Here is a 97,092-nt window from a genome sequence, read left to right on the forward strand (position 1 = left end):
GCGGCTTTGATCAATTGACGGATGGTTGCCGACTTATGGCTGCCGAGATTGTCCATGACGACAATGTCGCCTGGCTTGAGCACCGGGACCAACTGCTGCTCGACATAGGCGCGGAAACACTGGCCGTTCATCGGTCCGTCGAAGACACAGGGTGCTGTAAGCTGATCGTTTCTCAAAGCGCCCAGGAATGTCAGCGTGCGCCAGTGGCCATGCGGTGCAAATGCCCGCAGTCGCTTGCCTTTTGGACCCCAGCCTCTGATCGGCGACATGTTGGTCTTGATCCAGGTCTCATCAATGAAGACCAGCCGTTCGGGATCAAGGTGATTTTGCAGGGTCTTCCAGCGCTGTCTTTTGCGAGCGACGTCGGCACGAGCTTGCTCAAGGGCGAATAGTGTTTTTTTTGAAGCGCAGCCCTTCACTGCGAATGAATTCCCAGATCGTATTGTGCGAGACGGAAATACCCCGCTCGGTCAACGCCGCCTTCAGGCCATGGAGTGTCAGGTGTGGGTTCTCGGCGAGCCGTTGCACAATGATATCACGATGCGGTTCGAGTATCCGCTTGCGGTGGCCGCCCATCTTGCCGGGATGAACCGATCCGGTCGCACGATGGCGCTGGGACCATTTTACGACTGAAGATGCGGCAATTTCAAACCGCGTCGCCACTGAACGAACGCTTTCGCCACTCAGCACGGCGGCAATAACGCGCTCTCGAAGATCATTCGATATCGGTGCGGTCATCCAACGCTGGCCTCCATCCAGCCAGCATCAGTGAATCAGAACAAAACTGATTTGGGAAGCGCATTCGATTCAGAGAAAAACGGAAACGCTCTAGAAATCGACCCAACCGATCATTGGTCAATTGTTGCGCAAAACGCAAAGATGATTGCGCATATTGCGAACAGGTGTTTCCTGTTTCCCCTATCATGTTGTTCTCAATAAAAACAAAGGGGAGAAGACATTGAAACGCATAGTTCTATTGCTTGCAGCAAGCGTCGCCAGCTTTGCCAGCGTTCAGGCGCATGCCGCTGAAGGCGCAAACTGCAAGGCACCCAAATTCTCCGATGTCGGCTGGACCGACATAACTGCAACGACTGCGCTCGCTTCTCTGCTACTTGAAAAAGCCGGATACGAGCCGCAGACGACTATCCTTTCCGTGCCGGTCACCTTCCAGTCGTTGGAAAACGGGCAGATCGATATTTTTCTCGGGAACTGGATGCCGCTTCAGGAAGAAGCACGCAAACCCTATCTCGAAGGCAAGAAGATCGAGCAGGCTGGTGTCAACCTTGAAGGTGCGAAGATCGGTCTCGCTGCGACGGGCAAGGATCTCGGCATTAAGAACTATGCCGACATCGCAAAGTTCAAAGACCAGCTTGGTGGAAAGATTTACGGCATCGAGGCTGGTAGCAGCGCCAACGCCACGATCCAGTCTATGGTGGAGCAGGACAAGTTCGGCCTGAAGGATTTTCAGCTCGCAGAATCGAGCGAGCAGGCCATGCTCTCGCAGGTTCAAAATGCAGTGCGCAAGGATGAGCCCGTCGTGTTTTTCGGCTGGACGCCGCATCCGATGAATATTCGCTACAAGCTCACTTATCTGGAAAATGGTGAAAACCTGTTCGGACCGGATGATGGTGCTGCGACTGTCGAAACATTAACTCGCAAGGGCTATGCGACCGACTGTCCCAATGTCTCGCGCTTTCTGTCGAACCTGAAGTTCAGCACGGATATGGAAAGCACGATGATGAACATGATCCTGAACGACGGCATGGAAGCCAAGGATGCCGTCACGAAATGGATCAAGGAGAACCCGGCGCAGCTGGACGCATGGCTTGACGGCGTGACCACTTTCGACGGCAAGCCTGCGCTCGCAGAGGTGAAGTCGGGGCTGGGCCTTTAAGTAAGGTGCTTTTACTGCCGCAGCTTGCTCGGCGACTGACCGAAGTGCCGCTTGAAGGCGCGCGACAGCGAACTGATCGACGAAAAGCCGGTCTGTTCGGCCGTGTCCGCCATGGAAAGATGCGTGTCGAGGATCAGCCGCCGGGCTGCTTTCAGCCGAAGTGACAGATAGTAATTCCCCGGTGACTGCCCGATCACATTGGCGAACAGCAATTCAAGGCTGCGTGTCGAAAGGCCGAGTCTTCGGGCGATGCCCGACACGGGAATCGGGCGGTCGATATGGGTTTCCATGATTTTTATGGCGTCAGCCAGTCGCGGTTCGCGATTGAGCAAACGACCAAGAGACACCAGCGGCTGTGCATCGGAGGCCTGTTTCACCTCATCGTAGATATAGAGGCTCGCCACATCCAGCGCGATGGAATAGCCGTGACGGGCGCGAATGAGCGCCAGCATCATGTCGAGCGCCGGGGCAGCGCCTCCGGTTGTCAGAAAGGCTCCGTCCCGCACCCAGCGATCCGATTGCATTTCGACTTCCGGGAAGCGCTGTGAAAATGCTTCCATGTCTTCCCAGTGCGTCGTTGCCTTGCGTCCGTTGAGCAGTCCCGCCTTTGCCAGCACCCATGATCCGGCTTCCACACCCACGACGAGCTTCGATTGCTTGGCGGTCTGGCCCAGCATGGCGAGAAGCTTCGGTGTGGCATGTTCCAGCGCATGGAAGGCGCTGACAATGATGAGAATGTCCTGCGCGCCAGCCTCGAAACGGCCATTGGCCGCAACTTTGAGGCCGCTGGATGTGACGGGATCGCTGCCATCTGGTGACACCACCCGCCAGCGATAAAGTGAGCGTCCCGTCACGCGATTGGCGCCGCGCATCGGGTCGAGCGTTGCAGCCAGCGACATAAGCGAACAATCCGGCAGGACCAGCAAGGTAACGCTCAGTTCTTCGTCGGAGGGTTCAAAGATCATGCAATTCGCTCTTCGCCAAATAGATTTCGTAAAATGATAATCCCGGCATTTTGCGACCTGTCAAGCTCGGCGAAAATTGAGGGAAACGATCATGCCTTTAAAGCCCGCGCGCGAAATATTCATCACTGCCGCCGTTACCGGTGCCGGAGCCACCACGCATCGCTCGGACAAGGTGCCGATCACGCCGCGCCAGATCGCGGATGCGGCCATTGAAAGTGCGGAAGCAGGTGCCGCTATTGCGCATATTCATGTGCGCGATCCGGAAACGGGTGAACCTTCGCGCAAACTGGATTTTTTCCGCGAGGTTGTGGATCACATCCGGGCGTCCGATGTCGATATCGTACTGAATCTGACAGCAGGTGTCGGCGGCGATCTGGTCTTCGGCTCGCCGGAAGCCCCGCTGCCGCCGGATGCCGCCAAGACCGATATGGCGGGCGCGACGGAACGGCTTGCTCATGTCGCTGAACTCTTGCCGGAAATCTGCACGCTGGATTGCGGCACGATGAATTTCGGCGAAGGCGATTACGTGATGACCAACACGCCCGCCATGCTCAGGGAAATGGCTGGTCAGATACAGCGGCTTGGCGTGCGCCCGGAGATCGAGATTTTCGATACAGGTCACCTGCCGCTTGCCCAATGGCTGCAACAGCAGGGCTTGCTTGATGATCCCGTTCTGGTGCAATTATGCATGGGCATCCCATGGGGCGCGCCAGACGATCTGGCGACGCTGGTTTCCATCGTCCACAATCTGCCGGACAACTGGATTTTCTCGGCGTTTTCCATTGGTCGCAATCAGTTGCCTTATGCGGCGCTTGCCGTGCTGGCAGGCGGCAATATCCGCGTGGGGCTAGAAGACAATATCTGGCTCGACAAGGGCGTTCTGGCGTCGAATGGGGACCTGGTTGAACGGGCGAAAGCCATCGCCGTCAATATGGGTACAAAGGTTTTGACGCCTGTCGAAGTCCGCGAAAAACTCAAGCTTGCAAAGCGCTGGTGATATCCATGAACAGCCATCCTCCCAAGATTGCCTGTATCGGCAGCGGTGTCATCGGTAGCGGCTGGGCAGCACGCTTTCTGCTGAATGGTTTCGACGTTGCCGTTTATGATCCGTCGCCCGATGCAAAGGCGACGACCGAACACATTCTCGACAATGCGCGCAAGGCACTCGCGGCGCTGACCACCGTGCGCCTTCCGCAGGAGGGGCAACTGTCCTTTTCGGCCTCGTTGGCAGAGGCAGTTGCGGACGCAGCGCTTATTCAGGAAAGCGTGCCCGAGCGTCTCGACTTGAAACTTGCCGTGCTGGCGGAGATTGAAGCCGCTTGCGCAGACGATGCACTAATCGCGTCGTCCACCTCCGGCTTCCTTCCAAGCAAATTGCAGGCTGCGTTACGGCATCAGGAGCGCCTCTTGATCGCGCATCCCTACAATCCCGTTTACCTGTTGCCGCTGGTAGAACTTGTACCAGGAGGTGCGACTTCCGCATCGACGATTGAACGTGCGTCCATGCTCTACCGCCAGACCGGAATGGAGCCGGTCGTGCTTGAAAAGGAGATCGACGCTTTTGTTGGTGACCGGCTTCTGGAAGCGCTTTGGCGCGAGGCCTTGTGGCTCGTGCGTGATGGCATCGCCACGGTCGAGCAGATCGACGATATCATCCGCTATTCGTTCGGGCTTCGCTGGGCGCAGATGGGGCTGTTCCAGACCTATCGCATTGCCGGCGGTCCGGCAGGTATGCGGCACTTCCTCGCCCAGTTTGGGCCTGCGCTGCAATGGCCATGGACGAAACTGACAGATGTACCCGATCTCGATGACAGCCTTATCAACCGCATTGCGGACCAGTCGGACGCGCAGAATGAACGGCTTTCAATTCGCGACCTGGAGCGGATTCGCGACGAAAATCTGGTCGCGATCATCCGCGCTCTTGCGCATCAGCAAAACGGCAAGGGTTGGGGTGCGGGCGCGCTTCTCAATTCCTATACCGCACGGCTCGATGGGGCGGGCTCTTCCAAGGCAGGTTCCGGTCCGTTGCGTCTTCTGGATGCGCGGGTGATCCCGGAGTGGATTGACTATAACGGGCATATGACCGAGCATCGCTATCTTGATGTATTCGGCCAGGCGACGGACAGGTTTTTGGCACATATCGGTGTGGACGAGGCGTATCTGAAATCCGGTCATAGCTACTACACGGTCGAAACCCATATCATGCATCTTGGCGAGGCTAAGGCGGGCGATGCGCTGCATGTGGAAACGCAGTTGCTCTCCTTTGACGAAAAACGCGTGCATGTCTTTCATAGTCTGAGGCGTGACGATACGGAAATCGCCAGCGCCGAGCAGATGCTGCTGCATGTCGACAGCAAAGCGGGCAAGGCGGTCGCTGTGAAGGCCGGAATTCTGGCCGCATTGGAGGGGCTTTCTCATACACACTGTGAGATGCCGACGCCGATCGCTGTCGGGCGACATGTTGGAAGACGAGGTTGAACGACGTCTATAATTTTCAGTAAAATCAAGGTGCAGATCCACGATCGGCACCTTGATTTTTCTTGTACTTGACATTTAATCAATCGATTGATTAAATTAAGGTATGAGCAAAACGAAACATACAAGGCAAGAGCCCCCATCGCCCTCGGTCGATCAGACGCGAGCGGCGCTGATCCATGCGGCTTTACAACTGTTTGGTTCGAAGGGTTTCGACGCCACATCTACCCGCGAGATCGCCGGTTTGGCCAAGGCGAATATCGGTTCCATTGCCTACCATTTCGGCGGCAAGGAAGGTCTGCGACTGGCGGCGGCAGACTATATTGTCGAAACGATACAGGGCATTGCAGGGCAGGCGCTCGGGCACCACGGTGTGATCAGTGCACCTGCCGAAACGAAGGAAACGGCCCGTCAGCAGCTTGGTCTGGCGCTGGAGCGGATGACGCATTTCATCGTCGCGCAGCCACAGTCTGGAGAGATTGTCCAGTTTCTCTTGCGTGAACTGGCGCATCCGACGGCAGCTCTCGACCGCATTTATTCAGGTGTTTTCGAGCCAACGCACAAGAGGCTCTGTGCCATCTGGGAAGTAGCGACGGGCGAACCTGCCGAGAGCGAGGCCACGCGGCTTCTCGTCTTCACTCTGCTCGGACAGATCGTTTATTTCCGCATTGGCCGGGAGGCGGTGAAACGGCGCATGGGCTGGTCCACGATGGGCGCGGAAGAGGCGGCGGCTGTCGCGGCAATTGCACGCCAGAATCTCATGGCTATTCTTGCAGCGAAGGACACCGCCAAAAACGGCGAGGTGTTGGCATGAGCGTTCTCTGTATTATTCCTTTCGCTTCTTATCTCTTCGCCGCATGCAGTGCGCAGCCCCTTGCCGTTGGTTATGTTGAGGGTGAATTTGTGCAGCTTGCGCCGCTGGAAGTCGCGCAGGTCCACTCCGTTGCAGTCAGGCGCGGAGATCGTGTCGAGCCGGGCAAGCCGATAGCAAAGACGGAAGATGCGGACGCAAAGATCGCCGTCGCGCAGGCCGAGGCTGCATTGGCGCAGGCACGCGCGCAACTGGCGGACTTGCAGGTTGGCAAACGTCCCGATGAAATTGCAGTTCTGGAAGCCACCGTAAGGACGGCTAAAGCACAGGCAGACGATGCCCAGCGAACGCTTTTGCGCACGCAAGACCTGACGAAACGCGGAGTGATGACGCAGGCGCAACTTGACGACGCGGCCACCAAGGTTGAAGTGGCTGAGGCCTCGATCAATCAGGCCACAGCCAATCTGGCGGTCGGTCGATTGCCCGCGCGCCCTGAAGAAATCAAGGCGGCGGAAAATGCCGTCAAGAGTGCTGAAGCGCAGCTTGATTCCGCACGCTGGCATCTGACCAAGCGAACGATTGAAGCACCCGCCCCGGGCCGGATCACCGATGTCATCCGCAATCCGGGCGATATCGCCGGGCCGTCTGCACCGGTTTTGACGATGCTACCCGATGGCGCGGTCAAGTTGAAAGTCTACATACCGGAAAACAAATTCTCGGCGGTGCAGGTGGGCGATACGCTGTCCGTGCGCTGCGATGGTTGCGCGCCCGGCCTGCAAGCCCGGGTGAGTTATGTCTCCCCCGATCCCGAGTTCACGCCTCCCGTCATCTACTCGCTCGAAACGCGCCAGAAGCTTGTCTATCTCGTCGAGGCGCACCCGGTCGATCCTGCATCGCCTCTGCAGCCCGGTCAGATCGTGGATGTCGATCTGGCTGCCCGATAGGCGGAGGCGGCAATGGTGAACGCTATCGATGTCAAAGGTCTCGTCAAGCGGTTCGGCGACGCTACGGTCGTCGATCATGTGAGCATGTCGGTGGCCGAGGGTGAGATTGTCGGCTTTCTGGGGCCGAATGGTTCAGGCAAGACGACTACGATCCGCATAATGTGCGGACTGCTGACACCCGACGAGGGTGAAGGCAAGGTGCTTGGTTTCGATCTTCGTACCGAAGGGCTGAAGATCAAGCGTGAAGTCGGCTACATGACGCAGCGCTTTTCATTCTATGAAGACCTGACAATTGCCGAGAACCTTGAATTCGTTGCACGTCTCTACCGGTTGAAGCCGGTGACGGAGCATGTGGCACGGACACTTGAGGAACTGGGCCTGACATCTCGTGGAGACCAGCTGGCGGGCACGCTTTCCGGCGGCTGGAAACAGCGGTTGGCACTGGCAGCATGTATCATGCACAAGCCAAAGCTTCTGTTGCTGGATGAACCAACTGCCGGGGTTGATCCGAAGGCGCGGCGCGACTTCTGGGACGAGATACATCGCCTCGCGGATGGCGGGCTGACTGTGCTCGTTTCAACCCATTACATGGATGAAGCCGAACGCTGCCACCGCATCAGCTATATTTCCTATGGCAAGTTATTGGCGACGGGAACAGTCCGGGACGTTATCGATAAGGCAGGGCTGACGACCTTCATCGTCAACGGTCCGAGGCTCGGCGAAGTGGCGCGTGAACTGGAGGGCGAGCCGGGTGTCGAGCAGGTTGCGCCTTTCGGTGCGACGCTCCATGTCGTGGGGTCCGACAGGGCGAAGCTTGAGGCAGCTCTGGAAAAGATCAGGCACCGCGAGGGCATTACTGTCGAGGCGGGTGAAACCAGCCTTGAGGATGTGTTCATCCAGTTCATGGCCAATGCCCAGGACAATATGTCCAAAGGCAAAAACTCAGGGAGCAGCAAACAATGAGCGGCTGGTTCTCGTTCGAGCGTCTTGGCGCGATGCTGGTGAAGGAATTCATCCAGATGCGGCGTGACCGCATCACCTTTGCCATGATGCTGGTCGTTCCATTGATGCAGTTGCTGCTCTTCGGCTTTGCCATCAACAATGATCCGAAGAGCCTGCCGAGCGCTTTGGTTGTGACCAGCCAAGATCATTATACGCGCGCCATGATTTCCGCTCTTGAAACCACAGGCTATTACCGTTTCGACCATGTGGTGCAAAGTGCGGCAGAAGCCGAGACGTTGATTGCCGATGGCACGGTTTCCTTCGTGGTGACGATCCCGTCGGATTTCGCAAGGCGTGTCGATGCCGGCGAACAGCCGCAAATTCTGATCGAGGCCGATGCGACCGACCCGTCGGTGGCAAGCGGCGCCATTTCAACGCTTGGAACTGTCGCAAGTCAGGCGCTCCTGCGTGAACAGGGTAAGCAGGCCGAAGCCGCAGATGCCGCGCGAAGCCAGCTACAGGTCATCGTGCATCGGCGTTACAACCCGGAAGGTGTGTCGCAATACAATATCGTTCCCGGCCTGCTGGGCGTCATCTTGCAAATGACGATGGTGATGATGACGGCCATGGCACTGACCCGTGAGACCGAACGCGGCACGATGGAAAACCTGCTTGCCATGCCCGCCACGCCAGCCGAAATCATGCTGGGCAAGGTCCTGCCATTTCTGGTCGTCGGCGGCGTGCAGGTTGTGGTCGTGCTGGTCGCGGCAAAGCTTCTGTTCGGCGTGCCCTTTGTGGGATCGCTGGCACTTCTACTGACCTGCGTGCTGATCTTCGTCCTGTCGCTGGTCCTGCTCGGCTACACGATCTCGACAGCTTCGCGCACGCAGATGCAGGCCATGCAGCTCACTTTTTTCTTCTTCCTGCCGTCTCTGATGCTGTCCGGCTTCATGTTTCCGTTTCGGGGTATGCCCGATTGGGCGCAGGCGCTGGGCGAGATTTTTCCGCTCACGCATTTTCTGCGGATCGTCCGCGCAGTCATGCTTAAGGGCGCCCACCTTTCCGACATTGCCGGAGAGGTGAACGCCCTCATATTTTTCGTGTTCCTGTTTGCGTCGCTGGCGCTTCTGCGGTTCAGGAGAACGTTGGATTAGCAGGCTGATGGAGCCAGTGCTGTTTTTGGGCGGCGGGACAGTGTGAACAACAGTCCTGCCGCTGCCAGCAGGCCACCTGCGACCGGAATGGCTGCATAGCCATAGCCTGCGCTGATGACGCCGCCACCAAGGGCCGCGCCCACGGCATTGCCGAGGTTGAACGCACCGATATTGATCGACGATGCCAGCCCAGGTGCTTCCGATGCAGCCTGCATCACGCGGGTCTGAACCGGAGGAACGATGGCGAAAGCCGCCGCACCCCAGGCGAGCAAGCCGATTGCCGCACCGGTATGGCTTCCCAGCAGGAACGGCAATGCCAGACTGATGATGGCAAGCGCTGCGAGAAATATCCGCGTTGCACCATTGAGAGACCAGTCTGCGAGGCGTCCGCCGAGTGCGTTGCCGATAGTGAAGCCCACGCCGATAAGAATAAGCGCCAGTGTCACGAAGCCTTCCGAAGCTCCGGTAAGGTCGGTCAGTACAGGTGCTACGTAGGTGTAGAGCGTGAACATGGCGCCAGCGCCCATGACGGTTGTTGCGAGCGACATCAGCACGGTCGGGCGCATCAGGACGCCAAGCTCACGACGGATGTCGGGCATCTTGCCTGCTTCGCCGCGCGGCAGCGAAAGCCAGAGCGCGGTGATGGCGACCAGACCCAGAACAGCGGTACCGGCAAATGACATGCGCCAGCCGATCTGCTGACCGATCCAGGTTGCAGCCGGTACGCCACCGATATTAGCAATTGTCAGACCCATGAACATGGTGGCAACGGCGCTTGCCCGCTTTTCAGGAGGCACGACGCTGGCTGCAACAATGGAACCGAGGCCGAAAAATGCACCGTGATTGAGGCTCGTTACCAGGCGCGCTGCAAGCAGCGTCCAGTAATCCGGTGCGAGAGCCGACAGGATGTTGCCGAGTGTGAAAATGCCCATCAGCAGCATCAGTGCCGTGCGTTTGCCGAACCGTCCGAAGGCAAGTGTCATGATCGGTGCGCCGACCATGACGCCGATGGCATAGGCGCTGACCAGAAGACCGGCCGTCGGAATGGAAACGTCAATGCCGTCGGCAATGACCGGCAGCAGACCCATAGGTGCAAATTCCGTAGTGCCAATACCAAATGCACCGATTGCAAGCGCCAGAAGCGGCCAGTTGAAACCGGCCGTCTTCGTCGCGCTGTCGTGAGACGTCATCGTGCTCATCATAGCCTCCGTTATTTGTCCCAGACCGGGGCCAGACCTTCGGGGCTGACCAGTCGTCCATTGGGGCGAGCGAGTTTGGAGATCGCCGTCATGTCTTCTACGCTGAGCTCAAAGTCGAATATGTCGAAGTTTTCAGCGACACGCTCGGGCTTGGCTGTCTTGGAAAGTGCGATGAAGCCGCGTTCAATCAGCCAGCGTAGACCCACCTGAGCGGCAGTCTTGCCGTATCGGGCGCCAATGGCCTGCAAGATGGGGTCGCGCGGCACTGCGCCATCAGCCATGCCGTAATAGGCGGTGATGGCAATGCCTGCTGCCTTTGCGGCCTCTGCTACGGCATTCTGGTCGAGATAAGGATGGACTTCGATCTGGTTGGTGACGATGGGTGCTGCACTGCGAAGAATAGACTCTTTCATTTGCGCGACATTCTGATTGCTCACGCCAATGAAGCGCGTCTTGCCTGCCGTTTGCACTGCGTTCAGCATGTCAATCTGATCGGCAATAGCCACCTTGTCGGCAGGCCAGTGCACAAGCAGGAGGTCGACCTGATCCACTTTCAGCTTGTCGAGGCTTTCGTCGACGGATGCGCCGAATTTTTCGGCATTATAATTATCGACCCAGACTTTCGTGGTGAGGAACAGGTCCTCGCGTCGTGGGCCTGCTTTTTCCAGTGCGCGCCCGAGAGCAGCCTCGTTCTGGTAGATCTGCGCCGTGTCGAAATGGCGGAAGCCGGCTTCCAACGCCGCTGGAACAACGTTTTCCACTTCCGCATCCGTCATGCGGAAAACACCGAAGCCGAGCGCGGGTATGGCCGCGCCGTGTGCGTTCACGATTTTCATATTATCTCCTGTTGACCGGCCTTCGGCGTTTCGCGTGAGGAGCGCGAACTTGGGAGGCTCATGCTTCGGGCCGTCATTTTGTTGATCCTGTACCAAACAGCTTTCGGTCAGGTTTGATTTCGTGAAGCAGAAATAGGATAATCTCGTGGGCTTGAAAATCCGCTCGGAATCCACATTATCGGTGAAACTGTTTCACAGATGGAGCGGGCGATGGATAATCGCGTTGGCGAAATGCAGGTCTTTTTGCGGGTGGTGGAAACAGGCAGTTTCTCCGAAGCGGCCCGTCTTCTGCGCATGAATCCTTCGACCATCAGCAAGCTCATATCCCGTATCGAAGCAAGGCTCGGCGTGCGGCTTCTGGAGCGCACTTCCCGCCGCCTGTCGCTGACGACCGAAGGACAGATTTATTATGAGCGTAGTCAGGGGCTGCTGCACGATTTCGAAGAAGTCGAACGCGAACTTTCGCAGGGTTCTGCAAGCACGGGCGGTACGGTTCGCGTCAATGCATCGGTGGCATTGGGCACGCTGGCGCTGGAGCCTTTGTTGCCAGAATTTCTGTCGGCCTATCCGAATATCGTGATTGACCTGTCCCTGTCGGATGAGCTGGTTGACCTTTATCTTGACCGCACCGACGTGGCTTTCCGCATCGGCACCTTGCCCAATTCCAGCATGATGGCGCGCAAGCTGGGTACGGCCCGTCGCAAGATCGTGGCGGCCCCCGCCTATCTGGAACGTTGCGGGACGCCGTTGACCATAGACGATCTTGCCGATCACAATTGCATTGGTTTCAATTTTCGCCGCGCAGCACCCGTCTGGCCGCTGAAGGAAAGCGGTCGCATCGTGGATCGCGCGGTCTACGGTTCGCTGCTGGCCAATAATGGGGAGACGGTCCGGCGCATGGCAGTCGCGGGGCTGGGGCTCGCCCGGATCGGCGATTATCATGCGCGGAACGACCTCGCCTCTGGCGCATTGGTGGAGGTTCTGGCCGAGGCGGTGGAGAACGACATTGAGGAAGTACACGCCGTGTTTCTTGGCGGTGCGCGATTGCCGCAACGGGTCCGTGTCTTCCTTGATTTTGTAGTGCCGCGTCTGCAGGCCTATCTGGTGGCTTAGTGGGACCGTTTTGCTCGAATCATTGGCAATGATCCCCGGAAACGTCGAATTTCCGGAGTAAAACGTGCGCTTCATCCAAAATAATTAGCTTGCCGATAGCTTAACGATTTCAGCTTGTTGCTGATGCGCACCCCCATGTTCACGGGTTAGTGCTCCGCTTTTGTGTTGACTATTAACACTCCGTTAACCACAGTTTGTTGCAATATGTTACAAAGCGTTACAAATTTGGTGCTAGAACGAGGTGTGGATTGAGCAAAAACCGGCAGACCAGACAGCAATCCTTGCAGGCAAGGGGGAGGTCTGCCGTGGCTGACATGACGTCATTCTGGGGGCTGATGCGCGCCTATTGGGTTTCCGACCGCTGGAAGGAAGCCTGGGTTCTCACCATCGCAATCTTCCTGATGACGGCGTTCGTGAGCAAGACCACCGTATGGGTAGCTGAGGCCTCGGGCCTGCTCATGAATTCCATTGTTAACGTCAACACTGCGCCTGTTCAGCATCCTCTCATAACCATTGCCGCCAATGCAGGCATTCTTGTTCTGCTGATGCTGGCAAAGGATGTGATGCTGGTCGGTTCCCGCCATTTCCTGTCCACCACGTTGCATCGCAAATGGCGCAAATGGCTGAACGACCAGTTTTCCACTGCGCTTTTGAACGGCAAGCATACGCATTTCCATCTGCAACAGGGCAGGGGCAAGGATCAGCCGGACAATATCGATCAGCGCCTGCAGGAATCGATCAAGGGCATGACCGGCGGCGCCATCGGCCTCGTCATGGGCATTGTCGGTGTGTTCCTGTCTGCTTTCTTCATTGGCCAGAAGCTGATTGAAATGTCCACCCACGTGGAGGGACTGGATTTCCTCGGAAGCTATGGCAGCGCCGTTCTGGCCTTTGCTGCAATCGTGATCTATGTCCCGCTCGGAACGCTGGTCGCGATCAAGATCGGCAAGCGCCTGGAGCGCCTCAATCTCGGCATCCAGAAGGCCGAAGGTTCCTATCGTGGCGAGTGGACGACGCTGCTGCGGCGCAGTTTCCAGATTTCTGCATCCGGCGGTGAAGCCGTCCAGCGGTCGGTCAATGATCGTCTCTACAAGGATGTCGATGGCACTTGGAATCGGCTTAACCGTTTCGATGCTGCCTATCTCGCCTTTTCGCAAGCCTATGGTTTTCTGTCGAACCGTATCGTTGCCTATATTCCGGGCCTTCTGCCCTATATGAGCGGTTCCGTCAGTTTCCGGAACTATGTAACGGGCGCGGAACTCGTCGCAGCAATGATCAACGATTGTTCGTGGTTCATTCAGGTGATGCCGGCGATTGCCAATCTGCGCGCCAATGCGGGCCGCGTGATCGGTCTCGCGCAGGCCATCGAGAATGTTCAGGACCCGACGGAATTCTATAGCCGCTCAGGCATCAACCGCTTCGCTTTCGCCGAACAGCATCCGCGTTTCGGCCTGTCGGTACGCAATCTCACTCTCATGCAGGGACCGGATAGCGAAGCACCGTTCCTGCGCTCTGGCGTGATCAATATTCGTTCAGGCGACTGGGTCTATATGCGCGGTGAATCCGGTTCAGGCAAAACTTCCTTCGTAAAGGCGCTGAACGGCCTGTGGCCATATGGCACCGGCGATATCATCTATCCGCAGAATGCCACCTCGCTTTATGCGACCCAGGAGGCCAAGTTCCCCTCCGTCTCCTTGAAGCAGCTTGTCAGCCTGCCCGCCGATGAGAGCCTGTTCAGCGATCTCGCTGTTGCTGCCGTCCTGCATGAGGCGGGGCTGGGTGAATTTATTGAGCGTATGAATGACACCGATGCCGATGGCACGCCTTGGGATATGATTCTTTCCGGCGGCCAGAAGCAGAAGATCGTGCTGGCGCGCATTCTCTTGCACAAGCCGTCGATTATCTTCCTCGACGAGGCAACCGGTGCCCTCGATCCGGCTTCCAAGATGCGGTTCCATGAGGCGCTGAAGACGCGCTGCCCGCAAGCCATCGTCATCAGCATCATGCATGAAGACAAGCTACCGCGGCTCGAAAACGGCCAGAATGTCTATTCGCATGTGCTGGACATCCGCAACGGCTATGTCTCGCTGCGTCCGGTCCACTTCGATACAATGCCGGATGCGGCTGCTGAAACGCCCCTTATCGCCGCCGAATAAAGCCTGTCTCCTCACTCGAAACACCGTAGGGTTGCAAAAGTCCAAATTTGGACTATATTCTGATCTGGACGATCGGAGGCTGTTATGGTCAGAAACAATACGGTGTTGAAGACAATGATAGGCAAGGGGCCTGATGTTCTCGACGCGGCTCGTTTTTCTCCTCATTCCCGCAAGCGGTTGAGTGGGCCGGGTCTGCGTACATTTCTGACCATTGCTGATCTGTGGGGGCTGGACGAGCAGCAGCGGCTCATGGTGCTGGGTCTGCCTTCCAGATCAACCTATTACAACTGGGTGAAGGCGGTGCGCGAGCGTCGCGATATCACGCTGGATGTGGACGTGCTGATGCGCTTGTCCGCCGTGCTTGGCATTCATCAGGCGCTGGGCGTGCTTTATTCCGATGAAAAGGCCGGTATCCGCTGGTTGCATACGCCCAATCAGTCCGGCGTCTTTGGCGGGCATCCACCGTTGCGGCTTGTGACAAGCGGCTTGCAGGATGGCTTGCTGACCGTCCGCCGGTTTCTGGATGCGGCGCGCGGCGGCCTTTATATGGAGCCCAACGAACTGGATCGCGAGTTCCAGCCCTATCGCGATGAAGACGTGGTGTTCTCGTGAAGCGCAATCCCGCTCCATGGCCAAGCTATCGCCTGATCCCGTCGCGGTTCCCGCCGATTGGTCTTTTTGACACGGTTGCCACTGCTGCCGATCTCGAAGCCGTAATGGAACTGGCAGGCTGGACGAATGACCGTCTTCTGAGTGAACGACTGCAGCGCCTTCCGCACGAGGAATGGGTGTTTGGCAGACCCAATTCCAGCATCGTCATGGCGACGTTTCTGCATGTGGCACCGGGCGGTATGCGCTTCAATGGTCCTGAGCTTGGTGCCTGGTATGCGGCGGCGCGGCTGACCACATCCGTCGTCGAGGTTGCGCACCACATGCGTCGCGAAACCGTTGCAACACAACAGGACGGTCTGGCCCGTACCTTTCGGGTTTATACGGCGAAGCTGGAGGAAGATTTCGTCGATATATGCGGTGAACAGGCAGCATTGCCTGCCATCTACGATCCGACTGATTATGCCGCTTCACAGGCGTTCGGCGAGGAAATGCGCAAGGACGGTGAGTTTGGAATTCTGTTCGACAGTTTGCGCCACGAAGGCGGCATCAACGCGGTTGCGTTTAGTCCGAGCCGTATCGCTGAGGTAACGCAGGGCGATCACTATCAGATCACGGTTGAAAGAGCCTCTTCGCGCATTCAGGCGAAAAAACTTAGAGCATGATTCCGAAAAGTGGGAACCGGTTTTCGGATAGAATCATGCTTAAACAAAAGCTTAGAGCGGGATAACGATTCAACTTAAAATCATCACGCTCTAATAGCTGAAAAGGCAGGCGTTGCCACCTGCCTCATTTCATCCGGTTATGACCAGCCATATTCCTCATCAAGATTCTGAAATTTCTTCAGGTCAACGATGTCGCAATACTGCTGATAGGTGATCATATCGCCAGCGCGCGCCTTCGGCGTACCGTCACGCTTGAGGGCTGACAGCGTGTCGCCCACCGCCTTCACTGCCGAAAACAGCGTTGAAAGTGCATAGAACACTACGTTGAAGCCCATCTGTTCGAGGTCGGCGGCCGTCAGCGCCACGGTTTCGTTGCCGTCGACAATGCTGACGACCTTCGGTCCCTCGACGTGGCGGGCAACGGCTTCCACTTCCGCGATGGTCTTGATGCCATCGACGAAAACAAGATCGACACCCGTATCCTGATACATTTTCGCGCGACGAATGGCTTCTTCTGCTCCGGCTGCAGGCATGGCATCGGTGCGGGCGATCAGGAGCAGGTCCTTTTCGGCGCGCGCCGCAATCGCGCATTTTAGGCGACGCACATTTTCTTCGGCGGGGATCAGCCGGATACCGGCAAGCTGACCACAGCGTTTCGGCGCCATCTGGTCTTCCAGATGAATGGCGGCGACGCCGGACTGAATATATTCCTCCACCGTACGAACGATATTGGCCGGGCCGCCGTAGCCAGTATCGGCATCGGCGATGACCGGAATATCCACCACGCGGGTCATATCCCGCGCATGGGTTGTCATTTCGGTCTGTGTGAGAAGACCAAGATCAGGTGTGCCGAGGCGGCTCGCCGTCGCGCCGAACCCGGTCATGTAGATGGCCGGAAACCCTGCCTGCTGCACGATGCGGGCGGTCAGCGGATCGGGCGCACCCGGCGCCTGAATGATACGACCGGTTTTGATGAGGTTTTTCAGGGCCTTTGCCTGCGTCATCGTCGTCTCCTTATCGTCCGCCTGAAACATCAAGCACAACACCGGTAATATAGGCAGCTCCCGGCGACAGCAGCCAGATGGCTGCGTCTGCAACTTCATCGGCAGTTCCAAGCCGCTTCAAGGGAATGAGCTCGGCCATCTTCGCGATATTGGCCGGATCGGCAAAGACGTCCTTCTGGATTTCTGTGTCGATCACGCCGGGCGCCAGCGCATTGACACGGATTTCCGGCGCAAGCTCCTTGGCAAGCGCGTATGTGTAGGAAGCGATTGCTCCCTTGGTGGTCGCATAGGCGATATTGCCGACCATGCCGCCGGTACGACCGGCGATGGAAGACAGGCCGACAACCGATTTATTCGGCTTCTTGCCCAGATTGTTGAGAAAAGCGCTGGAAACGTAGAACACGCTTTTCAGATTAACGGCCAGAACCCGATCCAGCTCGTCCGCATCGAATTCCTTGACGGTCATGCGCTGACCGATAATGCCCGCATTATTGACCAGGTGGTCGATGCCACCCCATTTCGTGGTGAGGTTGTGCGCTGCGCGATCAACCGCGGCCTTGTCAGAGACATCCACAATTGCTGTCAGAACCTGTTCGCCGTGCTTGTCAGCAATTTCCTGCAGGCGAGCGCCGTTCACATCCCAAAGCACTACCTTGGCATTGAGCGCGATAAGCTTTTCAGCAACGGCTTTGCCGATACCTGACGCACCGCCGGTGACAAGCACCACCCGGTCTGCAAAAAAATCGGTCGGAAACGCTGTTGAAGCGTTGTTTTTCGTCATGAAATCTTCCTCCTCGAAGGCGAGCGCTGTTACGCGCCCATGGGTCGCCGAAGGGAATCCGCAGTCGCAACCGTTCGGCGATAGTGGCTTTAAAAGCCATGTACGGGCACTTCTGTCAATCTAGGGTACAAGATTTTGTATGCTACTTGTAAAGTAGTTGTTTGCACGCTAATCATTGCGGTGGGAGTGAGACGATAACGGCCGGACCAGTGCTCGTAGCCTGTCCGTGATCGGGATTGCCTGTCTGTTGGAAGTGAGCCGGAATGGCCCTGGTTCCATTTCCGCTGATAAAGCTCTAAACGGGAGTGCGCATCATCGTGTGACAGCTCCCGCATAGATCACTGCATGCCGCTCATGCCGGAACGTGAGCGGAGACCTGGGAGGACATCGTGGTCAATTCCACTCTGAGTGCAGTCGGTGCAACACCCGACCTGCGCGACAGCACTATTCGCAAGCTTAATCTGCGGATCGTTCTGTTCTGCTTCATCTGCTTCATCGTCAACTATCTCGACCGCGTGAATATCGGCTACGCCGCGCTTCACATGAACAATGATATCGGCCTGACGCCATATATGTTCGGCATCGGTGCGGGTATTTTCTTCATTGGCTACATGCTGTTCGAAGTGCCGAGCAACATGATGTTGCACAAGCTCGGCTCGCGCGTCTGGATTGCGCGCATCATGGTTACGTGGGGGATCGTGTCCTGCGCCATGGCCTTCGTGCAGGGCCCGGTTTCATTCTACATCCTGCGCTTTCTGCTCGGCGTGGCAGAAGCCGGTTTTGCGCCGGGCGTTCTACTTTATCTCACCTATTGGTTCCCGGCCAAGGAACGTGGTCGCGCAACGGCCCTGTTCATGACGGCAACGGTACTTTCAATCGTTGTGGGTGCACCGTTCTCCGGCTGGCTGATGGATGCAGGCGAGGGGCTTTTCGGCCTGCATGGCTGGCAGGCGATGTTCATTCTTGAAGGGTTGCCCGCAGTGATCCTCGGTGTCGTGACCTTCTTCTATCTGGTCGACAGTCCAGAAAAGGACAAGCGTTGGCTGACTGCCGACGAACGCGCATGGCTGATGGCCGAACTTGCCAAGGAAAACGAGGGCAAACAGGCCGATACCCGTCACTCGCTGAAAGAGGTTTTCAGTGATTATCGCGTCTGGCTTCTGACGCTGGTCTATATGTTCAACGGTATCGCTGTTTACGGCGTGATCATGTGGTTGCCGCAGATCGTGAAGAGCCTTGGCGACTATACCGCAGCTCAGACCGGGCTCATTTCGGCCATTCCGTTCGTGTTTGCCGCGATCGGACTTGTCGTGATTTCGCGCAGTTCGGATCGTACCGGCGAGCGCAAGATTCACACCGCGATTGCTGGTCTGTTCGGCGGTATCTTCCTTGCTGCCAGTGCGCTGTCTCCGTCGCCGATCCTGAGCCTGGTGCTCCTGTCGGTCTGCGCGTTCTTCCTGTGGTCTTACCTTGGCGTGTTCTGGACACTGCCGACGCAGTTCCTGTCCGGCGCCGCTGCCGCTGGCGGACTTGCGGCCATCAATGGCTTTGCACAGCTTGGCGGGTTCACCGGGCCCTATCTGGTTGGCTGGGTCAAATCCACGACCGACAGCTTCTCGCTGTCGCTGCTGGCATTGTCGATATTCCCGATCCTGGGCTTTTTCCTCTGCATGAGCCTGAAAGCCAAACGGGACTAATCGGAACGACGGGCCTGGTCTTCGGTCGGGCCCGTTATCGTTGACGAGTGTAATTTGAATGCGGTTTGAACCGCTCTATACGTCGCAATAAGGCGTCTGTAAGATTCGGACATGAGAGAGATTCGAGGTAAGAGCAAGAAGTCGCTGGCAAGCAGCATCGCGGAACGTATTCGCGGTGCCATTGTCGATGCAGAGTTTCAGTTCGGAGAAAACCTCTCTGAAGACATGCTCGCTGCGGCTTTCGATGTCAGTCGCACGCCGGTGCGCGAGGCACTCAACATCCTGCAGATGCAGGAACTGGTTCACATCGTTCCGAAGTCCGGCACCTATGTTTTCACGCCGACGCAGGAAGACATAGCGGAACTTTGCGATTTCCGTGTGGGGCTGGAAGATCAGGCCATGCGACTGGCGCTGATCGGCAATCGCAAGAAGCTCGTCTCTCAACTGAAAAAGCAATATGATCTTATGCGTGTGGCTATAGATGAGAATGATCTGCGCGCTTACGGGCGTTGCGACACGGAGTTCCATCTGGCCTTTTTCCGCGTCTGCGGCAACCGCTATCTCGCGCGCGCTTATGACAGCATTCTGGGGCGTGTCGCAGCCTTGCGGACACATCTTGCCATCGGTGCCGAAGGCGAGCCGGCGCGATCCTTCGCCGACCATGCCACTATCATCGAGTTGGCCGATGCGGACAAGCCCGAGGAACTGCGGGAAATACTGGAGGCACACATCATGCGCACCAAGACCAACTACCTGAACGCTTTCAACCGGCTGCCCCGTCAGCCCGGCGACAGCCGCACGATGCGGCTACGCCGACAGTTGTCGCTGACGAACGAGTAACAACCTTTCAGGTCAGATGGCCCACTCCAAATCTGTGGTAAAGGCAATCGTCAGCCAACGGTTCGGCCCTTCACCGCCAAGCGCATCGCCGATCTCGTCGCGCAATGCGTCCCATTCCTCGAGCTTTCGTGGCGGAAGATCGGGCGGAACGATGAAATAGAGTTCGATCTGCTTGCCGCGACCGACCTTTGCGACATAAGCGCGGTATGACAGAAAGCTGTTCCGTTTGACGAACTCTTCTGCAACCGCATCGACATGTTGTTTGAGATCAACGGGCGTAACCAGGAATATGTCGGCCAGTGCCTGTCTGATCGTGCCGATTGGCATGGGAATGATGACAAGACAAACGACCGCGAGAACTGCCGGATCGATATAGGGCGTCAGCCAGCCGAGTTCCGTTCCTTCGATGGCATAGCCGACCGAAAAGGCTATCAGAAGTGCCGCGGTTATGCCGCCGGACATGATCCAGGCTTTAGCATCAAGTGCGACGAAATCTGATTTTAAGGTTCGGTTCGCACGCATTTCCAAGAGTGCCATACCCAGGCAGGCAATCAGGGCAACGACTGCATAGAAAATGGCGTAGCTGAATTCGAGATCGCGTCCGCCATCCATCAGGCTGCCGACTGCGTTGATGAGCGCGTAGATCGCAACGCCGGTGAGCATCATGCCGTTGAGGCCGAGAACCATCGGTTCGAGATGCCAGAAGCCCATTGTGAAGCGATCACGCAACTTTCCGCGCGGCTGTTCCGGCAAGGCGGAAAGGGCGATGAGACGCGAGACGAGGAGGGCGAGCCCGCTCATCGCAGCGTCGGCCAACATGTAAACGCCATCGAATACGATAGAAAATGAGCCGGATAACAGGCCGAAAACGACGCCGAATCCAGCAACCAGAATAGTAACCGCTATGGAAATTTGAAGAATAGATTGTTCACTACGCAATTTTTACTCCGATATAAACCGCATGCAACGCGGTTTGGTTTCGGAAGCGTATTTCTACGTGTTGAACCAATTCCGCGTTGCACGACAAATCTACACCAGTGGCCTGAATCTGACAAATCGCGTCAAATCTTGAATATTACTAGGCCCATTCCGGCACGCGGGTTGCTGATTCCCGCAGGATCAGTTCGACCGGCCATAATTCATGGATGTCAGTTGCCGCACGCCCGTCGAGTATATCCATCAAGAGATCGGCACAGCGTTTCCCCGCAGCGCGCATCGATGAGCGGGTTGCGGTCAAGGACGGCACCATATTGTCGGCGCTCAGGAACGAAATGACGTCATCATGAGCGATGACGGAGATATCCTTGCAGATGGTCAGGCCGAAGGAGCGCGCGGCCCGATATATGCCAAGCGCAGTCATCATAGAGCCGGCAACAAACGCGGTCGGGCGCGGATCGCGCTCCAGAAGTTTGCGCGCGAGGCGATAGCCGATCTCGTCCGTGAAGTCGCCGTGCTCGACAAGTTCCGGATCGAAGGCAATCCCCCTGCTTTCGAGAGCTTTCCGGTAGCCTTCGTCGCGATGGAGCGAAAAGGTGAAGCCGTAGCGACCGTTTATCATTGCAATGCGACGATGACCTAGGTCGAGCAGGTGGGCGGTTGAACGATAAACCGCGCCTTCATTGTCTATGTCGAGCCATGCATGCGGGATATCGGTTTCAGATCGTCCGTGCACGAGGAATGGCATGCCCAGTTCGTGCAGCATGCGGATACGCTCGTCATTGGGCTTTGGAGAGGTAACAATGATCGCATCGACGCGATGGCTTGTGGCCAGACGTCGACAGAGCTGCACCTCGTCATCAGTTCCGTTGTTGGCAATCGGGCTGACGAGAATATCGACTTCATCCTGACTGAGCCGTTCTGCCATGCCGCGCATGAACTCGGCGAAGTGAAACTCGCTGTTGCGGCCCATCACGACACCAATTGCACCGGCACGACCGGTAACCAGTCTGACCGCGTTGACATTGGGTCGGTAACCGAGGCGCACAGCCTCGTCCATGACACGCTTGCGCGTGCTTTCCGCCACTTCGGGATAGCCGCTCAACGCCCGGCTGACGGTCGTGGCTGAGAGGCCGAGTTGTTTGGCGAATTCACGGAGCTTCATTTGGCTTTCGAATTATTCAGGCAGGCAAGGCAGCGGATTATAGCTGCTTCCTTGCGATTAACAATTGATCGGTTGAGTTCTTTGAACCGGTGCAACATTTAGGGTGCACGAAATCCAAACCGATTTCAAGTTTGTTTAAACTTTCGTTCTGAAACATTTGAAAGGCCGAGAACTTGGAGTACTAATCAACAACGAGATGCAGCGATAAGCTATTGAAATACTGCCATTATAGAACTGACATTGGATGAAGTGAAGTGCGGTGCTGAATCTGCAGCTTGACAGAAATGCGGTCCTCTGCAACCTTTTCGCTATCCAAACCGTTTTCGATTTTATCAAACCGCTTACAGAATGGATGGGAGGAGGGAACAATGAAGGCGTTTCAGGGTGTGCTCGCAGCCTGCGTGGCATTTGGTATGGCGACGGTGAGCGCTCATGCGGTGGAGATTTCCATCGCGGCCAATTCAACGGGCAATAATATCAAGTTTCTGCAGGAGCAGATCGTCAAGTTCGAGAAGGATACTGGCAACAAGGTCAACATCGTATCGATGCCGCCATCAAGCAGCGAGCAGTTCAGCCAGTATCGTCTGTGGCTTGCAGCCGGTAACGCCGACATCGACGTCTACCAGACAGATGTGGTCTGGGCGCCGCAGCTGTCTGAACAGTTCGTTGATCTGACGGAAGCTACCAAGGATGTCACCGGAGCGCATTTCCCGTCCATCATTGCGTCGCAGACCGTGAATGGAAAGCTGGTTGCGCTTCCATTCTATACTGACGCTCCGGCACTTTTCTATCGCAAGGATCTCCTCGAAAAATACAATAAGCAGGTTCCGAAGACTTGGGACGAGATGACGGCGACCGCCAAGGAAATCATGGATAAGGAGCGGGCCGAGGGAAAGTCCGATCTCTGGGGCTTCGTGTTTCAGGGCAACGCTTATGAAGGCCTGACCTGCAATGCGCTTGAATGGGTCAAATCGTCGGGTGGCGGCCAGATTGTTGAAGCCGACGGCACGATTTCCATCAACAATGAAAAGGCTGCGGCGGCAATTGACCGCGCCAAGGGCTGGATCGGTTCGATTTCTCCACAAGGCGCACTTGCCTATCAGGAAGAGGAATCGCGCGGCGTCTGGCAGACCGGCAATGCTGTCTTCATGCGCAACTGGCCTTATGCCTATGCGCTTGGCAACAACGCCGATAGCGGCGTGAAGGGTAAATTCGAGGTTGCGCCATTGCCTTCCGGCGCGGAAGGTGATGCGCCATCCTCGACACTTGGCGGCTGGAATCTTGCCGTTTCCAAATATTCCACCAAGCAGGATGCTGCCATCGCGCTGGTGAAATATCTGGCTTCGCCGGAAGTGCAGAAGGTGCAGGCGGTCCAGATTTCGCGCCTGCCAACCATTGAAGCACTTTACGACGACAAGGATATCATTGCAGCGCAGCCATTCATGGCCAACTGGAAGCCGATCTTCCAGAATGCAGTGCCACGCCCGTCAGCTGCGACGAAGGTGAAATACAACGAAGTGTCGTCGAAATTCTGGACTGCCGTACACAAGACGCTCTCGGGCAACGGTACGGCTGCGGAGAATCTCGAAATGCTTGAGGTCGAGCTGACTGAGCTGGAAGGCTCCGGCTGGTAGGGACCGATCAAGCTGCGTTCGGGTTGTCCTCCCAAGCCCCCCGAAAAGGGCAACCCGAACGCTCCAGTTTCTCTGAGCAGGACCAAGAGTGGGATCATGACGGAGACTTCTCTCGAAATGTCGGGGAGCTCGGCCACAAAAAGCCGGGTTCACTCCGATCTGCGCGCGCAGCGTATCCGGTCGGCATGGATGTTTCTCGCACCCACGCTGATCGTGCTGGCGCTGGTGGCTGGCTGGCCGCTGCTGCGGACCATCTATTTCAGTTTCACCAATGCATCTCTGACGAGTCTGGGCGCTGCTGAATTCGTCGGTTTCAACAACTATCTGTCGTGGGTGACGCTCAAGAGCGGGCGCACCGTCTATCGTGGTCTTCTGGCCGACCCCGCCTGGTGGGGTGCGGTCTGGAACACGATCAGGTTCACTGTTCTGTCGGTCAGTTTGGAAACGATCTTTGGATTGATTGTGGCTCTGGTATTGAACGCGAATTTCCGGGGGCGCGGACTTGTGCGCGCCGCAATCCTGATCCCGTGGGCAATCCCGACGATTGTTTCGGCCAAGATGTGGGGCTGGATGCTCAATGATCAGTTCGGCATCCTCAATCATATTTTGCTCAATCTCGGCTTCATCAGCCAGAAGATCGCCTGGACGGCCAATCCCGACACCGCGATGGTCGCGATCCTGATTGTCGATGTCTGGAAGACCACGCCCTTCATGGCGCTTCTTATTCTGGCCGGTCTGCAAATGGTGCCATCGGACATTTACGAAGCTGCGAAGATCGATGGTGTGCACCCGGTCAAGGTGTTCTGGCGGGTGACGTTGCCGTTGATCCGTCCGGCGCTGATGGTGGCGATCATCTTCCGTATGCTGGATGCCTTGCGCATCTTCGACCTGATCTATGTGCTGACGCCGAATAACGCGCAGACCAAGACCATGTCGGTTTTCGCGCGCGAAAACCTTTTCGATTTCGACAAGTTTGCCTATGGCGCGGCAGCATCGACGATGCTGTTCCTCATCATAGCGGCGATTACCGTGCTCTACATGTTCTTCGGGCGCGTCCATGTCGGCGGCAGGGGAGAGTAGCATGATGCAATATGTGAAAACCCTCGGCTTCTACCTGCTGGTGGCACTGATCATTTTGATCGCCGTGTTCCCCTTCTATTATGCGATCATTACCAGTCTCAAATCCGGGACGGCGTTGTTTCAGGTCGATTACTGGCCAAGCAGTTTTTCGCTTGAAAACTATGCCGGTGTTCTCACGCAGGGCAGCTTCCTTCGCAGTCTCGGCAATTCGCTGCTGGTGGCGACCGTGGTGGTGGCGATCTCGCTGTTGCTTGCGGTGACTGCGGCCTATGCGCTCGCGCGTGTGAGTTTCCGTGGTCGCGGATTGCTACTGCTCACCATTCTTTCGGTGTCCATGTTTCCGCAGATCGCCGTTCTGGCGGGTCTGTTCGAGTTGATCCGTTTTCTCGGTATCTTCAACACACCGCTGGCGCTGATCTTCTCCTATATGATCTTCACGCTGCCTTTCACGGTCTGGGTCCTCACCACCTTCATGCGCGATCTGCCGATCGAGATCGAGGAAGCGGCGATCGTGGACGGTGCATCGCCATGGGTCATCATCACGCGAGTTTTCATGCCGCTCATGTGGCCGGCGCTGGTGACGACCGGACTGCTCGCTTTCATCTCTGCGTGGAACGAGTTCCTGTTCGCGCTCACCTTCACCTCTTCGGGCAGCCAGCGCACCGTGCCTGTTGCTATCGCGCTTCTGTCCGGCAGCAGTCAGTTTGAAATCCCCTGGGGCAACATCATGGCGGCTTCCGTCGTCGTGACGGTTCCCCTCGTCATCCTCGTGCTCATCTTCCAGCGGCGGATCGTATCCGGTCTGACGGCAGGCGGCGTAAAGGGTTAGGTACAACCATGGCAGAACTTCAGTTGCGCGATGTGCGCAAATCTTTCGGTAACTTCGAGGTCATCAAGGGCGTGGATATGGATATTCGGCCCGGGGAGTTCATGGTTTTCGTCGGCCCTTCCGGTTGCGGAAAGTCCACGCTGTTGCGCCTCATTGCAGGTTTGGAGGAAATCTCGTCAGGCAGCCTCTCGATTGATGGAACTGTGGTCAACAGCTTCGCACCTTCGAAGCGCGGCATCGCTATGGTGTTCCAGTCCTACGCGCTTTATCCGCATATGACAGTTTATGAGAACATGGCCTTCGGCATGCAGCTAGCGGGCAAGAACAAGGATGAATGCAAGAGCCGCATTCACAAGGCTGCAGAGATGCTGCAGCTCACGCCCTATCTTGAGCGCCTGCCGCGCCAGCTTTCCGGCGGGCAGCGGCAGCGCGTCGCAATCGGTCGCGCCATCGTGCGCGATCCAAAGGTGTTCCTCTTCGATGAACCCTTGTCCAACCTCGATGCGGCACTACGTGTGGCTACAAGGCTTGAGATCGCCAAGCTGCACCAGAGCATGGAAGACACCACCATGATCTATGTGACGCACGATCAGGTGGAGGCGATGACACTGGCCGACCGTATCTGCGTGCTGCGCGACGGACGCGTGGAGCAGATCGGAACGCCGCTTGAGCTTTACGAAAAGCCAAATTCGCTTTTCGTCGCCGGGTTCATCGGATCACCGAAGATGAATTTCCTGACCGGCGGATATAGTGAGCCTTTCGGTGCGCATACAGTGGGCCTGCGTCCCGAACACCTCGCCATTGTATCCGAAAATGCTCGCTGGACCGGCCAGGTGATTCACACCGAAATTCTCGGTTCCGATACCTATGTCTATATCGATCTCGGCCTGGAGGAACCGCTGGTGGTCCGCGAAAGCGGCGTGGCAGTGCGTAAATCAGGTGAGACGCTTTCGGTTTCCCCGATGGGTGAAAACATTCATCTTTTCGATGAAAAGGGCCGCGCCGTCTGACGCTGACCTCCCAAGCTTAATGACACATGAGACAAATGGGCCGCGGTGCCCGCAGCAAGGAGAATACTCGTGCCTATTCGTACCGTCGTCTGGGGTGAAAACATTCACGAGCAGATCAACGAAACAGTGCGTTCGGTTTATCCGGACGGCATGCACAACACTATCGCCAAGGCGCTGAACGAGGATAGCGCAATCGAAGCGACGACCGCCACCTTGCAGGAACCTGAGCATGGTTTGACCGAAGGCCGTCTCGCCAAGACTGACGTGCTGGTCTGGTGGGGTCACAAGGATCATGGCGGTGTCAATGACGAGGTTGTGGAGCGCGTGGCAAAGCGCGTTTTCGAAGGTATGGGGCTGATCGTGCTCCATTCCGGACATTTCTCCAAAATCTTCAAGCGCCTGATGGGAACACCCTGCGCTCTCAAATGGCGTGAGGCGGGCGAGCGTGAGCGGCTCTGGGTCATCAACCGCGGCCATCCGATCACTCAGGGGCTGGACGAGAACTTCGTGCTTGAGAACGAGGAAATGTACGGTGAACAGTTCTCCGTGCCTGAACCGCTTGAAACGGTTTTCATCTCGTGGTTCGCGGGTGGTGAAGTCTTCCGCTCGGGCATGACCTGGCGGCGCGGCGCGGGCAATGTGTTCTATTTTCGTCCCGGTCACGAGACCTACCCGACCTATCACGACGCGAATGTGCAGACGGTTTTGCGCAACTCAGTCAAATGGGCATACAATCCGCAACCGGCATGGACGGGCATTCACACCGCGCCGAATGTTCCGGTCGACAAGGCGCCCGAGCCTGTTGTCGAGCGTGGACCTAAACTGCACAAGCCGGGCGAAGCCGGTTATCGTTGAGGTGCATGATGCGTCTTCTTATTCTGGGAACAGGTGGCATGGCGAAGAACCATGCCGAAGCCTTCAAGGCCATTGAGGGCGTCGAGGTCGTTGCCGCATGTGACGTTTCGGCGGAGCGTGTCGATGCCTTCTCCGAAAACCACGACATTCACAACCGCTTCACGCGGCTTGAGGATGCGCTGGAGTGGGGCCGTTTCGATGCCGTTGCGAATGTCACGCCGGATGCTATCCACCATCCAACCACACTTGCGCTGGTGGGCGCGGGCAAGCATGTCTTCTGCGAGAAGCCACTTGCAGAAAGTTACGAAAAAGCCGCTGAAATGGCGGATGCTGCCGAGCAGGCCGGTATTATCAACATGGTCAATCTGACCTATCGCAATGTCGCGCCCCTGCAGAAAGCCCGTGAAATGGTGATGGCGGGAGAGATTGGCCAGGTGCGCCATTTCGAGGCGTCTTATCTGCAAAGCTGGCTGGTCTCGAAGACATGGGGTGATTGGAAAACCGAAAGCAAATGGCTCTGGCGCCTATCGACCCGACACGGTTCGAACGGTGTTCTGGGCGACGTCGGCATCCATATTCTCGACTTTGCGAGCTATGCCATCGGAAGCGATGTGGAACGGGCATCGGCACGTCTCAAGACATTTGAAAAAGCAGATAACAACCATATTGGTGAATATGTGCTCGATGCCAATGACAGCTTCGTCATGATGGCTGAATACGCGAATGGCGCGCTGGGTGTCATTCATGCCAGTCGCTGGGCGACGGGGCACCTGAATGAGTTGCGGCTGCGTATCCATGGTGACAAGGGTGCGCTCGAAATTCTCCACACGCCCACAGGCTCAAGCCTGCGCGGTTCCATCGGCGAGGACATTGAAACGCCAGTCTGGCGGGACATTGATGCCGGAACGGTGGAGACGAACTATCAACGTTTTGCGCGTGCTGTAGCCGATGGTGCGGAACTGGAACCGGGTTTCCGTCACGCTGCCAATCTGCAACGGGTTCTCGATCATGCGATGATAGTGGATCGACCGTTGCCTGAAGTCGTGAGTGGATAGAAAGCCAGAAGCCCTCCCGATAGGACCGGGAGGGCTATAGGTCAGTTGTCTTTGGTAAAGGTGTTGTCTACTTCACCACGGAAGAAGTCACGACCATATATCAAAAGGCACAGGACGACACCGGTCGCAAAAGCCCAGGCTGCACCGCGAGTGGCAAGAACCGCACCGACCACGCCGGCAATGCCAAGATCGCGTTGGGAACGTGCTTCAAGAATGCCGACGCGAACCGACACATACCCCTGAATAAGCAAGGTGAGGGCGAGTGCAACGCCAAGGATCGGCTGTACCAGAGTGACGATCGGCATCAGAAACAGGCCAGTATTGGTGCCCCAGCGAAATGAACCTGCGCCACCAAAGATCGAATGCATGGCCTTCTTTCCTTGCGAAAACCGCTCGGTGATGACGACGTGCATGGCCGACCAGAGCGGGCCGCACATGCATACATCCGGTCCGAGAACACTCATTGCAGCATTGCGTCCGCCAAAGATGAGATGGGCCCGGTCGGGGTTGTAGTCCACTTTCTCATCAGGACGTGCTTCGTCGGCTTCCTTCAGAATGGCGCGGCTTTGCAGGACATCGCCGAACACAACGATATAGGCTGCAAGCATTGTCGGGATTGCACTAAGGAACATCGAAATCGGCGGCAAGCCAAGGCCGAAAACCGTATATTCGCGCCATAGCGTGGTAAAATCCGGACTTGTGATCGACCATTCAAGCTTCGGCCACTGTGCTTCACCGAAGAGGGGAGCGATAACGACAGCGAGCAGAATAATCGGGAACACGCCAAGCTTTCCGACAATGGCAAGCACCGGATTACTGTTCTTGATACGCGCAAAATGGCGGGAGAAGATGACGTAGAAGCCAAGGCCGACGGCAATGGTGATCGTGAATGGGAATGCATCGAAACGTCCACCCAACTGGAAAACCGATATCACAGCGGCAAATCCCGCGCCGACAATTATGCCCGCCTTGATGGCGGCAGGAATAATCTGCACCACTCGATGCGCCATGCCCGTCGCGCCGATAAAGATCGAGAATATGCCGAGCATCATCTGGAACGCGACCAGGGCGTGAACGCGTTCGGGGCCTTCGGGGAATGTGGAGCAATAGGCCATCAGAAGTGGGATGGCAGGCGTGATCCAGCCCGGAACCACGGGATCGCCAAGAAGATGATGCGCAAGATAGAACAGGCCGTTCAGCACGACCACAGCAAGGGCGACCTCGAAAGGCATCCCGAGGAGTTCAGTCATGAGCGGGATGGCGGAAAGGTCCACTGCGCACATCAGCAGACCTTGAAAATAGTCAGGCCATTCGAATTTGTAGTGAACGAAGGGCAGGCGAATTTTGAATGGTCCAGCAGGCCAATAGGGCTGCTCCTGACCGTCGATACGTTCAGTGCTCAATTTATTCTCCGGAGACGCAGAGACAAGCTGCGGGGAAGCGGCAGTCAGCTCACTTCCCCGGTGCCTGACGCGTCAGGTCGTTGTGTTTGATTAGAAAGCTTCGCGATAAAGCGTCAGAGCGTCGGCCTCGGCCACGTTGACCGGGTTGTTACCCAGAAGCCGTGTTTGCAGCATCGCGTCGCGCGCCAGCATTTCGAGGCTTTCTTCCGTCACGCCGACATCACGCAGACGGCGCGGCGCGCCGGACTTGTCCATCAGCTCTTCCATATAGGTGACGAAGGCTGCTGAACGCTCTTCGGTCGTGCCTTCGGATTTCTCCAGCAACAGATCGCCAAGCTCTGCATAGAGCTTGGCCGCGCCCGCCATGTTGTAACGCAGCACAGGCCCCAGCATCAGCGCATTGGAAAGGCCATGCGGCACATGGTAGTGGCCGCCAAGCGGATACGCCAATGCGTGAACAGCGCCGACGGGCGAATTGGAGAAAGCCTGACCAGCATAATTGGCGCCGAGCAGCATGGCCTCGCGGGCATGACGATCATTGCCGTTTTCGCAAGCCGCGATGAGATTAGCCGAAAGAAGCTTCAGCGCTTCGCGTGCAAATGCGTCGGACAGTGGGTTTTTCTTGATTCGGCTTGTGTAAGCCTCGATCGCGTGCACCATGGCGTCGATACCAGTTGCAGCCGTATGAAGAGCAGGCAGGCCACAGGTCAGTTCCGCATCGAGGATAACGAAATCGGCATAGAGCTGACGGGCAACGACGCCCATCTTCGTGGTTTCGCCGGTTGTCAGAATGGTGATGTTCGTGACTTCCGATCCCGTCCCTGCTGTGGTCGGGATCTGGATCAGCGGAAGGCGGCTGCCCTGCACCTTGCCGATACCATACAGTTCGGAAAGTTCCTGTTCAGAGACAAGCAGTACTGCTGCGAGCTTGGCGATATCCATGGAAGAGCCGCCGCCCAGACCGAGCACGAGGTTGCAACCGGCGGTCTTTGCTTGCTCGACGCAGGCAAACAGCACGGATTCCGGTGGATCGGCCACCACGTCATCGAAAACACTAATGCCGAAGCCTGCTTTTTCCAGCGAGGCCAATGCTTGATTGAGGACGCCGGCCTTATGGAGACCCCTGTCCGTCACGATCAGAATCTTGCGTTCGGAAAATCGTTCGCCGAGGATTTCGCCGAGGCGCTTTGCAGCACTCCATTCGACGAGCATCGAGCCGACAGTATCGAACGAAAATGGCTTGATCTCTGTTGTCATCATTCCACCCTTATTACCATCATCAGCGCGGAGGTCTCTCATTTCCTCACCGGCACACTACGCTGAGCTTATCCCGGAAACGCTTCTGTCTTGGGAAAGAAGCGCTCCGGCAATTTTTCGATGCAGCCGATGCATCGGCGTTTTGAAATGAAAGTCTTGGGAGAACCTCCGTTTGTTCAATATGCTGAACAATGTTCAAAACTTAGAGACGGATACAGGATGGACTGCGGGGCTGTCAATTTCACCCTTCGACTAAGGCGCTGAAATCAACTCTTAAAAGCTGTTTGGCGAAGCAGATCACGAGGTAAGTGATTGAAAATGTTTATTTGTTATCCGTGTGCATCACACGACTTTGTGATGTTTTAATCAAAATAACTTGCAGGGCTTCGTCCAAGGCTGCGCTTGAACGTTGCTGCAAAGGCGCTCGCGCTTTGATATCCGCAGTCCAGCGCCACAGTCACAACAGGCATGCCTGCGGCCAAGCTGGGCAAGGCAGCGAGCAGCCTGGCCTGTTGCCGCCAGCGACCATAGGGCAAGCTGGTTTCACGCTCGAAATGACGCATGAAACTGCGCCTGCTCATTCCGGTTCGAGCGGCGGCAGCATCAAGGGGGAGTTCCGTATCAGGATTCGCTTGCAACGTTTCGCAAAGATCGCGGAATCGTTGATCTACAGGCATCGGCAAATTGAGTGGTTCGGTCGGGAGAAAGGTCAGCTCTTCCAGTAAAAGTTCACCGATGCGCTGTGTAAACGATGTAATGGCACGATCCTGTAAATCCACCAGACGCAGGATCAACTCCCGCAACAAGGGCGAAACCTCCACCACGCAGCAGGACATGGGGAGGGATCGGGCCGGATCCGAACAGACAAAGATGGTGCGAAACTGAACCGGTCCGTGGCTGCGTGTTGCATGTTCCATCATCGAAGGTACCCAGACTGCGCGGTTGGGCGGTACGACCCAGGTGCCATTCTCTGTTGTGACGGATACCACACCGGATCGCGCATAGATCAGTTGCGCATCCTGATGTCGGTGCGATGGTCCTGCAAAGGACGCATCATCATGTGCCACGGCAGATAAGCCAAGCGTAAGCGGTGACGGGTAATTCAGTGACATGGGTTGACCCTTTTGCGCTATATAATGACCTATGCCCGCAAGAACGCCAATAGCGCCCGGTCTATTATTGATCGAACAAGCCCGCTTTTCAGAGAGCCGATCAGTGCCACCTTGCACCTGCTGCAGAACACTTGCTTCGACGGAGTTGAACGCTCCGTTGGGCGAGACGCGTCTCACTGACGCGCTCCTTCTCCTTCGACTTACACGCGACCGTTGGACCTGATGGCATTCCGGCGGTCGTAGCCCGCCATCATCCCCATTGTCGCAGTCGCTGCTCCAGGCAGTTGAAGGAATTTATTGTCATGATTCAGAACCCGGATATCAAATACCGCCCCTTCATTTCCCCGATTGATCTAGCGGACCGCCAATGGCCGAACCGGCGATTGACGCAGGCGCCGCGTTGGGTGTCGACCGACTTGCGCGACGGCAATCAGGCACTTGCCAATCCGATGGATGGTGACAAGAAAATGCGGTTTTATCGCATGCTTCTGGAAATGGGCTTCAAGGAAATCGAAGTGGCATTTCCGTCTGCCTCGCAGACAGAATTCAATTTTGTACGGCGTCTGATTGAAGATAATTTGATACCCGACGATGTAACTATTCAGGTGCTGACGCAATCGCGCGCCGACCTGATTGCACGTACTTTCGAATCCCTGCGCGGTGTGCGTCAGGCTATCGTGCATCTCTATAACGCTACCGCGCCGCTGTTTCGCCGCGTGGTTTTCAAGATGGAAAAGCATGAAATTATAAATCTGGCGGTCAGTGGTGTAACGGCCATGCTGGAAGAAAGCCGGAGACAGCCCGAAACATGCTGGACTTTCGAGTATTCGCCGGAAACCTTCTGCTTTACCGAGCCGGATTTTGCGCTGGAAATCTGCGAACGAGTTCTGGATGTTTGGCAGCCGACGCAGGAAAACAAGGCGATCCTGAACCTCCCTGCTACGGTAGAAGTTGCAATGCCGAACGTCTACGCGGATCAGATAGAGTGGTTCTGCCGCAGTCTATCGCGCCGCGACAGCGTCATTATAAGCGTGCATCCGCACAATGACCGGGGCACGGCGGTGGCCGCAACAGAACAGGCCTTGCTGGCGGGCGCTGATCGCGTCGAGGGCTGCCTGTTCGGCAATGGTGAACGCACCGGCAATGTCGATCTCGTTACGTTGGCGCTCAATTTCTATACGCAGGGTATCGACCCCAAGCTTTATTTCCCGGAGATGCGCTCCGTCGTGCGAACGGTCGAACACTGCAATGACTTGCCGGTTCATCCGCGCCATCCCTATGCAGGCGCACTGGTCCATACAGCTTTTTCCGGCTCGCATCAGGATGCGATCCGCAAGGGTTTTGCCGCGCATCAAAGCCGCAATGACGATATATGGGAAATGCCCTATCTGCCCATTGATCCTAAGGATATTGGTGAAAGCTATGAAGCTGTTATTCGCGTAAACAGCCAGTCGGGCAAGGGCGGCGTGGCATGGGTGCTGGAGCAGGACCGGGGGCTGAAACTGCCGCGCCCGCTGCAAATCGATTTCAGTCGTCGCGTGCAGGCATTTGCCGATGATACCGGTAGGGAAACGACCGCCGAAATAATCTGGTCGCTGTTCCGCGATGTTTATCATCTGGAAGAGAACGCCAATTTCGAGCTTCTGAACTACAAGGAAAGCAGGCCCGCACGGAGCGGCGAAACGCGTGTCTTCGCCGGACGCATTCGGCATCGCGGGAAAGAAATCGCCATGACGGGGCGCGGCAATGGTTTGATATCAAGTGCGGTCTCGGCATTGCGGGCCGGTTGCGATATCGATCTGGAAATCGTCGACTATCACGAGCATTCATTGAAAAAGGGTACCTACGCGCAGGCTGCGGCTTATATAGAATGCCGGACGATCGACGGGAGGAATGTTTTCGGTGTCGGGATTGATGACGACATCGCAACCGCGTCGATACGGGCAGTGTTGAGTGCTGCCGCGAACTTTTCCACGAGCGGTGTCTAAAAAGTGAAAAAGCAGACGAGATTTGCTCTTGACCTCAACCTTGGTTGAGGAACTAGAGAAGCATGGCCGATTATCTGGAGTATCGTCCATGCGCTTGTCGCTTCTTCTTGTTCCCCTTGCTTTTTCCACGGTCCTCATTGTTTCGACGGTCGCCTCTGGTGAAGGGGCAGATGCTGCGGCAGGGGAAAAACTCTTCAAGCGATGCTCTGTTTGCCACACGGCGGATGCCGACGAAAGCAAACGCGGCCCATCACTGAAAGGTGTGTTGGGCCGCAAGGCCGCATCCTATCCCGGCTATCCCTATTCGGATGCAATGCGCAAGGTGGCTACCGAGGGATTGGTCTGGAACGAGAAGGAGTTGAAGACCTTTCTCAAGAAGCCGCAGGCCATGGTGAAAGGCACCTGGATGGCTTTTGCCGGACTGACCAAGGAAAAAGATCTCGAAAACATGATCGCCTATCTGAAACAGCACTCCGAATAGCTGTTTGGAACCGATATGGCCGAACGGACATCCCGACGTGAGGCCATGGCCGGTCGGAAGCGCTGCGGGGCGTTTTCCGACCGGCGCTATCAGGGACAGAAGCCGAAGGTTGCCTGACATGATGAACAGAAATGTGCTGCATATAGACCGCGACGTAATCGGCGCCGTTTCGAAACGAGAGTTCGCGGATGCGATGTCGCGGATGGCCGCAACGGTGTCCGTGGTGACGGCATGTGATGCTGGTGAAGCCTGCGGTCGCACGGTGACAGCGGTGTTGTCGCTTTCCGCCGAGCCGCCGATGGTTTTGGTTTCGGTGAAACGCGACAGCGCACTGGCAACGGCGATCATTTCTGATGGCGGCTTCTCGCTCGCCATGCTCGCGGAAGGGCAGGAGATGATCGGTGATGCCTTCGCAGGCAAGGTTCCTCACGCGCAAAGATTTCTCATTGGTGTGTGGGGCGATTGGCCATCTGGCAGGCCGCATCTTTTCGGGGCTTCGGCTGCTATTGACTGCGAACTGGCGGGCAGCGTTCCAATGGCGGATCACACGCTTTTTGCCGGGCTGGTAACGAATACCGATTTGCCGCTGCATTCGCGCCCGTTGCTATGGGCATGCCGCAATTATCGCGCGTTGAGACGGGACGCGGATTTGTGAACCGTCTTGCAATTTTGCGGGACTGCAGCCTACACATTCGGCATGATCGAGTTTGACGATATGGAACATTCAGGTCTCAAGAAAAGCCTGACAGTTGGTGACGTTTCCCGGCGCGCTGGCGTGGCGGTCTCTACGGTCCATTTCTACGAAACCAAGGGGCTCATCGAGGGCTGGCGCACAGAGGGTAACCAGCGCCGCTATCACCGCGCTGTGTTACGCCGCATCGCCATCATCAAGATCGCGCAACGCGCGGGTATTCCTCTGGCGATCATTCGTGAGGCCCTGGCGGATCTTCCGCACGACCACGTGCCGACGACAGAAGATTGGCGGCGTTTTTCTGAAGCCTGGAAAGATATGCTTCAGGAACGTATCGACAGCCTGATGCAGCTTCGCGACCAGATAACGAGTTGCATCGGCTGCGGTTGTCTCTCGCTGTCCGAATGCCCGTTGCGAAATCCGGACGACATCCTCGGTCAACAAGGCGCTGGTCCCAGAAGATTAATGGTCAAGCCCGGCGATCTCATCTGACTTCCCTACATCTGAGACGAACCTTTCCCGGCGCTGCTGCGCTCTTTCACGGCGGCGATTTTGCGGAGTTCCATACCACATTTCGCACCGGTCAAAAGCCTTCATTTCCAGTGAAAATAGCCTATTGACCTCAACCAAAGTTGAAGTCCTATAAACCCGTCGGCAACAATTCAGATTACGGAGGCCGACAGTGCAAAGTTCGATCGAAGAGACAACACCAGCGGGAAGTGGGGAACATGCGCCTGCTGGCTGGGGGGAGCTTCTAAGCGGTAAAAACGGCCTCTATGCCTTAGCTTTGGCCGGAGGGGTCACTCTCCATGCGGTCAATATGTACATCGCGACTACAGTCATGCCGAGCGTGGTGCAAGACATTGGCGGTATGGATTTCTACGCCTGGGCGACGACCTTGTTCGTCGTTGCCTCCATTCTGGGGGCTGCACTTACCGCGCGGCTTCTGAAAAGTGCCGGTCCAAGAGGCGCCTATGTCGTGGCGACCCTGCTGTTCGCAGCCGGTACGCTGATTTCGTCTCTGGCCACCAACATGCCGGTCATGCTGGCGGGGCGGAGCGTGCAGGGCCTCGGCGGCGGCTTTCTTTACGCGCTCGCTTATGGTCTCACACGTGTCGTTTTGCCCGAGCACCTGTGGGGCCGGGCAATCGGTCTTATTTCCGCGATGTTCGGCGTGGCGACTCTGATCGGTCCGGCGATTGGGGGCATCTTTGCCGGATATGGCGCATGGCGCGCCGCTTTCTGGTCGTTGCTGCCGGTTTCGGGTCTTTTCACCGTAGTGGCCTTCGCGACTTTACCACGCTCGAGCTGGGACAAAAATGAGCGAGTTTCCATTCCGGTTCTTCAGCTCATCCTCTTGACCGGGGCTGTCCTCGCGGTGTCAGCGGGGAGCCTGTCAAAGGAGACGCTATGGAAAGTCGTCGGTCTGGGTGCTGCGATATTCATGATCTCCATCATCGCGGTCGTGGACCGCGACGCCAAGGCACGTCTCCTGCCGCGTCGGTCATTCAGCCTGTCGACGCCGCTCGGTGCTCTCTATCTCATTATTGCGCTTTTGATGCTCAGCATGCAGCCCGAAATATACGTGCCTTATCTGCTTCAGCACCTGCATGGCCAGTCTCCGCTATGGGCAGGATATCTGGCGGCACTAATGGCAATCGGCTGGACGGTTGCATCCTTCCTGAGTTCCAGATGGCAGGAGAAGGGCGGCGACAAGCTTGTCGTTGCCGGACCTGTTCTCGCGCTTGCCGGTCTCGTCCTGCTTGCCGTATTTCTCCCGATCCATGGCAACGGCAACTGGTCGCTGCTCGCGCCCGTTTGCCTGGGGCTCATCCTGATCGGTTTCGGGATCGGCCTTGCCTGGCCAAGCCTCGTTACCCGCGTCTATCAGAGCGCTCCGTCCACCGAGCAGGATCTCGCAGCGGGTGGAATGACGATCGTGCAGCTCTTCGCCATAGCCTTTGGGACGGCTTGCGCAGGGATGGTTGCCAATTTTGCAGGCATTGCCGTGCCCGGACGCGTGGAAGGCGCGGCGAATGCCTCGCTCTGGCTATCGGTGACATTCGCGCTCGCGCCAGCAATTGCCGTGGCCGTCGCATTCAAGGTCATCCGTGTCACCGGCGGAAAGGGCTGACTATGCCGCGTTTCATCGCCGACACCCTCGATTCCCGTGCCAGTCATTTGCTGACGCGGGTCGTCCTGACCTTCGTTTTCTGGTCGAGCGGTCTGGCCAAGCTCTTCGATTTCGATGCCAATGCTGTGGAAATGGAGAGCTTTGGTCTCCATCCTGGCTGGCTGTTCAACAGCGCGACCCTGCTTTTGCAGATTGTCGGATCGCTGATGATCATCTTCAATCGTGGAACCTGGCTGGCTTGTGGCGTTCTTGCCGTCTTTACGATCCTGACCATTCCCGTTGCGCACCCGTTCTGGGCCAAGGAGGGAGAAGAAGCTTTCCGCGACATGACGGTGGCACTCGAGCACATATCGCTGATCGGTGGTTTGGCGATGGCCGCCATTCTATCGCGCAAAGTCTAAAGTGCTGGACGCACGGATTGCCGTGCCTGTACCTTGCCTGTCGTCTGATCGATAGGCAGGGAGGGCCTGGCATGGACGTGACGATCATAACGGGAGCATCGGATGGTATCGGCGCTGAAACCGCGCGGCAGATCGCTCGGCGCGACCGCGCCAGTGTTGCTGTGGTGCTCGCTGCTCGCAATGTGCACAAGCTGGAGAATCTTGCTACTGAACTGCGGCAACTGGGCAGCTCCACCCTTGTGGTGCCTACCGACGTAAAGGATCGCGCCGCCTGTATCGCTCTGATCGATAAGGCGGTTTCCGCCTATGGTCGCATTGATACGCTGATCGTGAATGCGGGCATGTCGGCCCATGCCAATTTTGCCGAGATCAAGCCGGATGATCTCGATTGGATGCATGACCTGATGGAATTGAACTATTGGGGCAGTGTCTGGCCTATCCATGCCGCACTTCCATATCTGGCGGCCAGCAGGGGGCGGATTGTCGCTGTCTCATCCGTGGCCGGATTGATCGGCGTGCCTGGGCGCACGGCCTATAGCGGAACGAAGTTTGCTCTGTCAGGCTTCTGCGAGGCCCTGCGCGCGGAACTGTACCCAAGCGGCATATCCGTGACAATCGTCTATCCGGGTGTCGTCAAAACCGACATTCGCAAGGTGGGCTATAGCGCAGACGGCAGCGCGCTGGGAAAGAGCGGTGTGCGTGAAGATGACATGATGCCGGTCGAAGAAGCTGTGCAGCTGATGCTGGAAGGCACGCAGGCGCGCAAGCGTGAGGTGCTGATGACACGCCAGATGCGCCTCGGACGCTGGCTGAAACTGATTGTCCCCGCAATGGTGGACCGCATGGCCCTCAAGGCCATCAAGCCGGAATTCAGACCGAAACCGATCAAACCCGCAAAATAGGCAGCTATGGTCCCTGGCGTTCACAGGGTCCCCAAATTGGCTCACTAATTTTACGCTATCGCCAACTATCCGTTGACGGGTTTTTAACTTCGGCTACTATATATAGTGTTCTAGGTTCTTTCGATTCGTTGAGTCGAAAGCTAAGACGGGAATCCGGTGCGTTTCATCCATGACGGATGCGGCAATGCCGGAGCTGCCCCCGCAACTGTAAGCGGAGAGTTTTGTCTATCACGTCACTGGCTTTGGCTGGGAAGGCGGACAGAACGTTGATCCGTGAGCCAGGAGACCTGCCTTGAACGAGTACGTCCACGGGCGGGGTGTCCGGTTGGCGCGCAATCTTGTGTGGCAAACTATTGCCTTACGGGTTGCTGCCCCGAACTTCCCGCTCATAGCTTCGGGGTGAAGTCCATGCCCAGTATATTCAGTTTCGGTTCCGGTCCTCCCTTCGAGGCATAGTTTGTTGCGGTCAGGCTGTTTATTTGCGGCTGGCCAATCCCGTGTCTCATGTCTTTCAACGCGCATCTTGCGATGCGCGAATGGCTCTTTGCGTCTCCCCCAATCAGTGAGGAAAAAATGAACGTCACCGTTTACAGCAAGCCCGCCTGCGTCCAATGCACGGCCACTACACGCGCCCTTGATCGCCAGGGTATCGAATATGAAATCATCGATATTTCTGCCGATGTCGATGCTTTCCATCTCGTTCAGGGCATGGGTTATCGCCAGGTGCCGGTGGTTGTGGCAGGAGAATCCCATTGGGCGGGCTTCCGGCCCGATATGATCAGCACTCTCGCCTGAAGGCTGCGGTCGCATGAGCCTGATCGTCTATTTCTCCAGCCGGTCGGAGAATACGCACCGGTTTGTTGAGCGGCTTGGCATGCAGTCGAACCGTATCCCGATGGACGGTTCGGACGGATTGCAGGTGCGCAAGCCATTCGTGCTCGTGACGCCCACATATGGCGGAGGCGGCTCCAAGGGCGCTGTCCCCAAGCCTGTGATCCGCTTCCTCAATGACGACAGCAACCGCTCCTTCATCCGCGGCGTAATCGCCGCGGGAAACAGCAATTTCGGCGAAGCTTTCTGTATCGCCGGCAACATTATTTCCGCCAAATGTCAGGTTCCCTATCTCTACCGCTTCGAACTTCTGGGAACCGATGAAGACATCGGCAATGTCAAAAACGGGATGGAACGATTTTGGACACGGTAGAAACGACCTTGATCCGAGAGCGCGAAGCACGGCAAGTGGCGCAGCAGGATGCGCCTCAAGCGGCAACTTCCAGCAGCAGCAAACCGTCAAAATCCTCGGACGGGCTGGATTATCACGCGCTCAACGCGATGCTGAACCTTTACGATGACGAGGGAAAAATCCAGCTTGATCGCGACGGGCAGGCCGCGCGGCAATATTTTCTCCAGCACGTGAACCAGAACACTGTCTTTTTTCATAACTTGCGGGAAAAGCTCGATTATCTGGTGGTCGAAGGCTATTACGAACAGGAAGTACTGGACCAGTATTCCTTCAATTTCGTACGCGATCTTTTCGACGAAGCCTATGCGAAGAAATTCCGGTTTCCGACGTTTCTCGGCGCATTTAAATATTACACCAGCTATACGCTGAAGACCTTCGACGGAAAGCGCTATCTGGAGCGCTATGAAGACCGTGTCTGTATGGTGGCGCTGGCGCTGGCGCGCGGCAATGAACAGCTGGCGCGCGATTTGATGGAGGAGATTATTTCAGGCCGCTACCAGCCTGCGACACCCACCTTCCTCAACGCAGGCAAGAAACAGCGTGGCGAACTCGTCTCCTGCTTTCTGCTGCGTGTCGAGGACAATATGGAGTCCATCGGGCGCTCCATCAATTCGGCTCTGCAATTGTCGAAGCGGGGCGGCGGGGTGGCCTTGAGCCTCACCAATATTCGCGAGGCGGGAGCACCCATCAAGCAGATCCAGAACCAGTCATCCGGCATTATTCCGGTGATGAAGCTTTTGGAAGATTCCTTTTCCTACGCCAATCAGCTTGGCGCACGGCAAGGCGCTGGCGCTGTCTATCTACACGCACACCATCCGGATATTATGCGTTTCCTAGATACGAAGCGCGAAAACGCGGACGAGAAAATCCGTATCAAGACCTTGTCGCTGGGCGTGGTCATTCCAGACATTACCTTCGAACTCGCCAAGAACAACGAGGATATGTACCTCTTCTCGCCCTATGATGTGGAGCGGGTTTACGGCGTGCCGCTGACCGAGATTTCGGTTACCGAAAAATATCGGGAAATGGTCGACGATGCGCGCATTACCAAGAAGAAGATCAACGCACGCGAGTTCTTTCAAGTGCTGGCCGAGATTCAGTTCGAATCCGGTTATCCCTACATCATGTTCGAGGACACGGTGAATCGCGCCAATCCGATCGACGGGCGCATCACCATGAGCAATCTCTGTTCGGAAATCCTCCAGGTGAGCGAAGCGAGCATCTTCGGCGAAGACCTGTCCTATAATTATCTCGGCAAGGATATTTCGTGCAATCTGGGTTCGCTCAACATTGCAGCAGCAATGGATTCGTCCGATTTCGGCAAGACCATTGAGACCTCCATCCGCGCCCTGACTGCAGTTTCCGATATGAGCCATATCGGTTCCGTGCCGTCGGTCGCCCGAGGTAATGATGAAAGCCATGCCATCGGTCTCGGCCAGATGAACCTGCATGGTTATCTGGCCCGCGAGCGGGTTTATTACGGCTCGGAGGAAGGCATCGATTTCACGAATATTTATTTCTATACGGTGACTTATCACGCGATCCGCGCATCGAACCTGATCGCGGTGGAAACGGGCAAGTCCTTCAAAGGGTTCGAGAAATCCAAGTATGCGTCGGGTGAATATTTCGACAAATATACCGAGCAGCTTTGGGAGCCGGCGACGGAAAAGGTTCGAGAAATTTTCGAAAAGGCTGACATTGCGATTCCGACGCAGGATGACTGGCGCGACCTGAAAAATGCGGTGATGAAAGGCGGACTTTACAACCAGAACCTTCAGGCTGTGCCGCCGACAGGCTCAATCTCCTACATCAATCATTCGACCTCTTCGATCCATCCGATCGTGTCGAAGATTGAAATCCGCAAGGAGGGCAAGATCGGTCGCGTCTACTATCCGGCAGCGTTCATGACCAATGACAATCTCGATTACTATCAGGACGCCTATGAGATCGGGCCGGAGAAGATCATCGACACCTATGCGGCAGCAACACAGCACGTCGATCAGGGCCTGTCTCTGACATTGTTCTTCCGCGATACCGCAACGACACGCGATATCAACCGCGCACAGATCTATGCGTGGAAGAAGGGCATCAAGACCATCTACTACATCCGCCTGCGCCAGATGGCGCTCTCCGGCACGGAAGTGCAGGGCTGCGTTTCCTGCGCCCTCTGACCACTGGTGATGACCATGAATATTCAAGTGAAGACCAAGAAGCCGAAGCCTGCAGCCGTGCGTGCGATCAACTGGAACCGGATCGAAGATGAGAAAGACCTTGAGGTCTGGAACCGTCTGACCGGTAATTTCTGGCTACCGGAGAAGGTGCCGCTTTCGAACGATATTCAGTCGTGGGAAACGCTGAAACAGCAGGAAAAGCAACTGACGATCCGCGTTTTCACCGGGCTGACACTTCTCGATACGATCCAGAACGCAGTCGGTGCCGTAAAGCTGATGGATGATGCAGCGACGCCGCATGAAGAAGCGGTGCTGTCCAACATCTCCTTCATGGAAGCGGTTCATGCACGATCCTATTCGTCGATTTTCTCGACGCTGTGCCTGACGCCGGATGTTGACGATGCCTATCGCTGGTCCGAGGAAAACGAATTCCTGCAGCGCAAGTCCACTCTGATCCTGGACCAGTATCGCGCAGATGATCCGCTGAAAAGGAAAATCGCCAGCGTCTTTCTGGAGGGTTTTCTGTTCTATTCCGGCTTCTATCTGCCGATGTACTGGTCGAGCCGGGCAAAGCTGACCAATACAGCCGATCTTATCCGGCTCATCATCCGTGATGAGGCTGTGCATGGCTATTACATCGGTTACAAATTCCAGCGTGGACTGGAACGCTTGAACGAAGAGCAAAAACAGGCAATCAAGGATTTTGCCTTCGAGCTTCTTCTGGAACTTTACGACAATGAGGTTCGCTACACGGAAGCGCTCTATGATGGCGTTGGCCTGACTGAAGACGTCAAAAAATTCCTGCATTACAACGCCAACAAGGCCCTCATGAACCTTGGTTATGAAACGCTCTTTCCAGCTGAAGCGTGCAAGGTCAATCCGGCGATCCTGTCTGCGCTTTCGCCGAATGCAGACGAAAACCACGACTTTTTCTCCGGTTCCGGCTCTTCTTACGTCATCGGCAAGGCGGTCGCGACTGAGGATGAAGACTGGAGTTTCTGATGGCATCTCGGCGCCGCGTAACACCGGTGCCGACGTTTTCTGTTCTGGAGATGACGTTGACGTTGCGGTCTTGTTTTGCGACACATGAATGATGCAGACCGCTATCACAATCGATCAGGACTATCTCGTAACACGGCTCAAGGCGCTTCTCGCCATACCGAGCCCGACCGGGTTTACCGACGAAGCCGTGCGTTATGTTGCGCGCGAGCTGGAGCATCTGGGGCTTGAGGTTATGCTGACGCGCCGGGGTGCCATTCGTGCACGCCGGGCGGGCCTGACGGAGAGACCGGCGCGCGGGATCGTATCTCATGTCGATACACTCGGCGCACAGGTAAAATATCTGAAGGAAAACGGACGACTGGAACTGGTTTCCATCGGTAACTGGTCAGCGCGTTTCGCTGAAGGTGCCCGCGTTTCCATCTTTTCGTCCAAAGGAATTTATCGTGGTTCGATCCTGCCGCTGAAAGCTTCCGGCCATACATTCAATGACGAAGTCGATACGCAGCCGGTCGGCTGGCCTTATGTCGAACTCCGCGTCGATGCGCTCGCCCGAAATCGCGATGATCTGCTGCAGCTCGGTATCGATGTCGGTGACATAGTTGCTGTCGACCCCGCGCCCGAATTCATCGATAATGGCTTTATCGTCTCGCGCCACCTTGATGACAAGGCAGGTGTCGCCATCATGCTTGCAGCCCTTGAGGCAATGCAGAGAGCCAATGTGGAAACGCCGGTCGACAGCTATTGGCTGTTCACCATCGGCGAGGAAGTTGGAGTGGGTGCCTCTGCGGTCGTTGTGCCGGATATTGCCTCGCTGGTCGCCATCGATAATGGAACGACAGCACCAGGCCAGAATTCTTCGGAGTTCGGCGTCACGCTTGCCATGGCGGACCAGACCGGACCGTTCGATTACCATTTGACGAAGAAACTCTACGAGCTTTGCGGAGAGCATGACATTCAGGTCCAGAAGGACGTGTTCCGTTATTACCGTTCCGATGCTGCGTCTGCGGTTGAGGCGGGGCATGATGTGCGCACGGCTTTGCTGACCTTCGGTGTTGATGCCTCGCATGGCTATGAGCGCATTCATCTGAGCGCGCTCACTTCCATTGCAAAACTTGCAGTTCATTATGCAATGAGCGAAGTCGAGATCAAACGCGATGCCGAGGAAACCGCCAAGGGCCTCAAGGGTTTCACGCATCAGAAATCGACCAAGGCGGAGCAGGATTTGAAACCCGAGGATACGCCTGCAGAATAGGCTCTGAACTTTCTGAATTCGCGAGTGGGCTCAGGCCCGCTTTTTTTGTCTCGCAAAAATTAATTATGATAATTAATTGATGATCGTTGATTTATGCCTATAAATTAGAGTCTGACGGATTTGACAAATGAAGGGGAACCCCATGAGAAGGTTATTCCGTGCCGTCCTGACTGCTATGGCGCTTTCGGTCGCCGGGGCGGGCACAGTCGCGCTGGCGCAAACGCCGCCCAATGTGCTGATTGTCGGGCAGATTGCAGAGCCGCAATCGCTCGATCCGCATACAGTCACGGCCACCAATGATTTCCGCATCCTCGTCAATATTTATGACGGCCTTGTGCGCTACAAGGACGGAACGCTGGAAGTAGAACCGGCACTGGCGGAAAGCTGGACGATTTCGGACGACGGCAAGACCTATACGTTCAAGCTGCGTCAAGGTGTGAAGTTCCATGATGGTTCGGATTTCAATGCCGAAGCGGTCAAGTTCAACTTCGACAGAATGCTAAAGGAAGACCATCCGTTCTATAACACCGGCCCATTTCCGCTTTCGTTCAATTTCTCGTCCATCGATGCAGTCAATGTGCTCGATGAACACACTGTCGAGTTCAAGCTGAAGGAGCCTTTCGCTCCATTTCTTTCCAATCTGGCCTATCCGACCGGCCTGATCGTGTCGCCGGAAGAGGTCAAGAAATACGGTAAGGAATTTGGCCGTCATCCATCTGGAACCGGTCCGTTCAAGTTCGCGGAATGGCAATCCGGCCAGCGTGTGGTGGTGGAGCGTAATCCCGACTATTGGGACACAGCGCCAGCATTGGAAGCAGTTGTGTTCCGCCCGATCACGGATGCCAATACACGCGTCGCGGAGATGATGGCAGGCGGGCTGGATGTCATGGTGGAAGTGCCGCCAGATAATCTTGCCACCTTCAAACAGGACGCGAATTTCGCGGTTGCCGAACAGGCGGGCCCCCATGTCTGGTTTACCATCCTGAACGCGAAGAGCGGTCCATTCGCGGATAAGAAAGTGCGTCAGGCGGCGAATTATGCGGTTAACAAGCAAGGCCTTGTAGATAATGTGTTGCAGGGTTCCGCAACTGTTGCTGCGGGGCCGATCCCACCCGCCTTCAACTGGGTCGAGAACAAAACCGAACCCTATCCTTATGATCCGGAAAAGGCCAAGGCGCTCCTTGCCGAAGCTGGTGCAAGCAATCCTGAAATTACGTTCTATGTGACCGAAGGCGGTTCGGGCATGCTTGATCCAATCACGATGGGCGCCGCAATCCAGGCCGATCTTCAGGCTGTGGGCTTCAAGGTCAAGATAGAAACCTATGAGTGGAACACGTTCCTTGGTCGGGTCAATCCGGGGCTGGAGGGCAAGGCCGATATGGCCGAGATGGCGTGGATGACCAATGATCCGGACACGGTGCCTTATCTGACGCTGCGCAGTGATGCATTGCCGGACAAGGGCGGCTTCAATTCCGGTTACTATTCCAACCCCAAAGTGGATGAGCTTCTGGAAAAGGCGCGGTCATCGACCGATCAAACCGAGCGCGGCAAGCTTTATGGCGAAGTGCAGAACATTGTCCATGACGATGCACCATGGCTGTTCGTGGCGAACTGGAAGCAAAACGCAGTCACGACCGCTGCCGTCAAGGGGTTCAAGTTGCAGCCGTCCTTCCTGCTGCATCTGAAAGACGTAACCAAGGAATAAGCAGGGAGGGCATTCATGCCAGCCTATATCCTCAAGCGACTTTTGGCCGTTGTTCCTGTGTTGCTCGGGCTCTCGATCATCGTTTTTCTCGTCATGGCGATGATCCCCGGTGATACGGCGACTGCGTTGCTCGGATCATACGCAACACCGGAAAATGTAGAGCGGATCAATCGCGATCTCGGTCTCGACAAGCCGTTGCTGCAACAATACTTCATCTGGATGGGCAATCTCCTGCATGGAGATTTCGGGCGTTCCTTCGTGCTCAATCGTCCGGTGCTGGATGAGGTTATGGAGCGCTTTCAGGCGACACTCGTGCTTGCGGGCGTAGCACTGGTACTGTGTTCAGTCTTCGGCCTGCTCGCGGGCATCGTTTCGGCGGTACGGCAGTTCGGCTGGGCAGACAGGACGATCACTTTCATCGTGCTTGCCGGAATTTCCATTCCCTCATTCTGGTTGGGGTTGCTTCTGATCTATCTCTTCGCGGTCCATTGGCGCATTCTGCCAGCGTCCGGCATGTATGCTGTTTATGGCGGTGGTGACCTGAAGGATCTGCTCTGGCATCTGATCCTGCCTGCCACGACGCTGGCCGTGGTAGCGGCGGGCGTGATCGCACGTCTGACCCGCGGCGCGATGCTGGAAGTGCTTCGCCAGGACTATATCCGGACAGCCCGGGCCAAAGGTCTCAACGAACGTCGCGTGATATACGGTCATGCGTTTCGCGCCGCACTTGTCAGCGTCATTCCTGTGATCGGTATTCAGGCGGGATTTGTGCTGGGCGGCGCCGTCTACATCGAAACCGTGTTCCAGTGGCCCGGTATTGGCGCCATGCTGGTGAAAGCCATTTCCACCCGCGATATCTTGCTGGTGCAGGGTGGCGTACTTGTGGTTGCCGCGAGTTATGTTCTCTTCAATCTACTCGCTGATGTCATCCAGACTATGCTCGATCCAAGGATACGCTCATGAGCGCGCTTCCAGAAATTTCTGCCGCGCCAACGGCGGTCCGCATGTCATCATGGCGGCTCCTGATGAGCAATCGACTGGCGGCTTTCGGTTTTTTTATGCTGTTCGTGATCTGCCTCGTCATTCTGCTGGCCCCGGTTCTCCCGCTTCCCAATCCTGACGCGACTTCTCCCGCAATGCGATTGAAACCCGTTTTCAGCGAAGGACATCTTCTTGGAACGGATCAGCTCGGGCGCGATATATTGAGTCGTGTCATATGGGGCACGCGGGTGTCTGTCGCAGTAGGATTTGCAGCGACGCTGATCGCAGCGATTGTTGGCTCGGCGATCGGTCTCGTGGCCGGCTATGCGGGCGGACGAACCGACAATTTGATGATGCGCGGCATCGATATGCTGATGGCATTTCCTTATATCCTGCTGGCGCTGGCTATCGTGGCGGTGCTCGGGCCGGGCCTGATGAATGCGCTTTACGCGATTGCGGTGGTCAATATTCCGTTCTTCGCGCGTAATGTTCGCGGGGTTACGCTTGGTCTCGCGCATCGTGAGTTTATTGATGCTGCCCGGCTCTCCGGGAAAAGCCCGGTTTCGATCCTGTTAAGCGAAGTGCTGCCCAATGTGCTGCCGGTTATCGTCATTACCATGTCGACCACGGCGGGCTGGATGATCCTCGAAACGGCGGGCCTGAGCTTCCTCGGTCTTGGCGCGCAGCCGCCGCAGGCCGATCTCGGCTCCATGCTCGGCGAGGGCCGCGCGCAACTGTTCAATGCCCCGCATGTCTCCATCGTGCCGGGACTGATGATCTTCCTGCTGGTCATCAGTCTCAACGTATTGGGAGATGGGGTGCGCGATGTTCTCGATCCGCGATTGCGGTCAGGTGCGCTGGGGCGGCCAGGCGCGATAACCGATATTGCCAGGGACCGGTCATCGCCCATGATCAAGGATAGCCAAAAAGCTCTTTCTATTGCCGGTCTCGAAACGGGCTTCGTCAATGGCGGGCATTTCACCCCCGCTGTCCGCAGCGTTTCACTGGAACTTGAACGCGGCGAATGTCTCGGCCTGATCGGGGAGAGCGGATCGGGCAAAAGCGTGACCGCCCTGTCAGTAATGGGCCTCGTGGCGTCCCCGCCCGGACTTATCCGCGACGGCGCGATCTATCTGGGCGACCGGGACGTTCTTTCAATGTCTGAAACCGAGTTGACGGCGGCACGGGGCGCAAGAGTTGCTTATGTGTTTCAGGACCCACTGACGACGTTGCATCCTATGTATCCGGTCGGTCGGCAGGTCGAGGAAGCAATTGCAGCGCATCGGCGGATTGGAGCCAGTGAGCGGCGAGAACAGGCGATTGTGCTTCTTGACAAGGTTGGCATTCCGGATGCAGCGGAACGGGCCAATCACTATCCGCACCAGCTTTCAGGTGGCCAGCGTCAACGTGTCGGCATTGCCATGGCTCTGGCCAATGATCCCGATATCATCATTGCGGACGAGCCGACCACGGCGCTCGATGTCACCGTACAGGCGCACATTCTTGAACTGCTGCGCGATCTCCAGCGCGAGCGCGGCATGGCTCTCCTGTTTATCACCCATGACTTTGGAGTGGTTTCGGAGATTTGTGACCGCGTGGCAGTGATGAAAGACGGCGAGATTATCGAGACGGGTACAACTTCGGCAGTTCTGTCCAATCCGCAGCACAGCTATACGAAACGCTTGATAGCTTGCGTTCCCGAACTTGGGCAGGGTGCCGACTTTCTGGAACGTGTGGCTGGTCTCTTCAAGCGTGAAAACGGGAAGGCGGCAGGATGAGCGGAAATGCGATCAGCGTTCGCGATCTCACCAAAACGTTCGGTGGCGGACGAACACTTCTGGGGAAAGAGCGTCACAAGGTCGAGGCGGTTAAAAATGTTTCGTTCGATCTTGGAAGCGGTGAGACACTGGCGATTGTCGGTGAAAGCGGATCGGGCAAAAGCACGCTCGCCAGAATGCTCGTCGGGCTGACAGAGCCGACGGGCGGTACGATGACAATTGCTGGACGCGATGCGCATGAACTGCGAAATTCCGGTGCTCGGGCATTCGGCAAGGTCATACAATATGTGTTTCAGGACCCTGTCGCTTCACTCAATCCCAGAAAGACGATCCGGCAGATACTGGAAACACCACTCAGGCTTCTGAGCGGGCTGGATTCAGCTCAGTGCCAGCAACGCATGATCCAGTTGCTGGACGCCGTTCAGATGCCCAAGGATACGCTGGAACGCTATCCGCACGAATTCTCCGGCGGGCAGGCGCAGCGTATCGCCATTGCGCGCACGCTGGCCGCTGAAGCGGAAATCGTGGTGCTCGATGAACCAGTTAGCGCGCTTGATGTCTCAGTTCAGGCACAGGTTCTTCTGCTTCTGGATCAACTGAAGAAAGAGTTTGGTCTCTCCTATCTCTTCATCAGTCATGACCTTGCCGTGGTGGAAGCCATCTCCGACAGGGTTGCGGTTATGTATTTCGGGGAGATCGTTGAAGAAGCAACCGCAAGCGCTCTTTTTGCCAGACCTGAACATGCCTATACACGACAACTCGTGGAAAGCGCGCCGCGCATAAGGAGAGAGTAGCAAGATATGGTCAGAATGGGCCAGAATTCCGATCACGAACCGCAATCGCGCGCGAGGGTGGCAAAGGTCCGTCGGCGACCGGAAGAGATTGCCGACCGTATCAAGGATGTTATCCGTTCCGATGCATTGAGGCCGGGAGATCGACTGCCACAGGAAAAGGAACTGATTGACCAGTTCAAGGCCGCCAAGGGCACTGTGCGCGAAGCGATGAAGGCGCTGGAGACGCAGGGTCTGATTTTTACGCGCAGCGGTCCCGGAGGCGGGGCTTTTGTGGCCGAACCTTCCGCCCAGCACGCAATGGAAATGCTTGGAAGCTATTTCTTTTTCGATCAGCCGAGCCTTGCCGAAGTTTACGCTATCCGTAAGCTTCTCGAACCGGAGGTTGCTGCTCTCTTGTCCGGCAGATTGACTGGTGACGACATTGCTCGGCTGGAAAATGCGATGCGGGTCTACGATCGCCCGCCGGTCGATCTTGATGATCAATATCGCCAGCGCATTGCGGAACTGGATTTCCATTCCTTGCTGGCACAGCTTTGTCCGGACCGTCTGTTGGGCTTCATCTGCGGATTGACCCACAATCTGTTGCGAAGCCTGCCAATAGCGCGCGCGATCTATGCTGATCCGACACCGGCTTCGCGCGAAGAAGGACTTATCTTCCAGCACCGATTGCTTGCAGCGCTTGTCGAAAATCGCAGCGAGGATGCGCGCTGTATAACGTTTGAGCATATGGTTTCCGCTGAAAACTATATGCTTTCCAAGGCGAATTTAGTCGGGAAAGCCACGTAGTGGAAACGAAAAAGTTGGGAACAATCCCGGCGCTCCCGCATTTGCAATTATGCAGGCCGCCGCCTTAACAGATGCGACGGCCTCATTTGTTTATGAATGACAATGGAGGTTTCGACCCTTTTTATGTGTGGTATTTGCGGAGAAGTCAGGTTTGACGGTGGTTCCCCGTCAGTTTCGGCAGTCTCGAAAATGGCGGATGTACTCAGTCCTCGCGGGCCCGATGCATCCGGGATTGTGATCCGGGGCAATATCGGCTTCGGGCATCGAAGATTGAGAATCCTTGATCTTTCCGAAAAATCGCAGCAACCGATGATCGATGCTGACCTCGGTTTGACGCTGGTGTTCAATGGCTGCATCTATAATTTCCGCGAACTGCGCGCCGAGCTGGAACAGATGGGCTACAAGTTCTTCTCCGATGGAGACACAGAAGTCATTCTCAAGGCATGGCACGCATGGGGCGAAAGCTGCGTTACGCGCTTTCTCGGCATGTTCGCTTTCGCCATTCACGAACGTGATACCGGCAGGATTATCCTGGCGCGTGATCGGTTCGGCATCAAGCCGCTCTATATCGCCGAGGTGGCCGGTGCCTTGCGGTTCGCCTCTTCTTTGCCTGCTCTGGTTAAGGCAGGCGGCATTGACACCTCGATAGACCGCGCGGCCTTGCACAATTACATGAGCTTTCATGCCGTCGTGCCGCCACCGCGCACGATCTATAATGGTGTTCGAAAGCTTCCCCCGGCGACGATCCGTGTTTACGAACCGAATGGGCGCTTCACTGACCGTATTTATTGGCAGGCACCCTATCGGCGTCTGCCGGGGGACGGCGCGTTGAGCCGCGAGGAATGGCAGGAACAATTGCTCGATATGCTGCGCGTCGCTGTCAAGCGCCGGATGATTTCCGACGTGCCGGTTGGTGTGCTTTTGTCTGGCGGGGTGGATTCGAGCCTGATCGTTGGTCTGCTTGCTGAGGCGGGCCAATCCGGCTTGATGAGCTTTTCTGTCGGGTTTGAGGAAGCCAACGGCGAAAAAGGCGACGAGTTTGTTTATTCCGATCTGATCGCCAAACATTTCGGCACCGAACATCATAAGATCTTCGTACCGTCAGCAGACCTCATGGATGCGTTGCCGGGAACAATCGCGGCAATGTCCGAGCCAATGGTGTCCTATGATAATGTCGGCTTCTACCTTCTTTCCAAGGAAGTTTCGAAGCATATCAAGGTTGTCCAGTCGGGACAGGGCGCGGATGAAGTGTTCGGCGGCTATCACTGGTATCCACCGCTAGTCGATTCCAACGATGTCGTCAGCGACTATGCCAAAGGGTTCCGTGACCGCCCGCACGACGTTCTCGCCACGCAGCTATCGCCGGAATGGATGTCAGAACGTGATTACAGTCAGGACCTTCTGGAAGAACATCTGCTGCAGGATGGAGCGGATACGCCTGTCGACCGTGCGCTGCGGCTCGATACGAATGTGATGCTCGTGGACGACCCGGTCAAGCGCGTGGATAACATGACGATGGCCTGGGGGCTTGAAGCGCGGGTGCCATTTCTGGATCATGAGCTGGTCGAGCTTGCCGCCCGCATTCCGTCGGAGGAAAAACTGCGCGACGGCGGCAAGGGTATCCTCAAGGATGTGGCGAGAAAGGTCGTTCCAAGCGAAGTGATTGATCGCAAGAAGGGATATTTCCCGGTTCCGCAGCTCAAATATATCGATGGCCCTTATCTCGATATGCTGCGAGACGCTCTCTCTTCACAAAAGGCGAGGGAGCGCGGGCTTTTCCAACGCGATTATCTTGAACGCCTGTTTGCAAAACCGTCCGAACACATAACGCCGTTGCGCGGTTCTGAGCTTTGGCAGGCTGGCCTCCTTGAAATGTGGCTGCAAACGCAGGAGGCATGAAATGCGGAAAACCGGTGAGGTGGATATGACCCGGCAGAAAGCGAAGGGTCGCAAAGCCTTTTCGCACCGTCTTACGCGCTTGCGTACACCTGAAAGCGCAGGCTTTTATCAGGAACATGCGCACGGCCATGACAAGGCGGGAAGCGAAGATCGCAAGCAGGATATGGTTGTCGATTGCGGCTGGGGTCGACTACTCTTCGCGCAGACCTTCGAGACCAATGAAGCCATAGTGGAAGCATTACGGGACGAAGCGCCAGCGAGCCGCGATATCGTCTTTTACGTCAGCGATCCTCATGTACTACTGTCACTCGCACCACATGAGATATTTCTCGATCCGTCGCATACATACCGGATTGAACTTGCGACTTATCGACCGGGCGGGCGACGGATACGTGGCATCACCATACGTCGCGCAGTCTCCGAAGTGGACGCGGAAGGCATCAACGCCGTCTATGCGGCCTGTGGCATGGTTCAACTGCGTCCCGACTTTTTCTCATCGGAGCGAGACAACCGTGCTGTTACCTATTTCGTGGCTCAGGACGATGCTACCGGCGAAATTGTTGGCACTGTAACGGGCATCGACCATCAGCGCCTTTTCGATGATCCTGATCGCAGTGCTTCGCTTTGGTGTCTGGCAGTTCATCCTCAAGCGCGGCAGCCGGGTATCGGTGAAAAACTGGTGCGAAAACTTGCCGAGCATTTTCAGGCTCGCGGTTTGAGCCATATCGATCTCTCGGTTCTGCACGATAATGAGAATGCCATAAGGCTCTATGAAAAGCTGAAGTTTCGTCGCGTTCCGCTCTTCGCGATAAAGCGCAAGAACGCAATCAACGAGAAATTTTTCGCCTCGCATCTGGAAACCTTCGATGCGCTCAATCCCTATGCTCGCATAATCGTGGATGAAGCGGTGCGTCGTGGTATTCAGGTTGAAATAACCGATGCTGAAGGCGGTTTTTTCCGCCTCTCCTATGGCGGGCGTTCCGTCCATTGCCGTGAGAGCTTGTCTGAAATGACATCGGGTGTAGCGATGTCAATTTGCGACGACAAGGCCGTGACGCGGCGCGTCGTCGAGAAGGCTGATCTGACAGTACCGGAGCAGATTGCCGCCGAAGCGGACGATGATGCGCTGGAAGCTTTTCTAAAACGTCACAGCAAGCTGGTGGTGAAACCAGCCCGGGGCGAACAGGGGAGAGGAATTTCCGTCGGCATATCGACCATGAAGGACCTGCGAACGGCGATCAAACAGGCGCGAACCGTGTGCGACCGCGTGCTGCTGGAGGCGTGTTTTGAAGGTGAGGACCTTCGGCTGGTGGTTATCGACTACCAGCTCGTTGCAGCTGCAGTTCGCCGTCCGCCACGGGTGGTCGGCGATGGCAAAGCAACAATCCGCAAGCTTATCGAGATACAATCCCGCAGACGCGCTGCGGCGACAGGCGGAGAAAGCCGTATTCCTGTCGATGCCGAAACGAAAAGATGCTTAGAGGAACAAGGTCTGTCGCTCGATTCTGTTTTGGAGGATCATCGTGAAGTCACGGTGCGCAAGGCGGCCAATCTACATACAGGCGGTACGATCCACGACGTGACAGCGTCTGTTCATAGAAACCTTGTCGATGCTGCCTGTAAGGCTGCGCGTGCAATAGGCATTCCCGTTGTCGGGATCGATTTCATGGTCAAGCAGCCCGAAAAGCCAGACTATATTTTCATCGAAGCCAATGAGCGACCCGGCCTTGCCAACCATGAACCACAACCGACTGCTGGCAAGTTTATCGATTTGCTTTTTCCGGGCTCAAGATAATGATTGTTGAGAGAGATCTAAACTATGGAATGTTCGCCGGAAAGTCTCTCCGGCGAACTTAAAACTATGAAACCCGCAAACAATATGCTGTATTCTAGCTATTGAGGAAATTTTAAGCAGAAACTGTACTCAGCAAATCAATTCTCGATTGTAACGGAAAAATTCATTTTTCATTTGGTTTCTGCCTCTATCCCTTTACGACAGGGGGCTCGGGCGAAAAAGGTTGATCGAACCGCATTCACGCCTGAGCGGAAAAGGGCTGAAAATGGATACGCGGGGGCAAAGCAGCAAGAATGTGCCGCTGGCAGTCGATCTGGACGGAACTCTGGTTTCGACCGATCTGCTGTGGGAGGGTATTTTTCTTCTTTTGAAGAGGAACATTCTGTTCGTCTTCATGCTGCCTGTGTGGCTGTTCTCAGGCAAGGCATATCTCAAGCGACAGGTGGCTGAGCGCGTAACGCTCGATGCATCGCGACTTCCCTACCGAACCGAGTTTCTGGAATTTCTGCGTAGCGAACATGGGTCCGGGCGGACTTTGGTGCTGGCAACAGCTGCCGCTGAACCGATGGCCAAGGCTGTTGCGTCTGAGCTTGGGATTTTCAGCGCTGTCTATTCAACATCCGGTACGACCAATCTTTCGGCACAGCGCAAGGCTGATGTGCTTGTCCAGCACTATGGGCGACAGGGATTCGACTATGCCGGAAATGATCGTGATGACCTGCCTGTTTTCGATGCCGCCCGACAGGCGATCGTTGTCGCACCTGATCGTGCAGCGGCACATTTCCAGAAGCAAACTGGTTGTGAACTTTTCAGTGCCGAAAAACCAACTATTCGAACCTATGCTCGTATGCTCCGCGTTCATCAGTGGCTAAAGAATCTGCTCGTCTTTGTCCCGGCCATTCTGGCGCATGACATAATGAAGCCAGACGTGTTGATTGCGACTTGCCTGGCATTCGTGGCCTTTTCTGCGGCATCGTCTGCGATCTATATCGTCAATGATATTGTCGATCTTCCGGTGGATCGAAGACATGTGCGAAAAAATCAGCGACCTTTTGCACACGGAAAGATATCGATTCCCTTTGGCCTAAGCGTTGCGGCCCTGTTGTTGCTTCTGACGGCTTTCGTCTGCTTTTTCCTTCCGCCCGCCTTTACGCTTGCAATCGTCACCTATCTGTTTTTCACGACCGCCTATACCTTCGCCTTGAAACGCATGTTGTTGGGAGACGTGATTTGTCTCGCGGGACTTTACAGCCTGCGGCTATTGGGAGGGTCGGCGGCTTCCTATATCCCGCCATCGTTCTGGCTGATGGCCTTTGCCATGTTCTTCTTTCTGTCGCTGGCGCTGGTGAAGCGTTATGTCGAACTGCAGGGCGCTACAGTGACAGAAAAGGACCGGATTTTGGGGCGAGGCTACCGTCCGGAAGATCGCGATATTGTCGGACAGTGTGGAGTCGCAGCCGCGTTTACCGCAGCGCTGGTTTTGGCACTCTATATCAATAGCGATGCCGTCAAGACGCTCTACACCTATCCTTGGCTGATATGGCCGCTCGGTCCGATCGTGCTCTATATCAACGTGCGTGTGTGGATATTGGCGCATCGCGGCGACATGGATGACGACCCGGTCCTCTTCATTGCCAGGGATTGGCGCAGTCAGGTCGTCATCGTGCTTGGCGCGGTGCTGCTTCTTGTGGCTGGTATGCACTGATGGAACAATCCTTCGACAGTTTCGGACGTATTAACCGGCGAAGGCGGCAATACCTTCCGCTGGAGAGACTGGAGAATGATTTCACGCGAGCCTTGCCCGGCGATGCGAGCCTGTTGCCATTCGGAAATGGTCGCTCCTACGGCGATAGCTGCCATAATGATGCGGGCTTTCTCGTGCCCATGCAGGTGCAAAAAAAGATACTGCATTTCGATCCCGATACGGGATTGCTTACGGCTGAGAGTGGCATGCTTCTGAGCGAGATCATCGCCCATGTTGCTTCGCATGGTTATTTCCTGCCTGTCACGCCGGGCACGCAGTTTGTGACGCTCGGCGGTGCCATTGCCAATGACGTGCACGGTAAAAACCATCACCGGCAGGGTACTTTCGGGTGTCATGTTGAAAGGCTGGAACTGCTTCGCTCGGACGGCGTCTACTACAGATGTTCCGATACGGAGCACATTGATCTGTTTCGGGCAACCATCGGTGGAATGGGACTAACTGGATTAATTCTTCGCGCAACGATCCGGCTCAAGCGGGTCGGCGGTCTCGATGTCGAGGAAAAGGTTCTGCCTTTCGCCAACCTCGATGCTTATTTTGATATGGCCGAGTTGGCCGATCATGAAAATGAATATGCTGTTGCCTGGGTCGATCAGCTCTCCGATGGCCGGGGCTTGCTGATGGTCGGTAATCATGTTGCCGCGCCGAATGGCTCTATTTCGATCGCTGGACGGTTTGGCGTGCCGGTTGAATTGCCATTCTCGCTGTTGAACAAGACAAGCCTGTCGCTTTTCAATGCGGCCTATTTCCAGCGCAAGAGGCGGCTGAAAACAGCGCGTAGAGTGCCGTATCAAAGCTTCTTTTATCCACTCGACGGAGTGAGAAACTGGAACAGGCTTTACGGCCCGGCAGGGCTCTACCAGCATCAAAGTGTAATTCCATTCGAAGCAGCCCGAAAGATCGTTCCAGCGATGCTTGAGGCCAGTCGCAATGGAGGACAGGTCTCCTTTCTGACGGTACTCAAGCGTTTCGGTTCGATGAAGTCTCCCGGTCTCATGTCATTTCCGATGCCGGGATATACGCTGACGATGGATTTCCCCAATCGTGGCCACACAACGCTGGAATTGCTGAACCGTCTGGACCAGATGACTGTTGAGGCCGGTGGCCGGGTCAATCCATATAAGGACCAAAGGATGAGCGCAGAGGTTTTTGCTGCAAGCTATCCGCGCTGGCGCGATTTCGAGGCCTTTCGCGACAAGGCTTTCAGTTCCAATTTCTGGCGCCGGACCGCATCGATGCTTGGCGCTGCAGGTTAGGAAACGTGATGAAATATATTCCCTTCATCCTGTTCACAGTCATGACCAATGCTGCCGCGCAGTTGATGTTGAAATATGGCATGCTGACGCTCGGGCCGATCAGCTTTTCAGCCGAAACATTGATCCAGCGCATATTCCAGATTGTCTTCAATCCCTGGATTTTTGCCGGTTTGCTCACCTTCGTGATCTCGATGGCGTCGCATCTTTACGTGCTGTCGAAAGTGGATCTTTCGTTTGCTTATCCGTTCCTCAGTCTTGCCTATGTCGCGGTCGCTCTGTTCGCCTGGCTTTTGTTCAAGGAAGAACTTGGCGCCTACAAGATTGCGGGAATTGCTTTCATCTGCATCGGGACGGTGCTGATCGCACAAAGCGGCAAGCCGTCCGAACCGCAGGTGGAAAAGCATGTGAACCAGCAGACGCATAGTTGAACGGGGGGCAGTACGATGAGACATGTAATCTTTGGTGGCGACGGTTTTGTCGGGCGCTATCTTGCTCCAAAGCTACTTGCCGATGGTCACGAGGTCCTTGTCGCGGATATCGTGAAAAGCGATCTGCCACACTATGCTGATACCGCTTTCATCGCGACTGATGTGACCGATCCGGAAGCAATCCGCAGGCTTGGTATCCGCGCAGACGACATGGTCTATAACTTGTCCGCCAAAATGCTTTCACCAATTCAGGTCCGGGCAAAGCGGCACGACTTCTTCTTTCCTGTCAATTATTACGGGACGGCGAACATCATCAAGGCGATGGATGCGGCTGGTGCCAACAAGCTCGTCCATTTCACCACCGATATGGTGTACGGGCACACCTATGTCTGGCCACAGAAAGAAGACCATCCGTGCAAGCCGCTCGGTGAGTACGGCCTGTCAAAACTGAAAACCGAAGAACTCGCCATTGAATGGCGCGTGCGGGGCATGAATATCTCCCTGTTTCGTCCTCGTCTTATCATTGGACCGGGCCGTCTCGGCATTTTGGAAAAGCTATTCAAGCTGATTGATTACAATTTGCCGGTGCCGATGATCGGCTCGGGCAGGAACCCTTACCAGTTCATTTCGGTGTTCGACTGTGCGGAGGCGGCACGTGCCGCTTTCAAGGCTAGCGTTCCAAACGAGGCCTATAATCTCGGCTCGCTCAATCCGCCTCCTGTCCGCAAACTGCTTGGTGATCTGATCAGCCATGCGGGTTCGAAATCTATTTTGTTGCCAACACCCGCCTGGGCGGTGAAACGCACGCTGGATCTGCTGGACTGGATGAACATGCCGATCATGGACCCGGAGCAATATCTGATTGCCGACGAAATGTGTGTTCTCGATGTCTCGAAGGGCGAGCGTGAGCTTGGCTGGATACCGCAATATCGTGATGAGGACATGCTGATCGCGGCTTACAGCGAATATCGCAAGAAAATCGGCGCGGCATCATCGGATGTGCGGGCTTCCGAAACGGCATAGAGGCAGAAATGAACAAGACTAATACAACGCTGAAGCCGAAGCTGTTGACGGTTGCCGAGGCGAAAGCGCTCGATCTGCCACGGATGACGGAGCTGTTTACCACTCACCTCAATCCGGGCCAGCTTCACTTCATGAAGCTGCTCGGCTTTCATAAGGTGAAGATCGAGCGTGCTGAAGGCATGTATTATTATGACCAGAATGGGCGCCCCATTCTCGATTTTTTCGGTGGTTTCGGATCGCTGGCTTTCGGCCATAATCATCCACGTATTCTCGAAGCACGGCGTCAGTTTCAGGAAGAAATGCGCCACGAGATTGCAATCGCCTTCATGTCGCAATATGCAGCCGCTCTTGCTTATGACATTGCGGCTTGCTCGCCGGGCGATCTCGACATGGTGTTTCTGGGGTCTTCCGGCTCGGAAGCAATGGAAGCGGCGATCAAGGTTGCGGAACGCGCCGCAAGTCCTAAAAAGGCCAAGATCGTCTATGCGGAAAATTCGTTCCATGGCAAAACGAAGGGTGTTCTGTCCATCACTGATGGCGGGCTATATCGTGGCGAATTCAAGCTGGTCGATAACACCGTTCGGGTTCCCTTCGGTGACATTGCAGCCATTGAAAATGCGTTTCGCTCTGACCCCGAGATCGGGGTGATTGTGCTTGAAACGGTGCAAGGTGGCGGCGGTATCATTCAGGCTGACGCACAGTTCTGGCAAAAGTTGCGAAACCTTTGCGACCAGTATGGTGTGATCTGGGTTGCCGACGAAGTGCAATGTGGACTGGGGCGAACCGGGAAATTCTATGCTTTCGAGCATTATGGCGTCATACCGGACGTCACCGCACTGGCGAAGTCGCTTGGCGGTGGAAAGACCGCGATGGCCGCCATGATCGCGCGGCGCGACGTCTACATGAAGGCTTACGGCACGCCCAAGACGGCGATGATCCATGCGATGGCGACTTTTGGCGGGATTGGCGAAGCCTGCATCACGTCGATTGAAGCTCTGAACGTTCTTTACGACGAGCATCTGATCGACAATGCAGCCGATGTCGGAGAATATCTTCTGGATCGTCTGCATGAGCTGCAGAACCGCTATCCTGCGCTTTTGAAAGACGTGCGCGGGAAGGGGATGATGGTAGGGCTGGAGTTCCATGATTTCTCACAAACGATGCCGGTCGTGTTGCGACCTGTCCTGGCGATGCTTGATGAGAAGCTGAAAGGTTCGCTTCCCGGCTTTATTGGCAGCCATCTGCTGCGCGATCATGGGGTTCTGGTCGCCTTTACTGAATATAATCGAAACGTCATCCGTCTTGAGCCGCCGCTGATCTGCGGGCGCGAGCATGTGGACGCGTTCATCAAGGCGCTGGATGAGGTTCTTTCACGCGGCATCGTCCGAATTGTTCGGGACTTCGTCAAGGCTCAGATCAAATGAGTCATTTCTGATTACGGGATCAGACCGGGGCGAAGCAGCAAATCCCAACAGGGGTTCAAAGCGACGACGGCGCGATCCTGCAGTGCTTCGGCATATATTTTCTGTAAGGCAAGACGATTGGTCGTCGTCGGACATTTCGGGCGCAATATGCCGTCGGTTGCTTCTACGGCAGCCTTCGTTTCCTCGGATAACGCCGGGACGGTGCGGAAGGGATCGGCGCCGATCTGGATATGCCGTGTCGCATCGCGATCCAATATCCATGCAAACGGATTGACGAAGTCGAGCGACATGATGCTTTGCAGGCGAACGTTGTTCTGGGTCTCGAAGGATTTCAGATCCTTCACCATCCGGTTTGCAGAAACGAGCCAGTAGACCTGGAAATCGATTTCCGAATAAAGCTGCCAGCTAGGTAGTTGGCCTTGCGCTGCCAGCGCGTCATAGGCTGCATTGTTTTCCGGGTAGTGGGTTTCGAAAAGCTCTGCCCGTTGCAGAAAATCGGGTCGGGTCAACACCTGCCCGAGATTCTTCAATTCCGGTAAAGTCGGTCGCACATAAGTCGGGGCGGCGGCAACGGCGCGCAGGGCACGGTGCGCAACCTTGGTGAATGTCGGGATGACGCAGAAGGCAGCGAGCACGAGGAAGGCGATTTTGAGTTTCTCGGTGCCAGCTTTTATCCGCTGAAAAATCATGAGCAGGATAGGCCAAAGGAATATGAATTCCTGGCTTCCGGTGTTCTGTGTCTCAAGGATGATGCCACCCAGAAGCCCAACGGTGAGCCAGACCGAACTCCGGTCGAAAAAGCGATTGCGTTTGCCGGAATGGAACTGTTCATTCCAGAAAAGAGTGAGAACAAGGATCGCCGCTGGCAGAATGACGTCCAGCTTCGACGATATGACGGTCAGGAAACGTGGGAGCAGGGCTTCTTCGTTCAGGGCGATCAATGTAGCAATATCGCGAATATATCCGCCGATATTCCCATTGTGCAATTCATGGACGAGCAGAAATGCAACGGTAATGGCGGCGGCCAGCAGAACGTTGCGTAAAGAGATTCGTCCAGCGAGAAGTGCCGCAAGCCCGAACAGTCCACCTGCAAGAAAGCCCGTGACCTTCATCAAAAACAAGGCGAGCATCACTGCCGCACAAAACAGCGCGAGCTTTGCGCCGTTTCGCATAAACAGCAACCCACATATCAGCACGTAGAGCAAAAGCGATGTATGGCGATTATAAATGCCAAACCCATCCAGTCCGGGATAGGGATAAAAGCTTTGTGTATTGGCCGGAAAGATTGCGAAAACCAGAAATGGAACAAGGATGAGAAATCCGGTTATTCGATTATGGGGGGGAAGCTCTGTCAGTACCCATGCCGTCAGAGGGGCTGCAACGACCAATATTGACCATTGAACGAGCAAAAGCGGTTGTGCCTGCGGGAACAAGGAGTGTCCCCATGCAAAAAGATAGTAGCCAAGCGGCCCGACAGGCGTGGAAAAGTCTACACCGGGAATCTGTTCCATTTTTATGCGCTGGGCTGCGTCGAAGTAGATGTAGCTGTCCCAGTACATTGGTCCAATGGGGGCATTGAGCCTGAATGACAGAAGCGCGATCAGCAGAACGAGAACAAAACCTAGCCAGAGCATAGGCGCGCATAGCAGCGACGGTCTGGCCGATTTGAAGGTCGTGCTGAAGAACATGGAACCCCGCTCCCTCGTGCATCACGCGCAGAAATTACCTGCAAACCCTTAAAACTACTGAAATAGCCACAGGGTCACCTGATTGGGTACAAATTTCCGATATGTGTGGAGAGTTCCAGAAAAGAGAACGCCCACTGCACTGGGAGGAGGAATGTGCAGTGGGCGGATCTATAAAGCGCGATTGGGAGGAGGAGTATCGCGCTTTGGGTTCGGTTTTTTGGGAGGAGGAGTAAAACCGAACAAGATCAAAATAGGAATAAGGGCCGCTGCTTACAAGGGCCAACGCTGCAATGCAGATATGCATTTTTGGGTAGCTAAAAAAGAAACCGCCCCGCAGCGGTCTAGCGCGCTGGGGCGGTACTCCCTCCTCCAAGTGAGAGGAACAATAACCGTGCTCATGGAGAAAGCAACCCCCTAATAGAACTCTATAATTTTCAGAAAATACTGAAATTTGTGTAGGATTATTGAGTGATACTCATTCAGGTTCCACCCGGTATAAGAGCATTTTAATTGCATTGCAGGACTGAACTGTACCCGATCTTTAATAGTGTTTAGTCGAACGATTGCAGACGCGGAAAAGTTCGTTGAGATAGGTTTCTCAACCATTGGCTGATATTGTTCACCAGATTCTCAAGTGTGCGTGCAGATTGTCTATTTATTTTCGTTAAAGCTGTGAGTAAGTTCCTCCATCTTCTTCGATTAGGGGCTTTCGGGGGAGATATGCCGCCTCAGCGCGTTCATTCGCTGCGAGGCGGTTTTCATTTGGATCTGTTGAAAGTGCATATCAGCAATGCAAGCTTGTTGATTGAGTAGGCCAGCCGGAGGGGTTATTAAAAAAGCGTCCGGTTCACTCCTCCTCCCAAGAGCCGGACCCAAAGCGCGATACTCCTCCTCCCAATCGCGCTTATAGATTAAGCCCACAACGTTCTCCTCCTCCCGAGCGTTGTGGGCTTTTCTATATTCTACTCACGTAATTTTTCAGGCTGGAACGTATTGTTAGTTCCAGAATCGGAGCTAACGTTCCATTTTCCCTGTGCGTGCACTCCTGAGAGCTCGCCCGCCTCGCGCCCCTAAGCCCCCCGCCCAAACGCGAGGCGGTTCCTTTGAGCGGAACCTTCCAGAAGATTTATATTACAGTGTTTCCGTCAGGGATTATTCTCACTGAATAAAGCTGCGTTCGAAGAGGAATGAAAGCGATCAGAAAGATCGCTGTTGCCTGGTTGGGTTATACTCATTTGCTGTGTCGGCTAGGTTGGTTGATAGGGCGTGTGAAGATTCTTTATAGCGCAGATTGTTCATGGAATTCTTGACGCAGTGTCGACAATACCAGAAACTGATTTAGTTGATCTGCAATTACGGAACAATTAGAATAAATATACTTTAAAAAGAATCGGATAATGTTTTGCAATTTCCTAATTGTTGCAAGTTATTCTGATTTTCGGCCAAATAAAAATATATTATAAAATTATAATACATTACGTAGCGTCATATTTGATTGGAATTTAAATATATATTTTCTGCGCGGTCTTCTGTGGATGGGTGAAGAAACAATGATTATCGATCCTGATATCCGTTTACAATCAAGAATAAGCTGAGTCGTTTTCAGGCTGGAGGCGCTTTCGGCTGTTCAGGTGGGCACAATGTTGCGTTCCGTGCCCGGAGGCTGATGCCTCGCCGATAGTTATGCTTTGATCGTCAAAAGTGACCGACCGCTCCAGCAATGGGGGCGTTCTGGCTTCAGAAATTAACCATCTGTTAACCATTGTGCATATAGACCGGATAAACCGTTTTTTAACCAAGATGAATCAAGTGCTAACACAGTCTCGTCCAATCCGTTTGAAAGGGAGATCCTTTCTTGCGCTGGTACTCTCGCCTGAACTGCCGCTCGATGGCTGGCTCGACAAGCTGGACGATCTTGCAGCCCGTTCCGTGGGTTTCTTTCTGAATCGTCCGATCGTTCTCGATCTGGAGAACGTTTCGATCGAGCGTCCGCAATTGGTTCAATTGCTTGAGGATTTGGTTAAACGTGGTGTCTGGATCACGGGCTTTGAAAATGCGCGGCCCTCGCTGCTGGGGCCAGGCATGCCGCCAGCGATGCGTGGCGGACAACCTGCCGCAGATTTCGACCCGGAGATCACAGAAGCGAAGTTGCAGGAGCGCACTCCGGTGGCACCCGCATCGGTACAACTCGTCAAGGCCGTTCCGTCCATGGTGGTTACCGAGCCGGTACGGTCTGGTCAGTCGGTCTACTTTCCGGACGGCGATGTAACGATTGTTGGTTCTGTAGCGTCCGGCGCGGAAGTGGTGGCTGGCGGCTCGATCCACGTTTATGGCGCGCTGCGCGGTCGTGCGATGGCTGGAACAGCCGGAAATGCCGATGCGCGCATTTTCTGCCGCAAGATGGAGGCAGAACTCGTTGCCATCGATGGTCTTTACAAGACGGCCGAAGACATGGAGAGCCGATTGCGCGGACAGGCAGTCCAGCTCTGGCTCGACGGCGATTACATGATGGCCGAAACGCTAAACTAGCATTTTCCCAAAAGGCCAACAGCCTTGAGAGAATGCTAGTCCAGACAAATTGTCAGGGCACTTTTGAGTGCTGAAAAAGAAAAGCAGAGCATTTCATATCCCGGGTAACGAATGCTCTGGAGGCGCGCGGGAGATACAGGAGACAAATATGGCAAAAGTGATTGTTGTAACTTCCGGTAAGGGTGGCGTTGGCAAAACGACATCAACCGCTGCAATCGGTGCCGCGCTGGCGCAACGCGGCGAGAAGACAGTCGTTATCGACTTCGATGTTGGTCTGCGTAACCTTGACCTCGTCATGGGGGCTGAACGTCGCGTCGTGTTCGATCTGGTTAATGTCATTCAGGGTGACGCAAAGCTTCCGCAGGCTTTGATCCGTGACAAGCGCCTTGAGACACTGTATCTGCTGCCTGCCTCCCAGACGCGCGATAAGGATAACCTGACCACCGATGGCGTCGACCGCGTCATGGAAGATCTCAAGAAAGAGTTCGACTGGATCATTTGCGATAGCCCCGCCGGGATCGAACGCGGTGCCACACTCGCCATGCGTCATGCGGATATGGCTGTGGTTGTCACGAATCCTGAAGTGTCGTCTGTGCGCGATTCCGACCGTATCATCGGTCTGCTGGATGCCAAGACACTCAAGGCCGAACGTGGCGAACGTGTGGAAAAGCATCTCTTGCTGACCCGCTATGACCCGGTACGCGCCGAGCGCGGCGACATGCTGAAGGTCGATGACGTTCTCGAAATTCTGTCCATTCCGCTTCTGGGTATTATTCCGGAAAGCCAGGACGTTCTGCGGGCATCCAATATTGGTTCCCCCGTAACGCTCGCCGATCAGCGCAGTGCGCCTGCATTGGCTTATCTCGACGCAGCCCGCCGCCTCGCCGGCGAAGAAGTGCCGATGACTGTTCCATCCGAAAAGCGCGGCCTTCTGGGTAAACTTTTCGGAAGGAGAGCGGCATGAGCCTGTTTCGTTTCTTCAGCAAGCCTGCTTCCGCGCCGCAAGCGCGCGAACGGTTGCAGGTTCTGCTCGCCCATGAAAGGGCGTCACACGAACATTCCGATCTTGTTGCGGTATTGCGGGAGGAAATTCTCGCCGTTATCGCCAAGCATATCCAGATTGATCGCGACAAGGTCAGCGTGAAAATGGATCGGGGTGACCAGATGTCGACGCTCGAAGTCGATATCGAGCTTCCGTTGAAAACAAAAGCGAAGGTGCGGGCAGCCTGATTAACGCATAATCCGACCGGAATGAAACGAAGGTCGATAAGATTATGCTTACAATAGAAAAGGTTAGAGCGCCGATCTGATTCAATCGGATCGAAATGCATTCTAATACCAGTCTTGCGGATAGCCAGAAAGATGGAGGGAAAACCATGAACCGCGGTGCACTTCTCACCAGATTGAAGGAGCTTCAGGAGCTTCCAAAGTTTCAGAAGCGGGATATCTGTACCATAAGCGCTTTCCTGCAGCTTGAGGCACTGGCTGAACATGTCAGAGTCTGTGAAGAGGCAGCGGGCGTTGCACAAACGGGGCAGGATCACTGATCCTGCCTTTTCCTTGTAGGATTGAGCTTTTCTGAGCACTCATAGCGTGTGTTCTCGGCAGATCAAGATTGTTGCGTGTTTACGGTACGGCAAAAAACATCAGCAAATAGCAGCCGAGAAAGACAAGGGCGATCAGCGCCACGATGAGGAACAGGAGTTTCATGCATCACGCATCGCTCAATCGCTGTTCACGTTCAAGAAAACAGATGGTGATTGACGGCAATGGTACAGAAAATACTGCTTCATCCCATTGTTTCCATGTGTTTTTCGAATTGGCGGCTTTCCTCATTTGTTTGAGATAGGCGCAAGCTCCTGTCGTGCCGTCGTCAAAACCGTCTGTGTCAGGCTTGCGAGCCTGTCGGCCGCAAGGCGGTTGACCTGCCAGAACAGGGGAATATCCAACGGCGTATCCGGGATGAGTTCGACCAATTTGCCCGACTGCAAATGGTCACCGACCAACTGCACCGGATTCATCCCCCATCCCATGCCTGACAGGCTTGCCTCGACAAAAGCTTGTGTCGAGGGAAGCCAATGTGTCGGGCATGCTATGTCGGTTCGGAGGGCAGTGCGCACCCACTGATCCTGCAATCTGTCCTTTTGGTTGAACGTCAGTGCCGGAGCTTTGGCAATAGAATCGTGGGTTATTCCGTCTGGAAAGTGGCGAGCGATGAATTCCGGTGATGCCGTGGCGCGATATTGAAGGATACCAAGCGGGGTTAGACGACAGCCTTGAACTGGCTTTGATAAAGAAGTCACGGCAGCTACAACACGCCCGCGCTGCAGCCATTCGGCAGTGTGATCCTGATCATCGACCGCAATGTTGAAAAGATATTCCGCTGTCGTGCTGAAATGCGAGATTGCTTTCAGAAACCATGTGCCCAGACTATCGGCGTTGGTCGCTATATGAAGCGTTACGCGCTGTGCAGTATTTTCGCTTCTGGACAGTCCAGGCAACTCTGCCAGAAGTTCGCGTTCGAGCATGCCTACCTGCTCGATATGCCGGCACAACCAGTCTCCTTTTTCGGTCGCCGTGCAAGGAGAGCCTCGCTCAATGAGTACTACGCCAAGCCGCTCTTCGAGATGTTTGACACGTTGCGAGATTGCTGACGGAGTGACGTTCAACGCTCGTGCGGCTTTCTCAAAACTGCCCGTCTGAACCACCATCGCCACTGCCCTCAAGGCGGAATAGTCGATCATTAGAGCTCCTAAACTGAAGTTATTAAGTTTAATTATTCTAATCCTCTAGCATTTGGTATCCAAGTGCCGACTTACTCCCAGACGGCGACTACTTATGAATCCTTCAGTTTACGTTACCGGCCTTACTATGGGCCTCACCCTCATTGTCGCGATTGGTGCACAAAACGCTTTCGTTCTGCGGCAGGGTTTACGCGATGAACATGTGTTCGCCGTCAGCCTTGCTTGTGCCGTATCGGATGCCATTCTGATCCTGATAGGTGTGACAAGCTTCCAGAAGATCGCTGCCATCATGCCTGCGCTTGATCCCATCATGCGATATGGCGGTGCAGCTTTTCTGATCTGGTATGGTGCGCGAAGCCTTTACTCTGCTTTAACCTCGTCAGCGGTTCTGGCCACTGCGAACGGGGCGTCCGTGAGCCTCACCAAGACGCTTGTAACCTGTCTGGCACTGACATGGCTCAATCCGCATGTCTATCTGGATACTGTCGTGCTGCTCGGAACGATTTCTACGCAGTTTCCCGGTTTGGAAACGTCGTTCGCGGCGGGGGCTATCACCGCATCCTTCGTGTTTTTCTTTTCGCTTGGCTTCGGTGCCCGCTGGCTGCGCCCGATCTTTGCCCGCCCGTCGTCATGGCGCATTCTTGAAGGCATCATTGCCGTTACGATGTGGTCTATCGCGCTGAAGCTCGTGACCGGTGTGTAACGATCGCAGGCTATCCAAACTAAAAAGCCGGATGCGTTTACTGCATCCGGCTTTTTAGTTTTTGGAAGAACACACCTAGAGGCCCATAGCCTTCAATTCCTGAAGCGGAGGGATCGTTTCGTACATAACAGGATCGAGGCGGTCCCATATGATTCCGCAAGTTGGCTTGTGCGGGTCCTTCACCTCTATTGTGCGGGTGGGTGTGAAAATCACGTCCGCGACGGTGTCATAGACATCCGGCGTGAGCTTTTCGCTCAGAACCTGACAGTCGTGTACGACAGCGGCAGCAGGCGTCGCTGCGGTGATGCGGCCCAGACCGTAAAGCATACCCCATTCGGCATCGAAGAAGCCATGCCCTTTGCCGAAGCGTACGCCCTCGAGATTGATCGCGCCGGTGCCGGTGACCATGTAATCGACGACCGGCATAGCCGAGATATCTTTCAGCGTGACCGGCTGTCCCACACGCTCCATGCCGTCGAGCGTCGAGGCGTAAAGATAATAATCCGGCGAAATCAGCTTCGGATCGAGAACCCAGAAGCCGCGCTTGATGGAATATGTGGTTATCAGAACGGTCTTGCCGTCTTTCAAAGCTTGAAGACGCAGGCGGTCGAGACAATTATCAGGGGTAATGAAGATGAAATCTGCATTCTGGTAATAATGATGGCTTGTCAGCCGGGCTACCGCATCCTCTCCACCTTCAAAATCTGCGATGAACTCGCCGAAGTCGAAATGGAAACGGCTATCCGGGACAGCAACCTTGCGCAACTCGCTCCACACACGTTCGCGAACGGAAGCTTTATGATCGGTGATTTCCATGGGAACTCCTTGCATTTTAGTCTGCCGGGCTCATGCCGCGACGTGCGAGCACCTGGCGCTCGCAGAGGGCTACGATTTGATAGAAAATGACGGACAGCATCACGGACACCACGGCAACGGCCCAGATCATGCCGTAGTCAAGATAGCCGCGTGACTGGTTGAGAAGGTTTCCGAGCCCCGTACCGGTTGCCAGCCATTCGGCGATCATGACGCCAAGCAAAGCGCGCGGTACAGCAAGGCGAATGGCAGCGAAGAGATAGGGCAGGGAGGCGGGCACGGATACCAGACGGATTTGTGTCCAGATGCAGGCGCCATAGGCGCGGGGCACATCCAGTGCGGCACGCGGAACCAGTGCCATGCCCTGAGCCATAGTCACGAAGGCAGGGAAGAATGTGACCGAGACCGTAATCCAGAGGATGACGGACGGACCGCGTCCCAATAACAAAACGAGCAGGGGTGTCAGGGCAACGAGTGGCATCGTCTGCGTCACAAGGGCGACAGGCATGAAACCGCTTACGATGACGGGCTTGGCGACTGAGGCGATGGCGAGCGCAAAGGCGAAAAGGATGCCTGCTGCCATGCCAAGAAAAGTAAGCGGTAAAGTTTGCGAAAGCGCTGTTAGCAATTTTGCCTGTGCGGGAGCTGCAGACGGAGCGAGGAAAAGATAGTCGAACAGTCCGGCTGGTGTCTTGGCAATCATGGCCGGTGTTCCCATGAAAACGAGCAGCAGCCACCACAAGATGAACGGAAGCGCGATTGAACAAATGACGAGAATAATGTTCAGGCCGCGAGAGCCGCGCGGGGCAGTGTTGGGAGCGTTGGCTGGGACGGTGATGGCCTTGGTGCTGCCAGTCAGCATTTTTGCAAGAATGGAAAAGAGCGCATAGGCCAATCCTGCGAGTAAGGTAGCGCACAGACCGATACCCCAGAGCCGAGCCGGTTCGGCTCGCCCGAGAGAACCGATCAGATAGGCGCCGAGACCGAAACGTCCACCACCACCAAACTCAGCCAGAATGGAGCCTAGAACCGCATTGGGAGCGGCAATACGCAGACCGGCAAGGATTGACGGCAGAGCGGATCGCAATTGGGCCAGACGCAGCACTTTCCATCGGCTGCCACCATAGGCACGAACAATATCCACCATACGGCGGTCCGTCTGGCTGATGCCAGTCATGGTGGCGGCCATGGTGATGAAATAACAACCGAGTGCCGCCAGCGTAATACGCGGCGTCATTCCTGAAAAAGTCAGCACCAGAATGGGCGAGATGGCTATTGGAGGCAGTGCAAAAATCGCGATGTTGACGCCCCGACCCAGTTTCGCGGCAGCTGGAAAGAGGGCGAACAGAATGCCTGCAGCTACGGCAACAAGGTTTCCGATGACAAAGCCAGCACCGGCGCCCTGAAGTGTCGCTATTATATGAGCTGGATAATCGGCACGGTCGATCCACAGACGGGCCAGGACCGCCGAAGGTGCTGGCAAGGCGCCGCCTGCAATCAGGGAAAAGCGGCCACAAATCTCCCAGACAGCAAGAAGAATAACCCAGTTGCGCAAGGTGGAGAGATGGGATGATGGCTTCATGTCAGCCATGCAAAGCCTCCGCGACGGCGTCCTCTAGCGCATGGAATTGCGATGTGCTGAATATTTCGGGGCTGCGTGGGCGTTCCAGCGGAATATTGATGATCTTCGCGATGCGTCCGGGGCGACTGTGCATCACCACGATCCGGTCGGCGAGGAAAACCGCTTCGTCTATGCCATGGGTGACAAGCAGGGTGGTGGCCTTGCTTTCAAGCCATATGCGTTGAAGCTCAATGTTCATTTGGCGGCGCAATATCTGGTCGAGTGCGCCGAAAGGCTCGTCGAGAAACAAAACGCGCGGATCGGTGACCAGAGAGCGGGCAATTGCCACACGCTGGCGCATGCCGCCGGAAAGCTCACCCGGAAGTGCTTTTTCGAAGCCTTTGAGGCCAACAAGGGCGATCAATTCGGCAATCCGGTCGGCCTTTGCTGAACGAGACAGGCCAAGCACATCCAACGGCAAGGCAATATTGTCTTCGACATTGCGCCAAGGCATGAGCGCTGCATCCTGAAATGCCACACCGGTCAGTCCGGTCTTTGCGGCCTCTACAGGGCTTTTGCCCATGACTGAAATCGAGCCGCTATCAGGCTGATCGAGACCGAGTGCCAGCCGCAACATGGTCGACTTGCCACAACCGGACGGTCCTATGAGTGCAGTGAACGAGCCGGTGGGGCATTCGAGCGAGACATCGGATAGTGCAATTACATTCGTGCCGCGCCCCGAAAAGGAGCGCGTTACATTTTCAAGTTTGATCCCGGACATATCAGGCATCAAATCTCTTCAAGAAGCGTTGTGTCGAAATGATCGCGCTTGGCGGCGATTCCAATCGTACCGAGCGCCTTGATCGTGTTCTCGATGGCTTCTTCGCTCATGGAGAATACACCATTCGGCGTCTCGATCAGCGGCTTCTGCGCCGTGTTGAAATAGACTTCGTTTTCGATCGAGCGGCCGGTGCCCTTGAACCAACTGTCGGCAAATTTTGGTGGGTAGGCTGCCGGGTCCTTGAGGTTTTCATCCCAGCCCTTGCGGCTTGCGCGAAGGAAAGCAACAAGATCCTTGCGCTTTGTCTTGAGTGTTTCTTCCGTAACGACAATCGTATCGTTGAAGATCGTAAAGCCAAAATCATAGAGCAGGAAGGAAACTGCTTCTTCGCCAGCCTGCTTGATGGTGAAAGGAACATTGGTCGTAAAATCGAGTGAAGCGTCGATTTCACCCTTGATGAGCGGCGTCGGATCATAAGCGTAAGGAACGATGTTGACTTGAGAAGGTTCTATGCCCGAAATCTTCAGCATGGCTTCAACCGAGATGACGTTGACCGGCGGTACAGCCAGCGTTTTGCCGATCAGGTCCTTTGGCTCCCTGATCGGGTTCTTGGCCAGCGAAATAATACCGATTGGGTTCTTCTGATACTGGGCGCCGATGATCTTGAAAGGCGCACCCTGTTCGACGATGGCCTTGATCGTCGTGTCGGGGGTGGTGAGGGTCAGATCGGCCTTGCCCGCAATGATCGTGCTTTCCGGAATGACGTCGGGACCACCGGAGATATAGTTCAGGTCGACGCCTTCTTCGCGATAGAAGCCCTTGTCGACTGCAATGAAATAACCGCTGAATTCCGCGTCATTGATCCAGGAAGCCTGAAAGTTGAACGGTGTATCCGCAGAGGCAAAACGGCTCATGGCTGGCAGAGCGGCTGCGGCGCCCATCAGTCCGAGAAAACGACGGCGATCCAGGGCAATATTCATTGAATTTTCCTTTTGGTGCTGAACTGTCAGGCAATGCCGCGCATGCGCGCAAGCTCACGCAGCGGCGGGATGGACTGGATTTCTTCGGCTGAAACGTCGTTCCAGCGAATACCGCGCGGCCTGCGACGGTTGCGCGTTATCTCGATCAGGCGGCTGGGCGTGGCAATGAAGTCGAGTGCAATATCGTTCTCCAATACGTTGAGGCGCTCTTCCACGATCTGTACGTCATGCACGGCGGCCACAATCAGAGACTGCTCGTCGGCAAGTCCCAGATCGGTGAACATGCCCCATTCCAGATCGAAGAACGCATGGCCTTTGCCAAAACGGACTCCATCGATGGAAACAGCGGATGCGCCAGTCGCAATGACATCAAAACGACCGATATGGGTCAGGTCTTCTAGACTGACCGATCGACCGAAATGTTCCATTCCGTCAAGCCAGGCTGCGGCTTTCTCCAACCCCGGGGGAACGGATCCCGGTTCGAGTAGAAGAAAGCCGCGCTGCATGCCGTAGGTCGGCATGATGAATGGTGTACCCGACATGATCAGGCGACGGCGCAACTCGATCATGGAATTATCTGGCGTCACAAAAACCAATCTGGCTTTCGCAATCCCTTCAATCGCCAGCAAGCGATCCGTAGCTGCCTCTACTTCTTCAAAGTCCGGTATGAATTCCGAGAATTTGAAGTGGAAGCGTGCATCAGGGCGCGCGACGTCTTTCAGCCGATCCCAGATGCGCTGCCGTGTATTGCGGGAATACGCCATGGAGAATCCATGAATTTCAATGTTTCACTATCAATGAAACAAATGTTTCAGTATTGCAAGAGGCGATGATAAGCTTTTTTAGTGCACAGAGAGATTCGGAATAAACGCACATGGCTTCACGTCTGGTACTGCGCATACAGGAACGCTACGCAAAGCTCACGGCAGGCGAGCAGAAAATCGCGCAGCTCGTTCTCGAGCGCGAGGACGACATTCTGATTCATTCCGCTACCGAAATCGCGGAGATGGCCGGCGTATCCAAGGCGACCACAGCTCGCTTCTTTCAGCATCTGGGCTATGCCGATTTCAATGAAGTGAAACTTCAGGCGCGTGAAGAGCGCAATCGCACCGAACCTTTTGAATACTCGAGTACGGTTGACGAAGAAGTGCCGCTGGTGCGTACCATCAGCGCACATCTCGATCTGGAGATCGCCAATATAACCCGAACATTCGAGGGGCTTCGCTCCGACAAGATGCGCGAAGCTGCCGAACTTATTGCAGAAGCGCCGCGTGTCTGGGTGATCGGGCTTGGTGACGAGGAAGGGTTTGCGCGCTACGCGCGGCTTCTGTTTTCAAGGCTGCGCCACAGCGTGATGCTCCTGGGCATCAACCAGGGGTCATGGGCTGAGGACCTCGCCATGACTGGTCCGAAGGATGTGTTGCTGCTGATCACATTGTCACCGCATCGGGCATTGCTGAAACAAATTCTGGGCTACGCCGCAACGAGCCGGTTGAATATCGTGACTATTACAGACCGCGGATCAGTTTTTGAGGCACAGCGTTACGCGCGTGTTGTTCTCCCATGTCATGTAGACAGTATCGCATTGGGCGCATCTTATACCGCCGTCAGCAGCGCCATCCGGCTTTTGGCGCTGACCTACGCTTCATATGCGGGGAAATCGGCGCAACAGCGGCTTGAGATCGTCGCCGGTATTCACGACGAACTTGACGATATGGACTGAAACTCAGCCGTTCAGTTGTTCCTGACATGCTCCGGGCGGAAGCCGACACCGATCAACCTGCCCGCAAGATGTGCAAGAATGGGCCAGCGTGCGAGGTGACGCATAAAGGCGGGTGGCCCATCGCGTCTGGTATTATTCGTTTCACGCTTGCGACGATCACTGCGCATCATCAGTTGCAGTTTCTGCGTTGCCTTTGTGGGAAAGCGACGTCGGGCTTCGACTGCTAGGAGATACGGTTCCAAAGTTTGGTTATTCCTGAGCGGAGCGGCCAGAATATTGGCTGTTGCAACGGCATCCTGAATGGCGAGATTGACCCCAAAGCCACCAATTGGCGACATGGCATGGGCGGCATCGCCGATACACAGAAGCCCCGGTTTCCACCACATTTTAAGTCGGTCGATGCGTACGCTCAAGAGATGAATGTCATCCCATGTGCCTATTTCGTTCATTCGGTCAGGAGGCAATGGAGAGACTTCTGCAACTGCCTTGCGGAATGCATCGAGTCCTCCCTGCCTGACATCGGCAAAGGTCTGTTTGCGGAGTACATAACCGCATTGCCAGTAGTCACCGCGATCGATCATGACGAAACCCTGTCGAGGGCCGCCATGGCCCATCGTATACGGTGGGTCATTGGGAGCGTGCGACAGCTTCATCCAGAGAATTTCGCTTGGCGAGCCAAAACTTTCGACCTCCAGACCGGCTTTTGTACGCACCACGGAGTTTCTTCCGTCCGCACCCACAACAAGTTTGGCATTGATATTTATGGTTTCAGCTGGTGTTGTCGCGACGAGGCCGGTGACACTTCCGTCCCTCTCGGTCAGATCGATCACATTTGCAGGCATAAGGAGCCTGAAGTTTGAATGTTTCGCAGCTTCGCGTGCAATGTAATCCAGAAATTCCCATTGCGGCATGAAAGCGATGAAACGACACTGAGCGGGAATTCTCGAAAAATCGGCTATCGTGATGTCCTTGCCGCCAATCTCCGCATGTAACCGATGCGCCTTGGTATGGGGCAAGTCGAGAAGACCGTCCAGCAAGCCGAGTTCATGCATGACTTGAAGCGTGGACGGGTGAATTGTGTCCCCGCGAAAATCACGCAGAAAATCTGGATGCTTTTCGAGAACGGTCACGTTCAGGCCAGCGCGTGCGAGCAAAAGTCCCAGCATCATTCCTGCTGGCCCACCACCCGCTATCGCGCAATCGGTTTCGATATAGCTTATTGGCTGCGTCATGACTGTTCCACTCGACCGCGCTTGTTTTGCACAAGACATAAAAAGACCGGCGCTCTCAATAGGTCAAGCGCCGGCTGGAAGTCTACGCGACCAGTAGAGGTCAAAACATGAATTAAATTATCAAGTTTAATTTGTCAAGCCAGTGAGCCCTGTCGTTGGGTCAGTGATTGGAGCCGATTTGACGGAAAGTACTCGAAACCTCTGACTCGTCAGTATATCAGGCATTGAGAATTGAAACCTATCCAAGCGCGGGTGGATTTCTTTTGCCAAGCTGCCGCTCGCGGAAGACCGAGAACAATCCGGCGCTGACGACGATGACCGCACCGGCAATGATGTTCCATGTCAATTGCTCGTGGAACACTGTGACTGCGATACACGCGCCGATAACGAGCTGCAGATAGGTAAGCGGCTGTACTTCTCCTGCCTCCAGAATGTCGTAGGCACGGATGAGGAAATAATGGCTTGCTATACCGCAGGCACAAAGGGCTGCCATCCAGAACCAGTCGCTTCTGGCAATAGGCATGAGATAGAAACTGCCGACAAATGTGAGGGCAACAGCACCTGCTATGCCAGTGTAGAAGAAGCTGGTCATGGCATCGTCGCTCTTGCTGACGGCGCGTGTCGCAACCGCGTAAACGGCGAACATGACCATCGCCGCCACGGGTAGAAGCAGGCTTGCGTCGAATGTCGCGTTCACTGGATTGATAATCAGCAGAACACCGATCAACCCGACAATAATTGCAGTCCAACGTCTCCAGCCAACCTTTTCGCCAAGGAAGGGCACGGAGAGCATGGTCACCAATAGCGGCGCGCCCTGAAAGATCGATTGTGCTGTTGCCATGCCCGCGCGACTGAGGGCGAATATGAATGTAACGATTTCAGCAGCAAGCAGGATGCCGCGAAAAACCTGCAAAAACGGACGTTTCGTTGCTGCGGCCTTGGCAATGCCTCCAGAGCGGATTGCAAGCAGGAGAACGAAGGCTGCAAAGACCCAATAGCGGATCATCGTTATGAGGATCGGCGAATAATGGGTGCCGAGATACTTCGAGATACCATCCTGCGTTGCAAAAATGGTAACCGCGAGAAGTGTGAAGAGATAGCCCTGGCCTTTGCGTGTCATGGCGCACTCTTATCGACACAGCATTGGTGCTGCCACCCATAAAATCTGAAATGCCCACATTGTATGAGCATTCCATCGTTATCGGCGGAAGATTTCCAGTCGATGTGCTTTGATGGATTGACACCTCCAAGTTCTCGGTTATTCTTTTATAAAAGCCTATATAACATAATTGTGGAATAAATCAAAAATGGGGGTTCTGCCTTGCGGATCAAATTAGCACTCCTTCTGGCTTCTGCCATGATCTTCAGTCCCGGCGTTTCGCTGGCTCAGGACAAGGGTGGTGTCATCAATGTCGCGACCATTGGCGAGCCACCGACGCTCGACCCGATGGTATCCACTGCCGATCTTGTGGGTATCGTCACGCAGCATATCTTCGAAACGCTCTATACGTTCGACAAGGAATGGAAGCCGACGCCATTGCTGGCGGAAAGCCTGCCTGAAATCAGCGCGGATGGAAAAACCTATACGATCAAACTGCGTTCCGGCATCAAGTTCCATGACGGTAGCGACATGACATCGGAAGACGTGGTTGCGTCGCTGGAGCGCTGGACGAAGCTCGCTTCGCGCGGAAAGCAGGCGTCGGCCTTTATCGATAATATCGCAGCGACCGATCCGGCCACAGTGACGATAACGCTCAAGCAGCCTTATGCGCCATTGACCTCTCTGCTCGCCTTCAACAATTCTGCGGCGATCATCATACCGTCAGAAAAGCAGGCTGAGCCGATGAATGAATTTATCGGTACCGGTCCCTATATGCTCAAGGAGCGAAAGGCTGATCAGTATATTCAGCTCGTGCGTTTCGACGGATACAAGTCGCGCGACGGCGAGAGTGATGGTTACGGTGGCGCACGCCATCAATATCTAGACGAAATCCGTTTCGTGTCAGTCCCGGATGCTAACACCCGTGTCGAGGCAGCGGTTTCCGGACAGTATGATTATGTCGATTCCATTCCGGTTGAATCATTTGACAAGATCAAGTCGTCGACAGCTTCCCAGCCATTGCTTCTCAAGCCCTTCGGCTATCCTGTCTTTGTTTTCAACACCAAGGAAGGTGTGGCGTCGAAACTGCCGGTCCGAAAGGCCGTAACACATGCGTTGAGCATGGAAGACATGCTTGCAGCGGCATTTGGCAGCACGGAATTCTATGCATTGGACGGCGCTTTCTATCCGTCCAATTTTGTCTGGAATACAGAAGCTGGCATCGAGGGGAACTACAATGTGGCCCAGCCGGAAGCTGCGGCGGAAGAATTGAAGGCGGCCGGCTACAACGGCGAGCCGCTGCGTATTCTGACCAGCCGCCAGTACGAGTTCCATTACAAGATGGCGCAGGTGGCTGCCGAATATCTGAAACTTGCCGGCTTTACAGTGGATTTGCAGGTTGTCGATTGGGCGACGCTCACACAGCGCCGCGCAGATCCCAAGCTCTGGGATATCTACATAACGCACAGCCCCTTCCTGCCCGAGCCTGCTTTGATGGGCTCTCTGTCGACCAGCTCGCCGGGGTGGTGGGACACGCCAGCGCGTAAAACCGTAGTCGATGCTTTCACGTCCGAATCCAATCCGGAAAAGCGCGTTGCGCTGTGGGCGGACGTTCAGAAGACCATCTATGACGAACTGCCCCTGATCAAGATCGGCGACTTCAATGCCGTCGCAGCGATGTCCACCAAGCTGGAGGGTGTTGAGCCAGCGCCGTGGCCTTACTTCTGGAATGCTTCGTTGAAGCAGTAACTTCCGGCAAGGCGAATGCCGTCCTTCCGGTCGGCATTCGCTGAATGGTTCAATCTGGAGAATCTGATCGCATGGTGCGCTACATCCTTCAGCGGTTTGTCGGCATGGCTGTTGTCATGTTTCTGGTCGTAACGATCGTATTCGTGATCGTTCGTGTGACGCCCGGCGATCCTGCCGCCGTCATGCTTGGGCCAGACGCATCGGCGCAGGACATTGCCGATCTGCGTGCTCGACTCGGACTCGATCAGTCGCTGATCATCCAATACTTCTACTACATTGGTCAGCTACTGAAGGGCGATCTCGGTCAGTCGATCTTCCTCAACATGCCGGTTGGTGCAGCATTGCTCGACCGGGCTGAGCCGACCTTCTTTCTGACCGTTCTTTCGCTTCTGATTGCCTGCATCATTGCCCTGCCGGTTGGAGTTTATGCAGCTTATCGGCGCGGTTCCTTTGTCGATCAGGCGGCGACAACGGTTGCTATGCTTGCAGCGAGCATACCGAGCTTCTGGCTCGGTCTCATCCTCATGCAGTTTTTTGCTGTCCGACTGAACCTGTTTCCGGTATCCGGCTATGGTGGGCCGGGTTCGAGCTTCATCGATCGAATGTACCATCTGATCCTGCCAGCCATCGCGCTGGGGCTGGTTTCCTCCGCTCTGATCCTGCGTTTCACGCGCGCCTCAATGCTTGATGTTCTTGGTGACGATTACATCCGCACGGCGCGCGCAAAGGGGTTGATCGAGCGGCGCGTGATCATGAAGCACGCATTGAAGAATGCGCTTATCCCTATCCTCACTGTCGTCGGTCTCACTGCTGCTGTTCTGATCTCCGGCGCTGTGGTGACGGAGACTGTGTTCGGCCTGCCGGGGGTTGGCAATCTTGTCGTGTCTGCGGTCCTTCGACGGGATTATCCGGTAATTCAGGGCGCGCTGCTCGTCATCGCGGGGCTATATGTCCTGATCAATTTTATCATCGACATGCTCTATCTGTTCGTAGATCCGAGAGTTCGCTACTGATGGCCGATTTTGTTACGACCACGCAAAAAGCCCCTTCGGAACGCGCTTTGTTCATCCGCCGGCTGTTCAAACGCAAGACGGTGGCGGTAGGCATTATTGTGCTTGCCGTCTTCGCTATCCTCGCGCTGCTGGCGCCCTGGATCGCGCCCTATTCACCGTCGAAGCTATCCATCATCAACCGGCTCAAGCCACCGAGCGAGATGTTCTGGTTCGGTACGGATGAGTTCGGGCGCGATGTCTTTTCACGCACGATCTATGCCGGACGGCTGTCACTTATGGTGGGGGCGGCGGTCGTTGTCCTGTCGGCGATCATAGGGGTTACGCTTGGATTGCTCGCAGGCTTCTTTCAGCGTCTGGATACGCCGATCGCTCGCCTGATCGATGCGATGATGGCATTCCCCGACATTCTGCTGGCCATTGCGCTGGTCGCGGCGCTCGGCCCGTCGCTGGCGACGGTCATCGTTGCGCTGTCTATTGTTTACGCACCGAGGCTGGCGCGCATTGTGCGCGCCTCAACGCTGGTGATCCGTGAGCTGCCCTATGTCGAAGCAGCCCAATCGCTTGGAATTTCGACATTCCACATCATGACGCGGCACGTGCTGAGAAATCTAATCTCACCCATCATCGTGCAGTGCACTTTCCTTTTTGCGAGCGCAATGCTCGCCGAAGCGGGGCTCTCCTTCCTCGGTCTCGGCGTTAGCCCCGAGATTCCAACCTGGGGAACCATGATTGCCGCAGGACGCCAATATATCGGTCAGGCCGACTGGATGACCTACTTCCCTGGCTTCGCCATCATTCTTTCTGTTCTCTCGCTCCAGATGGTGGGGGATGGACTACGCGACATGCTCGATCCAAGACTGCGAAGGGATTTGTAATATGATTTCCGGTGAACAGGCGAAGCCGCTTCTTATCACCAATGTCAAACCGGTAGCTTTCGGTGCAGAACATTCCGATACGGTGACCGATATTCTGGTCGGGAAAGACGGCAATATAAGTGCCATTGGCAAGTCGTTGAACGCACCAGCCGATGTGGAGCGTGTCGATAGCAAAGGAGCCTGGATCTCGCCGGGTTGGGTCGACCTGCATGTCCACATCTGGCATGGCGGTACGGATATTTCGATACGCCCTTCGGAGTGCGGCGCTGAACGAGGAGTGACGACGCTCGTCGATGCCGGTTCAGCGGGGGAGGCCAATTTCCATGGATTCCGGGAATATATCATCGAACCGGCCAAGGAGCGGATCAAGGCGTTCCTCAACCTCGGTTCCATCGGTCTTGTCGCCTGCAACCGGGTTCCGGAATTGCGGGATATCAAGGATATTGATCTTGATCGTATTCTCGAATGCTACGCGGCCAACAGCGAGCATATTGTCGGGATCAAGGTCCGAGCCAGCCACGTCATAACCGGATCATGGGGCGTTACGCCGGTCAAGCTTGGCAAGAAGATAGCCAAGATACTCAAAGTGCCCATGATGGTGCATGTGGGCGAGCCGCCTGCGCTCTACGACGAAGTTCTGGAAATCCTCGGCCCCGGCGATGTGGTCACGCATTGCTTCAACGGCAAATCCGGCTCCAGCATCATGGAAGACGAAGATCTGTTCAATCTCGCGGAACGCTGCGCAGGCGAGGGCATCCGGCTGGACATCGGCCATGGCGGGGCATCCTTCTCGTTCAAGGTCGCTGAAGCGGCAATTGAACGGGGTCTCCTTCCATTTTCAATCTCGACGGACCTACACGGCCATTCGATGAACTTCCCCGTCTGGGATCTGGCGACAACCATGTCCAAACTACTGTCGGCCAACATGTCGTTTGAAAATGTCATTGAAGCCGTCACGCATAATCCGGCGTCGGTGATCAATCTCTCGATGGAAAATCGACTGGCGGTTGGCCAGCGTGCTGATTTCACGATCTTTGATCTGGTTGATGCGGACTTGGAAGCGACGGATTCCAATGGTGATGTGTCTCGTCTGAACAGGCTGTTTGAACCCCGCTACGCAGTCATCGGTGCCGAGGCCATTACGGCCAGCCGCTACATACCACGTGCGCGCAAACTCGTTCGCCATAGCCATGGCTATTCGTGGCGCTGAAACTGTCGGCGCAGCATTGAATTTGCGGGAACGTCCCGTGACGAAATAATGAGGAAAATTCGTGTCTCATTCTCCCCAAACAACCGAAGTACAGCATTCCCCCTATGACAGGCTGGCTTCACTTGGCATAACTTTGCCGCCGCCGCCGCCGCCTATCGCGAATTTTGTCACGCATGTTCGGGAAGGCAATATCCTCTATCTTTCCGGGCAGGGGCCGCGGGAAGAGAGCGGACATTTGCGCGCGGGAAAAGTTGGTGGCGACATTGGCGTGGATCAGGCTTATCAGGATGCCCGTCTGACGGGTATCAATTTGCTGGCCGTCATGCACGAGGCACTTGGCGACCTTTCCCGTGTAAAGCGTGTCGTGAAGCTATTGGGTATGGTCAATGCCGTGCCAGATTTCGAACTGCACCCCAACGTCATCAATGGCTGCTCGGATCTTTTCATCGAAGTATTTGGCGCTGCCGGCCAACATGCGCGTTCAGCCGTCGGCTTCGGTTCCTTGCCGGGCAATATCACGGTTGAAATCGAAGCGATCGTCGCCCTGAACGACTAGGACAGCGTCAATGATTGCGCCAGCCCATCAGCTTTTCGATCTTTGCTGCCGAAGCGCGCACCTGACTGGTGTAGCGGCCTTCGTCGGAAAGCACTTTCTGCTCCGGGAGCACGATGGAGATCGTTGCAACGCATTGTCCATCGCGATCGCAGATCGGGGAAGCAATACAGGCAACCGCGTAATCGGATTCCGCAATCTGGATCGAGAGTCGCTCATCAAAGGCTTTCGCCGCAGCCTCCGAAAGACTTGTGGCGTCGATCTCGGCCCGACCAGTGGGAGAAGTCCGGGCGCAACGCTTGAAAAGCTCGATCCGTTCATTCGCAGCCAAATGACCGACCAGCAAGCGTCCGGACGCGGTCCAGTTCAAGGGTACTCTTGTGCCGACACGCGAGGCAACCTGAAACGGGCTTGGTCCGTCCGCCATGGCCAGAACGAGCATATGATCTCCGTCTCGGCCGCACAACTGCACCGCTTCGTTCGCTTCGCGGCAGAGATCATGCATTTCGTGCGTGGCGACGCTCATGAAATCAAGCGAGCGCGCATAGGCAAGACCATAGTGATAGAGCCGCGCACCGAGCCAGATTGCGCCATCCGCATTGCGGGCGAGCATATTCTTTTCAACGAGATCATCGATGGTCACATAGACCGTCGACAACGGCGCCTTGATCGCTTTTGCAATCGCATAAGGACCGGCTGGAGCACCGGTTTCATAAAGATAATCAATCACCTGCAACGCACGGTCTATGCCGCTCACACGCGAGCGGCGTGTCGACTTTGTTTCTGTGTCGTCCGCAGGTGACGTTTCGGCAGGAATGGCGGCTGACGATACTTTCAATCAAGTGCTCCGTGTAGAATTCGAGAAGTTATTACATTATTATGGCATAAATGTCGATGCCTGAGACAGCAAAAGAAATGGGAGAATTGAAATGACCGATGATATCCGCCGCAAGATCGGGCTTCGACCGGTCATCAATGTTTCCGGTACGATGACATCGCTCGGCGCATCTATCGTTGTGCCTGAGGCAGTAGAGGCAATGGCGGCCATCCTGCCGCAATTCGTCGAGGTCAATGATCTCCAGCGCAAGGCAAGTGAAGTTATTGCGCGATTGACAGGCGGCGAGGCTGGCTTCGTCACGGCGTCCTGCTCATCGGGCATTACGCTTGCTGTTGCCGGTGCAATGACGGACAACAACCTTCTTGCAATCGAAAGACTGCCGGACACTACGCCGGAAAAGTATGAAGTTCTGGTGCAGACCGGTCACGTGGTCAGCTACGGCGCTCCGGTCGATCAGGCAATCCGGCTTGCGGGAGGCAAGGTCGTCCTCATCGGACAGGCAACGTCAACTCATCGCTATCATATGGAAAATGCGATTACCGAAAAGACGGCTGCGGCGGTTTATGTCGTATCGCATCATGTCGTGGACTACGGCCTTCTACATCTCAGCGAGTTTGTCGAAATCGCACATGCCAAGGGCGTACCCGTGATAGTTGACGCTGCCTCTGAATACGACTTGAAGTTGTTTCTGGAAAAGGGCGCCGACATTGCAATCTATTCGGGACACAAGTTTCTGGGCGGTCCGACCTCCGGCATTGTTGCAGGCAAGAAGGAGCTCGTCCGCAATGCTTTCCTGCAAAATCTCGGCATCGGGCGCGGCATGAAAGTTGGCAAAGAGAGCATTTACGGCGCCATGGCTGCATTGGAAGCGTGGGAACAGCGTGACCATGCCGGAATTCGCGAGAGGGAGACCGGGTACCTGGAACTGTGGAAGAAGACGCTGGATGGCCGTCCCGGTATCGCGGCTCTCATCGAACCGGATCCGACCAACAATCCGCTCGACCGCCTGCGAGTGATTGTATCGGCTGCTGACGCTCACATCACGGCCTGGGATTTGGTAACCGCTCTTGCGCGAGGGAATCCGCCGATCATCACTCGTGACCATGAGGTAGAGCACAACTATTTCTATCTCGATCCCTGCAATCTTCATCCCGGTCAGGAGACCGTCGTTGCACAGCGTTTGGGTGAAGAACTCGATAAAGCCCGGACATCGAACGAGATTATCGCCACTCCCTTTGAGGACCGCAGCAGACATCGCTTTGACGGGCTGCTGCGTTGGCCGGATTGATGATCGGCAGAGACTGAGTAAAGCGGAGGAACATCATGATGTCTGAGAAAATTGCGACGGTTGGAAAACACGAACCTGTTTTATCCGTTCAAGGACTGACCACCTCCTTTCTGGTCGATGGTGCCTGGAAGCCGGTTGTCGATGGCGTTTCATTCGATGTCCACCCTGGGGAAACCGTGGCAATAGTCGGGGAATCCGGCTCAGGCAAGAGTGTCACCTCGCTGTCGATCATGCGCCTTCTGCAAAAGGACACGAGCCGCATCGCGGGCAGTATCAGGTTGGGGGATCAGGAGCTTCTGACGCTCCCGGAAGAGGGCATGCGCCGGATACGTGGCAACGAAATCGCCATGATCTTTCAGGAACCGATGACCAGCCTCAATCCGCTCTTCACAATCGGGGACCAGATTTCGGAAGCGTTGCTTTGCCATTCGCAAATGTCGAAAGCAGATGCGCGGGCTGAAACGATCCGCTTGCTTGAAAAGGTCCGCATTCCGTCCGCAGCATCCCGCTTCGATGAATATCCGCATCGCTTTTCGGGCGGTATGCGTCAGCGTGTCATGATTGCAATGGCTCTGGCGTCGAGACCTAAACTGCTGATCGCCGACGAACCGACGACAGCGTTGGATGTAACCATTCAGGGCCAGATACTCGATCTGATCAAAACTTTGCAGGAAGAAGAGGGCACGTCTGTTCTTTTCATCACACATGACATGGGCGTCGTGGCCGAAATATCCGACCGTACAGTCGTCATGTTTCGGGGAAAGCAGGTCGAGACAGGGCAGACCGCCGATATTTTCCGGCAGAGCCAGCATCCCTATACGCGAGCACTTTTGTCGGCGGTTCCTGTGCTGGGTTCAATGCAGGGCTATCAACGCCCTCTCCGGTTTCCGATAGTAGACAATGCGACGGGCCTTTCGGAAAAGCCGGTTGAGGTGGCGGATACGGTCGACAAGATCGATGTACCCGTGTTGGAAGTGAAAGGCCTTACCAAGCGCTTCGAGATTTATTCGGGCTTTATGTCTCGCTTGAGCGGGCGTGTTCATGCCGTGGAAAACGTGTCCTTCGATCTTCGCAAGGGCGAAACCCTTTCGCTGGTTGGTGAGAGTGGGTGTGGGAAATCGACGACCGGCCGTGCCATCATGCGGCTGAGCGAACCGGATTCCGGTGAAGTTCTGGTTGAAGGCCGAAACATTCTGTCCCTCGACAAACAGGCTATGCGCGAGATGCGACGGTCGGTTCAGATGATCTTTCAGGATCCCTATGCATCGTTGAATCCGCGCATGACAGTGGGTGCCGCGATTGCGGAACCCTACATTGAACACCGGCTGGGGAGTGCGCGGGACGCGAAGGATGTTGTTGCAGACATGCTGGAGAAAGTTGGCCTCACGCCTGATATGGCAAAGCGCTATCCGCATGAATTCTCTGGCGGGCAAAGGCAGCGTATCTGTATCGCCCGCGCGCTTGCCTTGAAACCTAAAGTCATCGTGGCAGATGAGAGTGTGTCGGCGCTCGACGTCTCGATCAAGGCGCAGGTCATCAATCTCATGCTCGATCTTCAACAAAGTCTCGATCTGGCGTTTCTGTTCATTTCACACGATATGGCCGTCGTTGAGCGTGTAAGCCATCGTGTGGCCGTCATGTATCTGGGCGAGATCGTAGAAATCGGACCGAGATCGGCGGTATTTGAGAACCCTCAACATGATTATACACGCAAGCTGATGGCGGCTGTTCCGGTTCCTGATCCTGACCGACGCCGGGTGAAGCTTTCAAGCGAAACGGGAGAACTCAAGAGCCCAATCCGTCCTGCGGATTTCGTTGTGCCTTTGCGCGAATATCGAGAGGTTTCGCCGCAGCACTTCGTGGCGTTGTAGAGCACACAATTCATTATGGTGCGCCGAGACGATCCAGTGCGGTGCGAAGTGGAGTTTCGGAAATGTGGATCAGTCCGGCATAGGGGCTCGCCATATCCGAAATCACGAAAATCGCGCCGGCAACGGACAATGAGCATACGATTATTATCAGTATGACAGTGCTGTTTAGCGGGGCCTGTAGACCAAAAGTTGCGAATAAAAGTGCCAGCCATGAAATCAGCACGATGAGAAATGGGACAGGCAGCCCTTCATCTGTCGTTTCCACCAATTGCCAGTGACCTTCTGCAATCATGCCGCTGACTTCAAGCGCGCGTGTTTGGAGAGAGCCTTGCGCGGCGTCCTTCGGGTTCAAAGCGCGCAGACTGTCCTGAATATCCTCAATATCCTTGAACTCCGGCAAAGCTCCATTAGACAGTTCATCGGCTCGCTCGGCATTCCATGCCCGATCGAGACGTTTCTGGATTATTTGCTTGAGTACGGCACGTGGACGCTCCGTTTCAAGACCATAGCGGGCCATGATCCGGTCCAGGAGAACAATACGGGCTGCTGATGTCTTCATCTCGGCTTGCGCATTGTCATAATCGGATTTTGCCGAAGCAATCAGAAGTCCGAGAGCGAGAGCGGAAAGTGTTCCGACAACAGCGGTGGCAAGGCGTATGACATCCTTGGACTCAGAGTTGAGATGATGCTCGGGCAAGCGCGATCGAGCGAACATGCCAAGCATAGTCGCCAATATCAGGATGAAGAACACCAGTGCGCCAAGCAATAAAGAATTCAACTTCGCCTTCCGCGAATTGCTCTCGAATGATCGCCCATTGAAACTTAGTATATCACCTGTGAGTTGAGATGCAGCTTCACCAAAGGGATGGTGTTTTCGGCTCGATATGACCTAGTATGCGAAGAAAGTGTATTCAGTAAATCACACTGCGATCAGATGAAAAAGGTCGGCACATATGGCCGACCCTTTGTTATCAAAACTGCTTTCAATCAGTTCTCTGTATGTTGCTGCTTGGCGAGGTCCTCGACGCACATGTCCGGTTCGTTACGGGTTTTATACAGCGAATAAAGCACACCGCTTGCGAGGATAGCCAGCGTTACGACAAGCGACAGCAGCGTGTTGATGTGAACGCCCAGCGGTACGAGGAAAATCTTGATGCCGATCAGCACGAGAATAATAGCAAGCGAAACCTGTAGATAGCGGAACCGGTTCATCGCCGCAGCCAGCGCGAAATAGAGCGCCCGCAAGCCCAGAACGGCAAAGATGTTCGAAGTGTAGACGATAAACGTGTCCTGAGTGACTGCGAAGACGGCGGGGACAGAGTCGACTGCAAAGATCAGATCGACAGTTTCCACCATGATGAGCGCAACCGCCAGAGGGGTCAGCCAGGTGACCATCTTGCCGGTTTTGGGATGTGGCTGTTTGACCGTGAAGTTGCGACCATGCAATTCGCGGGTGATATTGAACCGGCGACGAAGGAACTTGAAGACAGCGTTCTGCTCGATGTCGGGCGTTTCGTCCTGATGGCCGAACATCTTGAAGCCGGTGAAAACGAGAAAAGCGCCAAAGAGGAACAGGATCCAGTTGAACTCGTGCACAAGGGCGGCACCGAGTCCAATCAGGATTGCCCGGAAGGCAATAACGCCCAGAATGCCCCAGAACAAAACACGGTGCTGGTAAAGACGGGGAATGCCAAGAAAGCCGAAGATCGTTGCGATAACAAACATGTTGTCCATCGCCAGGCTCTGCTCAATGAGATAACCGGTATAAAATTCCAGACCGGATTCTGCGCCGCGTTGCCACCAAACCCAACCACCGAACGCCAAGGCGATCAAGACATAAAAACCATAGAGCAGGAGGCTTTCCTTGGCTTCGATCTCGTGTTCGTCACGATGGAGAATGCCGAGGTCGAAGACAAGTAAACCGACGACAACGACAATAAATGCTGCCCAGAAATATACAGGTGTGCCAAGAAAATCGCCCGAAAGGGCTACAAAAAGCGAATCCATCGCCGGACCATCTCCATTTGAACAAGTGGAGCAGCCCCGACATCGCCATAGCGGTAGCCATGACCAGAGGGGCCCGGCGCTGCATTTCTTCAAATGTGTATGTTTTTGCCGAGTTCAAGAGTGGAGCCTGAACTTTTTGTAATGTTCGATCCGGTACATGTCCCGTTCTGCGAGCCCTTAAAGCCGTTTATGATATTATAAGCTCGGAACTGAAAGCTGGTTGCCGCTAAACGCGACATGGAAAAAGCCAAAAAGTATCCTGATTTAGATTTAAGATACGGAATTAATTTAAAAAATTTTAGATTGTGGGCAGGATCGAACCAAGACTTACGGAGTCAGGGTGTTTCATCTGGCATTGATATCATTGTTGAATCTAGTTGCATGCCGCGTCGATAGCGAGCAGCGCTTGTTCTGTCACCGCCAACTCTGCTCCCTCATTCAGCGAAGGAAATAGGCGACCGTAGGTATCAAAGGTCCTTTGACTGGAGCTGTGCCAAATATAGGGGGTGAACAGCTTTTGATGTCAATTCTAAGCCGCCGTCAGCAATCACACTGATTGCGTTCTTTAGCGGTGTGCTGATTGCTTCATTTTGGCCACTAGCCAAGCCCGGAAAGACAGCGGCGATCAGTTGCACGACCGTGTGGACTTGTTCGGGGCGGAGATGTGTGTCGTGTGGATATTGACGATCGCGTAAAGCAGTTACGCGAGTACAAGGACGAAATGCAGAACGAAACCCGAGAAGGACTGTAGGCGACGAATAAACTTCTCGACCAAGTGCGAGCCGTGTTGGTGCAGATTAAAAAATGTAGTCCCCGCTGCGGGGTTTATTTCGTAAGTGGTCGTGATCGCCATTCAACCGGTACTGTCCTCGAAATACTTTGATGTATGGTGGCACGTGACTCCGGCCTAGCTTTACTGAATATTTGCTGGGACGGATGCGATCTGCTTCTTTCGAAGTCCCGGTACTGCACGCTGAACGCATCGTGCACTGAACGGCTCCTGCATCTCATTGGACGGGTCGCATCGTCAATATGTGAGCGCTCCATTGTTCCGCCCCGTTTGATGTTTCCATTCATAACATATCCCAGACGCTCTCTACGAGCGTCGGGCCCGCGCGCGGCAAATGAGGTGCATGTCCTTGCCTCGCGCTTATCCGCTGAACTTCGTACAACCCATCGGATAATAAGAAAATGCCCGGCCGGGGATGAGCACGGCAGGGCGACGCCAGTAGTGGTTCAGGTGCTGGTTGGGGTTTGCAGGCGCGAAGTTGTGTTCTTGCACTAGTAAAACTCTTACAAGAGTTAATTGTTTCGCCGGGGGGCAGGTCATTCTTCGGGAACAGTTCTCTTATCACCCCTCTGTATGCCATTAACCGTACAATCGATCAAATCATAGCCACGCGTTTCTAAGCCGGTGTTTATTGATCAGCAGGGTCTAATTAGAAGCTGTTTGGCTTCGCCGGGGCGTGGTCGGTGCCTTGCGCTTGGGCTTGGGTAACAAGCCTTCCCTTTGTGCCCTCTTTTTCGCATCCTTACGTGCTCGTCGAATAGCCTCTCCTTTTTCGCGAGTGCGTTTTTCGGATGGCTTTTCGTATGCTCTGCGCTCTCGAAGTTCACGGAAAATGCCTTCTCGCTGCATTTTCTTTTTGAGCACGCGCAGCGCTTGATCAATATTGTTGTCTCGTACAAGTACCTGCATTAAATTCCTAACTATGGCTTTGGTGGTTGGTTGTGTTCCAATCGCGCAGCTCGCAGCCGCTCTGTTTTGGCAACGACAGCGGCTTTTTCTGTCTCGAGAATAGCTTTTGCGGTTTTGTCGGTTATCGCGTTTTTCGCTTCCATACGTGACAAGGGTCTTTTGAAGAGCGTATCTTTAGTTGGTTCGGTCGATTTTTCTTCAAGCATTTTCATTGTTCTTGTTCTGGAAAGGTCACACTTTCCGGTGAAGGATTGAACGGGTGCGAGATTAGCTTCCATATGATCGCCGTAACATCGGTTCCGCCGAAATAATTGGAATTGTTGAGGTCTATCCTGTCGATGCGAGAACACCGTTTGGATGTTTTGACCTCCGCTTATGGGCGAAAAACAAAAAGGCCGGGAAAACCCGACCTTTTAATCGCCTCAACGATCAGTGCCAGTACATCCGTGGTCAGGGATCGAAGGCAATGTCTGAACACTAAAACTAAAGTGCTTGCAGATTATCAGCGGCTTTCTTGCCAGAACGGCGATCAGCTACGAGCTCGAAGCTAACCCTTTGACCTTCGTTGAGCGTATGCAATCCTGCGCGTTCAACTGCGGAAATGTGAACAAAAACATCTGGAGATCCATCTTCGGGTTGGATAAATCCAAATCCTTTGCCGCCATTAAAGAATTTTACTGTTCCATTTGCCATATTGATTTCCTTTCAATTTGCATGGTTTGGGAAACAACGAATAAACTCGTTGCTATTGTTACGAAATTGAAAGAAAAATCAGGGCGCAATAAGCGTCTTGTCGTTCGATTACAAAATCGATATTTGGTAATATATTCCTCTATGATATTTTTTACAAGGCTTGGCCAAAATTAATATTTTTCTTGTTCTGGCGATCAGAACGCTGCGCGGTCGTATCTCTTGCCCAATTCGTGGGGGAATTTGCCAAAATACCCATTGAACAAGCCGCCAGACACGTCCTTGATCGCTCTGGCTGCCTCCGTGGCGGATCACCCGGCCTTCTCTGTTTCTTCAACTAGGTTCACGGTACAATCGGAGATTGCAGAGTGGCAGTCATTATTGCGATCAAGATACTTCTCCTCACGCATAGGGGGCGGACCCTGGAACGATTAGACATCGCGGTCTCCCTCAATCTGAATCGAAGTTAGGTCGTCGTGACTGGCGTTTTGAGGCGCCGTTCAAAACAATCTTGCTTGCGCGTCCTTCGCGCCTTATTGCCATTGCCCGGCATTAGATTGATCAAATCAACATCGGGTGGGTGCTTCTGCATTCCATCCCATGTAGCATGTAGACAAATGTGTAATTCTTCCGTGGTGCGGGAAACGACGGTCATTGCCCGCGGGTGAATTGGCTTTAGGACGGCATTCGTTTCTGTGGAGAGAAACCCAAAGATATCGACCGCGACCGGTCCTTCCTTCTTTTTCATCAAGCCTTTCCAAGCCGACCAGATGTCAGCGAATGCGAAAAGCGGCTTTTCCTCATTGAGAGCGAACCAGCGAAGCGGCTGCGCTTCGTCTTTGGGTCCGGATTGACGCTTTGGCTTTCTGCGCCCTGTCGTCTCCGCCAGTGAGGCGAGGTGAGATTGCGGATACTTGTCACGCAGCTATCTGCTTCCCCCCTTCACATACATCTGCGGGTGGACAGGTTTCAGCGGTTCCGAAAATTTCCTCCTCAGGCGCCGCATGGTTCATATGTCGCGGAAATATTATACAGATTGCATGCGCGCTCCTCCATCGCATGGCTATTCGTCTGCACGCACCTGAGCGTGCGAAATTAACCCAAAGATGAACGTTCCTCCTATGACGTTCCCGACCAAAGTTGGGAACCCGAACTTAAAGATGCTGTCGAACGGGGTGACTTCTCCAATCATAAGTAAAAACAGCACCTCAATTGAACCCACTACGATGTGCGTTAAATCGCCGATAGCTATGAGGTATGTGATGAGGAATATTAACGCTATATGCCCTTGTTTCGTGCTGTGTAGCATCCAGACCAATGTGGCGATAAGCCAACCAGACATTATTCCCTTGCTGAACAACTCATTGCTGCTGTTGGCCATGAGATGTTTACCCATGTCAACAAACGTCCTGGTTACTTCGTCCGAGAAAATCGGCATACTAACCATAACGAAGGCTGCAATAGCGCCACCGATCAGGTTCCCGAAGAGAACAATGGCCCACAGCCTGATCATTTTCAGGAAGTGAGATAAAGTTGGTTCCGTCATAAATGGTAAAACAGGAGTGATCGTATTTTCGGTGAACAGCTGTTGATTGGCAATGATGACGATAATGAACCCGACCGTGTATCCTGCTGAGCTCACAAGGAAAAAGAGATCGCTTTCTGGAAGGTAAGTCTCCAGAATGCCGCGAGCGATCATTGACGTACTCATGGAAATTCCGCCTGCAATAGCAGACCATAAAAGTGCCATTGCTTCGCGGTTTATTTCCTTCTCTCCATCACGCCGGATTAGCTCGTGGATGGCGGCTGACTTCGATGGAAGTCGTTCCTTCAACCCATCTGCTGTCGGCTCCGTCTCTTCCGAACTGGACATCGTGATCCCCTGAATATTTTGTTTTCGGCAGATAGCGCGCCGCAGATGTTTGTCGAGAGGACGGAACCTGACTGGTATCTGTTCGTTTAGTCTGTCTTGGACAGAAGAAGTGATTGCGTAAGTTGATGCTGTTCTTGATTTTAGCCGTTGCTGTGATCTTGGGATTTATCTTCGCAATACCTTATTATTATGGGGTAATTCCCAGAACAGCGGCGAACAGGGCTCTTCTGGGGATCAATAGGCTTTTCTTTCGCAAGATGCGGAACGAGGGCTCAAGCAGTTCCACGATTTACGTTCGGATTAGGAAAATGAAAAGTATAGTCATTTTTGCGCTACTATTTATAGCCCCGAATATAGCGGCTGCGCAGGAATCAGGTATGCCAACACAATCAGGCACGCAAGAACCAGAGGTGCCAGGCAATCCGCCACCTTCTCCCAATCTGCCGCCCTCTGACCCTGATGCGGTTCAGGTTCCACTGAATTCTGAGCCAGAGAAGCAGGACCGCTTGAAAAAGCCAGAAGAAGACGAATGTGCGCCTGGGAAGAATGCAAAGACCTGCGTTGAGAGCCAGCGCGGGCGTAAGTAGGCGCTTATCTAGGTTGTCCAGCGAATGCATCCTCGCCGTGCTGTTCATGATTAAGAATGTACCGGAGCTGGCTAGAGGTCGGCCCGTAGCTGAACGATCCCCAATCCTTGCAGCTCTTCAAATCGTGGCGATGCACGAACGGGCTTTCGCCCCTTGTTACTTGTGTGCTGTCACTGTTGTATCCGACCATTTATCAACTCAGCATTTTCGTCACTCCGAATTACGCATCGTCCTTAGCTGAGTTGATTTTGCCAAGTGTGCTTGTTTCACTTCAGCAATTGTGTCCACATGACTGGTTTCTGCTATTTTTGGTCTGAGGAGAGCATGAAGAATACCATCATCTATCTGATCGGTCATTATGCTGTTGGTAAACTGACAGTTGCGCGTGCTATCGTAGATGCCACAAACGCACGACTTTTCGACAATCATCTAGCAAACAATGTCATTTTCTCTCTCATTCAGGTAGATGGCAGGACGTCACTGCCTGAACGCGTATGGGATATGATTGGCGTCATTCGCGATCAAGCGTTGTTGGCTATGGAGGAGCTAGCTCCATCGGATGCCAGTTTTGTTCTGACAAATTGCCTTCTCGAAAGTGATCCAGGTGATCGGGCGACCTATGAAAAAGTCGAGCAGCTTGCTATCGCCCGCCGCAGTGTGTTCGTGCCAGTGATCCTGACAGCGTCGGATACAGCACACTCCTGTCGTATGGCGTCTCCAGACCGAGCAGAGCGTTTTAAAATGACCGACGCTGTTGCAGCCGCACGTAAACGCCAGACAACGGAACTATTGCGCGTCAGTCATCCTCACCGTCTGGACATTGACACCACCGATATGCCTCCGGTCGAGGCTGCTCGTAAGATTATCTCATATGCAGCAAGCCTAGCCGCTGGTTTGTCGCGTAACTCCTAAGTTTTTTCGACAGGATCGCCAGTGCCGATTTTTCAGGGGGAATATCTGCCGCAAAAGTCGTGTCCGAACGTCAAACCCTCGCGAGCGATCTTCGCGGCGGAAAGTACTCCACAATTGAGTTAATGGCTGGGGCTTCGGCTTAGCTTTCTTGTTGGTTCAGTTGACGGTTTTTTGGGGGGCTGATTCTAGCGATCAGCACCGGAATTATTATGACCGCACCTGGAGCAGACCTTGTTGGGCCATGGATGGTAAATATACAGGCCAAAAAAACCTTCGCTTCTGAAAAGGGAAAACGAACATTTGGGGCATACAAATACGAACATGAACAGAAGGCCGCCGAGGACTAAAACGACTGATCCAATCGTAACGTTGCTCACCCCGATCGCATCACCGATGCCTCTCGTCCAGTCAGGGGATGTCAGTACGAGAACAGACACCATGATCAGAAATAGCCAGGCTTTTTTGTAAAGTGTCATAAGCAATTGATATCTTTTTATTTAAACTCGGCCATTTAATACGTCTTACTTGCCACATCGTTGTAGAAAAAGCTTAACCGCAAACTGCCTAGGTCCGACCATCATCTGATTCTGAGGGCGTGTAACGATTTTAGCTCGGATAGAACAGGGGCCTGCAATCACCTGATATTGGCCCGGTTTTTGATAGATCACTTTGGTTACCGGATATCTGGGAATCTCACCGGCTACTGCTTCAATTACTGCCATCATTTCTTTTGCGCGTTGATAATTTGGAGCCAACGCTGCTTCAGCCGTTGCGGTAAAGGTCAGTAGGCCAGTTAAGACAAGAGCATACTTCAAGCACATTCGATTTTTTCCGATTTTGCAAGGATTGAACGGCGAGTCTCTTCCGGCAGACAAGCGGAGAGATTCCCGCCGACTGGTGGTCTGTTTATTCCATATGCTTTGCCAAGGCCATCAATTAACTCGGGTCGCCCCGGCGTGTTAAGCGCTTCCGCAACGGCTCGCCGCTCGTCGAGCGATCCCTGCTGAATGTCCGCAGCAATGGCTTCCAAGGCCTTTGCGTTAGCGTCAGCATCGCTTCCAAAGTCTTCTATGCAGACAACAGCGATTGCTAGAGCGGTGGCAACATGTTGCATGTTGATGGCCCATTATACGGCGTAATTGGGCACGACCGGGTTAAAGCTTCGGAGTGCGGCTTCTCCATTCGATGTAGATCATAACAAGAATAGCTATCGGAAACAGAACGCCTAGCGGGAAGGATGTATAGCTGACTATCGTGAGCGCTATGGCGGCGACCGCAGCGGCAAAAATCGTTCCCCAATACGCCATCATTTCTCGTTTTTCCTCGGCCCCTTAGCATCACCAAGGCAACTTGACCGAAACGGTAAGGATTCAGTCATGCTGCGACGGACACTCCTCAGTTTACTCGGCCTCTCTCTTTTAGCTGCTGACGTTATTTAAATAACGAAACCGCCATCACCACCAATACCAAAATGAGCATGGCAATGTAGAAAGGGCGGAAAAGATACAGGCGCTGCCAATTGGTGAGACCAAGAGGATACGCGGCAATTCGCTCATCAATTCTGTCTAGTCCGCTATCAACGGAAAAGTCCCAATCATTGTTTTTGTAGAACGCATATTCCTTCATCCAGGTGATGAATTGATGCAATGCCAATGAGCAAACGGCGGCAAATGCAGCTAAAAAAACGATGATCTTCAGTGCCAGCATGGTTTCAACAATTTGTTTATACGGCAGAGGTGGCTAACGGTTTCGAATGCATAATCCACGCCACCCATTATTCAACACCGAGACAAGTGGCGTGTACGCCAAGAGAGCCGTTCCCAGCTCTTGCCCACATCCCAATGTGGCAATCATAATACAGCTTCTGATAATGCGCACTTCTTTGTGCGTACTTCTCGGAAAACCTAAAAGAAGTTCGCAAACACACGCGGCCTTATAGGTAGGCAGTCGTCCTACAAGTCAATCAATGCCCGCTCTTTAATAGCCGCAACTCGAGTGGGGATACCTTCGGCACCGTCTTTGAACGGATCGAGGTCCGCGAGGCGCTTATTCGTCACTAGATCTACTCGATGATGCATAGCGGCAATCTAGGTGAGATTCGTATTGCCTCATCGAAAAATGCTCCCGAACGGATAGCATATTGCCTCACCAGAATGCTCCCTAAGCCCTGCTGAGCGCTGGTAGTTGTTCATCTTCGCCAGACTCGTTTCCGAATATCATTCTATGCGCGCGATCGCGACGCCAGGCTTTCACCCGTCGTTGCACCGTACGGATTAGTGCATCAGGATACTCGCCGGGATAAATGCTTTGAAGTCGCTCCAGTAGCTCCCGGCCGGTTCTCCATGGCTCAGCTTCAAACCAACTGTAAAGATCATTCGTGACGTTAACCAGCGGGTCAGGCCGCCGTCGCTCGCGTTTCAGTTTTGGCTTTGCTTTCGCGGTCGGACGAACTTCGCCCTCCGTCCACGCGATACGCAGGCTTCGCAAAAAGCTCTCGATATCGGGAGCCTCGCTTGAGGGTGCTCCCTGATGCGCAATGTCGGCAAGCCGCTGTTGTCCTGCACGAATGTTTCGGAGGAGCATCACAGGGTCGAGTTGCTCACTCATGCGCACCAAGGGGTCGCGTACCTCGACCGCCGTCCTTGCATCCGACAATAGCCGTTGATGTGGCGTCGCGGGAGAAGAGTAGAGCTTCTTGACCATCGCTCCATTTCGCTGCTTCTCGAGCAATTTAAACGACGGTTGAAAGAAGTTCACGAACAAGCGTACCGAACGATAAAGCTCCGCAAGTGTTGCTGCAGCTTCAACACCCTCATACCGATGATAGCCAACAATTCGGCGGACGACCGATCCGTTTTTCTGCTCCACATAAGCCTGATCATTTTTGCGATATGGCCGACAGCGAGTGAATTCGATATCTGAATGAACGCAATAGTCCCTGAGGGTCTCGTTGATGAATACGCTATCGTTATCCGTATCAAAGCCAAGCAGCGGGAACGGCATCATGCGGCGAAGCTCGGTCAAAACTTCCGTCAAGAGCTTCTGTTCGCGAACAATCAGAGGCGCGCACTCGGTCCAACCGGTCGCAATATCCGTAAGGACAAGAGTATGAATAAAGCTGCCGCGTGCGTTGGGACCGGAGTGCGACACAAGATCGGCCTCGATGAAGCCAGGTGCGGGATCACCCCAGTCGGAGAATTTTCGAATTGGGATACTCCGCTTCAATGCCGATGAAGCAACGGAACGTCGGCGTCGACGGCCGCCTGCTGTTTCTCGCACGCTTTTCAATGCACGGTCGATGGTAGCCGCACTCATCTGTAGCAGAAGTGTGCGGACCTGATCGTCTAACTTCAAATGGCCATGTTGTTCCATCGCCGAGATCAGAATTGGCAGCAAGGGCTTCAATCGTTTGCCGCAGATGCGGTCAGAGGCTTCCCACAGAACAATAAGAGACTGTCGGGTCGCCTCGTTATAAATCTGCGCCCGCGTTCGCGATTGCGGTTGCTTATCTGCCCCCCGCAATAAACGCATCGCGTGTTTTCGATGCATCCCACTGATCGATACGAACTGATCGAGGATCTGCGATTTTTCCTCCCGCTTTCCGGCCGCATAGCGCTTTGCCAGAGCAGCAACCAATTCCTTCTTCGTCGTCACGCTGATCAGCCTCATCTGATTTGCTCCGCACCCACAAATGCTGGGAGCAAATCAGATGAGGCAACGGCCAACAATCAGGGAACATTTCTAGTGAGGCAATGCG

The 97,092-nt window shown here is 54.9% G+C and carries 90 protein-coding genes, 1 pseudogene and 1 riboswitch; of the genes and pseudogenes, 58 read left to right on the forward strand and 33 right to left on the reverse strand.

The window, feature by feature from the left end; genetic code table 11:
* Positions 1 to 738, reverse strand: a pseudogene (locus tag AAE521_RS19150) (IS630 family transposase); the annotation flags it as partial.
* A gap of 220 nt (positions 739 to 958) precedes the next feature.
* On the opposite strand from AAE521_RS19150, the gene choX reads away from it, so the two are divergent.
* Positions 959 to 1,894, forward strand: a complete 936-nt coding sequence (gene choX, locus AAE521_RS19155; RefSeq protein WP_071630417.1) for a choline ABC transporter substrate-binding protein — start codon at positions 959 to 961, stop codon at positions 1,892 to 1,894.
* 11 nt (positions 1,895 to 1,905) lie between these two features.
* On the opposite strand, the gene AAE521_RS19160 is transcribed toward choX, so the two are convergent.
* Entirely contained in the window at positions 1,906 to 2,859 is a 954-nt protein-coding gene (locus AAE521_RS19160) for a GlxA family transcriptional regulator (RefSeq protein WP_071630418.1), read from the reverse strand.
* A gap of 91 nt (positions 2,860 to 2,950) precedes the next feature.
* On the opposite strand from AAE521_RS19160, the gene AAE521_RS19165 reads away from it, so the two are divergent.
* The 6 genes from AAE521_RS19165 (at position 2,951) to AAE521_RS19190 (ending at position 9,185) form a co-directional block, all read left to right on the forward strand.
* On the forward strand, positions 2,951 to 3,856 hold the full coding sequence (locus AAE521_RS19165; RefSeq protein WP_071630419.1) for a beta-keto acid cleavage family enzyme: 906 nt from the start codon (positions 2,951 to 2,953) through the stop codon (positions 3,854 to 3,856).
* Positions 3,857 to 3,861: 5 nt separating this feature from the next.
* A complete protein-coding gene (locus AAE521_RS19170; protein ID WP_071630420.1) occupies positions 3,862 to 5,337 on the forward strand; it encodes a carnitine 3-dehydrogenase in 1,476 nt (491 codons plus the stop codon).
* A 103-nt stretch (positions 5,338 to 5,440) separates the two neighbouring features.
* Positions 5,441 to 6,148 carry a DUF1956 domain-containing protein gene (locus AAE521_RS19175; RefSeq protein WP_071630421.1) on the forward strand — a complete coding sequence of 236 codons (708 nt, stop codon included), beginning with the start codon at positions 5,441 to 5,443 and terminating at the stop codon, positions 6,146 to 6,148.
* Positions 6,145 to 7,089 (forward strand): HlyD family secretion protein, encoded by a 945-nt coding sequence (locus AAE521_RS19180; RefSeq protein WP_071630422.1) that lies wholly within the window; start codon positions 6,145 to 6,147, stop codon positions 7,087 to 7,089. The genes AAE521_RS19175 and AAE521_RS19180 overlap by 4 nt, the downstream gene beginning before the upstream one ends.
* Positions 7,090 to 7,101: 12 nt before the next feature.
* Positions 7,102 to 8,052 (forward strand): ABC transporter ATP-binding protein, encoded by a 951-nt coding sequence (locus tag AAE521_RS19185; protein ID WP_342062168.1) that lies wholly within the window; start codon positions 7,102 to 7,104, stop codon positions 8,050 to 8,052.
* Positions 8,049 to 9,185, forward strand: coding sequence for an ABC transporter permease (locus AAE521_RS19190; protein WP_071630423.1), 1,137 nt, complete (start codon positions 8,049 to 8,051; stop codon positions 9,183 to 9,185). Before AAE521_RS19185 ends, AAE521_RS19190 begins: the two co-directional genes overlap by 4 nt.
* Here the strand turns inward: AAE521_RS19190 and AAE521_RS19195 are convergent.
* The gene (locus AAE521_RS19195; protein ID WP_071630424.1) at positions 9,182 to 10,384 is read right to left on the reverse strand and encodes an MFS transporter; all 1,203 of its coding nucleotides are present in this window, start codon (positions 10,382 to 10,384) and stop codon (positions 9,182 to 9,184) included. The two genes, AAE521_RS19190 and AAE521_RS19195, sit on opposite strands and share 4 nt — an antisense overlap.
* An 11-nt stretch (positions 10,385 to 10,395) precedes the next feature.
* Entirely contained in the window at positions 10,396 to 11,220 is an 825-nt protein-coding gene (locus AAE521_RS19200) for an aldo/keto reductase (RefSeq protein WP_342062169.1), read from the reverse strand.
* 210 nt (positions 11,221 to 11,430) lie between these two features.
* On the opposite strand from AAE521_RS19200, the gene AAE521_RS19205 reads away from it, so the two are divergent.
* The 4 genes from AAE521_RS19205 (at position 11,431) to AAE521_RS19220 (ending at position 15,763) form a co-directional block, all read left to right on the forward strand.
* Positions 11,431 to 12,333 (forward strand): LysR family transcriptional regulator, encoded by a 903-nt coding sequence (locus AAE521_RS19205; RefSeq protein WP_071630426.1) that lies wholly within the window; start codon positions 11,431 to 11,433, stop codon positions 12,331 to 12,333.
* A gap of 305 nt (positions 12,334 to 12,638) precedes the next feature.
* Positions 12,639 to 14,489: an ABC transporter ATP-binding protein/permease gene (locus AAE521_RS19210; protein WP_071630427.1), complete on the forward strand. Its 1,851-nt coding sequence runs from the start codon at positions 12,639 to 12,641 to the stop codon at positions 14,487 to 14,489.
* 84 nt (positions 14,490 to 14,573) lie between these two features.
* On the forward strand, positions 14,574 to 15,101 hold the full coding sequence (locus tag AAE521_RS19215) for an MbcA/ParS/Xre antitoxin family protein (protein ID WP_071630428.1): 528 nt from the start codon (positions 14,574 to 14,576) through the stop codon (positions 15,099 to 15,101).
* Positions 15,098 to 15,763 (forward strand): RES family NAD+ phosphorylase, encoded by a 666-nt coding sequence (locus AAE521_RS19220; protein ID WP_342062170.1) that lies wholly within the window; start codon positions 15,098 to 15,100, stop codon positions 15,761 to 15,763. Before AAE521_RS19215 ends, AAE521_RS19220 begins: the two co-directional genes overlap by 4 nt.
* 137 nt (positions 15,764 to 15,900) lie before the next feature.
* On the opposite strand, the gene AAE521_RS19225 is transcribed toward AAE521_RS19220, so the two are convergent.
* Positions 15,901 to 16,767, reverse strand: a complete 867-nt coding sequence (locus AAE521_RS19225; RefSeq protein ID WP_342062171.1) for an isocitrate lyase/PEP mutase family protein — start codon at positions 16,765 to 16,767, stop codon at positions 15,901 to 15,903.
* A 10-nt stretch (positions 16,768 to 16,777) separates the two neighbouring features.
* Positions 16,778 to 17,548 carry an SDR family NAD(P)-dependent oxidoreductase gene (locus AAE521_RS19230; RefSeq protein WP_342062172.1) on the reverse strand — a complete coding sequence of 257 codons (771 nt, stop codon included), beginning with the start codon at positions 17,546 to 17,548 and terminating at the stop codon, positions 16,778 to 16,780.
* Between the two features lie 389 nt (positions 17,549 to 17,937).
* Here AAE521_RS19230 and AAE521_RS19235 point away from each other — a divergent pair, with 389 nt between their 5' ends.
* A complete protein-coding gene (locus AAE521_RS19235) occupies positions 17,938 to 19,245 on the forward strand; it encodes an MFS transporter (RefSeq protein ID WP_071630431.1) in 1,308 nt (435 codons plus the stop codon).
* A gap of 111 nt (positions 19,246 to 19,356) precedes the next feature.
* Positions 19,357 to 20,085 carry a GntR family transcriptional regulator gene (locus tag AAE521_RS19240; RefSeq protein WP_342062173.1) on the forward strand — a complete coding sequence of 243 codons (729 nt, stop codon included), beginning with the start codon at positions 19,357 to 19,359 and terminating at the stop codon, positions 20,083 to 20,085.
* A gap of 12 nt (positions 20,086 to 20,097) precedes the next feature.
* On the opposite strand, the gene AAE521_RS19245 is transcribed toward AAE521_RS19240, so the two are convergent.
* Entirely contained in the window at positions 20,098 to 21,024 is a 927-nt protein-coding gene (locus tag AAE521_RS19245) for a cation diffusion facilitator family transporter (RefSeq protein WP_071630433.1), read from the reverse strand.
* 139 nt (positions 21,025 to 21,163) lie between these two features.
* Positions 21,164 to 22,186, reverse strand: a complete 1,023-nt coding sequence (locus AAE521_RS19250; protein WP_071630434.1) for a substrate-binding domain-containing protein — start codon at positions 22,184 to 22,186, stop codon at positions 21,164 to 21,166.
* 368 nt (positions 22,187 to 22,554) lie between these two features.
* On the opposite strand from AAE521_RS19250, the gene AAE521_RS19255 reads away from it, so the two are divergent.
* The 6 genes from AAE521_RS19255 (at position 22,555) to AAE521_RS19280 (ending at position 28,649) form a co-directional block, all read left to right on the forward strand.
* The gene (locus AAE521_RS19255; protein WP_071630435.1) at positions 22,555 to 23,820 is read left to right on the forward strand and encodes an ABC transporter substrate-binding protein; all 1,266 of its coding nucleotides are present in this window, start codon (positions 22,555 to 22,557) and stop codon (positions 23,818 to 23,820) included.
* 96 nt (positions 23,821 to 23,916) lie between these two features.
* Positions 23,917 to 24,900 (forward strand): carbohydrate ABC transporter permease, encoded by a 984-nt coding sequence (locus AAE521_RS19260; protein WP_342062174.1) that lies wholly within the window; start codon positions 23,917 to 23,919, stop codon positions 24,898 to 24,900.
* 1 nt (position 24,901) lies between these two features.
* Positions 24,902 to 25,729, forward strand: coding sequence for a carbohydrate ABC transporter permease (locus AAE521_RS19265; protein ID WP_071630437.1), 828 nt, complete (start codon positions 24,902 to 24,904; stop codon positions 25,727 to 25,729).
* 8 nt (positions 25,730 to 25,737) lie between these two features.
* Positions 25,738 to 26,739 (forward strand): ABC transporter ATP-binding protein, encoded by a 1,002-nt coding sequence (locus tag AAE521_RS19270; protein ID WP_071630438.1) that lies wholly within the window; start codon positions 25,738 to 25,740, stop codon positions 26,737 to 26,739.
* Between the two features lie 69 nt (positions 26,740 to 26,808).
* Positions 26,809 to 27,594 carry a ThuA domain-containing protein gene (locus AAE521_RS19275; protein ID WP_071630439.1) on the forward strand — a complete coding sequence of 262 codons (786 nt, stop codon included), beginning with the start codon at positions 26,809 to 26,811 and terminating at the stop codon, positions 27,592 to 27,594.
* Between the two features lie 8 nt (positions 27,595 to 27,602).
* The gene (locus AAE521_RS19280; RefSeq protein WP_071630440.1) at positions 27,603 to 28,649 is read left to right on the forward strand and encodes a Gfo/Idh/MocA family protein; all 1,047 of its coding nucleotides are present in this window, start codon (positions 27,603 to 27,605) and stop codon (positions 28,647 to 28,649) included.
* Positions 28,650 to 28,690: 41 nt separating this feature from the next.
* Here AAE521_RS19280 and AAE521_RS19285 read toward each other — a convergent pair whose 3' ends face one another.
* The 3 genes from AAE521_RS19285 to AAE521_RS19295 all read right to left on the reverse strand — a co-directional run bounded on the left by AAE521_RS19285 (position 28,691) and on the right by AAE521_RS19295 (position 32,598).
* On the reverse strand, positions 28,691 to 30,052 hold the full coding sequence (locus tag AAE521_RS19285) for a hypothetical protein (protein ID WP_342062175.1): 1,362 nt from the start codon (positions 30,050 to 30,052) through the stop codon (positions 28,691 to 28,693).
* A gap of 90 nt (positions 30,053 to 30,142) precedes the next feature.
* On the reverse strand, positions 30,143 to 31,312 hold the full coding sequence (locus tag AAE521_RS19290) for an iron-containing alcohol dehydrogenase (RefSeq protein ID WP_342062176.1): 1,170 nt from the start codon (positions 31,310 to 31,312) through the stop codon (positions 30,143 to 30,145).
* Between the two features lie 359 nt (positions 31,313 to 31,671).
* Entirely contained in the window at positions 31,672 to 32,598 is a 927-nt protein-coding gene (locus tag AAE521_RS19295; RefSeq protein ID WP_342062177.1) for an AraC family transcriptional regulator, read from the reverse strand.
* A 125-nt stretch (positions 32,599 to 32,723) separates the two neighbouring features.
* On the opposite strand from AAE521_RS19295, the gene leuA reads away from it, so the two are divergent.
* The 24 genes from leuA to AAE521_RS19415 all read left to right on the forward strand — a co-directional run bounded on the left by leuA (position 32,724) and on the right by AAE521_RS19415 (position 60,317).
* Positions 32,724 to 34,409: a 2-isopropylmalate synthase gene (leuA, locus tag AAE521_RS19300; RefSeq protein WP_342062178.1), complete on the forward strand. Its 1,686-nt coding sequence runs from the start codon at positions 32,724 to 32,726 to the stop codon at positions 34,407 to 34,409.
* Between the two features lie 88 nt (positions 34,410 to 34,497).
* Positions 34,498 to 34,890: a c-type cytochrome gene (locus AAE521_RS19305; protein WP_071630443.1), complete on the forward strand. Its 393-nt coding sequence runs from the start codon at positions 34,498 to 34,500 to the stop codon at positions 34,888 to 34,890.
* Between the two features lie 118 nt (positions 34,891 to 35,008).
* The gene (locus AAE521_RS19310) at positions 35,009 to 35,545 is read left to right on the forward strand and encodes a flavin reductase family protein (protein WP_071630444.1); all 537 of its coding nucleotides are present in this window, start codon (positions 35,009 to 35,011) and stop codon (positions 35,543 to 35,545) included.
* Positions 35,546 to 35,605: 60 nt separating this feature from the next.
* A complete protein-coding gene (gene soxR, locus AAE521_RS19315; protein WP_071630543.1) occupies positions 35,606 to 36,073 on the forward strand; it encodes a redox-sensitive transcriptional activator SoxR in 468 nt (155 codons plus the stop codon).
* Positions 36,074 to 36,263: 190 nt separating this feature from the next.
* Entirely contained in the window at positions 36,264 to 37,715 is a 1,452-nt protein-coding gene (locus AAE521_RS19320; protein WP_071630445.1) for an MFS transporter, read from the forward strand.
* A 2-nt stretch (positions 37,716 to 37,717) separates the two neighbouring features.
* Complete coding sequence (locus tag AAE521_RS19325; RefSeq protein ID WP_071630446.1) at positions 37,718 to 38,116, forward strand: DoxX family protein; 399 nt, start codon at positions 37,718 to 37,720, stop codon at positions 38,114 to 38,116.
* 71 nt (positions 38,117 to 38,187) lie between these two features.
* Positions 38,188 to 39,018: an SDR family oxidoreductase gene (locus tag AAE521_RS19330; RefSeq protein WP_071630447.1), complete on the forward strand. Its 831-nt coding sequence runs from the start codon at positions 38,188 to 38,190 to the stop codon at positions 39,016 to 39,018.
* Between the two features lie 95 nt (positions 39,019 to 39,113).
* Positions 39,114 to 39,327, forward strand: a riboswitch (cobalamin riboswitch).
* Positions 39,328 to 39,591: 264 nt separating this feature from the next.
* A complete protein-coding gene (gene nrdH / locus AAE521_RS19335; protein ID WP_071630544.1) occupies positions 39,592 to 39,813 on the forward strand; it encodes a glutaredoxin-like protein NrdH in 222 nt (73 codons plus the stop codon).
* Between the two features lie 13 nt (positions 39,814 to 39,826).
* Positions 39,827 to 40,222, forward strand: coding sequence for a class Ib ribonucleoside-diphosphate reductase assembly flavoprotein NrdI (gene nrdI / locus AAE521_RS19340; protein WP_071630448.1), 396 nt, complete (start codon positions 39,827 to 39,829; stop codon positions 40,220 to 40,222).
* Positions 40,210 to 42,432, forward strand: coding sequence for a class 1b ribonucleoside-diphosphate reductase subunit alpha (gene nrdE / locus AAE521_RS19345; RefSeq protein WP_342062179.1), 2,223 nt, complete (start codon positions 40,210 to 40,212; stop codon positions 42,430 to 42,432). Before nrdI ends, nrdE begins: the two co-directional genes overlap by 13 nt.
* A 15-nt stretch (positions 42,433 to 42,447) precedes the next feature.
* Positions 42,448 to 43,434: a class 1b ribonucleoside-diphosphate reductase subunit beta gene (nrdF, locus tag AAE521_RS19350; protein WP_342062180.1), complete on the forward strand. Its 987-nt coding sequence runs from the start codon at positions 42,448 to 42,450 to the stop codon at positions 43,432 to 43,434.
* Positions 43,435 to 43,525: 91 nt separating this feature from the next.
* Positions 43,526 to 44,686, forward strand: coding sequence for an osmoprotectant NAGGN system M42 family peptidase (locus tag AAE521_RS19355; RefSeq protein WP_342062196.1), 1,161 nt, complete (start codon positions 43,526 to 43,528; stop codon positions 44,684 to 44,686).
* A gap of 142 nt (positions 44,687 to 44,828) precedes the next feature.
* Positions 44,829 to 46,391 carry an ABC transporter substrate-binding protein gene (locus AAE521_RS19360; protein WP_071630450.1) on the forward strand — a complete coding sequence of 521 codons (1,563 nt, stop codon included), beginning with the start codon at positions 44,829 to 44,831 and terminating at the stop codon, positions 46,389 to 46,391.
* 15 nt (positions 46,392 to 46,406) lie between these two features.
* Positions 46,407 to 47,354 (forward strand): ABC transporter permease, encoded by a 948-nt coding sequence (locus AAE521_RS19365; RefSeq protein WP_029928046.1) that lies wholly within the window; start codon positions 46,407 to 46,409, stop codon positions 47,352 to 47,354.
* Positions 47,351 to 49,150: a dipeptide/oligopeptide/nickel ABC transporter permease/ATP-binding protein gene (locus AAE521_RS19370; RefSeq protein ID WP_342062181.1), complete on the forward strand. Its 1,800-nt coding sequence runs from the start codon at positions 47,351 to 47,353 to the stop codon at positions 49,148 to 49,150. Before AAE521_RS19365 ends, AAE521_RS19370 begins: the two co-directional genes overlap by 4 nt.
* On the forward strand, positions 49,147 to 49,944 hold the full coding sequence (locus AAE521_RS19375) for an ATP-binding cassette domain-containing protein (RefSeq protein ID WP_071630452.1): 798 nt from the start codon (positions 49,147 to 49,149) through the stop codon (positions 49,942 to 49,944). Before AAE521_RS19370 ends, AAE521_RS19375 begins: the two co-directional genes overlap by 4 nt.
* Before the next feature lie 6 nt (positions 49,945 to 49,950).
* Entirely contained in the window at positions 49,951 to 50,730 is a 780-nt protein-coding gene (locus AAE521_RS19380; RefSeq protein WP_374865014.1) for a FadR/GntR family transcriptional regulator, read from the forward strand.
* A gap of 123 nt (positions 50,731 to 50,853) precedes the next feature.
* Positions 50,854 to 52,629: an N-acetylglutaminylglutamine amidotransferase gene (locus AAE521_RS19385; protein WP_342062183.1), complete on the forward strand. Its 1,776-nt coding sequence runs from the start codon at positions 50,854 to 50,856 to the stop codon at positions 52,627 to 52,629.
* 1 nt (position 52,630) lies between these two features.
* Complete coding sequence (ngg, locus tag AAE521_RS19390) at positions 52,631 to 54,424, forward strand: N-acetylglutaminylglutamine synthetase (RefSeq protein ID WP_071630454.1); 1,794 nt, start codon at positions 52,631 to 52,633, stop codon at positions 54,422 to 54,424.
* 265 nt (positions 54,425 to 54,689) lie between these two features.
* The gene (locus tag AAE521_RS19395; RefSeq protein ID WP_342062184.1) at positions 54,690 to 56,129 is read left to right on the forward strand and encodes a UbiA family prenyltransferase; all 1,440 of its coding nucleotides are present in this window, start codon (positions 54,690 to 54,692) and stop codon (positions 56,127 to 56,129) included.
* A complete protein-coding gene (locus AAE521_RS19400; RefSeq protein WP_071630456.1) occupies positions 56,129 to 57,442 on the forward strand; it encodes an FAD-binding oxidoreductase in 1,314 nt (437 codons plus the stop codon). Before AAE521_RS19395 ends, AAE521_RS19400 begins: the two co-directional genes overlap by 1 nt.
* An 8-nt stretch (positions 57,443 to 57,450) precedes the next feature.
* Positions 57,451 to 57,870, forward strand: a complete 420-nt coding sequence (locus AAE521_RS19405) for an EamA family transporter (RefSeq protein ID WP_071630457.1) — start codon at positions 57,451 to 57,453, stop codon at positions 57,868 to 57,870.
* A gap of 15 nt (positions 57,871 to 57,885) precedes the next feature.
* On the forward strand, positions 57,886 to 58,893 hold the full coding sequence (locus AAE521_RS19410; RefSeq protein ID WP_071630458.1) for an NAD-dependent epimerase/dehydratase family protein: 1,008 nt from the start codon (positions 57,886 to 57,888) through the stop codon (positions 58,891 to 58,893).
* A gap of 8 nt (positions 58,894 to 58,901) precedes the next feature.
* The gene (locus AAE521_RS19415; RefSeq protein WP_071630459.1) at positions 58,902 to 60,317 is read left to right on the forward strand and encodes an aspartate aminotransferase family protein; all 1,416 of its coding nucleotides are present in this window, start codon (positions 58,902 to 58,904) and stop codon (positions 60,315 to 60,317) included.
* Positions 60,318 to 60,328: 11 nt separating this feature from the next.
* Here AAE521_RS19415 and AAE521_RS19420 read toward each other — a convergent pair whose 3' ends face one another.
* A complete protein-coding gene (locus AAE521_RS19420) occupies positions 60,329 to 62,005 on the reverse strand; it encodes a hypothetical protein (protein WP_342062185.1) in 1,677 nt (558 codons plus the stop codon).
* A gap of 1,800 nt (positions 62,006 to 63,805) precedes the next feature.
* On the opposite strand from AAE521_RS19420, the gene minC reads away from it, so the two are divergent.
* From minC to AAE521_RS19440, 4 genes are all read left to right on the forward strand, one after another.
* Complete coding sequence (minC, locus tag AAE521_RS19425; RefSeq protein WP_071630464.1) at positions 63,806 to 64,534, forward strand: septum site-determining protein MinC; 729 nt, start codon at positions 63,806 to 63,808, stop codon at positions 64,532 to 64,534.
* Positions 64,535 to 64,682: 148 nt separating this feature from the next.
* A complete protein-coding gene (gene minD, locus AAE521_RS19430; protein ID WP_010660936.1) occupies positions 64,683 to 65,498 on the forward strand; it encodes a septum site-determining protein MinD in 816 nt (271 codons plus the stop codon).
* On the forward strand, positions 65,495 to 65,764 hold the full coding sequence (gene minE / locus AAE521_RS19435; RefSeq protein WP_006468449.1) for a cell division topological specificity factor MinE: 270 nt from the start codon (positions 65,495 to 65,497) through the stop codon (positions 65,762 to 65,764). The genes minD and minE overlap by 4 nt, the downstream gene beginning before the upstream one ends.
* Positions 65,765 to 65,910: 146 nt before the next feature.
* Entirely contained in the window at positions 65,911 to 66,081 is a 171-nt protein-coding gene (locus AAE521_RS19440; protein ID WP_010660937.1) for a hypothetical protein, read from the forward strand.
* Positions 66,082 to 66,366: 285 nt separating this feature from the next.
* Here the strand turns inward: AAE521_RS19440 and AAE521_RS19445 are convergent, their stop codons facing one another.
* A complete protein-coding gene (locus AAE521_RS19445) occupies positions 66,367 to 67,278 on the reverse strand; it encodes a LysR family transcriptional regulator ArgP (protein ID WP_071630465.1) in 912 nt (303 codons plus the stop codon).
* Positions 67,279 to 67,372: 94 nt separating this feature from the next.
* Here AAE521_RS19445 and AAE521_RS19450 point away from each other — a divergent pair, with 94 nt between their 5' ends.
* Positions 67,373 to 67,981: a LysE/ArgO family amino acid transporter gene (locus AAE521_RS19450; protein ID WP_071630466.1), complete on the forward strand. Its 609-nt coding sequence runs from the start codon at positions 67,373 to 67,375 to the stop codon at positions 67,979 to 67,981.
* Positions 67,982 to 68,056: 75 nt separating this feature from the next.
* Here AAE521_RS19450 and AAE521_RS19455 read toward each other — a convergent pair whose 3' ends face one another.
* Genes AAE521_RS19455 through AAE521_RS19475 form a run of 5 tightly spaced genes read right to left on the reverse strand, consistent with a single transcriptional unit; the run spans position 68,057 to position 72,880 of the window.
* Positions 68,057 to 68,797 (reverse strand): 5-formyltetrahydrofolate cyclo-ligase, encoded by a 741-nt coding sequence (locus tag AAE521_RS19455; protein WP_342062186.1) that lies wholly within the window; start codon positions 68,795 to 68,797, stop codon positions 68,057 to 68,059.
* A 16-nt stretch (positions 68,798 to 68,813) separates the two neighbouring features.
* Positions 68,814 to 70,385: an ABC transporter permease gene (locus tag AAE521_RS19460; protein ID WP_342062187.1), complete on the reverse strand. Its 1,572-nt coding sequence runs from the start codon at positions 70,383 to 70,385 to the stop codon at positions 68,814 to 68,816.
* Positions 70,378 to 71,145 carry an ABC transporter ATP-binding protein gene (locus AAE521_RS19465; protein ID WP_071630468.1) on the reverse strand — a complete coding sequence of 256 codons (768 nt, stop codon included), beginning with the start codon at positions 71,143 to 71,145 and terminating at the stop codon, positions 70,378 to 70,380. Before AAE521_RS19465 ends, AAE521_RS19460 begins: the two co-directional genes overlap by 8 nt.
* Positions 71,145 to 72,116, reverse strand: a complete 972-nt coding sequence (locus AAE521_RS19470) for an ABC transporter substrate-binding protein (protein WP_071630469.1) — start codon at positions 72,114 to 72,116, stop codon at positions 71,145 to 71,147. Before AAE521_RS19470 ends, AAE521_RS19465 begins: the two co-directional genes overlap by 1 nt.
* Positions 72,117 to 72,142: 26 nt before the next feature.
* Positions 72,143 to 72,880, reverse strand: a complete 738-nt coding sequence (locus AAE521_RS19475; protein ID WP_071630470.1) for a 5-formyltetrahydrofolate cyclo-ligase — start codon at positions 72,878 to 72,880, stop codon at positions 72,143 to 72,145.
* Between the two features lie 110 nt (positions 72,881 to 72,990).
* Here AAE521_RS19475 and AAE521_RS19480 point away from each other — a divergent pair, with 110 nt between their 5' ends.
* Positions 72,991 to 73,839, forward strand: a complete 849-nt coding sequence (locus AAE521_RS19480; protein ID WP_342062188.1) for a MurR/RpiR family transcriptional regulator — start codon at positions 72,991 to 72,993, stop codon at positions 73,837 to 73,839.
* A gap of 11 nt (positions 73,840 to 73,850) precedes the next feature.
* Here the strand turns inward: AAE521_RS19480 and AAE521_RS19485 are convergent, their stop codons facing one another.
* Positions 73,851 to 75,071 (reverse strand): FAD-dependent oxidoreductase, encoded by a 1,221-nt coding sequence (locus AAE521_RS19485; protein ID WP_071630472.1) that lies wholly within the window; start codon positions 75,069 to 75,071, stop codon positions 73,851 to 73,853.
* 238 nt (positions 75,072 to 75,309) lie between these two features.
* The gene (locus tag AAE521_RS19490) at positions 75,310 to 76,191 is read right to left on the reverse strand and encodes a DMT family transporter (RefSeq protein WP_071630473.1); all 882 of its coding nucleotides are present in this window, start codon (positions 76,189 to 76,191) and stop codon (positions 75,310 to 75,312) included.
* Positions 76,192 to 76,428: 237 nt separating this feature from the next.
* On the opposite strand from AAE521_RS19490, the gene AAE521_RS19495 reads away from it, so the two are divergent.
* The 5 genes from AAE521_RS19495 to AAE521_RS19515 all read left to right on the forward strand — a co-directional run bounded on the left by AAE521_RS19495 (position 76,429) and on the right by AAE521_RS19515 (position 81,573).
* On the forward strand, positions 76,429 to 77,919 hold the full coding sequence (locus AAE521_RS19495; protein ID WP_371264596.1) for an ABC transporter substrate-binding protein: 1,491 nt from the start codon (positions 76,429 to 76,431) through the stop codon (positions 77,917 to 77,919).
* A gap of 71 nt (positions 77,920 to 77,990) precedes the next feature.
* Entirely contained in the window at positions 77,991 to 78,932 is a 942-nt protein-coding gene (locus tag AAE521_RS19500; RefSeq protein ID WP_071630475.1) for an ABC transporter permease, read from the forward strand.
* Entirely contained in the window at positions 78,932 to 79,807 is an 876-nt protein-coding gene (locus tag AAE521_RS19505) for an ABC transporter permease (protein WP_071630476.1), read from the forward strand. The genes AAE521_RS19500 and AAE521_RS19505 overlap by 1 nt, the downstream gene beginning before the upstream one ends.
* A 1-nt stretch (position 79,808) precedes the next feature.
* Complete coding sequence (locus AAE521_RS19510; RefSeq protein ID WP_071630477.1) at positions 79,809 to 81,017, forward strand: amidohydrolase/deacetylase family metallohydrolase; 1,209 nt, start codon at positions 79,809 to 79,811, stop codon at positions 81,015 to 81,017.
* Between the two features lie 61 nt (positions 81,018 to 81,078).
* Entirely contained in the window at positions 81,079 to 81,573 is a 495-nt protein-coding gene (locus tag AAE521_RS19515) for a RidA family protein (protein WP_036577528.1), read from the forward strand.
* 7 nt (positions 81,574 to 81,580) lie between these two features.
* Here AAE521_RS19515 and AAE521_RS19520 read toward each other — a convergent pair whose 3' ends face one another.
* Positions 81,581 to 82,408 carry an IclR family transcriptional regulator gene (locus tag AAE521_RS19520; protein WP_071630478.1) on the reverse strand — a complete coding sequence of 276 codons (828 nt, stop codon included), beginning with the start codon at positions 82,406 to 82,408 and terminating at the stop codon, positions 81,581 to 81,583.
* Between the two features lie 91 nt (positions 82,409 to 82,499).
* Here AAE521_RS19520 and AAE521_RS19525 point away from each other — a divergent pair, with 91 nt between their 5' ends.
* Positions 82,500 to 83,696, forward strand: coding sequence for an aminotransferase class V-fold PLP-dependent enzyme (locus AAE521_RS19525; protein ID WP_071630479.1), 1,197 nt, complete (start codon positions 82,500 to 82,502; stop codon positions 83,694 to 83,696).
* 35 nt (positions 83,697 to 83,731) lie between these two features.
* Positions 83,732 to 85,567, forward strand: a complete 1,836-nt coding sequence (locus AAE521_RS19530) for an ABC transporter ATP-binding protein (RefSeq protein ID WP_342062189.1) — start codon at positions 83,732 to 83,734, stop codon at positions 85,565 to 85,567.
* Positions 85,568 to 85,580: 13 nt separating this feature from the next.
* Here AAE521_RS19530 and AAE521_RS19535 read toward each other — a convergent pair whose 3' ends face one another.
* The 7 genes from AAE521_RS19535 to AAE521_RS19565 form a co-directional block, all read right to left on the reverse strand.
* Complete coding sequence (locus AAE521_RS19535) at positions 85,581 to 86,345, reverse strand: bestrophin-like domain (protein ID WP_342062190.1); 765 nt, start codon at positions 86,343 to 86,345, stop codon at positions 85,581 to 85,583.
* A 209-nt stretch (positions 86,346 to 86,554) separates the two neighbouring features.
* Positions 86,555 to 87,574, reverse strand: coding sequence for a TerC family protein (locus AAE521_RS19540; RefSeq protein WP_342062191.1), 1,020 nt, complete (start codon positions 87,572 to 87,574; stop codon positions 86,555 to 86,557).
* A 1,435-nt stretch (positions 87,575 to 89,009) separates the two neighbouring features.
* The gene (gene rpsU, locus AAE521_RS19545; protein ID WP_342062192.1) at positions 89,010 to 89,273 is read right to left on the reverse strand and encodes a 30S ribosomal protein S21; all 264 of its coding nucleotides are present in this window, start codon (positions 89,271 to 89,273) and stop codon (positions 89,010 to 89,012) included.
* An 11-nt stretch (positions 89,274 to 89,284) separates the two neighbouring features.
* Positions 89,285 to 89,479 carry a hypothetical protein gene (locus tag AAE521_RS19550; protein ID WP_342062197.1) on the reverse strand — a complete coding sequence of 65 codons (195 nt, stop codon included), beginning with the start codon at positions 89,477 to 89,479 and terminating at the stop codon, positions 89,285 to 89,287.
* 277 nt (positions 89,480 to 89,756) lie between these two features.
* Positions 89,757 to 89,966, reverse strand: coding sequence for a cold-shock protein (locus AAE521_RS19555; protein WP_071630484.1), 210 nt, complete (start codon positions 89,964 to 89,966; stop codon positions 89,757 to 89,759).
* 463 nt (positions 89,967 to 90,429) lie between these two features.
* Positions 90,430 to 90,711: a hypothetical protein gene (locus AAE521_RS19560; protein WP_342062193.1), complete on the reverse strand. Its 282-nt coding sequence runs from the start codon at positions 90,709 to 90,711 to the stop codon at positions 90,430 to 90,432.
* A 315-nt stretch (positions 90,712 to 91,026) separates the two neighbouring features.
* On the reverse strand, positions 91,027 to 91,836 hold the full coding sequence (locus AAE521_RS19565; RefSeq protein ID WP_342062194.1) for a formate/nitrite transporter family protein: 810 nt from the start codon (positions 91,834 to 91,836) through the stop codon (positions 91,027 to 91,029).
* A 113-nt stretch (positions 91,837 to 91,949) separates the two neighbouring features.
* Between AAE521_RS19565 and AAE521_RS19570 the strand changes: the two genes are divergently transcribed.
* Complete coding sequence (locus tag AAE521_RS19570; protein ID WP_235817413.1) at positions 91,950 to 92,423, forward strand: hypothetical protein; 474 nt, start codon at positions 91,950 to 91,952, stop codon at positions 92,421 to 92,423.
* Positions 92,424 to 92,747: 324 nt separating this feature from the next.
* Positions 92,748 to 93,335, forward strand: coding sequence for a hypothetical protein (locus AAE521_RS19575; RefSeq protein ID WP_342062195.1), 588 nt, complete (start codon positions 92,748 to 92,750; stop codon positions 93,333 to 93,335).
* Positions 93,336 to 93,856: 521 nt separating this feature from the next.
* Here the strand turns inward: AAE521_RS19575 and AAE521_RS19580 are convergent.
* The 5 genes from AAE521_RS19580 to AAE521_RS19600 all read right to left on the reverse strand — a co-directional run bounded on the left by AAE521_RS19580 (position 93,857) and on the right by AAE521_RS19600 (position 97,004).
* Positions 93,857 to 94,156, reverse strand: coding sequence for a hypothetical protein (locus tag AAE521_RS19580; RefSeq protein ID WP_071630489.1), 300 nt, complete (start codon positions 94,154 to 94,156; stop codon positions 93,857 to 93,859).
* Positions 94,147 to 94,449 (reverse strand): hypothetical protein, encoded by a 303-nt coding sequence (locus AAE521_RS19585; protein WP_071630490.1) that lies wholly within the window; start codon positions 94,447 to 94,449, stop codon positions 94,147 to 94,149. Before AAE521_RS19585 ends, AAE521_RS19580 begins: the two co-directional genes overlap by 10 nt.
* Before the next feature lie 40 nt (positions 94,450 to 94,489).
* Complete coding sequence (locus tag AAE521_RS19590) at positions 94,490 to 94,645, reverse strand: hypothetical protein (protein WP_167375503.1); 156 nt, start codon at positions 94,643 to 94,645, stop codon at positions 94,490 to 94,492.
* Positions 94,646 to 94,766: 121 nt separating this feature from the next.
* A complete protein-coding gene (locus tag AAE521_RS19595) occupies positions 94,767 to 95,042 on the reverse strand; it encodes a hypothetical protein (RefSeq protein ID WP_071630491.1) in 276 nt (91 codons plus the stop codon).
* 453 nt (positions 95,043 to 95,495) lie between these two features.
* Positions 95,496 to 97,004 (reverse strand): integrase catalytic domain-containing protein, encoded by a 1,509-nt coding sequence (locus AAE521_RS19600; RefSeq protein WP_342062163.1) that lies wholly within the window; start codon positions 97,002 to 97,004, stop codon positions 95,496 to 95,498.
* Between the last annotated feature and the right edge of the window lie 88 nt (positions 97,005 to 97,092).

Source organism: Brucella cytisi (assembly GCF_038433355.1).
Taxonomy (GTDB): domain Bacteria; phylum Pseudomonadota; class Alphaproteobacteria; order Rhizobiales; family Rhizobiaceae; genus Brucella; species Brucella cytisi.

Excerpts from the sequence above, each read along its gene's own strand:
- AAE521_RS19160 (WP_071630418.1), bottom strand. The coding sequence starts at position 2,859 with ATGATCTTTGAACCCTCCGACGAAGAACTGAGCGTTACCTTGCTGGTC.
- AAE521_RS19165 (WP_071630419.1), top strand. The coding sequence starts at position 2,951 with ATGCCTTTAAAGCCCGCGCGCGAAATATTCATCACTGCCGCCGTTACC.
- AAE521_RS19170 (WP_071630420.1), top strand. The coding sequence starts at position 3,862 with ATGAACAGCCATCCTCCCAAGATTGCCTGTATCGGCAGCGGTGTCATC.
- AAE521_RS19175 (WP_071630421.1), top strand. The coding sequence starts at position 5,441 with ATGAGCAAAACGAAACATACAAGGCAAGAGCCCCCATCGCCCTCGGTC.
- AAE521_RS19180 (WP_071630422.1), top strand. The coding sequence starts at position 6,145 with ATGAGCGTTCTCTGTATTATTCCTTTCGCTTCTTATCTCTTCGCCGCA.
- AAE521_RS19185 (WP_342062168.1), top strand. The coding sequence starts at position 7,102 with ATGGTGAACGCTATCGATGTCAAAGGTCTCGTCAAGCGGTTCGGCGAC.
- AAE521_RS19190 (WP_071630423.1), top strand. The coding sequence starts at position 8,049 with ATGAGCGGCTGGTTCTCGTTCGAGCGTCTTGGCGCGATGCTGGTGAAG.
- AAE521_RS19195 (WP_071630424.1), bottom strand. The coding sequence starts at position 10,384 with ATGAGCACGATGACGTCTCACGACAGCGCGACGAAGACGGCCGGTTTC.
- AAE521_RS19200 (WP_342062169.1), bottom strand. The coding sequence starts at position 11,220 with ATGAAAATCGTGAACGCACACGGCGCGGCCATACCCGCGCTCGGCTTC.
- AAE521_RS19205 (WP_071630426.1), top strand. The coding sequence starts at position 11,431 with ATGGATAATCGCGTTGGCGAAATGCAGGTCTTTTTGCGGGTGGTGGAA.
- AAE521_RS19215 (WP_071630428.1), top strand. The coding sequence starts at position 14,574 with ATGGTCAGAAACAATACGGTGTTGAAGACAATGATAGGCAAGGGGCCT.
- AAE521_RS19225 (WP_342062171.1), bottom strand. The coding sequence starts at position 16,767 with ATGACGCAGGCAAAGGCCCTGAAAAACCTCATCAAAACCGGTCGTATC.
- AAE521_RS19230 (WP_342062172.1), bottom strand. The coding sequence starts at position 17,548 with ATGACGAAAAACAACGCTTCAACAGCGTTTCCGACCGATTTTTTTGCA.
- AAE521_RS19240 (WP_342062173.1), top strand. The coding sequence starts at position 19,357 with ATGAGAGAGATTCGAGGTAAGAGCAAGAAGTCGCTGGCAAGCAGCATC.
- AAE521_RS19250 (WP_071630434.1), bottom strand. The coding sequence starts at position 22,186 with ATGAAGCTCCGTGAATTCGCCAAACAACTCGGCCTCTCAGCCACGACC.
- AAE521_RS19255 (WP_071630435.1), top strand. The coding sequence starts at position 22,555 with ATGAAGGCGTTTCAGGGTGTGCTCGCAGCCTGCGTGGCATTTGGTATG.
- AAE521_RS19260 (WP_342062174.1), top strand. The coding sequence starts at position 23,917 with ATGACGGAGACTTCTCTCGAAATGTCGGGGAGCTCGGCCACAAAAAGC.
- AAE521_RS19265 (WP_071630437.1), top strand. The coding sequence starts at position 24,902 with ATGATGCAATATGTGAAAACCCTCGGCTTCTACCTGCTGGTGGCACTG.
- AAE521_RS19270 (WP_071630438.1), top strand. The coding sequence starts at position 25,738 with ATGGCAGAACTTCAGTTGCGCGATGTGCGCAAATCTTTCGGTAACTTC.
- AAE521_RS19280 (WP_071630440.1), top strand. The coding sequence starts at position 27,603 with ATGCGTCTTCTTATTCTGGGAACAGGTGGCATGGCGAAGAACCATGCC.
- AAE521_RS19290 (WP_342062176.1), bottom strand. The coding sequence starts at position 31,312 with ATGATGACAACAGAGATCAAGCCATTTTCGTTCGATACTGTCGGCTCG.
- leuA (WP_342062178.1), top strand. The coding sequence starts at position 32,724 with ATGATTCAGAACCCGGATATCAAATACCGCCCCTTCATTTCCCCGATT.
- AAE521_RS19305 (WP_071630443.1), top strand. The coding sequence starts at position 34,498 with ATGCGCTTGTCGCTTCTTCTTGTTCCCCTTGCTTTTTCCACGGTCCTC.
- AAE521_RS19310 (WP_071630444.1), top strand. The coding sequence starts at position 35,009 with ATGATGAACAGAAATGTGCTGCATATAGACCGCGACGTAATCGGCGCC.
- soxR (WP_071630543.1), top strand. The coding sequence starts at position 35,606 with ATGGAACATTCAGGTCTCAAGAAAAGCCTGACAGTTGGTGACGTTTCC.
- AAE521_RS19325 (WP_071630446.1), top strand. The coding sequence starts at position 37,718 with ATGCCGCGTTTCATCGCCGACACCCTCGATTCCCGTGCCAGTCATTTG.
- AAE521_RS19330 (WP_071630447.1), top strand. The coding sequence starts at position 38,188 with ATGGACGTGACGATCATAACGGGAGCATCGGATGGTATCGGCGCTGAA.
- nrdH (WP_071630544.1), top strand. The coding sequence starts at position 39,592 with ATGAACGTCACCGTTTACAGCAAGCCCGCCTGCGTCCAATGCACGGCC.
- nrdI (WP_071630448.1), top strand. The coding sequence starts at position 39,827 with ATGAGCCTGATCGTCTATTTCTCCAGCCGGTCGGAGAATACGCACCGG.
- nrdF (WP_342062180.1), top strand. The coding sequence starts at position 42,448 with ATGAATATTCAAGTGAAGACCAAGAAGCCGAAGCCTGCAGCCGTGCGT.
- AAE521_RS19355 (WP_342062196.1), top strand. The coding sequence starts at position 43,526 with ATGCAGACCGCTATCACAATCGATCAGGACTATCTCGTAACACGGCTC.
- AAE521_RS19360 (WP_071630450.1), top strand. The coding sequence starts at position 44,829 with ATGAGAAGGTTATTCCGTGCCGTCCTGACTGCTATGGCGCTTTCGGTC.
- AAE521_RS19365 (WP_029928046.1), top strand. The coding sequence starts at position 46,407 with ATGCCAGCCTATATCCTCAAGCGACTTTTGGCCGTTGTTCCTGTGTTG.
- AAE521_RS19370 (WP_342062181.1), top strand. The coding sequence starts at position 47,351 with ATGAGCGCGCTTCCAGAAATTTCTGCCGCGCCAACGGCGGTCCGCATG.
- AAE521_RS19375 (WP_071630452.1), top strand. The coding sequence starts at position 49,147 with ATGAGCGGAAATGCGATCAGCGTTCGCGATCTCACCAAAACGTTCGGT.
- AAE521_RS19380 (WP_374865014.1), top strand. The coding sequence starts at position 49,951 with ATGGTCAGAATGGGCCAGAATTCCGATCACGAACCGCAATCGCGCGCG.
- AAE521_RS19385 (WP_342062183.1), top strand. The coding sequence starts at position 50,854 with ATGTGTGGTATTTGCGGAGAAGTCAGGTTTGACGGTGGTTCCCCGTCA.
- ngg (WP_071630454.1), top strand. The coding sequence starts at position 52,631 with ATGCGGAAAACCGGTGAGGTGGATATGACCCGGCAGAAAGCGAAGGGT.
- AAE521_RS19395 (WP_342062184.1), top strand. The coding sequence starts at position 54,690 with ATGGATACGCGGGGGCAAAGCAGCAAGAATGTGCCGCTGGCAGTCGAT.
- AAE521_RS19400 (WP_071630456.1), top strand. The coding sequence starts at position 56,129 with ATGGAACAATCCTTCGACAGTTTCGGACGTATTAACCGGCGAAGGCGG.
- AAE521_RS19405 (WP_071630457.1), top strand. The coding sequence starts at position 57,451 with ATGAAATATATTCCCTTCATCCTGTTCACAGTCATGACCAATGCTGCC.
- AAE521_RS19410 (WP_071630458.1), top strand. The coding sequence starts at position 57,886 with ATGAGACATGTAATCTTTGGTGGCGACGGTTTTGTCGGGCGCTATCTT.
- AAE521_RS19415 (WP_071630459.1), top strand. The coding sequence starts at position 58,902 with ATGAACAAGACTAATACAACGCTGAAGCCGAAGCTGTTGACGGTTGCC.
- AAE521_RS19420 (WP_342062185.1), bottom strand. The coding sequence starts at position 62,005 with ATGTTCTTCAGCACGACCTTCAAATCGGCCAGACCGTCGCTGCTATGC.
- minC (WP_071630464.1), top strand. The coding sequence starts at position 63,806 with ATGAATCAAGTGCTAACACAGTCTCGTCCAATCCGTTTGAAAGGGAGA.
- minD (WP_010660936.1), top strand. The coding sequence starts at position 64,683 with ATGGCAAAAGTGATTGTTGTAACTTCCGGTAAGGGTGGCGTTGGCAAA.
- minE (WP_006468449.1), top strand. The coding sequence starts at position 65,495 with ATGAGCCTGTTTCGTTTCTTCAGCAAGCCTGCTTCCGCGCCGCAAGCG.
- AAE521_RS19440 (WP_010660937.1), top strand. The coding sequence starts at position 65,911 with ATGAACCGCGGTGCACTTCTCACCAGATTGAAGGAGCTTCAGGAGCTT.
- AAE521_RS19445 (WP_071630465.1), bottom strand. The coding sequence starts at position 67,278 with ATGATCGACTATTCCGCCTTGAGGGCAGTGGCGATGGTGGTTCAGACG.
- AAE521_RS19450 (WP_071630466.1), top strand. The coding sequence starts at position 67,373 with ATGAATCCTTCAGTTTACGTTACCGGCCTTACTATGGGCCTCACCCTC.
- AAE521_RS19455 (WP_342062186.1), bottom strand. The coding sequence starts at position 68,797 with ATGGAAATCACCGATCATAAAGCTTCCGTTCGCGAACGTGTGTGGAGC.
- AAE521_RS19460 (WP_342062187.1), bottom strand. The coding sequence starts at position 70,385 with ATGGCTGACATGAAGCCATCATCCCATCTCTCCACCTTGCGCAACTGG.
- AAE521_RS19465 (WP_071630468.1), bottom strand. The coding sequence starts at position 71,145 with ATGCCTGATATGTCCGGGATCAAACTTGAAAATGTAACGCGCTCCTTT.
- AAE521_RS19470 (WP_071630469.1), bottom strand. The coding sequence starts at position 72,116 with ATGAATATTGCCCTGGATCGCCGTCGTTTTCTCGGACTGATGGGCGCC.
- AAE521_RS19475 (WP_071630470.1), bottom strand. The coding sequence starts at position 72,880 with ATGGCGTATTCCCGCAATACACGGCAGCGCATCTGGGATCGGCTGAAA.
- AAE521_RS19480 (WP_342062188.1), top strand. The coding sequence starts at position 72,991 with ATGGCTTCACGTCTGGTACTGCGCATACAGGAACGCTACGCAAAGCTC.
- AAE521_RS19485 (WP_071630472.1), bottom strand. The coding sequence starts at position 75,071 with ATGACGCAGCCAATAAGCTATATCGAAACCGATTGCGCGATAGCGGGT.
- AAE521_RS19490 (WP_071630473.1), bottom strand. The coding sequence starts at position 76,191 with ATGACACGCAAAGGCCAGGGCTATCTCTTCACACTTCTCGCGGTTACC.
- AAE521_RS19495 (WP_371264596.1), top strand. The coding sequence starts at position 76,429 with ATGATCTTCAGTCCCGGCGTTTCGCTGGCTCAGGACAAGGGTGGTGTC.
- AAE521_RS19500 (WP_071630475.1), top strand. The coding sequence starts at position 77,991 with ATGGTGCGCTACATCCTTCAGCGGTTTGTCGGCATGGCTGTTGTCATG.
- AAE521_RS19505 (WP_071630476.1), top strand. The coding sequence starts at position 78,932 with ATGGCCGATTTTGTTACGACCACGCAAAAAGCCCCTTCGGAACGCGCT.
- AAE521_RS19510 (WP_071630477.1), top strand. The coding sequence starts at position 79,809 with ATGATTTCCGGTGAACAGGCGAAGCCGCTTCTTATCACCAATGTCAAA.
- AAE521_RS19525 (WP_071630479.1), top strand. The coding sequence starts at position 82,500 with ATGACCGATGATATCCGCCGCAAGATCGGGCTTCGACCGGTCATCAAT.
- AAE521_RS19530 (WP_342062189.1), top strand. The coding sequence starts at position 83,732 with ATGATGTCTGAGAAAATTGCGACGGTTGGAAAACACGAACCTGTTTTA.
- AAE521_RS19540 (WP_342062191.1), bottom strand. The coding sequence starts at position 87,574 with ATGGATTCGCTTTTTGTAGCCCTTTCGGGCGATTTTCTTGGCACACCT.
- rpsU (WP_342062192.1), bottom strand. The coding sequence starts at position 89,273 with ATGCAGGTACTTGTACGAGACAACAATATTGATCAAGCGCTGCGCGTG.
- AAE521_RS19550 (WP_342062197.1), bottom strand. The coding sequence starts at position 89,479 with ATGCTTGAAGAAAAATCGACCGAACCAACTAAAGATACGCTCTTCAAA.
- AAE521_RS19555 (WP_071630484.1), bottom strand. The coding sequence starts at position 89,966 with ATGGCAAATGGAACAGTAAAATTCTTTAATGGCGGCAAAGGATTTGGA.
- AAE521_RS19560 (WP_342062193.1), bottom strand. The coding sequence starts at position 90,711 with ATGAAAAAGAAGGAAGGACCGGTCGCGGTCGATATCTTTGGGTTTCTC.
- AAE521_RS19565 (WP_342062194.1), bottom strand. The coding sequence starts at position 91,836 with ATGTCCAGTTCGGAAGAGACGGAGCCGACAGCAGATGGGTTGAAGGAA.
- AAE521_RS19575 (WP_342062195.1), top strand. The coding sequence starts at position 92,748 with ATGAAGAATACCATCATCTATCTGATCGGTCATTATGCTGTTGGTAAA.
- AAE521_RS19580 (WP_071630489.1), bottom strand. The coding sequence starts at position 94,156 with ATGTGCTTGAAGTATGCTCTTGTCTTAACTGGCCTACTGACCTTTACC.
- AAE521_RS19585 (WP_071630490.1), bottom strand. The coding sequence starts at position 94,449 with ATGCAACATGTTGCCACCGCTCTAGCAATCGCTGTTGTCTGCATAGAA.
- AAE521_RS19590 (WP_167375503.1), bottom strand. The coding sequence starts at position 94,645 with ATGATGGCGTATTGGGGAACGATTTTTGCCGCTGCGGTCGCCGCCATA.
- AAE521_RS19595 (WP_071630491.1), bottom strand. The coding sequence starts at position 95,042 with ATGCTGGCACTGAAGATCATCGTTTTTTTAGCTGCATTTGCCGCCGTT.
- AAE521_RS19600 (WP_342062163.1), bottom strand. The coding sequence starts at position 97,004 with ATGAGGCTGATCAGCGTGACGACGAAGAAGGAATTGGTTGCTGCTCTG.